The 115,343-nt window shown below is 61.3% G+C and carries 102 protein-coding genes, 1 pseudogene and 1 riboswitch (1 of these 104 only partly in view); of the genes and pseudogenes, 82 read left to right on the top strand and 21 right to left on the bottom strand.

Features of this window, described 5'->3' with window-relative positions:
- Positions 1–28: 28 nt before the first annotated feature.
- From LPW11_RS03865 to LPW11_RS03645, 45 genes are all read left to right on the top strand, one after another.
- Positions 29–712, top strand: coding sequence for an FKBP-type peptidyl-prolyl cis-trans isomerase (locus LPW11_RS03865; RefSeq protein ID WP_230996816.1), 684 nt, complete (start codon positions 29–31; stop codon positions 710–712).
- A gap of 211 nt (positions 713–923) precedes the next feature.
- Positions 924–2,822 carry a hybrid sensor histidine kinase/response regulator gene (locus tag LPW11_RS03860; RefSeq protein ID WP_230996815.1) on the top strand — a complete coding sequence of 633 codons (1,899 nt, stop codon included), beginning with the start codon at positions 924–926 and terminating at the stop codon, positions 2,820–2,822.
- Positions 2,823–3,045: 223 nt separating this feature from the next.
- Positions 3,046–3,477, top strand: a complete 432-nt coding sequence (locus tag LPW11_RS03855; protein WP_230996814.1) for a Fur family transcriptional regulator — start codon at positions 3,046–3,048, stop codon at positions 3,475–3,477.
- 146 nt (positions 3,478–3,623) lie between these two features.
- Positions 3,624–5,615 (top strand): ferrous iron transport protein B, encoded by a 1,992-nt coding sequence (feoB, locus tag LPW11_RS03850; protein WP_230996813.1) that lies wholly within the window; start codon positions 3,624–3,626, stop codon positions 5,613–5,615.
- 61 nt (positions 5,616–5,676) lie between these two features.
- Complete coding sequence (locus tag LPW11_RS03845) at positions 5,677–5,862, top strand: hypothetical protein (RefSeq protein ID WP_230996812.1); 186 nt, start codon at positions 5,677–5,679, stop codon at positions 5,860–5,862.
- A gap of 34 nt (positions 5,863–5,896) precedes the next feature.
- A complete protein-coding gene (locus LPW11_RS03840; protein WP_230996811.1) occupies positions 5,897–6,541 on the top strand; it encodes a metal-dependent transcriptional regulator in 645 nt (214 codons plus the stop codon).
- Positions 6,542–6,647: 106 nt separating this feature from the next.
- On the top strand, positions 6,648–7,124 hold the full coding sequence (locus tag LPW11_RS03835) for a cytochrome P460 family protein (protein ID WP_230996810.1): 477 nt from the start codon (positions 6,648–6,650) through the stop codon (positions 7,122–7,124).
- Between the two features lie 320 nt (positions 7,125–7,444).
- On the top strand, positions 7,445–9,208 hold the full coding sequence (locus tag LPW11_RS03830; protein WP_230996809.1) for a methyl-accepting chemotaxis protein: 1,764 nt from the start codon (positions 7,445–7,447) through the stop codon (positions 9,206–9,208).
- 14 nt (positions 9,209–9,222) lie between these two features.
- Complete coding sequence (locus tag LPW11_RS03825) at positions 9,223–9,579, top strand: STAS domain-containing protein (protein ID WP_230996808.1); 357 nt, start codon at positions 9,223–9,225, stop codon at positions 9,577–9,579.
- A complete protein-coding gene (locus LPW11_RS03820; protein WP_230996807.1) occupies positions 9,579–9,944 on the top strand; it encodes a response regulator in 366 nt (121 codons plus the stop codon). Before LPW11_RS03825 ends, LPW11_RS03820 begins: the two co-directional genes overlap by 1 nt.
- The gene (locus LPW11_RS03815) at positions 9,941–12,025 is read left to right on the top strand and encodes a chemotaxis protein CheA (RefSeq protein WP_230996806.1); all 2,085 of its coding nucleotides are present in this window, start codon (positions 9,941–9,943) and stop codon (positions 12,023–12,025) included. Before LPW11_RS03820 ends, LPW11_RS03815 begins: the two co-directional genes overlap by 4 nt.
- The gene (locus tag LPW11_RS03810; RefSeq protein ID WP_230996805.1) at positions 12,025–12,879 is read left to right on the top strand and encodes a CheR family methyltransferase; all 855 of its coding nucleotides are present in this window, start codon (positions 12,025–12,027) and stop codon (positions 12,877–12,879) included. The genes LPW11_RS03815 and LPW11_RS03810 overlap by 1 nt, the downstream gene beginning before the upstream one ends.
- On the top strand, positions 12,876–13,379 hold the full coding sequence (locus LPW11_RS03805; protein WP_230996804.1) for a chemotaxis protein CheD: 504 nt from the start codon (positions 12,876–12,878) through the stop codon (positions 13,377–13,379). Before LPW11_RS03810 ends, LPW11_RS03805 begins: the two co-directional genes overlap by 4 nt.
- A 1-nt stretch (position 13,380) precedes the next feature.
- Positions 13,381–14,448: a protein-glutamate methylesterase/protein-glutamine glutaminase gene (locus LPW11_RS03800; RefSeq protein WP_230996803.1), complete on the top strand. Its 1,068-nt coding sequence runs from the start codon at positions 13,381–13,383 to the stop codon at positions 14,446–14,448.
- Between the two features lie 211 nt (positions 14,449–14,659).
- On the top strand, positions 14,660–15,895 hold the full coding sequence (locus tag LPW11_RS03795; protein WP_230996802.1) for an EAL and HDOD domain-containing protein: 1,236 nt from the start codon (positions 14,660–14,662) through the stop codon (positions 15,893–15,895).
- A gap of 203 nt (positions 15,896–16,098) precedes the next feature.
- Positions 16,099–16,866 carry a 3-deoxy-manno-octulosonate cytidylyltransferase gene (gene kdsB / locus LPW11_RS03790; RefSeq protein WP_230996801.1) on the top strand — a complete coding sequence of 256 codons (768 nt, stop codon included), beginning with the start codon at positions 16,099–16,101 and terminating at the stop codon, positions 16,864–16,866.
- Positions 16,867–16,984: 118 nt separating this feature from the next.
- Entirely contained in the window at positions 16,985–18,589 is a 1,605-nt protein-coding gene (locus LPW11_RS03785) for a CTP synthase (RefSeq protein ID WP_230996800.1), read from the top strand.
- A 95-nt stretch (positions 18,590–18,684) separates the two neighbouring features.
- Complete coding sequence (kdsA, locus tag LPW11_RS03780; RefSeq protein WP_230996799.1) at positions 18,685–19,503, top strand: 3-deoxy-8-phosphooctulonate synthase; 819 nt, start codon at positions 18,685–18,687, stop codon at positions 19,501–19,503.
- 59 nt (positions 19,504–19,562) lie between these two features.
- Positions 19,563–20,528, top strand: coding sequence for a KpsF/GutQ family sugar-phosphate isomerase (locus tag LPW11_RS03775; protein WP_230996798.1), 966 nt, complete (start codon positions 19,563–19,565; stop codon positions 20,526–20,528).
- Between the two features lie 195 nt (positions 20,529–20,723).
- Positions 20,724–21,239, top strand: a complete 516-nt coding sequence (locus LPW11_RS03770; protein ID WP_230996797.1) for a KdsC family phosphatase — start codon at positions 20,724–20,726, stop codon at positions 21,237–21,239.
- 549 nt (positions 21,240–21,788) lie between these two features.
- Positions 21,789–22,565: a glucose-1-phosphate cytidylyltransferase gene (rfbF, locus tag LPW11_RS03765; RefSeq protein WP_230996796.1), complete on the top strand. Its 777-nt coding sequence runs from the start codon at positions 21,789–21,791 to the stop codon at positions 22,563–22,565.
- On the top strand, positions 22,562–23,809 hold the full coding sequence (gene rfbG, locus LPW11_RS03760; protein WP_230996795.1) for a CDP-glucose 4,6-dehydratase: 1,248 nt from the start codon (positions 22,562–22,564) through the stop codon (positions 23,807–23,809). Before rfbF ends, rfbG begins: the two co-directional genes overlap by 4 nt.
- On the top strand, positions 23,799–25,415 hold the full coding sequence (gene rfbH / locus LPW11_RS03755) for a lipopolysaccharide biosynthesis protein RfbH (RefSeq protein WP_230996794.1): 1,617 nt from the start codon (positions 23,799–23,801) through the stop codon (positions 25,413–25,415). The genes rfbG and rfbH overlap by 11 nt, the downstream gene beginning before the upstream one ends.
- Positions 25,412–26,344, top strand: a complete 933-nt coding sequence (locus LPW11_RS03750; protein WP_230996793.1) for an NAD-dependent epimerase/dehydratase family protein — start codon at positions 25,412–25,414, stop codon at positions 26,342–26,344. Before rfbH ends, LPW11_RS03750 begins: the two co-directional genes overlap by 4 nt.
- 11 nt (positions 26,345–26,355) lie before the next feature.
- Complete coding sequence (locus LPW11_RS03745; RefSeq protein ID WP_230996792.1) at positions 26,356–28,128, top strand: thiamine pyrophosphate-binding protein; 1,773 nt, start codon at positions 26,356–26,358, stop codon at positions 28,126–28,128.
- Positions 28,129–28,203: 75 nt separating this feature from the next.
- A complete protein-coding gene (locus LPW11_RS03740; protein ID WP_230998240.1) occupies positions 28,204–28,944 on the top strand; it encodes an FkbM family methyltransferase in 741 nt (246 codons plus the stop codon).
- Between the two features lie 12 nt (positions 28,945–28,956).
- The gene (locus tag LPW11_RS03735) at positions 28,957–29,985 is read left to right on the top strand and encodes a glycosyltransferase family 10 domain-containing protein (RefSeq protein WP_230996791.1); all 1,029 of its coding nucleotides are present in this window, start codon (positions 28,957–28,959) and stop codon (positions 29,983–29,985) included.
- A gap of 4 nt (positions 29,986–29,989) precedes the next feature.
- Positions 29,990–31,501 carry an oligosaccharide flippase family protein gene (locus LPW11_RS03730; RefSeq protein ID WP_230996790.1) on the top strand — a complete coding sequence of 504 codons (1,512 nt, stop codon included), beginning with the start codon at positions 29,990–29,992 and terminating at the stop codon, positions 31,499–31,501.
- A complete protein-coding gene (locus LPW11_RS03725) occupies positions 31,498–32,490 on the top strand; it encodes a glycosyltransferase family 2 protein (RefSeq protein WP_230996789.1) in 993 nt (330 codons plus the stop codon). The genes LPW11_RS03730 and LPW11_RS03725 overlap by 4 nt, the downstream gene beginning before the upstream one ends.
- A gap of 9 nt (positions 32,491–32,499) precedes the next feature.
- Positions 32,500–33,375, top strand: coding sequence for a glycosyltransferase family 2 protein (locus LPW11_RS03720; protein WP_230996788.1), 876 nt, complete (start codon positions 32,500–32,502; stop codon positions 33,373–33,375).
- A 9-nt stretch (positions 33,376–33,384) separates the two neighbouring features.
- Positions 33,385–34,581 (top strand): O-antigen polymerase, encoded by a 1,197-nt coding sequence (locus LPW11_RS03715; protein WP_230996787.1) that lies wholly within the window; start codon positions 33,385–33,387, stop codon positions 34,579–34,581.
- Entirely contained in the window at positions 34,574–35,491 is a 918-nt protein-coding gene (locus LPW11_RS03710) for a glycosyltransferase family 2 protein (protein ID WP_230996786.1), read from the top strand. Before LPW11_RS03715 ends, LPW11_RS03710 begins: the two co-directional genes overlap by 8 nt.
- A 31-nt stretch (positions 35,492–35,522) precedes the next feature.
- The gene (locus tag LPW11_RS03705) at positions 35,523–36,245 is read left to right on the top strand and encodes a glycosyltransferase family 2 protein (protein WP_230996785.1); all 723 of its coding nucleotides are present in this window, start codon (positions 35,523–35,525) and stop codon (positions 36,243–36,245) included.
- The gene (locus tag LPW11_RS03700) at positions 36,238–37,011 is read left to right on the top strand and encodes a glycosyltransferase family 2 protein (protein WP_230996784.1); all 774 of its coding nucleotides are present in this window, start codon (positions 36,238–36,240) and stop codon (positions 37,009–37,011) included. Before LPW11_RS03705 ends, LPW11_RS03700 begins: the two co-directional genes overlap by 8 nt.
- On the top strand, positions 37,008–38,060 hold the full coding sequence (locus LPW11_RS03695) for an NAD-dependent epimerase/dehydratase family protein (protein ID WP_230996783.1): 1,053 nt from the start codon (positions 37,008–37,010) through the stop codon (positions 38,058–38,060). Before LPW11_RS03700 ends, LPW11_RS03695 begins: the two co-directional genes overlap by 4 nt.
- Positions 38,057–38,617 (top strand): sugar transferase, encoded by a 561-nt coding sequence (locus LPW11_RS03690; RefSeq protein ID WP_230996782.1) that lies wholly within the window; start codon positions 38,057–38,059, stop codon positions 38,615–38,617. Before LPW11_RS03695 ends, LPW11_RS03690 begins: the two co-directional genes overlap by 4 nt.
- A gap of 275 nt (positions 38,618–38,892) precedes the next feature.
- Complete coding sequence (locus tag LPW11_RS03685) at positions 38,893–40,842, top strand: polysaccharide biosynthesis protein (protein ID WP_230996781.1); 1,950 nt, start codon at positions 38,893–38,895, stop codon at positions 40,840–40,842.
- A 63-nt stretch (positions 40,843–40,905) separates the two neighbouring features.
- Complete coding sequence (locus LPW11_RS03680) at positions 40,906–42,543, top strand: capsule assembly Wzi family protein (RefSeq protein WP_230996780.1); 1,638 nt, start codon at positions 40,906–40,908, stop codon at positions 42,541–42,543.
- Positions 42,544–42,697: 154 nt separating this feature from the next.
- Entirely contained in the window at positions 42,698–43,558 is an 861-nt protein-coding gene (locus tag LPW11_RS03675; protein WP_230996779.1) for an ExeA family protein, read from the top strand.
- 117 nt (positions 43,559–43,675) lie between these two features.
- Positions 43,676–44,449 carry a hypothetical protein gene (locus LPW11_RS03670; RefSeq protein WP_230996778.1) on the top strand — a complete coding sequence of 258 codons (774 nt, stop codon included), beginning with the start codon at positions 43,676–43,678 and terminating at the stop codon, positions 44,447–44,449.
- Positions 44,450–44,511: 62 nt separating this feature from the next.
- Positions 44,512–44,793, top strand: coding sequence for a YcgN family cysteine cluster protein (locus LPW11_RS03665; RefSeq protein ID WP_230996777.1), 282 nt, complete (start codon positions 44,512–44,514; stop codon positions 44,791–44,793).
- A gap of 28 nt (positions 44,794–44,821) precedes the next feature.
- On the top strand, positions 44,822–46,081 hold the full coding sequence (locus LPW11_RS03660) for a DUF6178 family protein (protein ID WP_230996776.1): 1,260 nt from the start codon (positions 44,822–44,824) through the stop codon (positions 46,079–46,081).
- 378 nt (positions 46,082–46,459) lie between these two features.
- Complete coding sequence (locus LPW11_RS03655) at positions 46,460–48,283, top strand: sensor histidine kinase (protein ID WP_230996775.1); 1,824 nt, start codon at positions 46,460–46,462, stop codon at positions 48,281–48,283.
- A 244-nt stretch (positions 48,284–48,527) separates the two neighbouring features.
- Complete coding sequence (locus LPW11_RS03650; RefSeq protein WP_230996774.1) at positions 48,528–48,944, top strand: response regulator; 417 nt, start codon at positions 48,528–48,530, stop codon at positions 48,942–48,944.
- A complete protein-coding gene (locus LPW11_RS03645; RefSeq protein ID WP_230996773.1) occupies positions 48,941–50,158 on the top strand; it encodes a sensor histidine kinase in 1,218 nt (405 codons plus the stop codon). The genes LPW11_RS03650 and LPW11_RS03645 overlap by 4 nt, the downstream gene beginning before the upstream one ends.
- A 240-nt stretch (positions 50,159–50,398) precedes the next feature.
- Here the strand turns inward: LPW11_RS03645 and mtaB are convergent, their stop codons facing one another.
- From mtaB to LPW11_RS03620, 5 genes are all read right to left on the bottom strand, one after another.
- Positions 50,399–51,700 carry a tRNA (N(6)-L-threonylcarbamoyladenosine(37)-C(2))-methylthiotransferase MtaB gene (mtaB, locus tag LPW11_RS03640; protein WP_230996772.1) on the bottom strand — a complete coding sequence of 434 codons (1,302 nt, stop codon included), beginning with the start codon at positions 51,698–51,700 and terminating at the stop codon, positions 50,399–50,401.
- Positions 51,701–51,969: 269 nt separating this feature from the next.
- Positions 51,970–52,686, bottom strand: a complete 717-nt coding sequence (gene cysE, locus LPW11_RS03635; protein WP_230996771.1) for a serine O-acetyltransferase — start codon at positions 52,684–52,686, stop codon at positions 51,970–51,972.
- A gap of 88 nt (positions 52,687–52,774) precedes the next feature.
- Entirely contained in the window at positions 52,775–54,019 is a 1,245-nt protein-coding gene (locus tag LPW11_RS03630; RefSeq protein WP_230996770.1) for a glycosyltransferase, read from the bottom strand.
- Positions 54,020–54,162: 143 nt separating this feature from the next.
- Positions 54,163–55,092: a tRNA (adenosine(37)-N6)-dimethylallyltransferase MiaA gene (miaA, locus tag LPW11_RS03625; protein ID WP_230996769.1), complete on the bottom strand. Its 930-nt coding sequence runs from the start codon at positions 55,090–55,092 to the stop codon at positions 54,163–54,165.
- A gap of 668 nt (positions 55,093–55,760) precedes the next feature.
- On the bottom strand, positions 55,761–57,089 hold the full coding sequence (locus LPW11_RS03620) for a S41 family peptidase (RefSeq protein ID WP_230996768.1): 1,329 nt from the start codon (positions 57,087–57,089) through the stop codon (positions 55,761–55,763).
- A 260-nt stretch (positions 57,090–57,349) separates the two neighbouring features.
- On the opposite strand from LPW11_RS03620, the gene LPW11_RS03615 reads away from it, so the two are divergent.
- Both LPW11_RS03615 and LPW11_RS03610 read left to right on the top strand, forming a co-directional pair.
- On the top strand, positions 57,350–57,991 hold the full coding sequence (locus LPW11_RS03615) for a DUF502 domain-containing protein (RefSeq protein WP_230996767.1): 642 nt from the start codon (positions 57,350–57,352) through the stop codon (positions 57,989–57,991).
- Positions 57,992–58,018: 27 nt separating this feature from the next.
- Entirely contained in the window at positions 58,019–58,981 is a 963-nt protein-coding gene (locus LPW11_RS03610) for a D-2-hydroxyacid dehydrogenase (RefSeq protein WP_230996766.1), read from the top strand.
- Positions 58,982–59,119: 138 nt separating this feature from the next.
- Here LPW11_RS03610 and phoU read toward each other — a convergent pair whose 3' ends face one another.
- From phoU to LPW11_RS03575, 7 genes are all read right to left on the bottom strand, one after another.
- Positions 59,120–59,791: a phosphate signaling complex protein PhoU gene (phoU, locus tag LPW11_RS03605; RefSeq protein ID WP_230996765.1), complete on the bottom strand. Its 672-nt coding sequence runs from the start codon at positions 59,789–59,791 to the stop codon at positions 59,120–59,122.
- 53 nt (positions 59,792–59,844) lie between these two features.
- Positions 59,845–60,603 (bottom strand): phosphate ABC transporter ATP-binding protein PstB, encoded by a 759-nt coding sequence (gene pstB / locus LPW11_RS03600; protein WP_230996764.1) that lies wholly within the window; start codon positions 60,601–60,603, stop codon positions 59,845–59,847.
- A 71-nt stretch (positions 60,604–60,674) separates the two neighbouring features.
- Positions 60,675–61,514, bottom strand: a complete 840-nt coding sequence (gene pstA, locus LPW11_RS03595) for a phosphate ABC transporter permease PstA (RefSeq protein ID WP_230996763.1) — start codon at positions 61,512–61,514, stop codon at positions 60,675–60,677.
- Positions 61,511–62,467, bottom strand: coding sequence for a phosphate ABC transporter permease subunit PstC (pstC, locus tag LPW11_RS03590; protein ID WP_230996762.1), 957 nt, complete (start codon positions 62,465–62,467; stop codon positions 61,511–61,513). Before pstC ends, pstA begins: the two co-directional genes overlap by 4 nt.
- Before the next feature lie 299 nt (positions 62,468–62,766).
- Positions 62,767–63,795 (bottom strand): phosphate ABC transporter substrate-binding protein PstS, encoded by a 1,029-nt coding sequence (gene pstS / locus LPW11_RS03585; RefSeq protein ID WP_230996761.1) that lies wholly within the window; start codon positions 63,793–63,795, stop codon positions 62,767–62,769.
- Between the two features lie 344 nt (positions 63,796–64,139).
- Positions 64,140–65,888: a two-component system histidine kinase PnpS gene (gene pnpS, locus LPW11_RS03580; RefSeq protein ID WP_230996760.1), complete on the bottom strand. Its 1,749-nt coding sequence runs from the start codon at positions 65,886–65,888 to the stop codon at positions 64,140–64,142.
- Complete coding sequence (locus LPW11_RS03575) at positions 65,885–66,565, bottom strand: winged helix-turn-helix domain-containing protein (RefSeq protein ID WP_230996759.1); 681 nt, start codon at positions 66,563–66,565, stop codon at positions 65,885–65,887. Before LPW11_RS03575 ends, pnpS begins: the two co-directional genes overlap by 4 nt.
- A gap of 835 nt (positions 66,566–67,400) precedes the next feature.
- On the opposite strand from LPW11_RS03575, the gene LPW11_RS03570 reads away from it, so the two are divergent.
- On the top strand, positions 67,401–68,591 hold the full coding sequence (locus LPW11_RS03570) for a M24 family metallopeptidase (RefSeq protein WP_230996758.1): 1,191 nt from the start codon (positions 67,401–67,403) through the stop codon (positions 68,589–68,591).
- 173 nt (positions 68,592–68,764) lie between these two features.
- Positions 68,765–70,087 carry a citrate (Si)-synthase gene (locus tag LPW11_RS03565; protein ID WP_230996757.1) on the top strand — a complete coding sequence of 441 codons (1,323 nt, stop codon included), beginning with the start codon at positions 68,765–68,767 and terminating at the stop codon, positions 70,085–70,087.
- A gap of 203 nt (positions 70,088–70,290) precedes the next feature.
- Here LPW11_RS03565 and amrA read toward each other — a convergent pair whose 3' ends face one another.
- Positions 70,291–70,839 (bottom strand): AmmeMemoRadiSam system protein A, encoded by a 549-nt coding sequence (gene amrA, locus LPW11_RS03560; RefSeq protein WP_230996756.1) that lies wholly within the window; start codon positions 70,837–70,839, stop codon positions 70,291–70,293.
- Between the two features lie 511 nt (positions 70,840–71,350).
- Between amrA and LPW11_RS03555 the strand changes: the two genes are divergently transcribed.
- The 19 genes from LPW11_RS03555 (at position 71,351) to LPW11_RS03465 (ending at position 88,339) form a co-directional block, all read left to right on the top strand.
- Positions 71,351–71,545 carry a hypothetical protein gene (locus LPW11_RS03555; RefSeq protein WP_230996755.1) on the top strand — a complete coding sequence of 65 codons (195 nt, stop codon included), beginning with the start codon at positions 71,351–71,353 and terminating at the stop codon, positions 71,543–71,545.
- A gap of 150 nt (positions 71,546–71,695) precedes the next feature.
- A complete protein-coding gene (gene ndk, locus LPW11_RS03550) occupies positions 71,696–72,109 on the top strand; it encodes a nucleoside-diphosphate kinase (protein ID WP_230996754.1) in 414 nt (137 codons plus the stop codon).
- A 70-nt stretch (positions 72,110–72,179) separates the two neighbouring features.
- A complete protein-coding gene (rlmN, locus tag LPW11_RS03545) occupies positions 72,180–73,250 on the top strand; it encodes a 23S rRNA (adenine(2503)-C(2))-methyltransferase RlmN (RefSeq protein ID WP_442899814.1) in 1,071 nt (356 codons plus the stop codon).
- Between the two features lie 111 nt (positions 73,251–73,361).
- On the top strand, positions 73,362–74,237 hold the full coding sequence (mtnP, locus tag LPW11_RS03540; protein WP_230996752.1) for an S-methyl-5'-thioadenosine phosphorylase: 876 nt from the start codon (positions 73,362–73,364) through the stop codon (positions 74,235–74,237).
- 80 nt (positions 74,238–74,317) lie between these two features.
- A complete protein-coding gene (locus LPW11_RS03535) occupies positions 74,318–75,235 on the top strand; it encodes a PfkB family carbohydrate kinase (protein WP_230996751.1) in 918 nt (305 codons plus the stop codon).
- A 60-nt stretch (positions 75,236–75,295) separates the two neighbouring features.
- The gene (locus tag LPW11_RS03530; protein WP_442899802.1) at positions 75,296–76,057 is read left to right on the top strand and encodes a tetratricopeptide repeat protein; all 762 of its coding nucleotides are present in this window, start codon (positions 75,296–75,298) and stop codon (positions 76,055–76,057) included.
- Positions 76,058–76,064: 7 nt separating this feature from the next.
- Entirely contained in the window at positions 76,065–76,895 is an 831-nt protein-coding gene (locus tag LPW11_RS03525) for a helix-turn-helix domain-containing protein (protein WP_230996750.1), read from the top strand.
- A 13-nt stretch (positions 76,896–76,908) separates the two neighbouring features.
- Positions 76,909–77,646 carry a GAF domain-containing protein gene (locus LPW11_RS03520; protein ID WP_230996749.1) on the top strand — a complete coding sequence of 246 codons (738 nt, stop codon included), beginning with the start codon at positions 76,909–76,911 and terminating at the stop codon, positions 77,644–77,646.
- Between the two features lie 70 nt (positions 77,647–77,716).
- The gene (locus tag LPW11_RS03515; RefSeq protein WP_230996748.1) at positions 77,717–78,097 is read left to right on the top strand and encodes a response regulator; all 381 of its coding nucleotides are present in this window, start codon (positions 77,717–77,719) and stop codon (positions 78,095–78,097) included.
- A 24-nt stretch (positions 78,098–78,121) separates the two neighbouring features.
- A complete protein-coding gene (locus LPW11_RS03510) occupies positions 78,122–78,565 on the top strand; it encodes a universal stress protein (RefSeq protein ID WP_230996747.1) in 444 nt (147 codons plus the stop codon).
- A 96-nt stretch (positions 78,566–78,661) separates the two neighbouring features.
- Positions 78,662–79,849, top strand: a complete 1,188-nt coding sequence (locus tag LPW11_RS03505) for a hybrid sensor histidine kinase/response regulator (protein WP_230996746.1) — start codon at positions 78,662–78,664, stop codon at positions 79,847–79,849.
- Between the two features lie 78 nt (positions 79,850–79,927).
- Positions 79,928–80,332 carry a response regulator gene (locus LPW11_RS03500; protein ID WP_230996745.1) on the top strand — a complete coding sequence of 135 codons (405 nt, stop codon included), beginning with the start codon at positions 79,928–79,930 and terminating at the stop codon, positions 80,330–80,332.
- Between the two features lie 7 nt (positions 80,333–80,339).
- Positions 80,340–81,905: an NAD(P)/FAD-dependent oxidoreductase gene (locus LPW11_RS03495; RefSeq protein ID WP_230996744.1), complete on the top strand. Its 1,566-nt coding sequence runs from the start codon at positions 80,340–80,342 to the stop codon at positions 81,903–81,905.
- Between the two features lie 38 nt (positions 81,906–81,943).
- Positions 81,944–83,074: a 3'-5' exoribonuclease YhaM family protein gene (locus LPW11_RS03490; protein WP_230996743.1), complete on the top strand. Its 1,131-nt coding sequence runs from the start codon at positions 81,944–81,946 to the stop codon at positions 83,072–83,074.
- Positions 83,075–83,096: 22 nt separating this feature from the next.
- Positions 83,097–83,723: an MBL fold metallo-hydrolase gene (locus LPW11_RS03485; RefSeq protein ID WP_230996742.1), complete on the top strand. Its 627-nt coding sequence runs from the start codon at positions 83,097–83,099 to the stop codon at positions 83,721–83,723.
- Between the two features lie 102 nt (positions 83,724–83,825).
- Positions 83,826–85,022, top strand: coding sequence for a bifunctional phosphopantothenoylcysteine decarboxylase/phosphopantothenate--cysteine ligase CoaBC (coaBC, locus tag LPW11_RS03480; protein ID WP_230996741.1), 1,197 nt, complete (start codon positions 83,826–83,828; stop codon positions 85,020–85,022).
- A gap of 260 nt (positions 85,023–85,282) precedes the next feature.
- Complete coding sequence (locus tag LPW11_RS03475; RefSeq protein ID WP_230996740.1) at positions 85,283–85,885, top strand: uracil-DNA glycosylase family protein; 603 nt, start codon at positions 85,283–85,285, stop codon at positions 85,883–85,885.
- 338 nt (positions 85,886–86,223) lie between these two features.
- Positions 86,224–87,822, top strand: a complete 1,599-nt coding sequence (locus LPW11_RS03470) for a hypothetical protein (RefSeq protein ID WP_230996739.1) — start codon at positions 86,224–86,226, stop codon at positions 87,820–87,822.
- 28 nt (positions 87,823–87,850) lie between these two features.
- Positions 87,851–88,339, top strand: a complete 489-nt coding sequence (locus tag LPW11_RS03465; protein WP_230996738.1) for a hypothetical protein — start codon at positions 87,851–87,853, stop codon at positions 88,337–88,339.
- A gap of 179 nt (positions 88,340–88,518) precedes the next feature.
- Here the strand turns inward: LPW11_RS03465 and LPW11_RS03460 are convergent, their stop codons facing one another.
- Positions 88,519–89,424 carry a zinc dependent phospholipase C family protein gene (locus LPW11_RS03460; protein ID WP_230998238.1) on the bottom strand — a complete coding sequence of 302 codons (906 nt, stop codon included), beginning with the start codon at positions 89,422–89,424 and terminating at the stop codon, positions 88,519–88,521.
- 160 nt (positions 89,425–89,584) lie between these two features.
- Here LPW11_RS03460 and LPW11_RS03455 point away from each other — a divergent pair, with 160 nt between their 5' ends.
- Positions 89,585–90,070: a VOC family protein gene (locus tag LPW11_RS03455; protein ID WP_230998237.1), complete on the top strand. Its 486-nt coding sequence runs from the start codon at positions 89,585–89,587 to the stop codon at positions 90,068–90,070.
- Positions 90,071–90,413: 343 nt separating this feature from the next.
- Here the strand turns inward: LPW11_RS03455 and LPW11_RS03450 are convergent, their stop codons facing one another.
- From LPW11_RS03450 to LPW11_RS03440, 3 genes are all read right to left on the bottom strand, one after another.
- Positions 90,414–92,438, bottom strand: coding sequence for a hypothetical protein (locus LPW11_RS03450; RefSeq protein ID WP_230996737.1), 2,025 nt, complete (start codon positions 92,436–92,438; stop codon positions 90,414–90,416).
- Between the two features lie 138 nt (positions 92,439–92,576).
- Positions 92,577–92,876, bottom strand: a complete 300-nt coding sequence (locus LPW11_RS03445; protein ID WP_230996736.1) for a cupin domain-containing protein — start codon at positions 92,874–92,876, stop codon at positions 92,577–92,579.
- A 360-nt stretch (positions 92,877–93,236) separates the two neighbouring features.
- Complete coding sequence (locus LPW11_RS03440) at positions 93,237–93,602, bottom strand: hypothetical protein (protein WP_230996735.1); 366 nt, start codon at positions 93,600–93,602, stop codon at positions 93,237–93,239.
- A gap of 384 nt (positions 93,603–93,986) precedes the next feature.
- On the opposite strand from LPW11_RS03440, the gene LPW11_RS03435 reads away from it, so the two are divergent.
- The 7 genes from LPW11_RS03435 to LPW11_RS03405 all read left to right on the top strand — a co-directional run bounded on the left by LPW11_RS03435 (position 93,987) and on the right by LPW11_RS03405 (position 106,747).
- Positions 93,987–94,640, top strand: coding sequence for a hypothetical protein (locus tag LPW11_RS03435; protein WP_230996734.1), 654 nt, complete (start codon positions 93,987–93,989; stop codon positions 94,638–94,640).
- Positions 94,641–95,314: 674 nt separating this feature from the next.
- Positions 95,315–98,929 (top strand): ricin-type beta-trefoil lectin domain protein, encoded by a 3,615-nt coding sequence (locus LPW11_RS03430; RefSeq protein ID WP_230996733.1) that lies wholly within the window; start codon positions 95,315–95,317, stop codon positions 98,927–98,929.
- Between the two features lie 142 nt (positions 98,930–99,071).
- Complete coding sequence (locus LPW11_RS03425; protein ID WP_230996732.1) at positions 99,072–99,491, top strand: hypothetical protein; 420 nt, start codon at positions 99,072–99,074, stop codon at positions 99,489–99,491.
- Positions 99,488–103,423 (top strand): Ig-like domain-containing protein, encoded by a 3,936-nt coding sequence (locus tag LPW11_RS03420; protein ID WP_230996731.1) that lies wholly within the window; start codon positions 99,488–99,490, stop codon positions 103,421–103,423. The genes LPW11_RS03425 and LPW11_RS03420 overlap by 4 nt, the downstream gene beginning before the upstream one ends.
- A 230-nt stretch (positions 103,424–103,653) precedes the next feature.
- The gene (locus tag LPW11_RS03415) at positions 103,654–104,094 is read left to right on the top strand and encodes a hypothetical protein (RefSeq protein ID WP_230996730.1); all 441 of its coding nucleotides are present in this window, start codon (positions 103,654–103,656) and stop codon (positions 104,092–104,094) included.
- A gap of 288 nt (positions 104,095–104,382) precedes the next feature.
- Positions 104,383–106,119 carry a sensor histidine kinase gene (locus LPW11_RS03410; RefSeq protein WP_230996729.1) on the top strand — a complete coding sequence of 579 codons (1,737 nt, stop codon included), beginning with the start codon at positions 104,383–104,385 and terminating at the stop codon, positions 106,117–106,119.
- Positions 106,109–106,747, top strand: coding sequence for a response regulator transcription factor (locus LPW11_RS03405; protein ID WP_230996728.1), 639 nt, complete (start codon positions 106,109–106,111; stop codon positions 106,745–106,747). The genes LPW11_RS03410 and LPW11_RS03405 overlap by 11 nt, the downstream gene beginning before the upstream one ends.
- Before the next feature lie 32 nt (positions 106,748–106,779).
- On the opposite strand, the gene LPW11_RS03400 is transcribed toward LPW11_RS03405, so the two are convergent.
- Together LPW11_RS03400 and LPW11_RS03395 are read right to left on the bottom strand one after the other, a co-directional pair.
- Positions 106,780–107,187 (bottom strand): PilZ domain-containing protein, encoded by a 408-nt coding sequence (locus tag LPW11_RS03400; protein WP_230996727.1) that lies wholly within the window; start codon positions 107,185–107,187, stop codon positions 106,780–106,782.
- 233 nt (positions 107,188–107,420) lie between these two features.
- Positions 107,421–108,113: a hypothetical protein gene (locus LPW11_RS03395; protein ID WP_230996726.1), complete on the bottom strand. Its 693-nt coding sequence runs from the start codon at positions 108,111–108,113 to the stop codon at positions 107,421–107,423.
- A gap of 362 nt (positions 108,114–108,475) precedes the next feature.
- Positions 108,476–108,552, top strand: a riboswitch (cyclic di-GMP riboswitch).
- 129 nt (positions 108,553–108,681) lie between these two features.
- Here LPW11_RS03395 and LPW11_RS03390 point away from each other — a divergent pair.
- The 6 genes and pseudogenes from LPW11_RS03390 (at position 108,682) to LPW11_RS03370 (ending at position 113,103) form a co-directional block, all read left to right on the top strand.
- Positions 108,682–109,275 (top strand): outer membrane beta-barrel protein, encoded by a 594-nt coding sequence (locus tag LPW11_RS03390; protein WP_230996725.1) that lies wholly within the window; start codon positions 108,682–108,684, stop codon positions 109,273–109,275.
- 396 nt (positions 109,276–109,671) lie between these two features.
- Positions 109,672–109,920: pseudogene (locus LPW11_RS22465) on the top strand (carboxymuconolactone decarboxylase family protein); the annotation flags it as partial.
- A 109-nt stretch (positions 109,921–110,029) separates the two neighbouring features.
- Entirely contained in the window at positions 110,030–110,299 is a 270-nt protein-coding gene (locus LPW11_RS03385; RefSeq protein WP_230996724.1) for a hypothetical protein, read from the top strand.
- Positions 110,300–110,302: 3 nt separating this feature from the next.
- Positions 110,303–110,500, top strand: a complete 198-nt coding sequence (locus tag LPW11_RS03380; protein ID WP_230996723.1) for a hypothetical protein — start codon at positions 110,303–110,305, stop codon at positions 110,498–110,500.
- Between the two features lie 427 nt (positions 110,501–110,927).
- Positions 110,928–111,767, top strand: a complete 840-nt coding sequence (locus tag LPW11_RS03375; protein WP_230996722.1) for an alpha/beta fold hydrolase — start codon at positions 110,928–110,930, stop codon at positions 111,765–111,767.
- A 364-nt stretch (positions 111,768–112,131) separates the two neighbouring features.
- Positions 112,132–113,103, top strand: a complete 972-nt coding sequence (locus tag LPW11_RS03370) for a quinone oxidoreductase family protein (RefSeq protein ID WP_230996721.1) — start codon at positions 112,132–112,134, stop codon at positions 113,101–113,103.
- A 147-nt stretch (positions 113,104–113,250) separates the two neighbouring features.
- Here LPW11_RS03370 and LPW11_RS03365 read toward each other — a convergent pair whose 3' ends face one another.
- Entirely contained in the window at positions 113,251–114,090 is an 840-nt protein-coding gene (locus tag LPW11_RS03365) for a DUF5684 domain-containing protein (RefSeq protein WP_230996720.1), read from the bottom strand.
- A gap of 231 nt (positions 114,091–114,321) precedes the next feature.
- On the bottom strand, positions 114,322–115,343 hold the final stretch of the coding sequence (locus tag LPW11_RS03360) for a restriction endonuclease (RefSeq protein WP_230996719.1). Its footprint extends 1,987 nt past the window's final position; 1,022 of the gene's 3,009 nt are visible here — the last part of the coding sequence; its start codon lies beyond the right edge, outside the window; it ends in the stop codon at positions 114,322–114,324.

Here is a 115,343-nt window from a genome sequence, read left to right as displayed (position 1 = left end):
CAGCGAAAGGAACAAAAAGATGCGTCGAATGATCTGTATTGCCCTGGTTCTCATCATGTCCACCTCCGCCTTTGCCGCCACTGAACCGAAGACCGAGGAGCAGAAGACTTTCTACGCCCTCGGCGCTCTCATTTCCCGCTCCCTTGCGGTCTTCGAGCTTACTCCCTCCGAATACGACCTCGTGCAGCAGGGGCTGAAGGATTCCATCGTCGACAAGAAAGCGCAGTTCGACCCGGCCCCCTACACCGAGAAGCTGCAGGCGCTCGCCCAGTCGCGGCGCAAGGCGGCAGGGGAGAAGCAGTCTGCGGCCGGGAAGGAATATCTGGCAAAGGCAGCAAAGGAGAAGGGCGCGGTTAAGACGGAGTCGGGGCTCGTGTATATCCCCATCAAGGAAGGAAACGGCCCGAGCCCGAAGGCGACCGACACCGTGAAGGTGAACTACCGCGGCACGCTCATCGACGGCAAGGAGTTCGACAGCTCCTACAAGAGGGGGACCCCGGCCGAGTTCCCGCTGAACGGCGTCATCAAGTGCTGGACCGAAGGTGTGCAGAAGATGAAGGTCGGAGGGAAGGCGAAGCTTGTGTGCCCTCCTGACCTCGCCTATGGTGATGCCGGTGCCGGAGAGATGATCCTTCCCGGCTCGACCCTCGCCTTCGAGGTCGAGCTCCTCGAGGTGAAGGGTGCTGCAGCGCCCTCTGCTCCGTCGAAGTAGCAGCCAGGGCTCGTCGGCAAAGCCGGCGAGATGAAATAAGGAAAAAGGGTGGGCCGTGGCGCGAGCTGCGGCCCTCTTTTGTTTGGCGTCCGTGGATCTTCTTTTTCCGTCCCTCCGCGCAACTCCTCTACGGCGTTGCTTTTCCTATGCCGGAAGTGAAAATATAGACATCAGAGTGGCCGCGAGCCAATACCGGTAAAGGAAGACGCTGATGAGCACCTACCTCACCATACTTCTCGTCGATGACACCGCCGACAACTGGGAGTGGATCACCAGGGAGATCCGGAAAAGCTTCGAAGGGGTCACCATGCAGCGGGTGACGACGGAGCGCGAGTTCTTCGGCGCCCTGGAGGAAAGGAGTTTCGATCTCGTCATCAGCGAGTACCGGCTGAAGTGGTCGAGCGGCATCGAGGTGCTGCGGAGGGTGAAGTCGCGCCTGCCGGGGTGCCCGGTGCTGATCTGTACCGCTGCAGGGGGCGAGGAGGTGGCGAACGAGGCTCTCCGCGAAGGCGCCGACCTCTTCCTGCACAAGTCGGAGCGGCATCTCGCCTGCCTCCCTCTCGCGGTGCGCAGCGCGGTGGAGCGCGCGAAGCTCGCGAAGACGCACGGGCAACTGCAGCAGCTCGCCGCGATCGTGGAGTCCTCCGACGACGCCATCATAAGCTTCGACATGGAGGGGACGATCACCAGCTGGAACAGGGGGGCGGAGAGAATCTACGGCTACGGCCGGGAAGAGGTGGTCGGAGCTTCCGTCCGGCTCCTGGTGCCGCAGGAACAGCGGGAGGAGCTGGAAGAGATAATGGCAGGTGTCCGGCGCGGCGAGCATGTGGAGCACCTTGAAACGCTACGGGTGACGAAGGAGGGAGCCCACATCCACATGCTGGTAACGATCTCCCCGATCCTCGACGAGCAGGGACGGGTGACCGGCGCCTCCTCCGTGGGAACCGACATCACCTACCGCAAAAACCTGGAAAGCCAGCTGCACCATGCCCAGAAGATGGAAGCGCTCGGCACCCTCTCCGGCGGGATCGCCCACGACTTCAACAACATCCTCACCGCCATCATGGGGCATGCGACGATCATGTCGATGAAGCTCGAGTCGGGGGAGGCGATCGGGCCGCATCTCCAGCAGATACTGGAGGCAACCGAGCGGGCCGCCACCCTCACCCAGTCGCTTCTCGCATTCAGCCGCAAAAAGCCGTCCCAGACCGAGCCTGTCGACCTGAACCAGGTCATCGCCAAGGTGGAAAATCTCCTGGTGCAGCTCATGCGGGAGGACGTCGATTTTCGCTGGGACACCGACGGCTCGCCGCTCAACATCATCGGGAACGCGGGGCAGCTGGAGCAGGTCGTGGTGAATCTGGTGACGAACGCCCGCGATGCCCTCCCTTCCGGCGGCGCGATCCGGCTGCAGACCTCACGCGTCCGGCTCGACCAGGCGTTCGTCCACGCCCACGGCTACGGCACCCCCGGCAGTTACGCCTCCCTTCTCTTCAGCGATAACGGGACCGGGATGGACGAGGCAACGAGACAGCGCATCTTCGAGCCCTTCTTCACCACGAAGGAAGTGGGGAAGGGGACAGGGCTCGGTCTCTCCATCACCTACGGCATCATCAAGCAGCACGGGGGGTTCATCAACTGCTACAGCGAGCCGGGCAGGGGGACGACCTTCCAGATCTACCTGCCGATGACCCGGACCCAAGCCCATGAGGAGGAAGCGGCCGAGCCGAGAGAGGTGCTGCCGAGGGGGAGCGAGACGATCCTCTTGGTGGAGGACGACGAGGCGACGAGGCAGATGAATCGTCAGCTCCTGGAGAACTTCGGCTACCGGATTATCGAGGCGGTAGACGGGGTCGATGCGGTGCAGAAGTTCCTGGAAAATCCGGAGGGGATAGACCTTGTTTTCATCGACGCCATCATGCCGAAGAAGAGCGGGCGCGACGCCTTTCGCGACATCGCGCGCATCAGGCCGGAGGTGAAGGTCCTCTTTACCAGCGGCTATGCCGCGGACATCTACGAAGACGGCGACCATGTAGGCCCAAACTTCATCGCGAAGCCGGTGATGCCGACCCAGCTCATAAAGCGGGTGCGCCAGCTTCTGGACGATTAATGCAATAATGTAGGGCGGGATAAGCGGAGCGTTCCCGGCACCCGCGCCGCAGGATCGCCGAAAAATCCCGCCGCTCCTCCCAACCTTCCACCATCCTCACCCCCGCCGGTACCCCTTCAGCCGCGAATTGACGTTTACGCCATCTCCTTTCATTTTCAAAAAAAGCGATTGACAGGCAGGCATGCACTTTATATTATGATTTCCACTTTCAATTGGAGCTTTAATGAAACGGGCAAAGAAAAAAGCATTCGCCGACTTCATCGCTCAGCGGGGCCTGAAGTCCACCCGGCAGCGGGACCTGATCCTCGACTGCTTCCTCTCCTCCGACCGCCACATGAGCATCGAGGAGCTCTACCTGAAGCTGCGCGCGAAGCACCCGAACATCGGCTACGCCACCGTCTACCGCACCCTGAAGCTCTTTGCCGAGTCGGGGATCGCCCGGGAGATGCAGTTTGGCGACGGCCAGACCCGGTACGAGCACGTGGGGGAAGGGGAGCATCACGATCACCTCGTCTGCACCAGGTGCGGCTCCATCGAAGAGTTCGAAAACGAGGGAATCGAGAAGCTGCAGGCAGAGGTCGCAGCGAACCGGGGATTCCTCATCGAGAGGCACAGGCTCGAGCTGTACGGTCTGTGCGGCGCCTGCCGCAAGTAGGCGGCGCTCCTCTCCCGGGGGAAAGCCGGCGCGCCCGCAAGGGTCCCTCCCCCTCCCGTTGCGTCCGCGACGGCACCGATCGTCACTCCACCTTGAAATTGAATTCCAATTGACTTTGCCGCCAGGCAAGAAGGGTCTCCCCCAAGATGTCCATATTCAAGAAGAAAGCATCCTGTCACGAGACTGTTAGCGTCGCCGCCAGCGGTGCCAGGAAGGTAGCGCTGGTCGGCAACCCCAACGTCGGGAAGAGCGTTCTCTTTAACGCCCTCACCGGCGCCTATGTCACCGTGTCGAACTACCCCGGCACCTCGGTGGAGGTGGCGCGCGGCAACGCGGTCATAGACGGGGTCCAGTACGAGGTCATCGACACACCGGGGATGTACTCCATCCTGCCGATCACGGAGGAGGAGCGGGTCGCCCGCGAGATCCTCCTGAACGAGCGCCCGCACCTGGTGATCCACGTCCTCGACGCGCGCAACCTGGAGCGCATGCTCCCCATGACCCTGCAGCTCATCGAGGCGGAACTCCCCCTCGTGCTGGTGGTGAACATCATGGACGAGGCGGCGCGCCTCGGACTGGAGATCGACATCCCCGAGCTCTCCCGGCGCCTCGGCATCCCGGTGATCGGGGCGGCGACCGCGAAGAAGGTGGGCCTCTCCGAGATCCGCGCGGCGATCGCCTCCGTGCATCCGGTGACGGCCCCCGTGCCGCGCTACGCCCCGGAGCTGGAGGAAGACCTCGCGGAGATCACCGAGCTCCTCAGGGGTGAGTACATCCTCTCGCGGAAGGCGATGGCGCTCCTTCTCCTGCAGGGGGACACGGAAGTCGCCGAGCTGGTGGCAAAGTTGGAGGGGGACCGCTACGGCACGCTGGAGGCGTGCGTGCGCGAGAAGCGCTTCAAGCGCCGGGACTCTTTCCATCTCGACCTTTCCCTGGAGCGGAAGGCGATCGTGCAGAAGGTCCTCGACGGCACCTTCCGGGTGCCGGCGGTCCGGCCGGTAACCTGGTCGGAGAGGCTGTCGCGCCTGACCCTTCGGCCGATTACCGGAGTGCCGCTCCTCATAGTTGTCCTTTACTACGGTCTTTACAAGTTCGTCGGCGAGTTCGGGGCGGGAACACTGGTCGATCTCCTGGAAGGGAAGGTATTCGAGGAGTGGTTCAACCCGTGGATCACCGGGGTGGTGAACAACCTGATCCCTTGGGAAATCATCCGGGAGCTTTTCGTCGGGGAGTACGGGGTCATCACCCTCGGCATGCGCTATGCGGTAGGGATCATCCTGCCGATCGTGGCCACCTTCTTCCTCTTCTTCTCCATGCTGGAGGATAGCGGCTACTTCCCGCGCCTCGCGCTTTTAGTCGACCGCATCTTCAAGAAGGTCGGTCTCACCGGGCGCGCCGTCATACCGATGGTCCTCGGCTTTGGCTGCGACACCATGGCCACGATGGTGACGCGCACGCTGGAGACTGTGCGTGAGCGGGTCATCGCCACCCTCCTCCTGGCGCTGGCCATCCCCTGCTCGGCGCAGCTCGGGGTCATCCTGGCGCTCCTCTCGAAGGCGCCGGGGGCGCTCGCCGTGTGGCTCGGGTGCCTCCTCCTGATCTTCCTCCTGGTGGGGCTCCTGGCCGCACGGGTTCTCCCCGGGGAGACGCCGATGTTCTACATGGAGCTCCCCCCCATGAGGCTCCCGCAGTGGTCCAACGTCCTCACGAAGACGGTGAGCCGCATGCAGTGGTACTTCATGGAGATCCTCCCCCTCTTCATCGTCGCCTCGGTGCTGCTGTGGCTCGGGAAGATCACGCACTTCTTCGAGAAGATGGTCGACGCCATGACACCGGTGATGGGGGCGCTGGGGCTCCCGAAGGAGACCGCAGTTTCCTTCATCTTCGGGTTCTTCCGGCGCGACTACGGTGCGGCGGGGCTCTACGACCTGCAGACGAAGGGGATTCTCAATCCGCGGCAGCTCACGGTCGCCGCGGTGACGCTGACCCTCTTCATCCCGTGCGTCGCGCAGTTTCTGATCATGAAAAAAGAGCGCGGGTGGAAGGTCTCCTTATCCATCGGGCTCTTTGTCTCGACCTTCGCCTTTGGCAGCGGCTGGGTTTTAAACCAGGTGCTCCTGGCGACGGGAATACTGTAGAAGGCTTAACGCTCCCTGCTCCGGCTCGAAACCCGATCGGAGGGGGCAACTGGAAGGATATATGCGCTGCGGTTTTTGCGGCTACGAATTCAGGGAAGAAGAAGGAAACCAGGGGTGCAGCAGCTGCCCCATGTCTTCAGGGTGCAAGATGATAAAGTGCCCGCGCTGCAACTATGAGAATCCTCCGGAGCCGAAGATGATAAAGACGGTGAAGAAGCTTTTCAGGCGCGGGGGAACGCCGAAGTGAGGCTGGGCCTCGACGTATCGGTACGGGAGATAGTATGAAATTGACGGACCACGCTGAGGAGATTCTGGAGTCCTTGTGGATCGAGGCGGTGGAAGAGGGGCACGGACATGCGCTCCTCTCCACGTTGAAGCTGGAGCCGCAGGACGACGGTGTAGCGGAGCTCCTCACAAACGGGCTGATAGAGGTGAAGGACGCCCGCCTCTTCTTTACGCGCACCGGGAGAGAGGAGGGGCGCACCACCATCAGGCGCCACCGCCTCGCGGAGCGGCTGATGATGGATATCTTCGGCATCCACGGGCAAAGCGGCGACGACAAGGCATGCCAGTTCGAGCACCTCCTGAACGAGGGGGTGGACACGAAGGTGTGCACCATGCTGAACCACCCGACGACCTGCCCGCACGGCAAGCCGATCCCTCCGGGTGCCTGCTGTGAAGAGGCGCGCAAGGCGGGTGATCTCGGTGTGGTACCGCTGACGGAGCTCAAATGCGCCGAGGAAGGCGACATCGCCTATATCCAGACCGACGACAGCAAGAAGATGCAAAAGCTGATGGCGATGGGGGTCCTCCCGGGAAACCGCATCGTCCTCGTGCAGTCCTTCCCCTCCTACGTCTTCAGGGTAGGGTACTCCGAGTTCGCCATCGACAGCGCCATGGCGCGCGAGATCTTCGTCAGGAAGTAGCGGGTTCCTCCCCGGCCGCACGAGCCGGGGGAGTATTGCAAATGGACTTTGGCGCGACATGCGCTATTTTTACAGACGGTTTTCAACGTCTCTACAGGAGGAAATGATGAAGAAGATGCTACTCGCCCTCGTGCTGGGGGTGTGCGCGTTGGCCCCTGTTACTTCCATGGCCGCACCGAAGGCCGCTCTCCCGAAAGGGTACGAGAAGTGGGAGAAGAGCCGCCAGCAGATCGTGAACGACAAGAAGTCCCTCTTTTACGGCATCCACTACACCTACGTGAACCCGAAGGCGATGGCGACATACAAGGCCGGCTCCGGCACCTACCCGGAAGGGAGCGCCTTTGTGGTGGTGCAGTACGGGATCAAGGACGAGGGTGGCAAGCCGGCCCAGGGGAAAAAGAAGATGATCGTCCTGATGAAAAAGGACAAGCGCTTCAAGGAGACCGGCGGCTGGCAGTTTGCAGGATTCACCGCCGAAGGCGCGCCGTCCGGGATTGATCCGGTGAAGAACTGCTACGAGTGCCATCTGCAGACCGCGAAGGGGACAGACCTCGTCATCTCGAAGTACGCAGATTTCAAGTAGCGGCAGCAGGCCACAGCTTTTAGGGGCGCCCTTTCACGGAGGGGCGCCTTTTTTTGTGTCCACCGTTTTTCAGACTCTCGGACTGGTCCGACGGGTCTGACTAGTCTGACTGGTCCGACTGGTCCGACTGAATCATTTCCCCACTGCTAGTGAAATTAGCCATAGCTAATTTAGTCGCTCCTGCACCTCATACAGTCTCCAAAAAAAATCCTACAGATATCCCGCTCCCTGTCGATAGATACCTCAATACGGGAACCGGAAGACCTCCGCCGTGGGTGTCGTCCCGGACGTAACTGCTGAAACCTCCAGAGGAATCGAAGATGGAAAGCGATATATCAACACCCTCGCAAGAAGAGCTCTCGGGGCTATGTGATGCCTGGTCCAGGAGGCTCGAGGCGATAGGGGCGGAGCTCAAGCTCGTCGCCTCCACCACCGAGGACGAGTTCCTGTCGATCGGGGGGAAGCTGCAGGACTTCTACATGCGCAGCACCGGGATCGGCTCTGCGGGCGAGGAGATGGTCCGCGAGGGGGCCGGCGAGACGGTGACCGGGGCGGTAGAGCTCTTCCGGGGAGTCCTGGACGAGATGGCGGAGTATGTGAGCCGCACCCAGGAGGAGACCGGGAGGAACTCGGCCGCGCTGAAGGAGATCCTCGGGCTCCTGGAGAAGGTTTCCGCCCCGCTGGCGGGATTCAAGAAGATAAACAAGGTGCTGAGAATGCTCGGCATCTCCACGAAGATCGAAAGCGCCCGCTTAGGTAACAGCGCCGCGGGCTTCGACACCCTGGCAAACGACGTTGAGACCCTCTCGGTCCAGGTGAGCGAGAAGGCGGGGATCATCGTCGGACGAAAGGACGAGCTCGCGAAGATCATAGAGCAGACACTCCTACGCGTCGTGCAGACCGGCGAGCGGCAGCACGATCTCGTCATCGGCCTCCTGGCGAAGACGAGGGGGAGCCTCGAGGCGCTTTCGGAGATCCGCGAGCGCTGCGGTGCGGCGATCACGGAGGTTACCGCTTCCTGCGACGAATTGACCCGGAACCTCGGGGAGATCGTCATGTCGATGCAGACCCACGACATCGTGCGCCAGCAGATAGAGCACGTGGAGGAGTCGCTGGTGGAGCTGCAGGGAGGGTGCGCCTCCCGTCAGACCGGCGCGGAGGAGGTCGCGATCGTCTGCGAGCTCCAGGCGGCGCAGCTGCGCCACGCGGAGAGTGCGCTGACCCAGGCGGTGCGCCTCATTGTGGCGAACCTCCAGGAGATCGCCCAGAAACAGTCGCACCTCCTGCGGGAGACCGCGAAGATCTCCGGTGTCAGCGACCAGGCGGGAAAGAGCTTTTTCCAGGAAATGGAGAAGGATCTCGGCACCATCACCGCGGCGCTCACCGAGAGCCTCGAGGCGAACCGTACCCTCTGCAGCGCCATGGCTTCCGTTTCCGACACCGTGGGGGACATCGCGGCGTTTGTGGGGCAGATCGAGACGGTCGGCGAGGAGATAAAGCTCATCGCCCTCAACTCCCAGATAAAGTCCGCCTACACAGGGGAAGACGGGGCGGCGCTCGGAGTTCTCGCCGAGGCGATCCAGCGGCTCTCCGTCGACGCCATCGACCAGACCGGAGAGGTCTCCCGCACGCTGCAGGCGATCACCCGCTCCACCGAGATCCTCTTCGGTGCGCAAGGGGAGGATGCCGGCGATCTGGAGGGGAAGGTGCAGGGGATGGTATCGACTTTCGGCGAGCTCCTGCACACGCTCCGGTCGGTGAAGGAGACGCTGGACCGCTCGGTGCACGGGATGGATGCCTCCGTCGCCGAGCTCACCGAGGACATCGACCGCACCACCGCGGGGATCACGGTGCACCGCAAGGTCTCCGAGGTGCTGGAGGGGGCGCTGGCGGAGCTTTCCGCGGTCATAGAGGAGGCGCGCACGGTCGCGCCCGGCACCGGGGGGAGCATCGACTTCGAGGAGATCGCCCGGCGCTACACCATGAACAGCGAGCGCCAGGTGCACCAGGCACTCTTCGACGGTGCGGGTCTGGAAACGGCCGAAGGCGATGGCGAATACGGCGACAACGTGGAGCTTTTTTAGCGAGGACAAGATAAATGGCTGAAATGACTGTAGGGCGCGCCTCCGGAAAAGGGGAGGGCGTGCTGGAAATCACCGTACAGGGCCCCGTGACGATAGCGGAAGCGGCCCGTTTCAAGGAAGTCCTCGTGGAGGCGCTCGGCGCCGCCGACGAGGTGGTGGTCGATCTGCGCGGGGTCACCGGCATGGACCTCACCTCGCTGCAGCTTTTGTGCGCGGCGCACGGGAGCGCGCTCGCGGCGCAGAAGTCACTGACGGTCGCCCCCGCGGGGAACGAGGTGTACGTTAAAGTGGTCGAAGAGGCAGGATTCCAATGTCACGTGGGGTGCCAGCGCGAAGCGAAAAGCTGCATCTGGACCGGAGGTAAGTGCTGATGGCAAAAGTAATTATGACGGCCGACGACTCGGCAAGTGTGCGGCAGATGGTGACCTTTACCCTGAAGCAGGGCGGCTACGAGGTGGTGGAAGCGGTGGACGGAAAAGACGCCCTGCAGAAGCTCTCCTCCACGAAGGTCGACATGCTCATCACCGACCTCAACATGCCGAACCTGGACGGGATCGGGCTCATCAAGGGGGCGCGTGCCCTGCCGAGCTGCAAGTTCATCCCCATCGTCATGCTGACCACGGAAAGCCAGGACTCCAGGAAGCAGGAAGGGAAGGCCGCCGGCGCGACCGGCTGGATCGTGAAGCCCTTCAAGCCTGAGCAGCTCATGGCCGTGGTAAAGAAGGTGCTGGGATGATGGACATCCACAGGCAGGCATTCCTGGAGGAGGCGGCGGAGCTCCTGACGGAGCTGGAGACCTCCCTGCTCGAGCTGGAGGAGAGGCCTGAGGATCCCGATATCATCGGGCGGGTCTTTCGCGCCATGCACACCATCAAGGGGAGCGGCGCGATGTTCGGCTTTGACGACATCGCGGCCTTCACCCACGAGGTGGAGACCGTTTTCGACATGGTGCGCAACGGACGGCTGAAGGTCACCAAGAAACTGGTGAACCTGACGCTGGCGGCGCGCGACCAGATAAAGGCGATGCTCGATGCTGCCGAGCGGGGGGACCTCCCGGAGGAGAGCGTGAGCTGCCAGATCATCGCGGGGCTGCGCGAGCTCGCGCCGCACGGCGACGAGCAGCCGCAGGTCCACGAGCCGAAGGCGCAGCCGGAGCGGGCTACCCTTGCGACCTACCGGATCCGCTTCGCCCCGGTGGCAGAGATCATGGCGTGCGGCACGAACCCGCTGCACCTCCTGAACGAGCTCCGTGAAATGGGCACCTGCAGCATCACCGCCCAGAGCAAGGGATTCCCGCCGCTGGAGGGGATGAACCCGGAGGGGTGCTACGTCTACTGGGACATCGTACTCACCACCGACCAGGGGGTGAACGCCATTCGCGACGTCTTCATCTTCGTGGAGGACGACTGCGAGATCAGGATCGAGGAGATTGCCGATCACGGCGCCTCGGTCGCGGACGACGGGTACAAGAAGCTCGGCGAGATCCTCGTGGAGCGCGGCGACATAACCGCGGAGGCGATGGCGGAGGTTCTTGGCCAGCAGAAGCGCTTCGGCGAGCTCGCCGTCAGCCAGGGGATCATCCCGGAGGCGAAGGTGCAGTCCGCTCTCGTGGAGCAGCGCCACATAAAGGAGGTGCGCCAGGAGAAGCAGAGCCAGGAGGCGGCGACAAGCATCCGTGTCCCCGCGGAGAGGCTCGACGTCCTCGTGAACCTCGTCGGTGAGCTCGTGACGGTGCAGGCGCGCCTCTCCCAGACGGCGATCGAGCGGGACGACGTGGAACTCTCGGCGATCGCCGAAGAGGTGGAGCGCCTCACCAGCGAGCTGCGCGACAGCGCGCTCAATATCCGCATGCTCCCGATCGGGAGCACCTTCTCCAAGTTCAAGAGGCTGGTGCGCGACCTCTCCTCCGAGCTCGGAAAAGAGATCGAGATGACCACCGACGGGGCGGAGACGGAGCTCGACAAGACCGTCATCGAGAAGCTGAACGACCCCCTCGTGCACCTGATCAGAAACAGCATCGACCACGGCATCGAGCTCCCGGAGGCAAGGGTCGCCGCAGGGAAACCGCGCCACGGCACGGTGCACCTTGCCGCGGTCCACTCCGGAGACAGCGTCCTCATCACCATCAAGGATGACGGGGCGGGGCTCGACAAGGAGGCGATCCGGGCGAAGGCGGTCGAGAAGGGGATCATCCCCGCGGCTGCGGAGCTCTCGGAGAAGGAACTCTTCAACCTGATCTTCGCCCCCGGCTTCTCCACCGCGAAGAAGCTCTCCAGCGTCTCCGGGCGCGGGGTCGGCATGGACGTGGTGAAGCGCGCCATAGAAGCGCTGCGCGGCTCCATCGATGTCTCGAGCAGCCGCGGCGAGGGGACCCGCATCACGGTGCGCATACCGCTCACCCTGGCGATCATCGAGAGCCTCCTCGTGAAGATCGGCGGCGACTCCTTCATGCTGCCGCTCGCTCTCGTGAACGAGTGCGTGGAACTCACCCGCGAGGACGTGGCACGGGCTCACGGACGCAATCTCGCGAACGTACGCGACCACCTCGTCCCCTACATCCCGCTCAGGGAGCGCTTCGGGATCTCCGGCGAGCCGCCGGAGATCGAGCAGATCGTCATCACCGAGGTGGAGGGGGCCCGCGTCGGCTTCGTGGTGGACCACGTCATAGGGGAGCACCAGACGGTCATCAAGTCGCTCGGGCGCGCCTACAAGAACATCGAGGGGATCTCCGGCGCGACGATCCTCGGCGACGGCTCGGTGGCGCTCATCCTGGACATCCAGCACCTGATCCAGTCGGTCGAGAGGGAGGCGCACTAGTGGATTCGTCATCTTCCATCGACTCCGCGGCGGCCCTTACGCTGCGGGACTTCAACCGGCTGAGCGCGTTCATCTACGAGAAGTGCGGCATAAAGATGCCGGACGTGAAGAAGACGATGCTGGAGTCGCGCCTGCAAAAGAGGCTGCGGGCGCTCGGCATGAAGAAGTTTTCCGACTACTGCGACTACCTCTTCTCCGCCGACGGTCTCGAGCAGGAGCTCGTGCCGATGATCGACCTCGTCACCACCAACAAGACCGACTTCTTTCGCGAGCCGGACCACTTCGATTTCCTGACCGAGAAGGTACTCCCGGACTGGCTGCGCCGCAGCGGCGGGGGGACCTTCTCCATCTGGAGTGCAGGGTGCTCCACCGGGGAGGAGCCGTACACCCTGGCGATGGTCCTCTCCGAGTTCGCGGAGAAGCACCCGGACTTCGACTTCCGGATTCTGGCGACCGACATCTCCACGAGGGTGCTGGACCGCGCGCGCAACGCCACCTACGCGGAGGCGCTCGTCGACCCGGTCCCGCTGGCGCTGAAGAAGAAGTACCTCCTGAAGAGCAAGGACCGCGCGAACCCGCTGGTGCGCATCGCACCGGAGCTGCGCCGCAAGGTCTTCTTCCGGCGCCTGAACTTCATGGACGACGACTTCGGGATCCGCGAGCCGCTCGACGTCATCTTCTGCCGCAACGTGATCATCTACTTCGACCGCCCGACGCAGGAGAAGCTCCTGCAGCGCTTCCACCGCTACATGAAGCCGGGTGCCTTCATCTTCATGGGGCACTCGGAGACCCTCTCCGGCCTCGACGTCCCGCTGGTCAGCGTCTTTCCCACCGTGTACCGGAAAGTCAAATGACCCCCCGCACCCCCGAGCTCCCGGTTCTCTTTCTGCGCCCCGGTGAGATGCACTTCGCGGACGAGCCGATCGTCGTCTCCACCCTCCTCGGCTCCTGCGTGGCGGTGACGATGTTCAGCCCGCGCCACCGGATCGGAACGATCTGCCATGCGCTCCTGCCGCACTGCCGCAGGGAGGATCCGTGTCTCGCGGCGGAGCCGGAGGGGGGGAAGTACGTGGAGTGCGCCATCTGGCTCATGCTGAAGGGGCTCCAGACGCGCGGCGTGTGCCGCGGCGAGATCGAGGCGAAGATCTTCGGCGGCTCCGACATGTTCGACGCCCGAGACGGCGGTATCGGCACGGTGGGAACGCAGAACATCGCGAAGGCCCTGGAGGTGCTGGAGGGGGAGGGGATCCGGATCGTCTCCTCCGACGTCGGCGGCCCGCGCGGGCGGAAGATCTTTTTCTACACCCACACGGGGGAGGTCCTTCTCAAACGTCTGAGACGAACGGAGATTTAGCATGCGGAAAAAGATACGAGTATTGATTGTGGACGACTCCGCGGTGGTGCGGCAGACGATGTCGGAGATACTCTCCTCGGACCCGCAGATAGAGGTCATGTCCACCGCCGGAGACCCCTTCATCGCCGCCGAGCGAATCCGGGACGAGGTCCCCGACGTCATAACGCTCGACGTGGAGATGCCGCGCATGGACGGCGTCACCTTCCTGCACAGGATCATGAGCCAGCACCCGATCCCGGTGGTGATGTGCTCGAGCCTCACCGAGCGGGGGAGCGAGACGGCGCTGAAGGCGCTGGAGTACGGGGCGGTGGAGATCATCCAGAAGCCGCGCATGGGGACGAAGGATTTCCTGGAGGAGAGCCGGGTAAGGATCTGCGACGCGGTGAAGGCGGCGGCGCAGGCGCGGCTGAGAAAGATTTCCCCCCACACCCACACCGTCGCCCCGAAGCTCACCGCCGACGTCATCATGGAGAAGCCCTCCAGCCACGCCATGATGCAGACGACCGAAAAGGTCGTCGTGGTCGGCGCCTCCACCGGCGGCACGGAGGCGTTGCGCGTCTTTCTGGAGTCGTTCCCGGCGGACTGCCCGGGGATCGTCATCGTGCAGCACATGCCGGAGGGGTTCACCAAGGCCTTCTCCAGACGGCTGGACGGGCTGTGCAGGATCTCCGTGAAGGAGGCGGCCGACAACGACACCGTCGTGCGCGGCCGTGCGCTTATCGCGCCGGGAAACCACCACACCCTTCTCAAGAGGAGCGGGGCGCGCTACTACGTGGAGATAAAGGACGGTCCGCTGGTGACGAGGCACCGACCCTCTGTCGACGTCCTCTTTCGCTCCGCTGCGAGGTACGCCGGGAAGAACGCGGTCGGCGTCATCATGACCGGGATGGGGGACGACGGCGCGAAGGGGATGCTGGAGATGAAGCAGGCCGGCGCCATAAACATCGCCCAGGACGAGGCGACCTGCGTCGTCTTCGGGATGCCGAACGAGGCGATAAAGCTCGGCGGGGTCGACTACGTGCGCCCGCTGGAGGCGCTGTCGCGGGAAGTGCTGCGCCTTTGCGACTGACGGGAATGAGCATGTAGGCCGGAATAAGCGGAGCATTTCCGGCGTAAGGCAGGGGGTGGCAGCATGGCGCCCCGTCGCGATGGAAATGCCGGGAACGCCCTTCGGCTTATCCCGGCCTACAACTGCCCCTCCACCGTGGCAATTGCCACTTAGCGTTCCCCCTTTTTATGCTATAAGTACGGGGAGGATTTTTCCGGGGAGCGAGGGTGCCATGGCTGAAGAAAAGTTTTTTCTGGGACGCCAGCCGATACTGAACCGGGAGCAGACGATCGTGGCCTTCGAGCTTCTGTTCCGCTCCCCGCAAAGCCTCATGCAGGCGCAGATCTCCGACACCCACCAGGCGAGTGCCAGCGTCATCCTGACCGCCCTTTCCGACTTCGGCTTCCAGGACGTCCTCGGGCGTCACCGCGGCTTTTTCAACGTAAGCCACGACACCCTCATGTCGAGCGCCATGGAGCTCCTTCCGAAGCGGCAGGTGGTGATCGAGCTCCTGGAAAACATCCTCATGGACGCGGAGGTTCTGGACCGCTGCCGCCATCTCAAGTCCCTCGGCTTCACCCTCGCCCTCGACGACCACGTCTTCTCCGAAGATTTCGCCCCCTTCTACTCCACCGTGGACATCATAAAGCTCGACGTCATGGAGACCCCCCCCTCCGAGCTTTCCGAGGTCGTGAAGATCTTCAGGCGCTGGCCCCTCACCCTCCTTGCCGAAAAGGTGGAGACCGCGGAGCATTACACCGTCTGCTCCGAGCTCGGCTTCGATCTCTTCCAGGGGTACTACTTCGCCCGTCCCGTGCTCCTGAAGCAAAACCGGGTCGACGTGGCGAAAGTCGCCATGCTCCAGCTCATGAAGCAGGTCATGGCGGAGACGGAGATCGACGAGATCGAGGAGACCTTCAAGCTGAACCCCGGGCTCACCTACAACCTGCTGCGCCTGGTGAATTCCGTGGCGATAGGGCTCCGGGTCCGCATAAAGACGCTGCGCCACGCCCTCACGGTGCTGGGGCTCGAGCAGCTGAAGCGCTGGATTACCCTCGCGCTCTACGCCTCCAACGAGGGGCGCGGCATGCAGAGCCCCCTTCTGGAGATCGCGGCGGTGCGCGGCAAGCTCCTGGAGCTCCTGGTGAAGGGGGAGGGGACCCCGGCGGGGAAGGAGTACGCCGACCGCGCCTTCATGGTGGGGATACTCTCTTTGATCGACGTCCTCTTCGAGGTTTCCATGGAGGAGCTCGTGGAGAAGCTCAATCTCGTGGAGGACGTGCGCCTTGCCCTCGTGGAGCGTTCCGGTCGGCTGGGAGCGCTCCTTCTCCTCGCGGAGAAGCTCGAGCAGGCGGATTTCGCCGGGATGGAGGGGCACCTCGCGGAGTGCGGGCTGACCCTTGACGACCTCATGGCGGCGCAGATCGAGACGATAAACTGGACCAACCGCCTGAACCTCGCACTCTGATTTCCTTCCTTGACACGGCGCTTTCTTTTGAGGTAACTTGGTTCGTCCCGGCCGACGGGACGCAGCGGCAGTCCAGGCTGCGCTCCAGCTACAGGTTGAGCCGACTTCCGGTGGGGGATCTCCCCTTCCACCAAGCCTCGACGTGAGTGACAGCGGGCCCTGCCTCCCACTCTACCCGACTAGCAAAACCACCGAGACAACCTATGAAGATAACCGCCGTTATTCCGGCCAGGTACGCCTCCACCCGTTTCGTGGGGAAGGCGCTGGAGGACATCCAGGGACGCCCCATGGTGCAGCACGTCTATGAGCGTACCTCCCGGGCGACTCTTGTCTCAGATGTCATTGTCGCCACCGACGACGAGAGGATCGCGCAGGCGGTGCGGGCCTTCGGCGGCAGGGTGGAGATGACGAGAGCGGACCACGAGACCGGCACCGACCGGCTCGCGGAGGTGGCGGCGCGCATCGACGCGGAGATCCTGGTGAACGTGCAGGGGGACGAGCCCCTCATCGAGCCGGGCATGATCGACCAGGCGATCGCCCCCCTCATGCACGACCCCACCCTGCAGATGGCGACGCTGAAGAGCCGCATCAAGACGCTGCACGACTTCCTCTCGCCGAACGTGGTGAAGGTGGTGGCAGACCTGAAGGGGAACGTCCTGTACTTCTCCCGCTCGCCGCTGCCGAACTTCCGCGACAAGTGGAACGACCTGAAGGACGAGGCGTTTGTCTCAGGGAAGCTATTGTGCTTCAAGCATGTGGGGCTGTACGTGTACCGGCGCGATTTCCTTCCGGTCTTCACCGCGCTGAAGCCGACCTACCTGGAGCTCTCCGAGAAGCTGGAGCAGTTGAGGGCCCTGGAAAACGGCTACCGGATCAAGGTCGTGGAGACGGAGTTCGACTCCATCGGGGTGGACACCCCCGCCGATCTGGAGAAGGTGCTGGAAAAGTTGAACGCGCAAGGGGCACGCTAGAGGTATCGTTTGAACAAAGAGTTTAAGACAGGCTTACGGTTGTCTTCCCGGTGCACTCCTGGCTGCACCGCGCGGCATACCCGTCCCGGCCTGTCTTTTTATTTGGAGGATCAGTACAGTGAAAACTAAATTTATCTTCGTAACCGGCGGCGTAGTTTCCTCCATAGGTAAGGGACTCGCCGCCGCTTCTTTGGGGGCGCTTCTCGAGGCGCGCGGCTTGAGGGTCACCATCCAGAAACTCGACCCGTACATCAACGTCGATCCCGGCACCATGAGCCCGTTCCAGCACGGCGAGGTCTTCGTCACCGACGACGGCGCCGAGACCGACCTCGACCTCGGGCACTACGAGCGCTACACCTCGGCGAAGCTCTCCAAAAAGAGCAACTTCACCACCGGCCAGGTGTACTTCTCCGTCATCGAGAAGGAGAGGCGCGGCGACTACCTCGGCGGCACCGTGCAGGTCATCCCGCACATCACCGACCAGATCAAGGCGAACATCCTGGAGAACGCGAAAGGTACCGACATCGCCATCGTGGAGATCGGCGGCACCGTCGGCGACATCGAGTCCCTCCCCTTTCTGGAGGCGATCCGCCAGCTGAAGAGCGACCGCGGTCCCGGGAACGTCCTGTACCTCCACGTGACCCTCGTGCCGTACATAAAGACGGCGGGGGAGCTGAAGACGAAGCCGACCCAGCACTCCGTGAAGGAGCTGCGCGAGATCGGGATCCAGCCGGACATCCTCCTGTGCCGCACCGAGCTCGACCTGCCGCAGGACATGAAGGCGAAGATCGCGCTCTTTTGCAACGTGGAGGAGAAGGCGGTCATCACCTCCATGGACGCGGAGCACATCTACGCCGTGCCGCTGGCGCTGAACCGCGAGGGGCTGGACGACCAGGTCGTGGAGAAGCTCAATATCTGGACGAAGGCCCCCGATCTCAGCCACTGGCAGCAGGTGGTGGCGAAGCTTACCCACCCGGAGAAGGGTGAGGTGAAGATCGCAGTCGTCGGCAAGTACGTCGACCTCACCGAGAGCTACAAGTCCCTCTCCGAGGCGCTCACCCACGGCGGTATCGGCAACGACTGCCGGGTCGTCCTCTCCTACCTCGACTCCGAGAAGATCGAGGAGGAAGGTGCCGAGGCGTACCTCGCCGGGCACGACGGGATCCTCGTCCCGGGTGGCTTCGGGGAGCGCGGCACCGAAGGGAAGATCATGGCGATCGAGTATGCGAGGCTTAACAAGGTCCCCTTCTTCGGGATCTGCCTCGGCATGCAGATGGCTGCCGTCGAGTACGCCAGAAACGTGTGCAAGCTCCCGGAGGCGTTCTCCAGCGAGTTCAAGCCGGAATGCCAGAGCCCGGTGATCCACCTCATGGAAGGGCAGAAAGGGGTGAACCGCAAAGGTGGGACGATGCGCCTCGGCGCCTACCCCTGCTCCCTCACGAAGGGGACCCTCGCGCAGAAGGCGTACGGCGCCACCGAGATCTCCGAAAGGCACCGGCACCGCTACGAGTTCAACAACGTCTTCAGGGACGCCATCACCGCCAGCGGCATGACCGTTTCCGGCCTGTACAAGGAAGGTGACCTGGTGGAGATCATCGAGCTCCCGGACCACCCGTGGTTCCTCGGGTGCCAGTTCCATCCGGAATTCAAGTCGAAGCCGCTGAACCCGCACCCGCTCTTCAAGGCGTTCATCGGTGCGGCGTGCGCAAACCGTAAGGCTTAAAAAACCCGGGAACCCACCCCCTGTCCGGATTGCGACTGGTGAGACCGGTCGAGCATCGTGGCGGGGCGGTGGGTTTCTCTTTAACAGGGGGAAAAATGGTTCGGGAAATCAGCATCGGAGGAGTGAAGATCGGGGGGACGAAGCCTCTGGCCATCATCGCCGGCCCCTGCGTCATGGAGAACGAGGCATCCACCATGCGCTGCGCCGAGCGCCTGATGACCATCTGCAACGGCGTGGGGATGCCCCTCATATTCAAGGCCTCCTACGACAAGGCGAACCGCACCTCGGTGCACGCCTACCGCGGTCCCGGGATGAAGGACGGTCTGCGCATCCTCGCGCGGGTGAAGGAGAGCCTCGGCGTGCCGGTGCTCTCCGACATCCACTCCATCGAGCAGGTGGAGCCGGCGGCGGACGTTCTCGACGTGATCCAGATCCCGGCCTTTCTCTGCCGCCAGACCGACCTCCTCGTCGCCGCCGCGAAGACCGGGAAGGTCATCAACGTGAAGAAGGGGCAGTTCCTGGCGCCGTGGGACATGAAGAACGTGGTGGGAAAGCTGCTGTCGTGCGAAAACGAGAACATCATTCTCACCGAGCGCGGCGCGAGCTTTGGGTACAACAACCTGGTGGTGGACCTGCGCTCCCTGCCGATCATGCGCTCCACCGGGTGCCCCGTGGTCTTTGATGCCACCCACAGCGTGCAGCTTCCTGGTGGGGCGGGGGGCTCTTCCGGCGGTCAGCGGGAATTCGTGGAGTATCTGGCCCGCGGCGCCGTGGCAGCGGGTGTGGACGGCGTTTTCCTCGAGGTGCACGAGGACCCGGAGCAGGCGCTGTGCGACGGGCCGAACTCGGTTCGCCTGGACGACCTGCCGGTACTCCTGAAGAAGCTGAAGGCGATCGACGCCATTGTGAAGTAGGGAAGTGACTGTCCGCCACTGTCGGACTGATCTGATAAAGAGAAGAAGAGGCTCCGAAATTGATATTAGCTGAAGCAAAGAGGGTAATAAAAGTCGAGGCGGAGGCGCTGCACGCGCTTGCCGACTCCATCAACCGCGACTTCGCCCGTGCAGTGGAGATGATCCTGAAGGCGCCCGGGCGCGTCGTCGTCACCGGGATGGGGAAATCGGGGCTCATCGGGCAGAAGATCGCCTCCACCATGGCCTCCACCGGCACCCCCGCATTCTTCCTGCACCCGGCGGAAGGGATCCACGGCGACCTCGGCATGATCATGAAGGGGGACGTGGTCCTTGCCATCTCCAACAGCGGAGAGACGGATGAAGTCGTGCGCATCCTCCCGATCGTGAAGAGGCTCGGCGCCTCCCTCATCTCCATGGCGGGGAACCCCGGCTCCACCCTTGCAAGGAGCGGCGACATCTTCCTCGACATCTCCGTAAAGGAAGAGGCGTGTCCGCTGGGGCTCGCTCCGACCGCCTCCACCACGGTGACCCTTGCCATGGGGGATGCCCTTGCCGTGGCGCTCCTCGTGGAGCGCGGCTTCAAGGCGGAGGACTTCGCGCTCTTCCATCCGGGGGGCTCGCTCGGGCGGCGCCTCCTTTTGAAGGTCGAGGACATGATGCACGCAGGGGAAGCCCTGCCGCTGGTGCACTCCGCGACCCCGATGCGCGAGGCGCTCTTCACCATCACCTCCAAGAAGCTGGGGATCACCGGCGTCACCGACGAAAGGGGCGCTCTCATCGGGGTCATCACCGACGGCGACCTGCGTCGCGCGCTGGAAAAGGGTGGGGACATCATCAACCAGCCGGCCGGGGCGCTTATGCAGGGAAACCCGAAGCGCATCCTCGCCGGGGAGCTGGCGGCGCGGGCCCTGCAGCAGATGGAGCAGTACTCCATCACCTCCCTTTTCGTCTTCAACGAGCAGGACGGCGACCGTCCGGTGGGGATCATCCACCTGCATGACCTCCTGAAGGCGGGGATAGCTTAGTATCTGCCCGCAGATTAGAGTCGAAAAGGCTCTCTGTCCGCAGATTACGCAGATTGACGCAGATTTTGATCCCGGTGAGGATACCTCACCGCACGAGCCAAGATCGGAGTTGGTCGAACGAAGGTTGTATTTACCATCTTGTTTTGCTTTTAATCTGCGGAAATCTGCGTAATCTGCGGACAAAAAGAGGTTTTTATGGAAGAGAGACTCAAAAAGATAAAGCTCCTCATCCTCGACGTCGACGGCGTCCTCACCGACGGGCGCATCGTCTTTGACGCCAACGGCGTGGAGAGCAAGTTCTTCAACGTGAAGGACGGCCACGGCATCAAGATGATCCAGCGCCTCGGTATCGAGGTCGGCATCATCTCCGGCCGCGCCTCCCAGGTCGTCACCAACCGCGCGGAAGAGCTCGGCATCACCCGCGTCTTCCAGAAGGCGTACGAGAAGCTGACCCCCTACCGCCAGATGCTGGACGATTGCGGCCTCACCGATGAGGAAGCCGCCTTCATGGGGGACGACGTCATCGACATCCCCGTCCTGCGCCGCGCAGGCTTTGCCGCCGCCCCGGCGGATGCCGTCGCGGAAGTCTTCCCCTTTGTCCACTTCGTCGCCAAAAACGGCGGCGGCTGGGGGGCGGTGCGCGAGGTCTGCGACCTCCTCATCAAGGCACAGGGTCACTGGGACGCCGCCACCGCCCGCTACTACGCATAACTTTCCGACTCTAACGACCAAATCTCCGGGACTGCCGGCGCGACTCGTCGGTCGCGCCGGCAGTCCCGTCTCCTCCCATTTTTTCCCGACCGCCTCATCCGCCAGTATCTCTTCGATACGCCCCCCACGCCACTCTCCGTTTTTCCTCATTCACTACCCCAACGAACATCCCCACTCTCACAATCCGCTCGTCCTGCCTCATCTGTCTTTTCCGGGTTTACATTTGGGGGGCGCCATGGTAAAAAGATTTCTCTTTGATAATTTTAATTATCGTCATTGCACCATGACCTCTCTCACAACGCGAAGGCATTTTCTAAAGTGTTATTTGCTATGCCTTTCTCTATGCCGCACTTTTTAGCGAGCTAGTTGATTTTAATGGATTGCACTGTATGATATGTATCTGCCGGAATCTATGTGACAGTGGCATGCCGGCAATTGTCAGAAGTTGCAGCTGAGTGTCTGTCTCTTCCAGATTTCCCGGGACTATTTTTCATTGAGTTTCTGACGTTGGCCGCCGCTGCGAGCGGTACGGCCTGGATCGGAGGGGAAGTGAAAGTCGTCATACTGGCAGGCGGTTTTGGCACGAGGATCAGCGAGGAGTCCCATCTCAAACCGAAGCCGATGATAGAGATCGGCGAGCGGCCGATCCTGTGGCACATCATGAAGATCTACTCCCACTTCGGCTTCAACGATTTCGTCATCTGCCTCGGCTACAAGGGGTACTGCGTCAAGGAGTACTTCTACCACTACTTCCTGCACGAGGCGGACATCACCTTCGACTTCAAGACCTCGAACCAGAGGATGGTGCACCACCACACCGCCGAGCCGTGGCAGGTGACGCTGGTGAATACCGGTGTGCAGACGATGACGGGGGGCAGGGTGAAGCGGGTGCGCGAGTACATCGGCAACGAGACCTTTATGCTCACCTACGGCGACGGCGTCTCCAACGTCCCCATCGACAGGCTTCTGGCCTACCACAAGTCGCACGGCAAGCTCGCCACGGTGACCTCCACCCAGCCTCTCGGAAGGTTCGGCTCCCTCAGCATGTCCGAGGGCAACGTGGTGAGCGGCTTTCTCGAAAAGCCCAAGGGGGATAACGCCTGGATCAACGCCGGCTTCTTTGTGATGGAGCCGCAGGTCCTCGACCTCATCGAGGGGGACTCTACCATTCTCGAGAAGGAGCCGCTGGAGGAACTGGCCCGGCAGGAGCAGCTTGTGGCCTTCAAGCACGACGGCTTCTGGCAGCCGATGGACACCATGCGGGACCGCATACAGCTCGAGGAGCTCTGGAAGAGCGGTGGTGCGCCGTGGAAGGTGTGGGCATGACGGAATTCTTCAGGGGGAAGAAGGTCTTTCTCACCGGGCACACCGGCTTCAAGGGGAGTTGGCTCTCCCTCTGGCTGCACGCGCTCGGTGCGCAGGTGACAGGCTACGCCCTCCCCCCTCCCACAACGCCGAGCCTCTATCGTCTGTGCCGGATCGACGAGATGGTGCATGGCATCGAGGGGGATGTACGCGACGCCGAGGGTCTCGCCCGTGCCATCGAGGACGCCACGCCGGAGATCGTCATACACATGGCCGCCCAGCCGCTGGTGCGCCGTTCCTACAGAGCGCCGCTGGAGACGTACCAGACGAACGTTATGGGAACGGTCCACCTCCTGGAGGGTGTGCGCCGCACCCCTTCGGTGCGGGCGGTGCTGAACGTCACCACCGACAAGTGCTACGAAAACCGGGAGTGGCCCTGGGGATACCGGGAGAACGAGCCGATGGGGGGGTACGATCCCTATTCGAGCAGCAAGGGGTGCTCCGAGCTCGTCACCGCCGCCTACCGAAGCTCCTTCTTCAATCCCAGCGGGTGCGGGGGGGTGCCGCAGCATCGCGCGGCAGTCGCGAGCGCCAGGGCGGGTAATGTGATCGGGGGTGGTGACTGGGCGGAGGATCGCCTGATTTCGGATTGCATCGCAGCGCTTATGAAGGACGAGCCGGTGCAGATACGGAACCCGCACGCGATCAGGCCGTGGCAGCACGTTCTGGAGCCCCTCTCCGGGTATCTTCTCCTCGCGCGCAGCCTGTACGAGGAGGGGGAGCGCTTTTCCGGCGCCTGGAACTTCGGTCCCCGCGATGACGACGCCCGCCCGGTCGAGTGGATCGTCTCCAGGCTCTGCGGGCTCTGGTCCGGAAAGGCATCCTACGAGCTCAGCGGCGACGACCACCCGCACGAGGCCAGTTACCTGAAGCTCGACTGCTCCAAGGCACGCGCCGAACTCGGCTGGCGTCCGGTGTGGTCGCTGGAGACGGCGCTGGAGAAGATCGTGGAGTGGGCCAACGCCTTTCGCGACGGCGCGGATCTGCGCACCGTCTCCCTCGACCAGATACGGCAGTACGCCGCCCGCTGCGGCAGCCAGTGGCTTCTCCCCTCCTGGGCGCCCGACGTCGCGGCAGTCCTGCCGGAGGGAACCGGTAAGGACGGAGCGGTACCTGACGTCGCATGGATGAAGATGCAGCTGGAGAACGGTTTCGTAAGCACTGTGCTCGCCTCTGCGAGCGAGGATGTCTGGAATGAGCTATAGAGGCACGATATTCACTCTCCGCTACCCGTTCGATGCTGAAACAGCCGGGGGGGCGCGCCCTGCCCTCGCCGTCAGTGAGCCTGACCGTTCCGGCGACATCGAGTTTCTCTTCATCACCACCGACGAGCTGCGCTCCCCCGGGAGCATCGATCTGAGCGCCGATGTGCTGGACGGGCGCGACTTCCCGCTCCCTGCCGTCCTGCATCAGGAGAAGAAGTACCACCTCCCGAAGGAGCTGATCGCAAAGGACGTCGCCCGCGTCACCCCCGCCTTCCTGGAAGAGGTGCTGCGCAGGCAGGTCCTCTTCGCCGCCCGGGAGCACTGGCAGGTGAAGCACGCCGCGCGGAAGGAATTTTCCCCCGGGGATCGCATCCCCTACGCCGGCCGGGTCTTCGACGCCGACGAGATCGAGCTTCTCGTCGACTCCGCCCTCGACTTCTGGCTCACCGCCGGCCGCTACGCCGAACGGTTCGAAACGGAGCTTGCTGCTTTCCTCGGCGTTGCCCATTCCTCCCTCGTCAATTCCGGCTCATCGGCAAACCTCCTTGCCTTCATGGCGCTTACCTCTCCAAAGCTGGGGGAGCGTGCGATCCGCCGGGGGGACGAGGTCATAACTGTCGCAGCCGGCTTCCCCACCACCGTCGCGCCCCTGATCCAGTACGGAGCGGTCCCGGTATTCGTGGACGTCACCCTCCCGACCTACAACATCGACTGCACGAAACTCGAGGAGGCCCTTTCCGGAAGGACGAAGGCCGTCATGATCGCGCACACGCTGGGGAATCCGTTCGACCTCGCCAGAGTGAAGGCGTTTTGCGAGCGGCACTGCCTCTGGCTCATCGAGGACAACTGCGACGCCCTCGGCTCCCGCTATCTCATAAACGGCGCCTGGCGCTACACCGGGACGATCGGCGATCTCGGCACTTCCAGCTTTTATCCGCCGCACCACATGACCATGGGGGAGGGGGGTGCGGTGTACACGGACAACCCGCTCCTGGAACGGATCGTCGATTCCTTCCGGGACTGGGGGCGTGACTGCTGGTGCCCCTCCGGCCGGGACAACACCTGCACGAACCGCTTCGGGCAGCAGTTCGGCGAGCTTCCCTTCGGCTACGACCACAAGTACGTCTACTCGCACTTCGGCTACAACCTGAAGGGGACGGAGATGCAGGCGGCGATAGGGTGTGCGCAGCTTTCGAAGCTCCCCTCCTTTATCGAGGCGCGCAAGAGAAACTGGAGCTACCTGCGGGAGGCGCTCTCGGGGGTGGAGGAGCACTTCATCCTCCCCGAGCCGACGCAAGGGTCCGACCCGAGCTGGTTCGGCTTTCTCCTGACGGTGCGCGAGGGGGCGCCGTTTTCCAGGGAGAGGATCGTGAAGACCCTGGAGGGGAAAGGGATCCAGACCCGCATGCTCTTTGCGGGGAACCTCCTGAAGCACCCCTGCTTTGACGAAATGCGCAAAAGCGGCACCGGCTTCCGAGTGGCAGGGGGATTGCCGGTCACGGACGCCATCATGGAGCGCACCTTCTGGGTCGGGGTGTACCCCGGCATGACGGAGGGGATGCTCGACTTTATGGCGCAGACGATACGGGAGTTCTGCTCACGATGAAGATCCTCGTCACGGGAGCCACCGGCTTTGTGGGGGCGTGTCTCACCAGGCGCCTCAGCGCGGGCGGCTACGACGTGCACGTCCTCACCCGGCCGAGCTCCGACCGCTGGCGCATCGCCGACATCCTGCCGCGGGTGACGGAGGAGTCGGGGGACCTGCGCGATCGGGAGGCGGTGGAGGCGGTGGTCAGCCGGGTGCGCCCGGAAGCTGTCTGCCACTTCGCCACCTACGGCGGCTTCTCCTTCCAGGACGACAGCGCCGCCATCTTCGCCACCAACCTCATGGGAACGGTGCACCTCCTCTCGGCGTGCGAGAAGCTCCCGCTGAAGAGCTTCGTTAACATCGGCAGCTCCTCCGAGTACGGGGTGAAGGGAGCACCGATGAAGGAGAGCGATGCGCTGGAGCCCGCCGGGAGCTACGGGATCGCCAAGGCGGCGGCTTCCCTCTTATGCCGCGCGGAGGCGCTGGGGAAGGGACTACCGACGGTAACGCTGCGCCTCTTCTCCCCCTACGGCCCGTGGGACGACAGGCACCGGCTGGTCCCCTACCTCCTGAGCTCACTTCTGAGGGGGAGGGCGCCTCAGCTTTCCACCCCGACTTCGGTCCGGGACTTCGTCTTCATCGATGATGTCCTCCATGCCATCGAGGGGGCGCTGCAGAACCCCCCGCCGCCGGGGGAGGCGTACAACATCGGCTCCGGCGTGCAGCACTCCGTCGGTGATGTGGTGGCCCTGGCTCTGAGGCTCACCGGCAGCCGGCTCGAACCGGTATGGGATGCGCGCACGCCGCAGCGCCCGGAGCCTTCCTGCTGGTGCGCCGACCTCACCAAGCTCCGCGCCCACGGCCGCGAGTTCCCGGCCACGCCGCTGCCGGTGGGGCTGGAGCGCACTCTCTCCTGGATGCGGGACAACCTCGCATGCTACCCCTGAAGGAGGAAGTGTTGAAACTCTCCGATTACGTAATCGACTTTCTGGTCCGCCAGGGCGTCAACCACATATTCGAGTTCGTGGGGGGCGCCATCACCCACCTTCTCGACTCCGCCTCCTATCGGCACGAAATCTCCTGCGTTTCGGTGCACCACGAGCAGAGCGGCGCCTTCGCCGCGGAAGCGTACGCGCGGATAAACGGGTCGCTCGGGGTGGCGATGGCCACCAGCGGCCCCGGCGCGCTGAACCTCCTCACCGGGATCGGCAGCTGCTACTTCGACTCGGTCCCCTGCCTCTTCATCACCGGACAGGTGAACACCTACGAGTACAAGTTCGAGAAGCCGGTGCGCCAGATCGGCTTCCAGGAGACCGACATAGTAAGCGTGGTGCGCCCCCTCACCAAATACGCGCAGCTGGTCACCTCCGCGGGCTCCATCCGCTACGAGCTGGAGAAGGCGGTCTACCTCGCCCGCGGCGGCAGGCCCGGCCCCGTCCTTCTGGACATCCCCATGAACATCCAGCGGGCGCATATCGAGCCGGAGGAGCTCGCGAGCTTCTTCGACAGTGCGGAGTACGGCGCCATGGAGCAAGGGGAGCCCTCCTCCCTGGCGCGGCTGGACGACATCGTCGAGCTCATGGTTGCGGCAAAGCGCCCGGTGATCCTCGCCGGGGGCGGGGTGCGCAGCGCCAACGCCGCCGACGAGCTGGAGAGGCTGGTGCGGCGCACCAGGATACCGGTCGTTTCCTCCCTCATGGGGCTTGATGCGGTCTCCCACGAAGATCCCCTCTTCACGGGGATGATAGGCGCCTACGGCAACCGCTACAGCAACCTCGCGGTGGCAAACTGCGACTTCCTCCTCATCCTCGGCTCGCGCCTCGACTCCCGACAGACCGGCACCCGCCCCGATACCTTTGCCCGCGCCGCCAGGAAGGTGCAGGTCGACACCGACGCGGTGGAACTGCAGGCGCGGGTGGCGGTGGACATCGCGGTGCACTGCCACCTGAAGCCCTTCCTGGAGGGGCTGAACCGCAAGCTCACCGGCTACTCCCCGCCGGATCGCGCCGACTGGCTCGCGGTCCTCGACCGCTACCGGGCGAAGTTCCCCACCCGCCTCAATGCGCCCCCTCCTGAAGGGGTCGACCCGAACCTCTTCATGGAGATCCTCTCCGCCGCCAGCACCGAAGGGGACATCGTCACCCTCGACGTGGGGCAGAACCAGATGTGGGCGGCCCAGTCCTTCCGCCTGAAAAAGGGGCAGCGCATGCTCATCTCCGGCGGTATGGGCGCCATGGGGTTCGCGCTCCCCGCGGCAATCGGCGCAGCGAAGGCCGCTCCCGGGCGCAGTGTCATCGCCATCGCCGGCGACGGCGGCATCCAGGTGAACATACAGGAGCTCGACCTCGTGGCGCGGCAGCAGCTCCCGATAAAGATCGTGGTGCTGAACAACGCCTGCCTCGGCATGGTGCGCCAGTTCCAGGACATGTACTTCGGCGGGCGCCGGCAGTCCACCGTCATAGGGTACGGCTGCCCCGACCTCATTAAGGTCGCCGAGGCGTACGGGGTGCCGGCGTACCGGATTAGCGGAGCCGATGCGCCGGAGGTCCTCGCGGAGGCGCTTGCCGCGAAGGGGCCGGCCTTCGTGGAGGTGATGCTGGAGCAGGGGACGACGGTGAATCCGAAGCTCGTGGTGAACCGCCCCATTGAGGACATGTCGCCCCATCTGGACCGTGAGGAACTGGCGAGGGAGATGCTCATCGATCTGGTGGAAGAGATGGAAGTGCCTTAGCTCCGCGGGGGGCGATGCTGGCGATAGTACGGTAAAATTTGCGGCGCTTTATGTGCGGAGGTGAAGGTGAAAGTAATGGGTGAAAACCTGACCTTGTCAGACTTCGTTCCACCGGTTGTGAAGAAGGTGGTGCGCAGGGTGTGCCGACGCCCCGCCCCCGCCCCGCGCGCGGTCTACCTGCATGAGGCGCTCGGCTCCTTCAGCCAGTACCAGGAGGACCTGATCATCGACGCCATCTTCAGAGGGAGGAAGGACGGCGTGTACGTCGATGTTGGGGCAAATGATCCCGTTTTGCTCAGCAATACCAAGAGGTTCTACGACAGAGGGTGGTGCGGGGTGAACGTCGAGCCCACGCCGCACCTTTACCGTAAGCTCGCACAAGCAAGGCCGCGTGACATAAACCTTGAGATGGGGGTGGGCCCGACGGAATCTGAGATGACATTCTATCTCCTGAATGTGGATACCCTTTCGTCCTTTGATAGGGAGACTGCGCTGCGCAACGTGAAGGAGTTTGACGTCACCGTGGTGGAGGAGCGCCCGGTGAAGGTGATTCCCCTGGTCCAAATCTTCGAGCGCTACCTCGACGGGCGCCAGGTCGATCTCCTTTCCGTCGATACGGAAGGGTGCGATCTTACGGTATTACAGTCGAATCGGTGGGATGAGCACCGTCCCGAGGTTGTGATAGTGGAGACGAACCAGGATCACGGACTGGTCGGCGATTTTCTCGCCACGGTCGGCTACACCCTCGTCTACCAGAATCACACCAACGGCATTTTCCTGAGGTCTGAATCCCTCGTACCTTGCCGCTCATTATAGCCAGGAGCCGATTTGAAGATCCTATTCCACAACTACCATGACGGGTTGAACGACGGGAACAGGATCTTTGCGTCTGCGGAGAGCGTAATCGGTGACGGTCTGCTGAGACCTTTCCAGGTCCTCCACACCGCCGCACAGCGCAGGGGGGTGACGGTCGGCACGAGGGCACTTATCGCTCCGGAAGAGGCGGATGCGATTGTCTTTATCGACCTGCCGGACACCTCGCATCCCCTTGTCCGCGAAATGCTGCAATGCGGGAAGCCCCTCTACCTCATCGTTCTGGAGAGCGTCCTGGTACGGCCGCCGGTGCTGGAGAGTCCTCTTGCGGGTGCCTTCGAAAGGATCTTTACCTATGACGACTCCCTCATTGACGGTGAGAGGTTCATCAAGATCAACTACACATTCGATCGCCACAAGGGTGGGCTTTTGAGTCACGAGGAGGGGAGGAAGCTCTGCGTGATGATCGCGGGGAACAAGAGAGCTTCTCACCCGCAGGAACTCTACTCGGAAAGGGTAGCGGCGATCAGGTGGTTCGAGGCGCACCACCCGGAGGAGTTTGACCTCTACGGGGTCGGGTGGGACGAGCGGGATTTCGGCGCGACTCTCCCGCTGCGTCTCCTGAATCGGTTCCCGTCTGTGCGCAGGGCACTCGCTCCGAAGTACCCCTCCTACCGTGGCCAGGTGGAGCGGAAGAGGCCGGTGCTGGAGCGGTACCGCTTCGCCATCTGTTACGAAAACGTGCGGGACGTTCCGGGGTATGTCACTGAAAAAATATTCGACGCCCTCCTCGCCGGGTGCGTCCCGGTCTATCTCGGCGCCGGAAATGTGACCGATTATATTCCTGCCGACTGCTTCATAGACAGAAGGGCTTTTCCCGGCTACCGCGAGCTTTACGACCATCTCTCCATGATGACAGCAAATGCGTACCGCGGCTATCTGGAAGCAATCCGGGCATTTCTCGCCGGGGATCTCTTCTCCCCCTTCAGTTGCGAGACCTTTGCCAGGACCATCCTCAACAATATTTTGATCCAAGGCCGTTGAGAGTATGAGCGCTACTACCATACTCAGAGCAATCGCGAAGAGCTACCTGGGAAAGGCCTTCGGGCTCATGTCCCTGTCGCAGGCAGTGAGCGCCCTTACGAGCTTCGGCGTCATGTCCGCCTACACTCGCATGCTCCCCCCCCAAGAGTACGGAAAAATATCGATCATCTGGCTCTTTTTGAGCGTACTCGCCATCCTCGTCGACACACGCCTCAACACAGCGCTGTGCATCCGTTACTTCAAGGTGAGTCGCGAAGATAACGTGCGCAACATCTACAGCGTCCTCGCTTACTACATTGTCGTCTTCTCCCCCTGCTGCGCTCTCATAGAGGCGAACCCGGGACTCTTCGGGCAGCTCCTGCACATAACACTGACGGCGACGGAAGTGCACCTGATCTGTCTGATCTGTCTCTTCATGCTTATCGGGAACTGCCTGAACAGCCTGCTCCTCACCTCGAAGCAGACCCGGATCTACTTCCTTGTAATGCTCCTCTTCAACGGGACACTCGCCGCCACCAGCGGCTCCCTCCTTTTCCTCTTCGGGTACGGCTACCTCTCCTATCTCTATGGGTATCTCGCCGCCTATGGTGCCGTCGGCGTCGCCACCGTGTCGTACTTTCTGAAGAACTACCCCCCCACACCGGTGCGGGTGATCTCCCCGCAGAGACTGATGGATCTTGCGAAGATCGGGCTTCCACTCGTTCCCGACGGGCTCCTGGTCATCTTCCTTACGTGGGCCGGGAGGTACATACTTAATCTGTATACTACTCTGGCGGTGGTGGGGGTATACAGCGTCGCCTACATGTTCTCCAACATCTTCAACAGCTTCGTCCTCGGCCCTTTCGGACAGGCCGTCACACCGATCCTGTTCGAGAAGTTCGCAAGCTCGGTTGAGGAGTACCAAAGCCTCCTGAAGACGATTTTCCGGTACTACTGGCTCGTCGCCATGACAGTGCTCATCGGGTACTTCGTGGTGCTGAGGGAGATATTCCTCCTCTTTGTGGGGCCGAAGTACCACGACGCCTACAACATCGTGGCGATCATGATAGTGGCGATGATGTTCTCCGGCGTCTGCGGCTATCTCGGCACTGTAATCATCCTGAAGGAGAAGACCCAGCACGTCTTCATGATCACGCTTCTCTCCTCGATGGTGAACATAGCGCTCAATCTCCTCCTCGTTCCGCCGGGGGGGATGTACGGCTCGGCGTTTGCCATGCTCGGAAGTTTCCTTGTGCAGTTCCTCCTGACCCTCATGTACAGCCAGCGCCTCATGCATGTCGACTATCCGTACCGCTTCATCGTCGATTACGGCGTCATCTGTCTCCTCTTCGGCTGCGCCGTCATCGGCGTCTCATATTTGGAGCTGCCTGTGGCGGCCGGAGCCGCCCTCAAATGCCTCCTCTTCGCCTGCTACTGCCTGACGGTGGCGGGGAAGACGGGGGTGGCTGAAAGGGTGCGCGAGTTTTCCCGGCGGGTCGCGCCGGCCCCGGGGCCCTTGGGCGAGGAGCGGCTATGACGGGTGCAAAAAGGCCGGAGGTCTCTATATGTATACCGACGTACAACAGCGCCGCCTACCTGAGGGAATCCCTCGACTCCATCGCCGCCCAGACGTACCGATCGGCTGAGGTGATTATCTCTGACAATGCCTCCACAGACGACACCACTGAGATCGCTGCGGAGTATGCCGCCCTCTATGGATGGAGATTGCACATAAACCGGGAAAACCTCGGTCCCTTCGGTAACTTCAACGCTCTTATCGGTATGGCCGCCGGAAGGTATGTGGCGATCTACCATGCCGACGACGTATACCACCGATCGATCGTCGAGGAGTCGTTGGCGGTCTTCCGGGAGAACCCGGGGGTGATGCTCGTGGGCGCGCTGTCGACTGAGATAGACGGGAACGGCTCTGTTCTGAAGGAGTACCGGCTTCCTCCCTTGATAGAGGAGACGGGGCGCTCGGTGCACCGCTTCGAGGATGTGCTGCGCGGGGTGTTGACCAGCGGAAGGGACCGGGCTTTCCTGATCACCCCGACCGTGATGGTGCGGCGGGAGGCGTACGAGAAACTCGGCACCTTCTCCATGACAGGGAGGTACGGCTCCGCGGGGGACTACGAGATGTGGCTGCGGATCGCCCGCAGCCACCAGATTTCCATCATCAACAAGAGGCTTCTCAGGTATCGTATCCACGCGGGACAGGGGAGCGAGCTGGAGATTCGCAGGTATCGCGAGATCCCCGATGTCCTGGGGGTGGTTGAGGAGTACGTCGCAGCATTGGAGGACGAGACGGTGCGGGCTCTCGCCAAGAGGTACCGCTTCCTTACCATCTTCCACGCGGCCCTCAGGCAAAACAGGTGCGGCGATTTCGAGAGATGCCGGGCCTCGCTGGAGCGGCTCGGTGCCCACCGCTCCGTTGCGGCCTCACTGCTGGGGCGCCTGAACCGCCACGGCGTGCGTGACCTCTCCGGGGTGTGCCGGGTGCTGAACCGCGCTCTTCCGGCGCTGTAGGGGGAAGGGATGGAGAGAGAAAGGGAGAGGAGCGGAGGCGCCACCGGCGCAGCGGGGAGCGGCTCCCCGCTCGTCTCGGTCATCACCCCCTGCCACAATGACGGAGTATATCTTTCCGATGCGCTCGCCTCCGTGCGGGAGTCGCAGTACCCGAACCTCGAGCACATCGTGGTGGACGACGGCTCCACCGACCCCGCCACGCTGGAGATCCTTGACGGGGCGGCCGCAGCGGGGGTGACGGTGCTGCGGCCGGGGAAAAGGGGGGTGTCGGGGGCCAGAAACTTCGCGATCCGCCAGAGCAGCGGGCGCTACATCCTGCCGCTCGATGCGGACGACCGGATCTCCCCGCAGTTCATCCCCCTCGCGGTGCAGCGCCTGCAAAGCGCGCCGGAGCTGAAGCTCGTCGCCTGCCACTACCGCCTATTCGGGGAGAAGAGCCGCAGCATCAGGGTGGAGCCGTACTCCATGGAGAGGCTTCTTGGGCACAATCTCTACGTGGTGACGAGCCTCTTTCACAGGAGCGACTTCGATCGGGTCGGCGGCTTCAGCGAGACGATGGCAGCCGGCTACGAGGACTGGGACTTCTGGATTCGCCTCTTGAAGGAGGGGGGGGAGGTCGCGGTGCTGGAGGGAGAGCACTTCTTTTACCGGGTGAAGCCGCGCAAGCGCTCGCGAAACAGACAGTTTGCGTTGCAGGGGCGCGGGGATCTGCGCCGGGTGATGTGGCAGAACCACCGGGAGCTCTTCGCTCAGGTCTTCCCCGACCCCCTGCAGATGACGGAGTACCTCGACGTGGCAAATTCCAGGGAATACCGGCTGGGCAAGCTCCTCCTTGCCCCGGTCCGCAGACTCCTCGAGCTCAAAAGCTCCCTCTCCGGGAGGTAAAGGTTCACAATGAACTTCTTTCAGAACGAGTACCTGATACTGTGCTACCTCTTCGGCCTCCTCCTGGTGATGAACTACCTCGTCGGGCGGCGCGACATCCTCTATCCCGGCTTCGTCTACTCCGCGCTGTGGACGACGATTGTGGTGTTGTATGCCTTCTCCCCTGTGCAGTTCAACAAGATCAGCATCCTCACCTGTTGTGTCCTCTTGGGCGGGGCCGTCGCCTTCAGTACTGGCTGCTACCTCGGGCGATTCGTGCCGATGAAGGAGACTGGCCGGCAAAGCATTCCCCCCCCGCGCTCCGGGGCCCGCTTTCTCGTCATATACTCCCTCGCCGTTTTCCCCTTTTTCTACCGTGACCTCGCTGGACTGGGAGGATCCCTCTTCAGCCTGGGGGAACTCAGGCATCTCATCATCTCCTCCCTCGTAAGTGGCGAGAAGCCATACTCCAGCATCATCACGAGTAGCGCTATGGCGATCTCCATCAGCACTACCTTCCTCGTCTATCTCGAGCACAGGAAAGGGGAGCGGCTCTTCTATCTTTCCCTGCTGATCTCCCTCCTGTACTGCATCCTGAACACGGGTCGAAACTCGATCCTTGCGCTGGTGGCGGGACTCTTCGCCATCCGCCTCTTCAAACGGGGGAAAAGAGTGACCCTGAAAGAGGCTCTGAAGATCTGCCTACCGATCGGCACCGTGTTTGCCGTCTTCATGATGTGGTATATGCAGCTCACCCACAAGACCGACGAGGCATACACGCTGCTGGATTACTTCCTCCTGTACCTCGTCGGCGGCGTTGCGGGGCTCGATATCGCCGTCGACGCTCCGGACTTCAAGCACAGCTGGGTGTACGTGCCGATGCCGACGAACGTCTTCACCGTCTACAAGGACTTCTATGCCTTCACCCTGCCGGGGCTTGTCCTCATCTTCCTGCTGATCGGTCTCATGCACGGCGTGATCTACAAGGCAGCGAAGCGGGGGAGCAGGTACGGCATCTTCTTCTATGCTGCGAGCCTCTACCCGCTCCTCATGACCTTCTTCGCCAACCAATACCTCTTGCGGCCCTTCGCGCGAGACTCACTGGTGGTGCTAATCTGCTACCTCCTGATCCCCGGCGTCCGGCGCATGCTCGTGAAACTCTCCTCCGGAAGGGTGTGCGGAGTCCCGGTCGCCGCGGCGCAGGGGGGAGGGGGGAGCGATGGCTGATCTACCCGCGAAGGTGTGCGCCCTCGTGGTGGCGTACCACCCCGACCGCGCCAAGCTCGAGAGGCTGATCGGGCTCATCGCCCTGCAGGTGGGGCGGGTTGTCGTGCTGGACAACGGCTCCTCCGATGAGGTGCGCGAGGTCCTCAGGGGGTATCCGGAGGTGCTGTACCAATCGATGGAGGAAAACGTGGGGCTTGGGGGTGCGCTAAACCGCGGGGTGCTGTTAGCGGGAAGTCTCGGCTGCGATTACGTCGTAACCTTCGATCACGACAGCGCCCCGGCGCCGGATATGGTGCTCCGCCTGCTGGAGGCACTGCGCGAGCTGAAGTGGAGCGGCCGGAGCGTGGCGGCCGTGGGCCCTGCCTTTGTGGACTACCGTCAGTCGCCCCCCCTTCGCTACCCCTTCGTGGCCACCTCAGGGTGGCGGGTGCGGCACCTGTACGCCGCCGACGGCGCCCCACTCCCGGTGGACCAGCTCATCACCTCCGGCTGCCTCTACCCGCTGGAGGTCTTCGAAGGGGTCGGGCTCTTCAACGAGGAGCTCTTCATCGACTATGTGGACACCGAATGGTGCTTCCGGGCGAGGTCCCGGGGGTACTCCCTCTTCGGGGTGACCGACGCTGTCATGTCCCACGAACTCGGGGAGGGGGAGGTGACGATCTCGTGCGGCATGCGCCTCATCGAGTACACCCCGCTGCGGCGGTACTACTACTACCGGAACACGGTGCACTTCGTGCGCCTGCCGTACGTGCCGTGGGTGTGGAGGGTGCGCCTTTCCCTCGGGCTCCTGGCGCGCGCCCTCTTTCTCCCGGTTTCTCCGGGAAGGGCGCGGTGTCGGCAGCTGCAGATGATGACGCGGGGAATACTCGCCGGAGTGGCCGGCGTTACAGGGAAGGTGCACAGTGGCTAGCTCAGGGGGGGAGGCCGGAAGAGGGGGTGCCGTGCCCGGGGAGGCGCCCGCTATCTCGGTGTGCATGGCGACCTGCAACGGGGAGCGGTTCGTGCGCCAGCAACTGGACTCCATACTGCCGCAGCTAGGCCCGCACGACGAGGTCATCGTCTCCGACGACTCCTCCACCGACAGCACCGTCGCACTGGTTCGCAGCATGGCAGACCCGCGCATCGTCCTCCTCAACGGGTCCTTCCGCAGCCCGGTGCGCAACTTCGAAAACGCGCTCGGTGCCGCCCGCGGCGAGCGGATCTTTCTCGCCGACCAGGACGACCTGTGGCACCCGGGAAAAGTGGCGGCTCTCATGCCGCTGCTGGAACGCTTCAATCTCGTGGTGAGCGACTGCAACCTCATCGACGAGAACGGGAGGGAGATCGCCCCTTCCTTCTTCGCCATGAGGGGCTCCGGCCCCGGTGTCGTCAAGAACGTGTTGAAAAATGGCTACCTCGGGTGCTGCATGGCCTTCCGGCGTTCGGTCCTCGATATGGCGCTCCCCTTCCCGGAGACGATCCCGATGCACGACATGTGGCTCGGGATCGTCGCCGAGATGGCGGGGAGGACGCACTTTCTCCGCAACCCTCTGGTCTGCTACCGGAGGCACGGGGCGAACGCCTCCCCCACCGGGGAAAAGAGCTCGTACACCGTGCTGCAAAAGATCCGCTTCAGATACCGTCTCATATGCGCGCTCGTAGGAAGGGTTCGAAGCCATGAGTGAGAAACCGTCCATCTCCATCATCACCGTCGTCAGAAACGCGAGGGAAACGGTCGAGGCCTCCGTGCGCAGCGTCCTTTCCCAGGACTATCCGGTGCAGTACATCGTCATCGACGGGAACTCCACCGATGGCACCAAGGAGGTCCTTGCCTCCTTCGCGGAGGGGATAGACACCTACGTCAGCGAGCCGGACAGCGGCATCTACGATGCCATGAACAAGGGGATCCGGCTGGCCGGCGGCGACATCATTGGGATCCTCAACGCCGACGACCTGTACGCCGGCAGCGGAGTGCTGCGCAAGATCGCCGGGGTCTTCGCCGATCCCTCCGTCGAGGCGTGCTACACCGACCTCGTCTACGTGGACCGAGAAAGACCGGAGCGCGTGGTGCGCTACTGGAAGTCGCGGCAGTACAGAAGCGGCCTCATCGAAAAGGGGTGGATGCCGGCGCACCCGACCTTCTTTGCCCGCCGCGGGGTCTACGACCGCTTCGGGCTCTTCGATCTCGACTACAAGATAGCCGCCGATGCCGAGCTCCTGATGCGCCTCCTGGCCAAAAAGGAGATCCACGCCCGCTACGTGCCCGGGGTGACTGTGAAGATGCGCATGGGGGGGACCACCAACAGGAGCATCAGGAACATGGTGAAGCAGAACCTGGAGATCTGGGGGGCCGCGCGCAAGAACGGGCTGCGCCTCTCACCGTTCTTCATGGTCCACAAGGTGTGGCAGAAGTTCCTCCAGTACGTGCAGCGCCCGGAGACGGTGCTGTGAGGCGGGCCCTCGTCACCGGGGCAAACGGCTTCGTAGGGAGCGCCCTGTGCGAGCGGCTGGTGCAGGATGGCTGGACGGTGCGGGGAGCGGTGCGGGAGCGCCCGGAAAGGGATACGCGACCCTCTACGTTCCCCCCTCTGCAAAGGGGGGACAGGGGGGATCTGCTTTTGGCCCGAAACCCGGAAACACCCGTGCCTCCGGGGGGGGCCGAGACAGTGACGGTGGGGCTGCTGGGTGGGGATACGGAGTGGGGGGATGCCGTTAAGGGGGTGCAGACGGTCGTCCACCTGGCGGCCCGTGTGCACGTGCTGCGGGAAGACTCCTCCGACCCCCTCTCCGAGTTTCGCAAGGCGAACGTGGAGGGGACGGCGCGGCTCGCCCGTGAGGCGGCGGCCGCAGGTGTGCGGCGTTTCATCTTTCTCAGCACCATCGGGGTGCACGGCAACCGCACCCTCCCCGGCGCGCCCTTCAGGGAGAACGACCCCGCGTCCCCGCACAACGACTACTCCCTCTCCAAGTGGGAGGCCGAGGAGGAGCTGCGCCGCCTCTCCCGGGAGGTGGCGATGGAGACCGTGATCGTGCGCGCTCCTCTGGTGTACGGTCCCGCGGCGCCGGGGAATTTCCGCACCCTTCTCGACCTGGTGCACCGGAAGGTGCCCCTCCCGCTGGGAGCAGTGCGCAATGAGAGGAGCTTCCTGTACCTGCAGAACCTGGTCGCCGCCCTCGCCCTCTGCGCGGAGCACCCTGCCGCCGCCGGGAAGACGTACCTCGTGAGCGACGACGACGCGACCTCCACGGTGGCGCTGGTACAAACGCTTGCTGCGGCGCTGCGCACCTCCCCGCGCATCTTCCCTGTCCCGGTGCCGCTCCTGCGGGTCACCGGAGAAATCCTCGGCAAGGGGAGCGCCGTAGCCGGGCTCGTCGACTCTCTCACGGTCGACAGCTCCGCCATACGGAGCGATCTCGGCTGGTGCCCCCCCTGCACGATGGAGGAGGGGGTGCGGGAGACCGCCGCGTGGTACCTGGGCCACGCCCGGAGGACGTCATGAAGCGTACCCTCGATCTCGTTGCAGCCCTTCTCCTCCTTGTCGTGTGCGCGGTCCCCATGCTCCTCGTGGCGCTTCTGGTGCGGCTGACCTCGCCGGGGCCAGTTCTTTACTGGTCGGCGCGGGTGGGGAAGAAAAACGGCATCTTCATGATGCCGAAGTTTCGCACCATGCGGGTCGACACGCCCCCCGTTGCCACCCATCTCCTCGGCGATCCCGGCCGCTTCCTGACCCCGGTGGGAAAGCTCCTGCGCAAGTCGAGCCTCGACGAGCTGCCGCAGCTGTACAGCATCATCAGGGGGGAGATGAGCCTCGTGGGGCCGCGCCCCGCGCTCTTCAACCAGGAGGACCTCATCGCGCTGCGCACGGCGAGGGGGATCGACGACCTCACCCCCGGGCTCACGGGGTGGGCCCAGGTAAACGGCAGGGATGATCTGCCGATCCCGGTGAAGGTCGATTACGACCATTACTACCTGAAAAACCGTTCCCTCTATCTCGACCTGCGCATCCTGTGCCTGACACTGCTGAAAGTGGCCAAAAGCGATGGAGTGCAACATTGATTTGATGCAATTTTCTTGTCCTATACTCACTTCTGCCTCCCCGTGCCTGTTACGAGGTCGCAGATGCTGATGTGTAACTACCCTTGAGACAATGGGAAAGACAGAGTCCGGGACAGCAATGTCAGAGGGGGTAGCGGGGGTAACCCCTATGAGATGGGACAATAATTTAGCTTCACCGTTTGCTTTTTCATCTGTGAATGTTATAGTGAGGCTCTGTTAATAAGTCGCTTTTCTCGCATTAGGAACTGCCGAATTCAATGTGATGCGGGGGGGATATGTTTCACGCCAAACGGATACTCGTATTCTTCCTGGACGTTTCTCTGGCCGCCGCCGCACTGACTTTCGCTTTTCTCCTTCGCTACGACTTCCAGGTCCCTCCCCAGCAGTGGGAAGTCTTCTTCCAGGGGCTCGCCGTCGTTCTCGTTGCGAAACCCGCGCTCTTTACCGCCTCAGGCATGTACCGCAACATCTGGCGCTACGCCTCGCTGCAGGATGCCTACGAGATCTTTAAGGTCGTCACCTTCTCCTCCCTCTTTTCCGCAATACTCATCGTCTTCCTGAAGGGGCCCTTCGCGCTCCCCCGCTCGGTGTACATCCTCGACTATTTCTTCCTCTTTGCCATGGTCGCCGCCAGCCGCCTCATCTGGCGCCTGTATCGCGAGATGCGCGTCATGCCGACCCTGAGGAAGGGGAAGAGAACCCTCATCGTCGGCGCCGGCTACACCGGAAGCCTTCTGTTGCGCGAGATGCGCAAGCAGGGGAACCCACAGTACAACGTCCTCGGCTTTGTGGACGACGACCCGGAGAAGAAGGGGCTGCGCCTGTCGGGAGTGCGCGTCCTCGGCGGAACGAACCGGCTGCGCGCTCTCATCAGGCTGCACAACATCGAGGAGGTTATCTTTGCCATCCCCTCAGGGGACGCGGCGCTGATGCGCAAGGTGCTCGGTGCCTGCGAGCGCGCCAAAGTGCGCTGCAAGACGCTCCCGAGCGTGACCGCCCTCACCGTCGGAAAGGTTTCGGTGACGCAGATAAAGGACGTGGAGATCGAGGATCTCCTCGGGCGCGATCCGGTGGTCCTGGACCAGACGGCGATCGGGAATTATCTGACGCAAAAGAGGGTGCTGGTGACGGGCGCCGCCGGGAGCATCGGAAGCGAGATATGCAGGCAGGTGGCTCACTTCTCCCCGTCGAAGATCATTCTCCTGGACAACGCCGAGACCCCCCTCTTCTACGTGGAGAAGGAACTCTCCGCCTCCTTTCCGGATTTGCGCGTCATCCCGATGCTCGGCGATGTGAAGAACCAGGAGCGGGTGGAGGCAATCTTCTCCGACTTCGACCCCGAAGTCGTCTTCCACGCCGCCGCCTACAAGCACGTGGCGATGACGGAGTACAACCCGGCGGAGGCGATACTGAACAACGTGCAGGGGACGAAGGTCGTCGCGGACGCGGCGCACCGGCACGGGGTGCAGAATTTTGTCATGGTCTCCACCGACAAGGCGGTGAACCCCACGAACGTCATGGGGGCGAGCAAGAGGAGCGCGGAGATCTACGTGCAGGCGCTTGCCGCCACCAGCAAGACCTGCTTCACCACGGTACGCTTCGGCAACGTCCTCGGGAGCAACGGCAGCGTCATCCCGCTCTTCAAGGAGCAGATCAGGCGCGGCGGGCCGGTGACCGTCACCGACAGGGACGTGGTGCGCTACTTCATGACCATCCCTGAGGCCTCCCAGCTCGTGCTCCAGGCCGGGTGCATCGGCCGCGGCGGCGAGATATTCGTCCTGGACATGGGGGAGCCGGTGCGCATCCTCTCCCTGGCCGAGGAGCTGATCCGCCTTTCGGGGCTCGTGCCGTACAAGGACATCGACATAAAGTTCACGGGGTTGAAGCCCGGCGAGAAGCTCTTTGAGGAGCTCCTCATAGACGGAGAGGGGATCCAGCCTACCACTCACAAAAAGATCCGGGTCATGGCCCCTGTGGAGACGGACCTCGCGACCGTTACCGGGACCCTTGAGGAGCTGTTCAACCTGGCGCGGCGCCACAAGCTCGCCGACCTTATCGACACGCTGAAGGCAATCGTTCCGGAGTTCGCCCCCCGCTACCATTTCGAGATCGCTCCACCCCCCGTTTTTCAGTGGGTGCGTCCCGATCTCTTCCCGCCGCAAAAGATCGCCCTGGTGCGGAATCTTCGCGTGGCCACAAACAAGCAGCAAGGGAGCGCCGCCTGATTCTCGCAGTACCGCGTGTTTCAGCTTCACCCCTTTAGCGCCTGCAATGGGATGTACCCTGTTATGAAGCGTCTCCTTTTTGTTCTTCTCGCAGCACTCCTTTTCCTCCGTCCCGCCCCTGCGCGCGCCTCTGCCCTTTCTTCTCCCAACATCCCGCTGGACAGCCCGATCTATCTCTACCTGGAAAAGCTCTCCGCCTTTGGCCTCGTGACCGGGGACTTCAAGGGGATCCGCCCTTTCAGCAGGAGCGAGGCCGCGCGGCTTCTGGCCGAGGCGCAGCAAAAAATCGTCTCCGGAAGCTACCCACCCTTCGCCTCCGAGCTCGTGCAGAGGCTGAAGGAGCTTTTGCCGCGCGAGGTTTCGCTGCGCCCCGATCCCGGCGCCGCACCCCCTTTCGACTTCAACCCGCTGTCGAACGCGCGGCTGCGCTACGTCTACCTGCACGGTGCCCCCCGCAGCTACGAGCGGCCGGTGCACGATGCCGGAGGGGACTGGATCTTCCCCCTGCCGCAGCACCGGCGCGACTTCCCGGAGTTCCGGGTCTTCCAGATGCACGGCACGGAGGGGACCCCGCTCCTGGAGAACAACGAGGGGATCAGCTACGGCTCCGGGTCGAGTATGGAGGGGCGCTTCAGCAGCGAGGCGTACCTGTCGAACTGGGGATCCGCGCTGGTGGAGCCCGTCCTGGTCGCCTCCCGGGACGACACGGAGCTGCGCCTCAACAAGGGGTACCTGAAGCTCGGCGGGGGGGGGCTGGAGCTGGAGGCGGGGCGCGACTCCAACTGGCTGGGGCTCGGCTACCGGGGCAATATCATCCTCACCAACAACGCGGAAAACCTGACCGGCGTGAAGATCTCCAGCCCGGAGCCGGTGGACCTGCGCTGGTTCTGGGACTTCAAGTACGCCGTGCTCTTCTCCCAGCTGGACAAGACGGTCACCTACGGGAACGAGCGGCACCCCTACTTCTACGCCATAAAGCTCTCGATGAAGCCGACGACGAACATCGAATGGGGGGTGAACCTGGGACGCCAGGTGGGTGGGCCGGGGACGGGGCTGAACAACAGCATGAGCTCGACGCTGCGCGGGCTCGTGGGGGCGGTGAGCGACGACAACTCCAATACGCTGGCGGGCGCCGAGCTGAGGGTGCGGCTCCCGTGGCTGTGGAATACGGAGCTCTACGGTGAGTTCAACGGCGAGGACCGCAGCGACTACTGGACGCAGGCGACGAGCTACGTGGCGGGGATACTGGTGCCGCGCCTGGGGTGGGAAGGGCGGGACGACCTGCGCTTCGAGTATTTCCTCGGCCACGAGATCCTCTATACGAACGGACTTTTCCCCAGGGGGTACCTGTACGAGAACTACCCGCTCGGGCACTCGCAGGGGGGATCGACCACCGATTACCTGTTGCGCTACACCCACTGGTTCTCGGTGCGCAACACGCTGGCGCTGGAGGGGATCTACACCACCCGCGGCGACTACGGGCGGATACCGGTGAATGCGGAGGGCGCGTACGACCCGAACGGCACGATGCAGGCGCTGGAGAAGAAGTTCGCGCTGCGTGCCTTTTGGCGGCTCCCGGTTTACGGGGAGTGGGACGCCACCCTCATGTACGGCTGGGAGAGGGTCGACAACAAGAACCTCGTGGAGGGCGCGAGCGCCACAAACCAGCTGCTGCGTCTCGATGTCACCTACCGGTACTGAGGTCTCGTGCGCTGCGGGAGGCGGTGAATGAGGAGAGAAACCGGGTTCGCCCCCTCTTCCCGGCGTGCTTCACCTCCTCCTTATCCCTTTCCTTCTAAAGAGTTTCGCGCTATAGTACTTCGCTCTCTAGACCCTTCAGCGAGGACCGTACGTCATGTACTGCAACTTTTTCGGCTTTCGGGAAAGCCCATTCAATCTGACGCCGAACCCTCGCTTCCTGTTCATGAGCTCGCAGCACAGGGAGGCGCTGGCGCACCTCGTCTATGCGGTGGAGAATCACGCAGGGTTCATAGAGCTCACCGGTGAGGTCGGCACCGGCAAAACGACGCTGCTGCGAAGCTTTCTGGGGCGCCTGGATGGCCGGGGGCACTGCACCGCGCTCATATTCAACCCCTGCCTCACCTCTCTTGAGCTCCTGCAGAACATAAACCGCGAGTTCGGCCTCCCCTGGGAAGAGGGGAGCCGCATGCACCTCCTGCAGCTCCTGAACCAGTTCCTCCTCGAGCAGAAAAAGGGCGGACGCAACGTCGTACTGGTGATGGACGAGGCGCAGAACCTCTCCCCGGAGGTCCTGGAGCAGATCCGGCTCATCTCCAACCTGGAGACGGAGACGGACAAGCTGATCCAGATCGTCCTTTCGGGGCAGCCGGAGCTCCTCTCCCTCCTCTCCCGCGATGAACTTCGGCAGCTGAACCAGCGCATCACCGTCCGCTACCACCTGCGCCCCATGAGCTTTGAAAGCACCAGGCGCTACATCGAGCACCGCATGGAGCTGGCCGGGCGCTTTCGCGCCGCCGACTTCTCCGGTGCCGCGCTGAAGGCGATCTACCGCTTCTCAGGGGGGGTGCCGAGGCTCGTCAACGTCGCCTGCGACCGGGCCCTCCTCATCGCATACACCATGGAGTGCAAGAGCATCTCAGGCTCCATGGCGCAGCAGGCCCTCGCCGAGGTGAAAGGGTCCGGCGCTCCGCGAGGGCGCCGCATCCGCGCCTTCTTTTCCAGGCTCTTCAGGTAAGCGGCGCGCCCCGCTCGGGCACCTGGAGCGGGTGCGCTTCATTGCGAAGCGGGAGCCCCACGCGCTCCCCTCTGTTTCAACTCCGGATACACAATTCCATCGTACGGGTACAAATTTATGAGCTCTATACTGAAAGCGCTGGAAAAGGTTGAGCAGGAGCGAAACGCCCGCCACGAGGGGCCGCTTGGTCGTTTCCAGAAGGAGCGGGAACAGCGTCGACCCTGGGTGGTCCCGGCCTGCGTCGTTGCCGGAGCCGCTGCCGCGGCGCTGATAACCTTTGCGGCGATGGGCGGGTTTTCGGCGAAGAATACGGCGCCGCAGGGCGTAGCGCAGGCACCGGTGGCGCCCGCGCCGCTTGCAGCCCCGGTTCCGGAACCGGCTCCCCTCCCGGTGGAGGTCATTTCCACTCCGGCGGTGCAGGAAGAGGGAAAGCCGGCCCCGAAGCCGAAGGTGACGTCTCCCTCCCCGGCGAGCCCCGCGGCGCAGGCTGCGGCGGAGGCTCCTGCGGCAGTTCAGGTTGCGCTCCCCACGGTTGTGGTAAAGAAGAGTGCCGTGGCACTCCCGCCGCATCGTGCCGTGCAGGAGACGGCGGCAAGGAAGCAGCAGCACCCGGCGGCGAAGGTCGGACTTTCGGCGACAGCGCACCCCTCTCCGGCGCCCGCGGCCGCGGCGGTTTCTGCCCCCCAGCCCGCACCCTCCCACGAAATCCGGGTCACCGGTATAGCCTGGCAAAAGGATGCCGGCAACAGCGTCGCCATGATAAACGGCCGGCAGGTCTACGAGGGGGAGACGGTTGAAGGCGCCCGCGTGAAAGAGATCCTGCAGGACAAGGTGCGCTTTGTGGGAAGTGGTGGTGCCACCTTCGAGGTGCCGCTCGGAGCAGGACAGTAGGGAACATTTGAAAGACGCTCCCGCCCCTTTAGCCAGGCGAGGAGCTAAGATAGAGGAAAGCGATGTCGCTGGAAGAAGTTGACATGACGGAATGGGAAGGGATCTGCGAGCAGTGCGGCTTGTGCTGTTTCGAGAAACTTGAGGACGAGGATGGCAGGATACTCTTCACCTCCACCCCGTGCCGCTATCTCGATATAGAAACGAGAAAGTGCAAGATCTACAAGAAGCGCTTCAAGGTCAATCCGGAATGCGTGCAACTCACCCCGGAACTGGTAAAGGAGCTGAAGTGGCTGCACCGCAGCTGCGGGTACAAAAAGGCGCTGAGGAAGCAGGCTGAGAAGTGAAAGCGCCTCACGAGACAGGAGTACACCTTTGGTAAAAGCAGAAAAAAAGAAGCTTCACCTGGTCAAGAACGGCGACCGCGATATCGCCGGTCTCCCCTTCGCGGAGAAACAGGCTCGCCTGCGGGATCTCACGGGGAAGAGGAAGATGGATGTGATCCTCACCGACCCCGATGCAAGGCGTCTTACCGCCGCGATGCAGCCCCAGGAGCTGTACCGGCTGATAAAGGGGGTGGGGGAGGAGGACGCTCTCGAGCTCATCGAGCTCGCTTCGGGGCCCCAGTGCGTCTTCATGCTCGATATGGAGCTGTGGGACGGGTACAACTTTTCCGACGACAGGGCGCACAAGTGGCTGACCTATTTCGTCGAGGGGGGGGAGGCGCGCTTTCACGAACTCCTCAAGCACCTCGACTTCGAGTTTCTCCTCCTTTTCCTGAGCCGCGAACTGGTGGTGCACGGCGGCATCGGCGACCTGGCGCACGACGAGGAGCGGCTGGTTGATCACGACTTCACCTTCGACGATGTCTTCTATCTCACCTTCAAGAATCAGCAGCACAGCCAGGTCGTCGGAGCCTTCCTGTCCCTTCTCATCAAGGTGGACCGCCCACTGTACGTTTCGCTGATGGAAGAGGTGAAAGGGTCCCTCGACGTGGAGCTCGAGGAGGAATCGCGCCGCTTCCGCGACGGGCGCCTGCACGACTTGGGTTTCCCTCCGCTGGAGGAGGCTCTCTCCATCTACTCCCGCGTCGATCCCGCCTCCTTCCGCCTTTTCGGCGACAAGGAGGAGCTTTCCGTGACGGAGTCGACTGCGCTCGTTCCCGTCTCCTTGGGGCACGACACCCTCCTGTACCGTGCTCTGTCCCGCGCCGGATCGGAGGCTCTCCTGCAGGAGTTCAACTACCTGGTAAACAGCGCCCTCGTCGCGGAGGGGACCGCCCTTGCCGACATTGAGAGCGCCACCTCCGTAATGGAACGGGTCGCAGGGTACCTCAACATCGCCCTTGAGCAGGTAAGTGGCGGGGACGAGGGGGAGGCCGTGCGCGTCCTCTCTACGGAGCGGCTGAAGAGGCTCTTCCAACTCGGTTACAGCCTGGTCCTCGAGCTCAAGTTCCGAGCGGATCAGGTGGAGAGCACCGACTACCCCTCCGGGAAGGCCATCGCCGGGCTGCGCGGCAAGAGACCGCGCTACTACCGCGGATTCGATCCGGACGGCGTAGACGGTTACCGCGAATTCCGCGACCTGAACGACCTGCGCGCAGCGGTCGCCTTCCTGAAAAACCTGCAGGGGTGATCCACCTTTGAACTCCATCCTGTGCCGGCGGCTGCGTCGCCGGCACAACCTCCTCTCCTCGCCACTTTCCCCATTTTTGCTACGATTTTAATTTTCTCTTCCTTTTTCTGCCCTGTAGCACCGTTTCTGTTTGCGTCTTCAACGAAAAAATGGCACAAATAAAGCGGATCTTTCATTAACCCTTTACATCCGCCCTCATCATCTGAGGGGCGCCTTGCAAACTGATTTTGCGCTTGGTATGATCGTTGATGGTGCTGACGCCTCATCATCCTCTCATTTCGCCCCTTTAACGGAGTTGTACCGGCATGGTCGCCACGACACCGCGACCTTTGGTGGTGGCGAAGGGTGTACCGGAGCGTGCAGTGCGAGGGGGCCGCAATGGCACAAGAGAGCGCGGCAAAGGGATCTGCTCTCGCGAGGCGCAGCAAAGCGATCGTGCAGGGTGTGCTGCGGCGTGCCGAGCATCCTGCGGCGCTTGTCGACTACCTCGCCCAGGAAGTCCGCTCTGTCAGCGGAGCCGCTGCTGTCGCCGTCGGGCGCTGCCTCGACGGCACCGTTGACCTCCTCGCTGTGGCAGGGGAGGGGGACGGTCCTCTCCTCGACTCGCAGCAGATAATCGATTTGATCCGGCATACCTGCTCTTGCGGATCTCTTTCTGCGCAGGAGGGGGAGGCGGAAAATGCAGCAGGTGGTGCCGCCCCCTCCTGCGCCGCCTTCCCGCTGCGCCACGGCGAGCGCACCATCGGGGCGATCCTCATCCTGGGGCTTTCCGGGCACAGGCGGGGGCGCTTTCTGTGCGACCAGCTGCCGACCATCTGCGACGTCGTAGGTCTTGTCCTCTCCTGTGCAGTCCTGCAGGAAGAGGAGGAGAGCGTGATTGCCGAGCGTACCAGGGAGCTCGCCGAGAAGAATGCTGCGCTGGAGCGGAGCATCTCCGAGCTGCGACTTCTGAACGAGCAGCTGAAGCGGGACCTGAAGAAAGAAGAGGGGGAGAGCTGGAGCGGCAGGGCCGACCAGGCCCGCTCCCTGTACCAGCACGCGCCGTGCGGCTTTCACATCCTCGACCCGAACGGCTTTTTCATCGAGGTGAACGACACGGAGCTCAACTGGCTCGGCTACCGGCGCGAGGAACTTTTGGGGGGGAGAAGGTTCACAGACCTTTTGACCCCTGAGGCGCTGCGCACCTGGCGCAAGAACCTGCCCGATTTCAAGAAGGGAGGGGCGCTGTGGGGGGGAGATTTCGAGCTGGTGCGGAAGGGGGGGGGGACCTTTCCGGTCTTCCTGAACGCCGTTGCCATACGAAACGCCGCCGGTGAGCTCGTGGAGACGCGGGCGACCATTTTTCCGGCGAGGGAGCTGAAGCAGGCGCAACAGGAGCTGAAGGCGCGAAACGAAGAGTTGAAGATGAGCAGGCTTGCGCTCCTCAACCTGGTGGACGACCTGAACCGCAAAAGCTCCGAGATCGTGGAGGCGAACGTCAGGCTGAAGGACGTGGACCAGCTCAAATCCATGTTCATTGCCTCCATGAGCCACGAGTTGCGCACGCCGCTCAATTCGGTGATCGGTTTCTCCAGCATCCTTCTCAACGAATGGGTGGGGCCTCTCAACGCCGAGCAGCGTGAAAATCTGGAGACGGTGCTTCGCTCGGGGAAGCACCTTCTGGCTCTGGTAAACGACGTCATAGACGTCTCCAAGGTCGAGGCGGGACAGGTTGAGCGCAACGTGGACAACTTCGACCTGTACGAGGTGATCGAGGAGGTTGCGGCTCTCCTTGATCAGGAGATCAGGGAGCGGGGGTTATCGCTCAAGGTGAACAACCTGCACCACCCGATGGTGACCGACCGGCGCAGGGTTTTGCAGTGCCTCATCAACGTGATGGGGAACTCGGCGAAGTACACGGAGCACGGCGCGATAGAAGTGACGGCCCGGCTGATACCGGCGACTCCGTCGGCGCCGGAGAGCGTGGAGATCGTGGTGGAGGACTCCGGTGTAGGTATCAAGGAAGAGGAGATGGGCAGGCTCTTCAACCCCTTTGCACGGATGGACTCCCCCCTCAGGAGCAGCGTCCTCGGCACCGGGCTCGGCCTCTACCTGACGCGGAAGCTGCTGGAGGAGGTACTCGGGGGGACGATCACCGCGCACAGCGTGTATGGCGAAGGGAGCCGCTTCGTGATGACGCTCCCTGCCGCTCTCGCGTCGTGAGAAGCGCGTTCTCCGCAGATTACGCAGATTGCCGCAGATTAAAAAACCATTTCGGCTTGAGGTGCCCCTCCCTTGACGGGAGGGGGGCAGGGGGTGGGTGGAGCTGCCACCGGCTGGAATAGTGCCCCCTTCCCCCCCACCCTGGCCCTTCCCCGCAAGGGGGGAGGGGACGTTCTTTCGGCTGAAGCATATCGCAGGTGACGCGGTGCCGAGGGGGCGGATGCAGCACTGGAGGCGAAACGCCATGAAAAAGGTGCTGGTTGTGGAAGACAACAGGGATAACCTCAGGCTGATCACCTACGCGCTCACGAGAGGAGGGTATGAGGTGGTAAGTGCTGCCAGCGGCGAGGAAGGGGTGACACTCGCGGTGAGCGAGCGCCCGTACTTCATCGTCATGGACATCAACCTCCCCGGCATCGACGGCATCGAGGCGACGCGGCGCATCCGCGCCTCGGAGGTGGGGGACGACATCCCTATCATCGCCATTACCTCGTACGCCATGGTGGGTGACCGCGAAGCGATCATGGCCGCGGGGTGCACCGGATATTTCGAGAAGCCGATCGACCCCCTGACGGTGGTGGAGAGCATCCACAGCGTCACAGAACCCTTTTTCAGGGAGCGGTCTGGTAAAAATGGCTGCGGTATGAGGAGAAAGCCATGAAAGTCCTCGTGGTCGACGATTCCCGCAGCGACAGGAAGATCATCCGCTACAACTTCGAGTGGCACGGGTATCAGGTCCTGGAGGCGGCAAACGGCCGGCAGGGGCTGGAGCTGGCCTTGGCGGAGAAGCCAGACCTCATCATCTCCGATGCGCTGATGCCGATCATGGACGGCTTCCAGTTCCTCCATGAGCTGAAGGGGATCGAGGAACTGAGGGGGATTCCGTTCCTCTTCTACTCAGCCGTGTACACCGGGAACAAGGAAGAGGAACTCGCCCTCAGCCTCGGCGCGAAGGCGTTCATCCGAAAGCCCAAGGGCCCCGACGAGCTGTGGGAGGAGGTCGGGAAGGTTCTGGCGCTGGAGAATGCCGGGCGCGGCAATGGTGACGAACGGAAGAACGAGAAGGAATTTTTCAGGAACTATAGTCAGGTCGTGGCTACCAAGTTGGAGGAGAAGGTGAAGGAGCTTTCCGAGGCGAACGAGAATATCCTGAGGCTGAATGCCGAACTGGAGCAGCGGGTACGCGAGCGTACGGCGCAGCTGGAGGCGGCAAACCGGGAACTGGAGATGTTCAGCTACTCCGTCTCCCACGACCTGCGTGCACCGCTCAGGCACATGGACGGCTTCAGCCAGGCGCTTCTGGAAGACTACGAAGGAAAGCTGGACGCGACGGGAGTGGAGTATCTGGAGCGGATCAGGAAGTCGAGCCGGCGCATGTGCGAGATGATCGACGCCATGCTCGATCTTTCCCGCTTCTCGCGGGGGCAGATCGTGCGGGAGGACCTTGATCTGACGGCCATGGTGCGGGAGATCTGTGCCGATCTCGCAAAGGCGCACCCGGGGCGGAAGGTGAACCTGCGTATCCGTGAGGGGGTCATCGCCTGGGCGGATGCCAGGCTGGTGAGGGTGGTTATGGAGAATCTCCTGTCAAACGCCTGGAAGTTCACCTCGAAGCGCAGCGACGCCACCATAGAATTCACCGTCACCGAGAGGGAAGGGCGCCCGACCTTCATCGTGCGCGACAACGGCGCCGGGTTTGAAATGACCTACGCCGACAAGCTCTTCGCCCCCTTCCAGAGGCTGCACAGCAAGGAGGAATTCTCCGGCAACGGCATAGGGCTCGCAACGGTGCGCCGCATCATCAACCGCCACGGCGGCACCATCTGGGTGGAAGCCGAGCCCGACAAGGGCGCCACCTTCTACTTCACGCTGTAGTCCCGCCTGCGAAGGACCAAGAGGTTGTTACGTCCCCCCCCTTTAGGCTCATCGGAGTATTCCGGGGAAGCCGTAGTGTGTTCCACTGAAGGGTCGCACGAGGCCTTGCGTCCCCCCCTTTGCGAAGGGGGGAACGTTAGGCTTCTGCAGTGCTTCGTGGCAATGTCCCCACGCTTCCTGTGGAATCCCCGGATCAACCTTTTGGCCGCGAGTCCCGCTCCTCCCGGGCTGCCAGGAGCGTCAGGCATGAAGTGACACAGTCACGACCTTCCCCACGAGATGATCCCCCTGCACCCTGGTGACAAGCACACTCACCTCGCTGTTTTGCGGGGGCTCGACCCCTTCGATCTGCACGGGGATGTAGTTTCTCGATAGCCCCCTCACCCCTTTTTGTTCCTTCTGAATCAGTACCTGCACTGTCCGCCCCAGAAAAGACCGGTAGTACGACTCCTTCTTCCTGTCCGAGAGCTGCCGCAGGCGGAGCGCACGCTCCTTGATCGTTGCAGCCGGTACCTGGGGTTTCATGGTCGCAGCAGGCGTGCCGGGGCGGGATGAGAAGGGGAATACGTGCAGGTACGCGAGCGGGAGCGACTCCAGAAAGGTGTACCCTTCCTCGAACTCCTCATCACTCTCGCCCGGAAAGCCTGCGATGACGTCGGCCCCGATGCAGATATCGGGGGAGCTCTGCGCCAGTGACTCCGTCACCTCGCGAAAGAGCGCCTTCTCGTAGCCGCGGTTCATCCGCTCCAGAACGGCATCGCTGCCGCTTTGCAGCGGGATATGCAGATGCTGGCACACGATAGGAGACGCAGTTACAAAGGAGATAAGTTCCGGCGTCATCTCCGTCGGCTCCACCGATCCGATCCTCAGACGCCCGATCACCCCCTGCTTCTCGATCTCCTTCAGGAGTGCCAGGAGATCGGTCGCGGGAGAGAGATCGAGCCCGTAGGCGCCGAGGTGGATCCCCGAGAGAACGACCTCCCTGAATCCCTTGGCAGCGAATGCCGCCACCCCTTCCAGGACCCGCTCCGGTGCGACACTCCTGCTCCTCCCGCGCGCCTTCGGCACGATGCAGTAGGCACAACTGGCATTGCATCCGTTCTGCACCTGGAGAAAGGCGCGGGTATGCTCCGCGAATGTCTCCAGTGCCAGCCCGTCTTCGGACTGCTGCTCGGAGATATCCCCCACCAGCGCCCGCGGCTCCCCGTCCGCCTCCCGAAGGATCCTCACCAGGTCCCGCTTCTCGCTGTTGCCGATCACCAGGTGCACGCCGAGATCAAGAATCTCCGCGGCGGAGAGCTGAGCGTAACAGCCGGTGACCACGATCCGGGCGGAGGGGTTCTGCTTCATCCCCTTCCTGATCAGGCGGCGCGACTCCGCATCGGTCTTTGCCGTCACGCTGCAGCTGTTGATGATGTAGATGTCGGCGGGGTCGGTGAAGGGGACGATGCAGAAGCCGTCCTTCTGCAACGCTTCGGTCATGGCCGCTGACTCGAACTGGTTCGTCTTGCAACCGAGTGTGGTGATGGCTACTTTCTTCATGGCTTCGCTCGTTCGGTGGGAATATATAAGCGGATGATACGGTTGGCGGAAAAGCAGAAAAGGCGGACCGCGGGGCTGAGACTTCTTCACTTCGGCATGCCGAAGTGACGGTAGAACAACTATCGTGGTGTTTTATTCACACTTCGGCACGCCGAAGTGAAAACGAAAACACGGATGACACATGTGTTGGCGGCGCCGGCGGATCTTTCAGCATCCACCGTTCCCGCTCAATCCGCGTCATCCGCGTTCCATTCCGGTTACTATTCGGATCAGGCGATTCCAGCGCTCTTCTTGCTGCGGAGTTCGGCCGGAAGTTCCTGGTCTACGCGCTTCTTGAGTTCCTCATGTTCAGCCGCGAGGATGCTGTATTTACGTTCCAGTTCCCTGAGCTGGTCGAAGAGGCAGGAGATCGCCTTTGCCTCCGGGTCCGGCATCCTGCCGTGCTCCAGGTCCATCCGCTCCTGCGGCCTTTCGGTCGCCATCACCACGCGCCCGGGGATGCCGACGACGGTGGAATTGGGCGGGACCTCTTTCACCACTACGGCGTTTGATCCGACCTTGCTGTCTTTGCCGACCGTGAAGGGACCCAGCACCTTCGCGCCGGAACCGACCACGACGTTGTCCTCCAGCGTCGGGTGGCGCTTCACCTTCTCCCAGCTTACCCCCCCGAGCGTTACGCCGTGGTACAGGGTGACGTTGTCACCGATCTCGGCAGTCTCCCCGATGACGACTCCCATGCCGTGGTCGATGAAGAACCCTTTTCCGATGGTGGCACCGGGATGGATTTCGATGCCGGTAAGAAAGCGCGCCAGGTGGGAAACGAAGCGGCCGAGAAAGAAAAACTCCCTCTTCCACAACCAGTTCGAGATGCGGTGAAACCAGACGGCGTGGAGTCCCGGGTAACAGAAGATGACCTCGAGCACGCTGCGTGCCGCGGGATCCCTGTCAAAGACTGCCCTTATGTCCGATTTCAATCGTGCAAACATCCGAAACCTCCCATTAATGCGTTTGCTGCATCTGCTACACGCCAGCAATTGTCGTAGCATATCGCCGCCTGATACGTCAATTACTATGTCAGTCCGTGCCGTTCTGCAGATCCCTCAACAGGTCGAGCTGCGCCTCTTCGTCCCCGACGGCCGGAAATCCTGCCACGGCAAGGAGGTCGGGAACGGCCTGCGCCGCAGCTTGTCGTGGGAAACGGTGGCAGAGCCGATGGACAAGCCGGACGGTCTTTAGCCCGTCAAACCAGCAGTGAAAGGCGCGCAGCAGAGAGTTAGTGTCGTGGGCGTTGCGGGAGAGCCGCTCCCACACTTCCTCGAAGTGAAGCTCCTCCAGGTGAGCCGTGAGGTGGCGGCTAATCCTCCTGCTGCAACAGAGGAGCTCTCGGCCGGAAAGACCGGTTTGTTCCTGCACCAGGTGGAGCCACTCCTTGAGAATGAGGAAGCAGTCGACGCTGTAGAAGGTCTGCCACCCTTCACCGTGGTGGACGATCTGCGACACACTCTTACCTGTCCCGAAGGGAACTCGGTGCGAGCTGCGCGCCGCCGGGTGCACCGTGCTGCCGCGCAGCCGGCTCACCCCGGCGGTCTTTTGCAGGTGCTGGAGGAAGTAGAAGTCCTCGGCGGCGCTGCGGCTGTTCATCCCTCCCATTTTGATGTATGAGGGGACGGTGCAGGCCATGGCGCTCCCGACGGTGTGGAAGGCGTACGGCGACCCGGCAAAGGTCAGGCCGAGTACGTAGTGGCGCAGGAAGAGCTCGTAGAGGGTTATCGCCCGCTCCTCCCGGAGACTTTCCCCCTTCTGGTGCCGGAAGGGGAGGACCGCGCCACCGGCGGCGCTGTGGTCGGCGAAATGGGTAAGAATGGCGGGGAGATAACTCTGCTCAACGGTGGTGTCGGCATCGAGGCAGGCGATGATGGCGTTTTCGGTGAGGCGGGATAGGGCGAGGTCCATGCCGATCTTTCGCGCCAGCCCGACTCCCCCCGTCTTCGCCGGGAGCTCCAGCCCATCCCCTGCCGCATCGACAAGGGCGAGGTTCAAAGGGGGGAAGCCGTCTCGCAGGCGCTGCAGGGTGTGCCGGTTGTCTTCCTTTTGCTCCGCTGCCGCATCCTCCCGATGGTTCACCACCACGACGACGAGGAAACGTTCCAGTAGCGGTGCCGGGTTCAGGGCCAGGGAATGGAGCGTGGCAAAGAGGCGCTCCGATTCCGCCAGCGCGGGGATGACGACGCAGCCGTCGAAGCCGCCCCTGTCGTATCCTTCGATGCGCCAGACGCCACGGATGCCGCGCGTTTGCTGGTAGCGGTGGAGAGCTGCCACCGCCGTAGAACCACATCCCCACCCTGGCCCTCCCGTTGAAAGAGAGGGCGTTCCGACGTCTCCCGGCGGCGGAGGCGCTGCGCCTCCTGTCTCGTCTCCTTTGCCGGGAGAGAGAGGATGCTCGCTGCCTCCACCTGCGCCGCTCACGGGGTAGAACTCCGCGGGGGCTCCGGATCTACGTCGAGCCGCTCGATGAGTGCCAGCGCCTCGGAGAGGGGATCACCGGCCCCTTCCACCCAGTGGATCACGGTGCCGTGCTTTTCCATGCGGCGAAACCAGTTCTCCTGTTTCTTGGCGAAGTCGTGGATTGCGCTGTTCAGCTTTTGGAACATGTCGTTGCGGGAGAGCTCCCCCTTGAGGTGCCTCCCGAGGTAGCGGTATTCCAGGCCGAGGAAGTCGAGCTTTTCGTGGCTCACCCCCGCTGAGAGGAGTTCCCGCACCTCCTCTACCAGCCCGGCCTCGAGCCGCTCCTTCAGGCGGGCCGTGATCCGCTCCCTCAGCGCGGCGCGCTCCCACCGTATCCCGAGGACCAGCGGTCGCACTTCCGGGAACGCGTCCTCCCGCGCAGCGGGCGCCTCCGCGATCTCAATGGCGCGGACCAGTCTGTCGCGGTCGGTGAGGTCGGTGGTGTTGTGGAGCCGGTCGGTGGCGCCCTTCAGCCGGGCGATCAGCTCGTCCATGGAAAGGGACGCGAGCTCGGCGCGCAGCACACGATTTGCCGGGACCTCCGCGAGCCGGTAGGAGCGCAGCACGCAGTCGAGGTACATGCCGCTCCCCCCGACGAGGATCGGCAGGCGGCTACGGGACGAGATATCGGTAAAGGCGAGGAAGAAGTGGCGTTGGAAGTCGAAGAGGTTGAATTCGGTGCCGGGGGAGGCTATGTCGATCAGGTGGTAGGGGACCTCTCCGTATTCGTGGAGATCCTTACCGGTCCCAAGATCGAGCCCGCAGTAGACCTGGCGCGAGTCGGCGGAGATGATCTCCCCCTGTAGCACCCGCGCGAGGGCGACGCCGAGCCTTGTCTTTCCGGAAGCTGTCGCGCCCACTACCGCGAGGAGGTTGTAGTGCTGCATCTAGGTCCTTCCTGGTACTTGGAGATGATGACCTGTAGGCCGGGATAAGCCGCAGGCGTTCCCGGCGTCGGCGCCAGCCGATGGATGCAAGCACCGGAAATGCCGGAAACGATCCGCTTATTCCGGCGTACATATACATCCTCCGGAGCGTGCATGGACGCTCGTAGGCCGGGATAAGCCCGCAGGCGTTCCCGGCGTCGGCGCCAGCCGATGGATGCAAGCACCGGAAATGCCGGAAACGCTCCGCTTATTCCGGCCTACATTACCTTCTCCCGGAACGTGCATGGCCGTCGTAGGCCGGGATAAGCCGGCAGGCGTTCCCGGCGTCGGCGGGAGCCGCTGGATGCGGCAACCGGAAATGCCGGAAACGCTCCGCTTATTCCGGCCTACTTTACCTTCTCCCGGAACGTGCATGGACGCTCGTAGGCCGGGATAAGCCGCAGGCGTTCCCGGCGTCGGCGCCAGCCGATGGATGCGGCACCGGAAATGCCGGAACGCTCCGCTTATTCCGGCCTACATTTACATTCTCCGGAACGTGCATGGCCGTCGTAGGCCGGGATAAGCCGCAGGCGTTCCCGGCGTCGGCGCCAGCCGATGGATGCAAGCATCCGGAAATGCCGGAAACGCTCCGCTTATTCCGGCCTACATTGCATCTCCACAAATAGCGCCTATTTTTTCAGCGACGCCCCCATCAGGTCCACCCCTTTGAGGAGTTCCAGCGCGCGGGAGAGTTGGTAGTCCTTTGCCAGAATTTCGCTCTCCTTCAGTTCCACGGCCTTCGCCGTTCCTTTTGCCGGATGGTCGTCAAGCTCCAGCATATGGCCGTCCAGGTCCTTCTCACGGAGCTCGTCCTCATCCTTTTTCTTTACCGGGGCCTGCTTCCGCATCTCCACGACGATGTCGGGGGTGATCCCTTTTGCCTGGATGGAGCGCCCGCTCGGGGTGTAGTAGCGCGCAGTGGTGAGTTTCAGCCCGTCTCCGTTCCGAAGCTGCATGATCGACTGTACGGAGCCCTTGCCAAAGCTCTGCGTCCCCATGATGACTGCGCGCTTGTGGTCCTGCAACGCGCCCGCGACGATCTCGGAGGCGCTTGCGCTACCGCCGTTCACCAGCACGACCATCGGGTAGTGCGGCTCCTTCTTCCCCATGTAGGCGCTGAGGCTCCTCTCGGAGGAGGGCTCGCGCCCCTTCGTGGTGACGATGAGGCCGTTTTCGGAGGCTCCTTCGCCAATGAAGCGGTCAGCCACCAGGAAAGCCTGTTCCACGAGCCCTCCTGGATTGTAGCGCAGGTCGAGTATCAGCCCCCGGAAAGGCCCCCCATTCTCCGCATGGAGTCTCTGAAGTGCCGCCTTGAAATCCTCTGCCGTCCGCTCCTGGAACTCGGCGATGGCAATGTAGGCGAACCCCGGCTCGAGAAGCCTGCCCTTCAGGCTGCGCGTCTTGATGGTGGCGCGTACCAGGTGGAATTTGAGGGGGGTGGGACTGCCGTCCCTGAGAATGCCGAGGGTGACGGGAGTGCCGGGGGTACCGCGCATGCGGCTCACCGCGTCGTTGATAGTCATCCCCTGGGTGAGATGTCCGTCGATCTTCCAGATCATGTCGCCGGCGAGAATCCCCGCGCGGAAAGCGGGTGTGTCCTCCAGCGGGGCATTGACGAAGAGCTTGCCGTTTTGCATGCCCAGCTCGATCCCGACACCACCGAAGGCTCCGGCTATATGCACCTGCATCTCGTTGAAATCCTGCACCGGGAGGTAGGTGCTGTGCGGGTCGAGAGCGGAGAGCATGCCGCTGATGGCGCCTTGCATCAGTTTCTTGTCATCGACCTTTTCCACGTAGTGGGTGCGTACGGCGGTGTACGCCTCCTGGAAAAGCTGCAGGTAGTCGGTGTCCTTTGCTGTGGTAGCCATCTTCGTCAGACGGGGCACCACCGTGAGAACCGCAACGACGAGCACGACCGCTGCGGCTGCTGCAATACCTGCAAGACGTTTTGAGGGCATGGGCAGTGCCTTTCTGGGAGGAAGACTGGGAGATAACGACACAATTTAGAATTTTGCCACACTCGTTGTCAACTGCTAATGCCGCGAAATCATTCGTCGTGGATCGTAACAGGACGAAGATGATCGAGATAATCATGGTGCCATCGCCTCACCCTTTAGCCGTCCTCATTGTAAAGTACCGTGAAGTAGCAGGGAATACGGATAACTGCATTGACTTTGGCGATGCCCTGTTGCATAAACCATCGGTAACAGGGGGCGTAATGGAACAGTTACTGAGACATCTGAAGGGGAAATTCGCGGCGGGGCTTTTCATTGTCATCCCGGTCGGCATCACACTCTTCATCCTGAAGTTCCTATTCAACTTCGCCGACGGCATCCTCGGCAGCTATCTCGACTATCTCCTGAGCGCCATAACGCACCGCGAGTACCACATGCCGGGGCTCGGCATGCTGACCGGCATGGTGGTGATCTACCTTTGCGGCATTCTCGCCACCAACGTCATGGGGACGCGGATCCTCAGGTGGTGGGACGAGTGGCTCTCCAGGATCCCGCTGGTAAAGTCGATCTACACCTCCAGCAAGCAGCTGACCAAGGTCTTCAAGGAGGGGAAGACTTCCTACCGCAGGGCCGTATTCGTGGAGTGGCCGCGCAAAGGGGTGCTTGCCGTCGGCTTTGTCACCGCCGAGGTGGTGCGCGACGGCGCAAAGCTGGTGGTGGTGTACGTCCCGACGATGCCCAATCCTACCTCCGGTTTCGCCCTCTTCTTCAGGGAGGAGGATGTCTCCGACAGCGGGATGACCGTGGAGGAAGCGGTGAAGTTCGTGGTCTCCGGCGGCGCCGTGGTGCCGGAGCTGAAGCCGGAGGGCGCCACCTGCGACATGATCGGAAGCGACCTCGGCTGATAACTCAACTACTCCAGAGGAGGGGGTATGAAAATAGTCGTGCTGGACGGCTACACGCTGAACCCGGGTGACAACCCGTGGGACGAGGTCGCCGCCTTTGGCGAGTTCACCGTCTATGACAGGACGCCGTCCGACCTGATCGAGGAGCGCGCGGCGGAGGCGGAGATCGTGCTCACCAACAAGACCCCGCTGATGGCAAAGACTCTCGCGAAGCTCGGGAAGCTGAAGCTGATCTGCGTCCTTGCCACCGGCTACAACGTGGTGGACCTGGAGCGCGCCGCGGCCATGGGGGTGCCGGTGGTAAACGTTCCGGAATACGGCAGCGATTCGGTTGCGCAGCACGCACTGGCCCTCCTTTTGGAGCTCACCAACCGGGTGGGGCACTTCGACGAGGCGGTGAAGGGGGGGGAGTGGTCGCAGTCCCGGGATTTCACCCTGCTAAAGGCGCCGATCACGGAACTCGCGGGAAAGACATTGGGGATAGTCGGCCTTGGCCACATCGGGAGCCGCTTTGCGCTCGTGGCACAGGCGCTGGGAATGAAGATCGTGGCGTACAACCCGCGCAGTCGGCATGTGGCGGAGGGGCTCAGCGTGGAGTGGGTGACGCTGGAGGAGCTTTTCCGCCGCAGCAACGTCATAAGCCTGCACTGCCCGCTCAACGAGGAGAACCGCGGCTTTGTGAACAGCTCGCTTCTGGAGCTCTTGCCGCCGCACTCGTATATATTAAATACGGCACGGGGGCCGCTGGTAAACGAGCACGACCTGGCGGAGGCTCTGAATTCGGGGGCTCTCGCCGGTGCAGGGCTCGATGTGACGGCAAGGGAGCCGATTGCCGCAGACAGCCCGCTTCTGACCGCCAAAAACTGCATCATCACCCCGCACGTCGCGTGGGCGAGCCTGTCGGCGAGAAAGAGGCTGATGGCGATCACCGCTCAGAACGTGGCGTCGTTTCTGGCGGGAAAGCCGCAGAATGTGGTGAACGGAGTATAGTCGGAGGGCACTCCGGCGTAATGGTATTTATGTAGGCCGGGATAAGCCGACAGGCGTTCCCGGCACTCCACCACCGACGCAGCCCGCACCAGCGCATGCCGGAAACGCTGCCGCTTATTCCGGCCTACAGTGGGACCTTCAGGCGATCGTATGCCTGATATCCTTCCCCTTCACCATGAAGATCACCATCTCCGCCACGTTCGTGGCGTGGTCCGCCACCCGCTCCAGGCATTTGGATATGTGGTTCACCTTCAGGGCCCGCGCGATGGAGGTGGGGTCCCCCATCATGAAGGTCAACAGTTCCCGCTGGATCTGCTCGTTCAGGTCGTCGACGATCTGGTCGTCCTGGCAGACCTTCACTGCAAGGTGCTCATCTCCGCGCACAAAGGCGTCGAGCGCCTCCTTTACCATGGTGGAGGCAGCCTGCGCCATGCGGGGCAGGTCGATGTAGGGCTTGAGCACCGGCTCCTCGTTGAGCTCCAGGGCCCGCTTGCAGATGTTGGCGCACTGGTCCCCGATCCGCTCCAGATCGGTAACGATCTTCAGCGCGATGGTGATGAAGCGCAGGTCTCGCGCAGCGGGCTGGCGGCGCGCCAGCACTTCGAGGCACTTCTCGTCGATCTCCATTTCCAGGCGGTTTATCTCGTGGTCAAAGCGGATCGTCCGCTCGGCGAGCTCCGAATCACGCTCCACCAGAGACTTCATGGCGTGCGCGATCATCATCTCCACCTTCCCCCCCATCTCAAGGAGTTTCCCCCTGATCTCGTTCAGGTCCGTATCAAACTGCTTGCTGAAGTGTTCTCTTTCCATCAAGGATCTCCAGGTTCTGCCATTTCGTTATACGTATCAGGTGTACGGAACGCCTACCCGAAGCGCCCCGTGATGTAGTCTTCGGTCTGCTTCTGCTCGGGCGTCGTGAAGATCTTCTTTGTCTTGCCGTGCTCCACGAGCATCCCCATGTACAGAAAAGCGGTGTAGTCGGAGACGCGGGCGGCCTGCTGCATGTTGTGGGTGACGATGATGATGGTGTAGCGCTCCTTCAGCTCCTCGATCAGTTCCTCGATCTTCAAGGTGGAGATCGGGTCGAGCGCGGAGGCGGGCTCGTCCATCAGTATGACCTCGGGCTTCACCGCGATCGTGCGGGCGATGCAGAGTCGCTGCTGCTGTCCGCCGGAGAGCTCCATCGCGTTCGTCTTCAGCCGGTCCTTTACCTCGTCCCACAGTGCCACGCGCTTCAGGCTCGTCTCCACCACCTCGTCGGCCAGGGCGCGGTCCATGCGGCCGTTCAGCTTGTACCCCGCGATGACGTTGTCGTAGATCGACATCGCCGGGAAGGGGTTCGGCTTCTGGAATACCATGCCGATGCGCCTTCTGATAGCGACCGGATCGACCCCCTTGTCGTAGATGTCGGTGTCGTCCAGGAGGATCTGCCCGGTCACCTTCGCCGAGGGGACGAGGTCGTGCATGCGGTTCATGGACCGGAGCATGGTGGACTTGCCGCACCCGGACGGCCCGATGATGGCGGTGACGCTGTGCTCCGGGAACTCCATGGAGACCCCTTTCACCGCATGGGTTTTCCCGAAGTGAATGTCGAGATCGGATACTTTTACCTTCATGTTCATTGCGTCCTCAGAATAATGTCTTGCTCAGCTTTCTTGCCATGTCCCCGCGCCGTTTCCCGAAGCTTCAACCCCTATCCGCTGTGTCTGCTGCGGCCGAAATAGCGTCCCGCGAGGCTGAGTGCAAACATGGCGGTCACCAGGACGAGCGCGCCGGCCCAGGCGAGGCGGTGCCAGTCCTCGTAGGGGGAGATGGCAAAGTTGAAGATCTGCAGCGGCATGGCGGCCATCGGAGCGGTGAGCTTGCTGCTCCAGAACTGGTTGCCGAGTGCCGTAAAGAGAAGGGGCGCCGTTTCACCTGCAACCCTCGCCACAGCAAGGAGGACCCCGGTAAGCACGCCGGAGAGGGCGCTTCTTAGCGTGACCTTCAAGCTGGTGCGCCAGGAAGGAACCCCGAGGGCGAGAGAGGCCTCGCGCAGCGACGCGGGCACGAGTTTCAGTTGCTCCTCCGTGGTGCGCAGCACGATGGGGATCATGATCATGGCGAGCGCCACCGATCCGGCGAGAGCGGAAAATCCCTTCATGGGGACCACGAGGAGGGTGTACGCCACCATCCCGGTGATGATGGAGGGGATGCCGGAGAGGACATCTGCGGCAAAGCGGATGACGCTTGCGCCGCGGCTCCCGCTGAATTCGGTAAGGTAGACCGCACCAAGGATCCCGACGGGGAGGCCGATGACAGACGCGACCCCGATCATGACGACAGAGCCCGCCATGCCGTTGGCCATCCCTCCTCCCGTCTCACCGGTAGGCTTCGGGATGTGGGTGAAGAAGTCGAGGCTCAGCGAGGTGATTCCCATCTTCACGATATGCACGAAGATGAGGACCAGGGGGATCAGCACCGCTGCGGTCGCTGCCAGCATGAGCCCGCTCATCGCGGCGCTCTTTATCTTGCGAAAGGCTACGCTTTTCATCCCTTGGCTCCTCCCTTCCTGCTGACTCCCCAGATGAGGAGACGGGCGAGCGCGTTTATCACCAGGGTCATCAGAAGGAGTAACAGTCCGATCTCCATGAGGGCGGCGGAGTGCAGGTTGGAGGTCGCCTCGGCGAACTCGTTTGCGATGACACTCGGCATGGTGTAGGCGGGAGAGAGGAGCGACAGCGAGATGTTGGGAGCGTTCCCGATCACCATCGTGACCGCCATCGTTTCGCCGACGGCGCGCCCGAGCCCGAGGATCGCTGCGCCGAGGATGCCGGAGCGGCCATAGGGGAGGACCGCCATGCGGATCATCTCCCACCGTGTGGCGCCGAGCGCGATTGCGGCTTCCTTCTGGCTTTGCGGAACGGCGAGGAGCACCTCGCGGGTTATGGAGGTGATGATCGGGATCACCATGATCATCAGGATGAAGATCGCCGCGAGCATGCTGACGCCGTACGGCGCGCCGCTAAAGAAGGGGAGAAAGCCCAGGTGCTCGATAAGCCACGGCTGCACCGTCGCCTGCAGCCACGGCGCCATCACCAGCACCCCCCAGAGGCCGTAGATGACGCTGGGGATGGCGGCGAGGAGCTCGATCACCGGAGCGACCACCGCGCCCCACCGCTTGTTGCAGATCTCGGTCAAGAAGAGGGCGGCACCGATGCTGAGTGGTGTAGCGAGCAGGAGCGCGAGGACCGACGAGACGACCGAGCCGTAGAGGTAGGGGAGGGCGCCGAAGGTCCCTTCGACCGCGTCCCAGTTCGTGCCGGTGAGGAAGCCGACGCCGAACTTTTCCAGCGCCGGGAGGCTCTGCGACCCCATCTCCAGCACCATGAGAAGGAGTATCACCAGAATGCTGCAGGCGAAAAAGGTGGTGATCCATCTGAAGATGGTGTCGCCATTCAGGGTGCGGCGGCTATTGCCACGCCTTTCCTGCGTCGCGCTTCGCATCGCACTCTCCGACTTTGTCGGGCATGGCGTCCCTTCCGGGGTATGTACTTTACAGGTATCTTCCATATCAATTCATTCGCTGTCGCCGACGCGACCCTTTGTTACTGGTTTATCAGCCGACTCAAGAAGTGACCGCGAGGGTGTACTCTCCCCTTCGAGAGCAGGTGCCCAAGCGTCCCCTCCCTTTCAAGGGGAGGGTCAGGGTGGGGATGGGGTAGAAGTTGCTGCGCGCGGCGAACCCCATCCCCCTCCTGTCCTCCCCCTTGAAAGGGGAGGGACGTGCTGCCGGCGGCCGAGCTTTACTTGATCGTCTGTATGGTCTTCGCCACCATCTTCGCCACGTTGGCGGGGAGGGGGGCGTAGAGGAGTTTTCCTGCCATCTTCTGGCCTTCCCTCAACTCCCAGTTCAGAAACTCCACGAGTTTCTTCCCTTTCGCCTTGTCCTTCTGATCCTGGTAGACGAGGAGCCAGGTGAATCCGACAATGGGGTAGGCGTTTTTCCCCGGCTGGTTCACCAGGGAGACCCGGTAGTCGGCGGGCATCGCTTTGGCGGCGCCTGCGGCGGCGGCAGTTGTCGATTCTATGCTCGGTTCAACGAATGCGCCGCTCTGGTTCTTTATCACCGCAAAGGGGAGCTTGTTTTCATAGGCATAGGCAAGCTCGACGTATCCGACGCTGTACGGGGTGGTGCGCACCTGTCCCGCCACGCCTTCGTTTCCTTTTCCGCCTAAACCTACCGGCCACTTGACCGAGGTTCCCTTGCCGACCTTCTTGCTCCAGTCGCTGCTTACGCCGGAGAGAAAGTCGGTAAAGATGCTGGTGGTGCCGCTGCCGTCGGAGCGGTGCACGACGATGATCGGCTTTTTCGGGAGGTTGACGCCAGGGTTGTCGCGGACGATGAGCGGGTCATTCCAGGAGAGCGTCTTGCCAAGAAAGATTGCTGCTACAGCCTCGGAGGAGAGGCGCAGCGGTTTCGTCACACCGGGAACGTTGTAGGTCACCACGACCGCCCCCATGACGGTGGGGATATGGAGAAGTTTCCCCGGAGCTGCCTTCAGCTCCTCATCGCTCAGGAACTTGTCGCTGGCGCCGAAGTCGACGGTCTGTGCGGTGATCTGCTTGATCCCGCCGCCGCTGCCGATCGACTGGTAGTTGAATTTGACCGTCTTGTCGATCTTCGCGTACTCTGCGAACCACTTGGAATAGAGGGGGTAGGGGAAGGTGGCGCCGGCGCCGTTTATCAGTGTTTCGGCGGACGCGATTCCAGTGGTGGAAAGTGCCGCAAGGGCGGCCAGTGCCAGCGTGCCTTTGAAGAGTCTGCGCAGCATGCTCGTTCTCCTTCTTGATAGGGATTGAATAGTATCGAGGTGGCTTTAGCATGCATGCGGAGTGTTACGGTTCTGTTACAAAAGCGGCAAGGTTTTGTGAAGAGAGCGGGATTGTTATGCGGTCGACGGGACTGGGGCGGGGGCTGGCGGCGAGGAATGGCGAGAAAGGTGGAAATGCGGCGACAAGTCATCTGCAGAAGAGGTGGCCAGACGTTCCCTCCCCTTCAAGGGGAGGGACAGGGTGGGGATGGGGGAGACGGGTGCCGCCAACCCCATCCCCCTCCTGACCTCCCCCTTGAAAGGGGAGGGACGTGCTGCCGACGCCTGCAGGTGTGTCCAGCGGCTTATGCCCTTTTCACCGTGAAGGAGAAGACCGACCCTTTCCCCGGCGCGCTCTCTACGGAGATAGTGCCGCCGTGGGCCTGCACGATATGTTTCACGATCGACAGCCCGAGCCCCGTCCCCCCCTGGTCGCGGCTGCGGGCGGCGTCGACCCGGTAGAAGCGCTCAAAGAGGCGGGGGAGGTCCTTCTCCGGTATCCCGATCCCGGAATCTCGCACCGAGATCCGCACCATCTCCCCTTCTGCCGCCGCCTGCACCGTCACGGTCCCCCCTTGCGGCGTGTACTTTATGGCGTTGTCGAGGAGGTTTATCACGACCTGGTCGAGCCGTACCGGGTCGGCAAGCACGCGCGGCACACCGGCCACACCCTCCACCTCTATCACAATCCCCTTTTCCGCGGCTTTCTGTTCCAGAAGGTTAAGGGCGTGCTCCACCGCCCCGCTCACGGCCACGCTTACAGGCTTCAGCGTCAGCTCCCCTGACTCGAGCTCCGAGAGGGTGAGGAGATCGCCGATCAGGGTGGAAAGCCTCTCCGCATGGCTGAGAATTATGCCGAGGAATCGCTGATGCCGCTCCGGGTCGTCGGCAAGGGCTCCGGAGATGAGGGTCTCGGCGTATCCCTTGATGACCGTGACCGGGGTGCGCAGCTCGTGGGATACGTTCGCCACGAAGTCGCGGCGCACCTTCTCCAGCTTCTTCAGGTCGGTGATGTCGTGAAAGACCGCCACCATCCCCACGAACTGGCCCTCCTGGACAAGGGGCACCCAATGCACGAGGAGGGTCGCCGTCCCCAGGTCGATCTCCTGCAACTCCTCCCTCTTCTCCGCGCTCACCTTCCGGCACGCTTCGCAAAGGTCCGGGTGCCGGCTGACCTCCAGGAGCGATCTTCCCTCCAGGGCGCTCTCCTCTCCGAAAAGCGCGCGCAGGGCAGGATTCACCAGGGTAATGACACCGGTTGCGTCGGTAACCATCACCCCTTCTCCCATTCCCTTCAGAATGGCATCAAGGCGGTTGTTCTCGGACGACATCCGCTGCAGCTGGTACTCGATGCGCACCGCCATGTCGTTCATCACCTGGGCGAGCTGGCCCAGCTCGTCCCCGCTCCTTATGGGGATGCGGGTGCTGAAGTCGCCGTGACCGATCCGCCTCGCTGCCGCGGCCATGGTCGCCAGAGGGCGCGACGTTATCCTCGCCAGGAGGGCACTGAGAACGAGGGAGGCGACAACGGCGAGGGCGAGCGCGATGCCGAGGGTCTGCTGCAGCCCCTGGCGTGCTTTCTCCACCTCGGAGAGGGGGAGTGCCAGCCGCAGTACGCCGTCCTTGCGCAGAGGGGCCGCCACGTACAGCATGTCGGTGTGCAACGTGGCGGAGTAGCGGACCGAACTCCCGATGGCCCCGCCCATGGCCTGCCTGATCTCGGGGCGGTTGCCGTGATTCTCCAGGAGGGGGAGCTGCGCTGCACCAACCTCGGAGTCCCCCGTCACCTCTCCGTCCCTCGTCACGACCGTCACCCTCGCCCTCATCACCCTGGAGAGTTCAGCAGTGAAGGAAGGCGCATCCCTGTGCAGGTCGCGGACCTCTTTTGCTGCCATCAGCGCCGCGATGCGGGCCTGGTCCTCCATGTGCCCCCTGATGCCGCTGACCAGCCGGTCCTCCAGGTTGTATTCCAGGTAGCCGTAGAGCGTGCCGAGCAGGAGGAGCGCCAGGATGAGGTACGAAACGATCAGCTTCCAGCGAAACGATCCTCTCATGACTCCTCCATCTTGTAGCCGAATCCCCGGACTGTCTTTATCAGGTCCCCCCCTTCCTTCAGCTTCGTGCGGAGCCGGGTGAGATGCGTATCGACGGTGCGGGTGTCACCGAGATAGTTGTACCCCCACACCTCCTGCAGCAGGTGCTCCCTGCTCTGCACGCGCCCAAGGCGTTGCGCCAGATAGGTGAGGAGCTTGTATTCCGTGGAGGTGAGGGCGATCTCTTCCCCCGACACCATCACAAGATGTCTCTCCATGTCGATCAGCACCGGGCCGATCTGCACCGTCTGCGGCGCCTCGGCCTCGGCTCCGCTGCGGCGAAGCACCGCGCGCACTCGCAGGAGAAGCTCCCGCGTGGAGAAGGGCTTCACCACATAGTCGTCGGCCCCGAGCTCAAGCCCCACGACCCGGTCTATCTCCTCCCCCTTTGCGGTGAGCATGATTATCGGGATGCGCGCGGTCTTCTCCGCGCCCTTGAGGAGCCGGCACACCTCGGTCCCCATCATGCCCGGCAGCATGAGATCGAGAATGATCATGTCCGGAAGATTTGCCCGCGCCTCCGCCAGGCCGGTGATGCCGTCGTGGGCGAGTGCGGGGCGAAATCCCTCCTTTTCCAGGTGAAAAGCCAGGAGCTCCGCCAGATCCTTTTCGTCTTCGATGATGAGTATGGTGCGCATGGGTGAAAAACCTCGCGGTGGCCTTTCCTGGTGGTGGGTAAAATAGTTCTCTTCAGCCTAACGGCCTGTAGTTGCGCCGTTATTTCCGTTATACACGCTGGTTCCACATCAATTGTGGAAAGTGCTGTTGAAAACATGTGAATGTGACGCGTAACTTCGCCCGGGATGGGTGCTATAACGGATTGCCCAAGAATTCGGCACGCTCCCCAAAACGACGTTAGTATTGCCCCCTCAATAATTCCGGCAGTTTATGCAGCGCTGTCTGCCATGCCTCCTCAACTGTGCGCCGAAAACGGGGTGGCATGTCGGAGGGTGAGTCAAGGTTAACGAAGCTTTTACCGCTCCAGTATTGTATGCAGGCGCACCGTTCCAACCCGCACCTCGAGCCACTCTCTCCGCGAGCATGATACGTGAGGGGGGCAGGCTCTGACAATACTAATTGGGAGAGGCAGGGAGATTGCGGGGCCAATCTTGTCTTCTGATATGCCCGCCTTTCGATCTGGCACTCTCCCCCCCCCCGCCGTCCCCCTCCAAAGCGCCGGGGGACGAGAATCTGTAAACATTGACATAGCAGGACGCGCTATGGTAAGTGAAAGAACCTTCCGAAATCATTACTCATTTTGCAACAGCCGTTTGAGCCGGGCAAACATGGCTGCCGGCAGAGCGGGATCGTGAGCGCCTCCGGTTGACTTCGAATTTTGTTACGGTACTCTTTCCCCTCACTTCAGCTCTAATTAAAACGGCTGCTTCGGAACATCGAGAGAGTGTCCCCTTCCCCTTCAGGGTCACGGGCTTTTTTCTGAGATAAGCTTTAAACGTATAGCGAGGAGTGCACGTGCGACTGACACCGAAGACCGAACTGGAGGGACGCTGCCGAAAAGTCCAGGCGATGATGGCGGACGCAGGGCTCGATGCCCTCATCGTGCTGCAGAACGCGGACCTCTTCTACTTCACCGGCACCATCCAGTGCGGCACCCTCTATATACCCGTGGCAGGGGAGCCTCTTTACCTCGTCCGCCGCGATCTGGTGCGTGCCCGCGCTGAAAGCGCCCTCTCCGCCGTCCTCCCGGGAAACTCCATGCGGGATCTCCCCCCGCTGCTGAACGACTACGGGCTCCCCCATCCAAAGCGGATCGGGATGGAGCTCGACGTCGTCCCCGTCAACTTCTTCCAGAAGTACGCGACCCTCTTCAAAGACGCAGTCATCAGCGACGCCTCCGACATCATCCGCCGTGCGAGGATGATAAAGAGCGGCTACGAGATCGACCTTTTGAGGGAAGGGGGGCGCCAGTGCGACGTCGTGTACCGTCGCGCGGCGGAAGTGATACGAGAGGGGATCAGCGAGCTGGAGCTGGCGGCGGAGCTTGAGCGGGCCGCTCGCCTGGAGGGGCACCAGGGTTACCTGAGGATGCGCGGCTTCAACGCCGAGATATTTATGGACCAGGTCCTCTCCGGATCAGAGAGCGCTACGCCGTCCTTCTCTAATACCCCTCTCGGGGGCGCGGGGCTCAACCCCTCCTTCGGGCAGGGCGCCACGAGAAAGATGCTGGTTCGCAACGAACAGGTGCTGGTGGACTTCGGTGCCTGCTGCGACGGCTACATCGTCGATCAGACGCGCGTCTTTGGCATCGGGAGCGTCCCCCCCAGGATCGCCGCGGCGTACGCGGATATGCTGAAGGTCCAGGAGCTGATGCTGCGGCTCGTGGCGCAGCGGGAGAGTTGCGGAGACGTCTACGACGCCTGCCTCTCGTTGGCGGCAGAGCTGGGCTACGCCGACAGCTTCATGGGGCTGAAAACATCCCAGGTGTCCTTCATCGGGCACGGCGTCGGGATCGAGCTGGACGAGTACCCCTTCATCGCGGCGGGGATGCACAAGATGACTTTCGAGCCGGGGATGGTGTTCGCCTTCGAGCCGAAGGCAGTCTTTGCCGAACATGGTGCGGTCGGTATTGAAAACACCTTCCTGGTGACGGAAAACGGGGTGGAGCGCCTCACCTATTCGAGCGAGGAGTTGGTCCTCCTCTAGGCGGAATATTTCTGCAACATTCCGTTTGCATTCGGTGCATTATCAGGGTATACATGTGGCATCATTTTGTATACAGTATACGAAAAGGTAAGGCGGAGTAACGAGAACGCACGAGGCATTACAGTACGGCAGTCCCGAGGCCGCAGTGCTCCCGCAGGGGAAAGGAGATTTGTATGGCAAGATTGAAAGAGAGATTGTTGGAGAAGATCCAGGCCCATCGCCCCCGCCTCGCCAAGCTCGTTAAGGAAAGCGGCAACGTCGTCATCGACAAGGTGGACATCGGCCAGTGCGTCGGCGGGGCGAGGGATGTCAGGTGCCTGCTCACCGATATCTCCTCCCTTGACCCGCAGGAGGGGATCCGCTTCCGCGGCAAGACGATTTCGGAAACCTTTGCGGACCTTCCGAAGGCGCCGGGCTCGGAGTACCCGACCGTGGAGGCGTTCTGGTATTTCCTCCTCACCGGCGACATGCCGACCGAGTCGGACGTGGAGGAGGTCCTCTATGACTTCAAGGGGCGCGCCAACGTCCCGTACTACGTGTACGACGTGATCCGCTCGCTGCCGCGGGGCACCCACCCGATGGTGATGCTCTCTTCCGCCGTTCTCTCCATGCAGCGGGACTCGAAGTTCTCGCGCTTCTACAACTCCGGGAAGTTCAACAAGATGGACGCCTGGGGGCCGATGTACGAGGACTGCTGTGACCTGGTGGCCCGCCTGCCGGAGATCGCCGCCTTCATCTACCGCTATAACTATAAGAATGCGGACATCATCACCCCGAACCCGGAGCTCGACCTCGGTGGGAACTTCGCGCACATGATGGGGGTGGGGAAGCCGTACGACGACGTGTCCCGCATGTACTTCATCATCCACTCCGACCACGAATCGGGGAACGTCTCCGCCCATGCGACGCACCTCGTCGCCTCGGCACTCTCCGATATCTTCTATGCCTACTCCGCGGGCTTGAACGGCCTCGCCGGGCCGCTGCACGGTCTGGCGAACCAGGAGGTGCTCGGCTGGATCCTGCGCTTCCAGAGGCAGCTTGGGGAAGGGGTGGAGCCGACGAAGGAGAACGTGACGAAGGCGCTGTGGGATACGCTGAACGCAGGGCAGGTCATACCGGGATACGGCCACGCCGTCCTGCGCCGCACCGACCCGCGCTACACGGCCCAGCGCGATTTCTCCCTGAAGCACCTCCCGGAGGATCCGCTCTTCAAGCTCGTGTCGATGATCTACGAGGTAGCGCCCGGTGTCCTCACCGAGCACGGCAAGACAAGGAACCCGTGGCCGAACGTCGATGCCCAGTCCGGCGTCATCCAGTGGCACTACGGCGTGAAGGAGTGGGATTTCTACACGGTCCTCTTCGGTGTCGGCCGCTCGCTCGGGTGCTGCGCCAACATCATCTGGGACAGGGCGCTTGGCTACCCGCTGGAGAGGCCGAAGTCGGTCACCACGGACATGCTGGAGCAGTGGGCGGCGGAGGGTGGCCGCAAGTTCTAGAGGTATTGAATAGAGGAAGACGGGAAGGGGAGCTCTTGGGGCTCCCCTTTTTTCGTGGCTGCGTTTCCCGCGGGAGGCGCCAGTTGTAGATGCTCCCTCTGAGGTGCCGGAAACGCTTCGCTTATTCCGGCCTACATTAAGGCTACAAAAAAAGGGGGTGCGGCGGCACCCCCTTCCTCAAAATCACACTCCCGAAATAATCGTCACTTTTCCCCGAACACTTTTGCGGTGAAGACGTAGACGTCGCTCCCTTCCTTCCAGTCGTCCTTCTTCAGCCCCGCTTTCAGCGCGGTCTGGCTGAGGAACGTTTCGCGGTCCCAGCCGTGGTCTGTGGCGACCTGGGGGAGGAGGACGCCGCGCGAGAAGTTCTTTTCCAGGTACAAGCCATGTACCCCTACCTGTACCTCTTCCACCGAGGCGACCTTCGTGAGGGGGGAGAGGACGGAAATCTCCAGGTCGAACGAGATGAGGTCCTCTTCCTTCATGGGGTAAAAGCGCGGGTCCCTGGTGGCTGCCGAGACCGCCATCTCCTGGACCAGCTTGTACAGCGGCTTGTCGCTGGTGAAGTTGCCGATACAGCCGCGCAGCGCCCCTTCCTTCTTTATGGTCACGAAGCAGCCGGCGCATTCGGTGAGGGGGTGTGCCGTCACCTCTCGCACGGGAACCTCACCGGTTCTGACATAGCTGGTTATTGCCTCTCTGGCCAGTTCCAGAAGTAGTCTCTTCTCTTCGGTGTTCAGCATCTCGTTCACAGCCTCCCCCCTTGGTCGCAGAAGTGCTAATAAAAATAATCTATTTGTATCCGGTTTACAAGAGTTAACCTTTGTCCCGGCTTTTCATAAGAAGTAATTGAGAACGCTGAGGAAGTAACGGCAATAGAGAACGCCGCGACTCTGCAACGCCATGAGTCACGCTCCATGAAGCATACGAAATCATTGTTTGTCGGGACGTTGCACTCCATTAGTGACTTGTTATGCTAGGACGAGAGGGGGAGGGAAATCCGTCTCCGCAGCGCCGCTCTGGACGTGGCTCTGCGACTGGTGCCGCTTTGGGGTGTCATGACTTTCTTTCGAAGGATCGGCTACTTGCCTCTTTTTCGGAGTCGAACGGGAAGTTTATTCTAAGAGAAAGAAATCTTTTCCCCGTTTAAAAAGTATTGACATTTACCCGAATGCTAGTATATTCGCCCTTTGTGTTGCCAGTAAAAACCATGCGCTTCGCGCAGTAATGGTAAATCTCAAAAGAAAAGAGGTGATATCGTCAATGAAAAAACTGATCTCTCTCGCACTTTGCCTCACTCTGGCTCTCGCCTTTGCTGCTGGCTGCAAGAAGAAGGAAGAGGCTCCGGCTCCTGCTGCTGAGCAGGCTGCTCCGGCTGCTCCGGCTGCTCCGGCCCAGGCTCCGATGTCCTCCGCTAAGGCTCCGGCTGCTCCGGCTGCTCCGGCTGAGCACAAGTAATTCGGAAACGGGTGCACCTGTTTCACGAAAAAGCCCACGGCTACCTGCTGTGGGCTTTTTTCATGTCCGCCGCTCCCCAATCGCCTTGACAAGCGCCGCGGCGCGGTGCTATGTATGGCGGTCATTCTAAATAAAGTCCTGGAGGAAGAAATGGAAAGAACATTCGCAATCATAAAGCCTGACGCAGTTGAGAGAAACGTCACCGGTAAGGTGATCGAGATGATAGAGAACGCCGGCTTCGGCATCGTGGGGATGAAGAAGATCCGCCTCACCAGGGCACAGGCGGAAGGTTTCTACTACGTGCACAAGGAGCGCCCCTTCTTCAACGACCTGTGCACCTTCATGGTACGCAACCCGGTCATCGTCATGGTGCTGGAGAAGGAGAACGCGATCCTGGCATGGCGCGGCCTCATGGGCGCCACCAACCCGGCGAACGCCGACGCGGGGACGATCAGGAAAGAGCTCGGCGTGAGCATCGAGGAGAACACGGTGCACGGCTCCGACTCCCCGGAGTCCGCTGCCTACGAGATCCCCTACTTCTTCAGCGCGCTGGAACTGGTGTAATATAGATTCACAACAGATGAGGTAAAAAAAGCCCTTCGCTTTAGAAGGGCTTTTTTATATGCTAACGGGCATGGAAAAAGTCGATCTCAAGAATTTCACGCTGCAGGGGCTGGAAAAGTACATTGCCGGAGTCGGCAAGGAGCGCTTCCGGGCCAAGCAGATCTTCAAGTGGCTCTACCAGCTGGACGCCCTCTCCTTTGCGGAGATGACGAACATCTCCAAGGAGTTCAGGAACTCCCTCGCGGAGACGGCCACCATCTCGAACCTCGTGCCGGAGGTGGTGGAGTCCTCCGCGGACGGCACCAGCAAGTACCTCTTTCGCCTGGCCGACGGAAACGCGGTGGAGGCGGTCCTCATCCCGGACGAAGGTCGCAACACCCTGTGCATCTCCAGCCAGGTGGGGTGCGCCATGGGGTGCGCCTTTTGCCTCACCGGGACCTTCGGGATCATCCGGGACCTCACCACGGCTGAGATCGTGAACCAGGTCTGCGCGGTGAAGAGGGATCACCCGGTGCGCAATATCGTCTTCATGGGGATGGGTGAGCCGCTGGCGAACCTCTCCGCAGTCGTCCCCGCGGTGCAGATCCTCACCGATCCGGACGGCTTCCAGTTTTCCAACCGCAAGGTCACCGTCTCTACCTCCGGGCTCGTCCCGGAGATGGCGGAGCTCGGCAGGTCGGTGGTGGTGAACCTCGCGGTCTCCCTGAACGCCACGACGGACGAGGTGCGAGACCGGATCATGCCGGTGAACCGGCGCTATCCGCTGAAGGAGCTCCTCGCGGCTTGCAAGGAGTTTCCGCTCCCGTCGAGGCGCTGGATCACGGTGGAGTACGTCATGATCCGCGACCTGAACGACTCGCTGGAGGACGCGAAGCGCCTGGTGCGCCACATCTCCAACTTCCCCTCGAAGGTGAACCTGATTCCCTTCAACGAGCACGGCAGCTGCGATTTCCGCACCCCGACCCAGGAGACGATAGACCGCTTCCACAAGTACCTCCTCGACAAGCACGTGACGGTCATCACCCGCTCCAGCCGCGGCGGCGACATCTCTGCCGCCTGCGGGCAGCTGAAGGGGAAGCTCGACGAGGAGCGCGGGCGGAGAGCGGCGGCAGCGGCGGAGAGCGCCGAGGCGGCGGCCTAGGATTCATCTCCTGCGGGCTCGGAGTTCGAGCGGACGCAGCAGGGATCACCACTTCATCGCGCAGGGCAGAAAAGCTACTATATTTATTTACTATGCAATACAGGAGGGATTATGGCGGAAGAAGTGATCGGCGTTATCGGCGGCAGCGGGCTGTACGAGATGGAGGGGATGACTGACATCGCCCACGTCACGGTGGACACCCCTTTCGGCAGGCCCTCTGACGATTTCATCACCGGAAAGCTCGACGGCATCCCGGTGGTCTTCCTGCCGCGTCACGGCAAGGGGCACCGCTTCATGCCGAGCGAGGTGAACTACCGCGCCAACATCTACGGCATGAAGAAGCTCGGCGTCACCCGCATCATCTCCGTCTCCGCCGTGGGGAGCCTCCGCGAGGAGATCGTCCCCGGCCACATCGTCATCCCCGACCAGTTCATCGACCGCACGAAAGGTATCCGCAGGGACACCTTCTTCGGCGGCGGGGTCGTCGCCCACGTCGCCTTCGCCGATCCGGTCTGCGCCGACCTCTCCGCGGATCTCTATGCCGCCGCCACCGAAGTCGGCGCCACCGTGCACCGCGGCGGCACCTACCTCTGCATGGAAGGCCCCGCCTTCTCCACTCGAGCCGAAAGCCACATGTACCGCTCCTTCGGCGCCTCCATCATCGGGATGACCAACCTCACCGAGGCAAAGCTCGCCCGCGAGGCGGAGCTCTGCTACGGCGTCATCGCCCTCTCCACCGACTACGACTGCTGGCACGACAGCCACGAAGACGTCTCCGTGGAGGCGGTCGTCGCCATCATCAAGTCCAATGTGGCGACGGCGAAGTCCATCATTCGTGCCGCGGTGCACCGGATCGGCGGGGAGCGGAGGTGCCCCTGCGCCTCCGCGCTGCAGTACGCCATCATCAGCGAGGTCCGGGGCGACAGCTCCGTCATCCCGGTGGAGACGCGCGAGGCGCTCGACCTTATCATCGGCAAATATCTCTGAGGCTGCACCTACTGCGGCGCCCCTCTCGCCTGTCCCCCGACGGCTCCGGGGCGCCGACTACATCTGATCCTGGAGGCGTTATGAGCATACTCGTTGTCGGTTCGGTGGCCCTTGATTCGGTGGAGACCCCGTTCGGGAAGAGGGAGCGGGTCCTTGGCGGCTCCGCCACCTACTTCGCCACCTCCGCGAGCTTTTTCACCGACGTGAACCTGGTGGCGGTGGTAGGGGAGGACTTCCCGCAGGAGCACGTCGATTTCCTGCGCTCCCGCGACATCGACCTCACCGGCCTCTCCCGCGTCCCCGGGGAGACCTTCCACTGGAAGGGGTACTACGGCTACGACTTGAACGAGGCGCAGACCCTGGAGACGCACCTGAACGTCTTCCAGCACTTCAAGCCCCGGATCCCCCCCCAGTACGCCGACGCGGAGTACCTCATCCTCGCCAATATCGACCCCGAGTTGCAGCTCGAGGTGCTGAAGCAGGTAAAAAGGCCAAAGCTCGTCGCCTGCGACACCATGAACTTCTGGATCTCCTCCAAACCGGAGGCGTTGAAAGAGGTCATCAGCCGCGTCGACATCTTCATCATCAATGAGTCGGAGGCGCGCCAGCTCTCGGGGGAGGTAAACCTGGTGCGGGCGGCGCGCGCCATCCTCGCCATGGGGGTGAAGAACCTGGTGGTGAAGCGCGGCGAGTACGGCGTCCTCATGTTCAACGGCAGCTCCCTCTTTGCGGCACCCGCCTACCCGCTGGAGGAGGTCTTCGACCCCACCGGCGCCGGGGACACCTTCGCCGGGGGCTTCATGGGGTACCTCGCCAACATCGGGGACACCTCGGAGGAGGCGATCCGCCAGGCGATCATCTTCGGGAGCGTCATGGCCTCCTTCAACGTGGAAGCCTTCAGTCTCGACCGTCTGAGGACTCTCACCTACCCCGACATCGAGGCGCGCTACCGCGACTTCAAGCGCATGACCCACTTCGAAGAGGTGGGGGGGCTGTAAGGGCAGGTTCATTGACAACCTAAAGTTCATCTGTTAATTATCCCCAGTAGAGGTTCCGGCATGATAGGCGTTTTCCCGACCCGTTTTCTCTGCATTTTCATTGTTGCAGCACCGCTGGCGCTCGGCGGCTGCGCCCTCAACGAGGCCGCCAAAAACAAGGCTGCCTACCACCTTCAGATGGGTCAGTCCTACCTTGCCGAGAACAACATCACCGGCGCGCTGGTGGAGCTTTCCGAGGCGGAGAAGATAACACCAAAGGACCCGGAGCTCCTGAATCTCCTAGGTCTCACCTACTTCCGGAAGGGTCGCTACGAGCTTGCCGAGGAGAAGTACCTGAAGGCGATCGAGAAGCGTCCGGCCTACTCGGAGGCGCGCAACAACCTCGGGGTGAACTACCTGGAGATGAAGCGGTGGAACGACGCGGCGGCGCAGTTCAAGCTCGTGCTCGAGGACATCTTCTACCGCGACACCGACAATGCCAGCATAAACCTGGGGCTCGCCTACCTCGGGAGCGGCGAGTACCAGCAGGCGCTCCCGATCCTCAGGGGGGTGATCGCCAGGAACCCGGCGGACGCGAGGGCGCGGCTGCAGCTCGGGCGCGTCTACTTCGCCATGGACCGCACCGAGGCGGCGATAGCGGAGTACAAAAAGGCCCTGGAGCTGAACCGCTCCTACGCCAACGCATATTATTATCTGGCTCTGGCGCAGGTGAAGATGAAGGACACCGGCGCTGCCAGGAGCGCCTTCAGGGAAGTGATCCGCATAGCACCTGATTCCGAGATCGGACAGCTCTCCAGGGAATACCTGGACCTGCTGAAGTGAGGGGAGCGTGCCTGAGGCAGAAGCAGGAAATGGAGGGGGGGTAGGGGAGCTCCTGCGCAGCACGCGCGAGGCGCGCGGCGTGACGCTGGAGGAGGCGACCCGCACCACCAAGATAAGCAGGACCTACCTCACCGCCATCGAGGAGGGGCGCTTCGAAAAGCTCCCGAACCCGGCGTACATAAAGGGCTTCTTAAGGCTATACGCGGGGTTTCTCGGCCTTTCCGGCGACGAGGTGGTGGCGCGCTACGAGGCGACCCTCCCACCGGCGGAAGCGCACCCCGAGGAGGCGGACCACCCGCACCTCCAGGTCGTGGAGCGGGTCCGCTTCGGCGGGCACGGCAGGTGGGCGGTCCCTGCGCTTCTTCTGTGCCTCGTCATTCTCGCCGCCATATTCCTGACCGAAGGACAGGAGCGGATGGAGCGGCCGGCTCCCCCGCAGCAGCCGGCTCCCCCACCGCCCCCGGCGCCCGCCGCGGCTCCCCCCCCGCAGCCCGTTCTCCAGCCGGTCTCCTCGGCGCAGCAGGCGCCGCCGGGCCCGCTCCCCGCGACGGCGGGTGGCGACAGCGGCCAGGGGGCGGCCCCCCCGGTGAAGGGGGTCATGCTGAGGCTTCGCTTCAACCGCGACAGCTGGCTCACCATCACCATCGACGACAGCATCACGCAGCGCTACGACCTGAAGGCGGGAGACATCGTGGAGTGGAAGGGGGAGCGGCAGTTCTCCCTCGATCTCGGGGACGGAGGCGCTGTGGAGGCGGAGTTCAACGGCAGGCCGCTGAAGCCCCTCGGCGAGCCGGGTAGGCAGGTGCACGTGGAGCTCAAGGGGGAAGGACAGCAATAACGGGAGGCAACTCATGCGACTGGCTGCGCGCTGCAGGAAGTGCGGGAAGGTGATGAGGAGCGAGAGGGTGGACGCCTACCGGGTGAAGATGAGCTGCACCTGCGGCTTCTCCGATTTTCGCAGCGTCACGGAGCGGGTGAAGACGGTGAACCCCTTCTACCACCGCGGGAGCTACACCCCGTTCCTTGAGAGCGAAAAGGGGAAGACGGTCCTCACCATGCAGAAGGCGAACCGGGAGCACATGGAGATCATCTCGCTGGAGGAGATCAGCATGCTCGTCTCCTCCGACTACGACCTCCCCGAGGTGCTGCAGCTCGTGGCGCAAAAGATCGCGCAGCAGCTCAGGGTGAGTGTCTGCTCCATCTACCTCATGGAGGACGGCTCCGATGAGCTGGTACTTGCCGCCACGCACGGCTATGATCCCGCCTTCGTCGGAAAGATCAGGATCAGGGTAGGGGAGGGGATCACCGGGATGGTGGCGAAGCAGCGGGAGCACATAGCACTGAACCGCGCCTCGCAGGACGCCCGCTACAAGAACTTCCCGGAGCTGCAGGAGGAGCGCTACAACGCGATGCTCTCCTATCCGGTCACCGACAAGCAGGAACTCTTCGGGGTGATCAACGTAAACAGCACCGCCATGAAGACCTTTTCGCAGGACGAGATGTACTTCGTCTCCATCATCGCGAACCTGATCCTCTCCGCCGTGAAGCTCAGGAAGAGGGTCGCCGCGGCGGAAAAGGGCGTGGCTTGACAGCAGATACCCCCATGCTAGAATGACCGAGTTATTGACCGCAGGTTACAACTGGAAGCAGGAGTCGAGATTGGCAAAACAGCCGAAGAGGATACTGGTGGTGGATGATGAGGAGAACGCGCGCATCGGGCTGTCGCGCCTCCTTTCCAAGGAGGGGTTCCAGGTCGACAGCGTCGCCAACGGCTTCGAGGCGCTGAACTACCTGCGCGAGCAGGAGGTGAACCTCATCGTCACCGACATCAACATGCCCGAGATGAACGGCATCACCTTCCTCAAGGAGCTGAACCGGAGCTACCCGAAGAGCAACGTCATCATGATCACCGCCTACGGCGGCGTGGAGTCGTACATCGAGGCGATGAACCTCGGGGCCTTCGAGTACATCAACAAGCCGGTAAAGATCGACGAGCTGAAGTCGATCCTCAAGAAGATCTTCAAGGAGACGAGTCACTGATATGATGTTGTGAAGGGGGGCTTCATGGTCATGTTCGAAAGGATTCTCTTCGCCACCGATTTCTCCGAAAGCTCGGAACACGCCTTCCAGTACGCGCTCTCCCTGGCGCGGCAGTTCAACTCGCGCCTCATCATCCTGCACGTCATCAATGAGCCGGTCGACCTGCGCGGCTTCTACGTGCCGCACATCTCCTTCGAGAACCTGGAGAAGGAGATCGAGCTCGGCGCCGAGAAGATGATGGCCCGCTTCTGCTCCACCCACATCGTGAACTTCGACAACTTCGAGACCCTCATCGTCACCGGCATTCCGTACGAGGAGATCCTGAAGAAGTCGCAGGACGACAACGTCTCCATGATCGTCGTGGGTACGCAGGGAAGAACCGGGCTCGATCATCTCCTTTTCGGCAGCACCGCCGAGCGCGTGGTGCGCAAGGCGCTCTGCCCGGTGATGACCGTACGGCACCCTTAAAATCCCGTATAGAGAGAGGCCCAGGCGCCCCGGGGGCAGCGCACGCTGCCCCCTTTTTACGTCGTCGTCAGATTCCACAGATAGAGAGTGATTTTCATGAGTAATGCAGAGCATCAGCCGCGCGGACGGGTCCTGATCGTCGACGACGAGAAGGTCATTCTCGATCTGACAGCGATAATCCTCAAGAACCGTGGCTACGAGGTCTTCACCGCACTGAGCGCGAAGGAGGCCTTCGTCATCATCGAGGAACAGAAGCCGGAACTGGTGCTTCTGGACTACATGATGCCGAACGTCGACGGTCTCACCGCCTTGAAGGAGATCAGGCGGCGCTTCCCGGACACCTACGTGATCATGTTCACCGGGAAGGGGAGCGAGGAGATCGCCGTCGAGCTCATGAAGGCGGGCGCCTCCGACTACATCCTGAAGCCGTTCAACAACCAGGACATGGTGGAGCGCATCGAGAGCGTGCTGAAGCTGCGCGCGGTGGAGCTCCAGAACCTGGCACTTCTGAGCGAGCGGGAGCGCCTTCTGGCCGAGATCGCGGAGTGGAACCGCGAGCTCGAGGCGCGGGTGGAGGAAAAGAGCCTGGCACTCTCGCGCGCGCAGGCGGAGATCGTGCAGTCGGAGAAGCTCGCGACGCTCGGCTACCTTTCCGCCGGGATGGCGCACGAGATCCGCAACCCGCTGAACTCCATAGCGCTCTTCGTGCAGCTCATCCGCGGCGGGCTGGACGAGCCGGAGCGTCAGGACTACGTGGAGAAGATACTGAAGGAGGTCGACCGCATCGACGCCATCCTCTCCAAGCTCCTCGACGCGTCGAAACGCCCCCGCTTCGAGATCACCGACGTGCGCGTCGACCGCATCCTGGAGAACACCCTGGAGGCGTTCACCCCGCAGCTGAAGCAGAAGAAGATCCGGGTGGTGCGCGACTACAAGTCTATTCCCCCCGCCATCAAGGCGGATCCGATGGAGATCGAGCAGATCTTCACCAACCTCTTTTTGAACTCCATCCACGTCATGAACGAGGAGGGGACCCTCGGGGTGCAGCTCGACCAGGACGACGAGTACATCAACCTGCGCGTCTCCGACACCGGCCCGGGGATCGCGCCGGAGAACATCCCGAACATCTTCGACCCCTTCTTCACCACCAACAGCCGCGGCACGGGGCTCGGTCTCTCCGTGGTGCTGCGCATCGTGAAGACCTACCGCGGCAAGATCGCGGTGGAGAAGAGCGACGCCTCCGGGACGACCTTCTCGGTGCGCCTGCCGCTCGCCCCCGCGTGAGTCGGCGTACACCTTTCCACTTTCCTTTTGCGCCCTCTTTTTGTATGATGACGCATCCCATCAGACCATGAGGTGGAAATGAGTGCTGCCAGGGGGAAAATCCTCCTTGTCGACGACGACAGCTTTTTCCTGAAGATCCTGAGCGACGCCTTCCTCAGTGCCGGTTTCGAAATCGTCACTGCCGAGGACGGGATCGAAGGGGTGCAGCGCTTCGTCGAGCAGCGCCCCGATGTGGTGATCTCCGATCTCATCATGCCGCGCATGGGAGGGGTGAGCACCTGCATCGAGATCGCGCGGCTGGCGCAGGACGGCGAGCCCGTCATCATCCTCCTTACCTCCATGTTCCAGGGAGCACCCCACGAACACCTGACCCCCGAGATGGGGGCGCGGGTGCACATCCCGAAGTCGACCCCCCCACTGGACATCGTCATCATCGTGGAACAACTCTTGGAACGGAACCGGGCGCGGCGCAGCGCCGCCTGAGTACATCATGCCCTTTCTGTTGCGTAATCTGACTGTCGAACCGGGTACCGACGAAGGTAGTCTGCCGCGGCTCGTCGCCGGCAAGATCGGCGTGTCCCACACCCAGATATCCTCCTTCAGGATCGTCCGCAAAGGAGTGGATGCCCGGAAGAAGGGTCGGGTGAAGCTCGTCTACACGCTGGAGTTCTCACTCCCCTCCGGGACGCGGATGCGGCGCATCGATGACCTCTCCGAAACGGAGGTGCCGGAGCCCCCCCTCTTCCCGCGCATCGATCGAGACAGCGGTGCGGTCATCGTAGGGATGGGACCCGCCGGCCTTTTTGCCGCGCTGCGCCTTGCCGAGTACGGCCTCACCGCGCGGATCGTGGAGCGCGGCGCGCCGGTGGAGGAGCGCACCCGCCACGTGGCGCGCTTCTGGTCCACGGGGGAGCTCAATCCGCAAAGTAACGTCCAGTTCGGCGAGGGTGGGGCGGGAGCCTTTTCCGACGGGAAACTCACCACCCGCGTCAAGGACCCGAACTGCGCCTACGTGCTGGAGAAGCTGGTGCGCTTCGGCGCTCCCGCCGAGATCCTCTACGCGGCGAAGCCGCACGTGGGGACCGACCGCCTCGCCGCCGTGGTGAGCGGGATCCGTGAGCATCTCATCGCGAAGGGGTTCCGGATCTCCTTTAACTCCACCATGACCGCGATCCAGACCTCCGGCGGGGGGATCAGCGGGGTCGTGCTGAACGATTCGACCGAGGAGGCGTGCGGCGCCCTCGTCCTCGCGCCGGGGCACAGCGCACGCGATACCTACGCCATGCTCTCCCGCGAGGGGGTGCAGATGGAGCAGAAGCCGTTCGCGGTGGGGGTGCGGGTGGAGCACCCGCAGGAGCTCATAAACGCCATCCAGTACGGCAGGAACCACCACCCGGCCCTCCCGGCGGCGGAGTACGCCCTTGCCTACAACAGCCCGACCGGCCGCTCGGCCTACTCCTTCTGCATGTGCCCGGGAGGTGTGGTCGTCGCCTCCAGCTCGGAAGAGGGTGGGGTGGTGACGAACGGGATGAGCAAGTACCTGAGGAATGCGCCGAACGCCAACAGCGCCCTCGTGGCGAGTGTCGGCCCGCGCGATTTCGGCGGCGACTCCCCCCTTGCCGGGGTGGAGTTCCAGCGCCTCCTGGAGCGCGAGGCCTTCCGCGCCGGTGGCGGCGGGTACCGCGCCCCTGCCCAGAGCCTCCTCGCCTTCATAGGAGAAGGGAAAGGCTCCCTCTCCTCCAGCTACCGCCCCGGGGTCACCGAGAGCGACCTCTCCGCGCTTCTGCCGCCAGCGGTGAGCGAGACGCTGAGAGAGGGGATACGCTACTTCGACGGGAAGATGCGCGGTTTCATCTGCGCGGATGCGACCCTCACCGGAGTGGAGACAAGAACCTCGGCGCCGCTTCGCATCGTGCGCGGCGACGACCTGCAATCCGTCAGCCACCGGGGGCTCTATCCCACCGGCGAGGGGGCGGGGTACGCCGGGGGGATCATGAGCGCCGCCCTCGACGGGATCCGCGTCGCCGACGCCATAGCCGCAGCGCTGCGCGGCTGAAGAATCAACAAGGGAAGCCACATTTCAAGGAGCCAAAGGTGAAAAAGATTTGCGTTGCTGACATAAAGGATCGTGACCTGGTACAGGGGGTCTTCCTGGTAAAGGAAAAGATCCTCGCCATGGCCAAAAACGGCAAACCGTACCTGACGCTCAAGCTGATGGACAAGACCGGCGAGGTCGACGCGAAGGTGTGGGACAACGCCGACGAGATCGGCGCCCTCTTCGACAGGAACGACTTCCTGAAAATCTGCGCGAAGGCCTCCGTCTACCTCGGCAAGATGCAGCTCATCGTCTCCGACCTGAAAAAGGTCCCGGAAGAGGAGGTGGAGCTCTCCGAGTTCCTCCCGGAGACGGAGCGCGACATACAGGTCATGGTGGGAGAGCTGCAGGCTCTCATCGCCTCCATGAAGGACCCGCATCTGCAGCTTCTCCTGCGCCGGTTCTTCGACGATCCGGAACTCATGGCGTGCTACCGCGTCGCCCCGGCGGCGAAGGGGATGCACCACGTCTACCTCGGCGGCCTTCTGGAGCACTCCCTGGCGGTCGCGCGACTGGTGGATGTCATCGTTCCCCTCTACGCGGGACTGAACCGCGACCTCCTGGTCGCTGGGGCGCTCCTGCACGACATCGGCAAGGTGCGCGAGATGACCTACCTGCGCTGTTTCGACTACAGCGACGAGGGGAAGCTTATCGGCCACATCACCATCGGTGTGGAGATGCTGCAGGAGAAGATCATCGGCATCCCCGGCTTCCCGCTGGAGCTCGGCATGCTCCTGAAGCACATGATCCTCTCGCACCACGGCCAGTACGAGTACGGCTCCCCGAAGCGCCCGAAGACGATCGAGGCGACCGTGCTGAACTACCTGGACGACCTCGACTCGAAGATAAACGGGATCAGGACCCACATGAAGAAGGAGCCGGAGAACCCGGCGCGCTGGACCTCCTACCACCGACTGTACGACCGCTACTTCTTCAAGGAGAACGGGCTTGGCGTAGTCGAGGAGGAACTCGTGCAGGAGTACCGCGCCGAGCCGGTCCCGCTGGTGGAGAGTGTCGAGGAGCCGGCACGGCGGGAGAAGCCTGCCATTCAGCCGAAAGAGCGGGAGCGGAAGGCCTTCACCAACAACCCCTTCGAAGCGCTGAAGGGGGAGAACCTGGACCTCTTCTAGAGAAACCAGCAGGAGCGACGTGATGATCATGGAAATCGTGGTGGTGGACCCCCTGGGGGTGAATTGCGTCATCCTCGGAGATGAAAAGACCAAGGTCGGGGCGATCGTAGATCCCGGCGGCGATGCCTCCGACATCCTCGCAGCGGTGGAGCGGCTCGGGCTCACGGTGAAGTACATCATCAACACCCACGGCCACTTCGACCACATCGGCGCCAACGCCGAGGTGAAGGAGAAGACCGGCGCGGAGCTCCTGATCCACGAGGGGGACTTCCCGATGCTGACGAGGGCGAGCCAGTGGGCGACGCAGTACGGCCTTTCGGTGCAGGACTCTCCGCACCCGACGAGCTATCTCACCGACGGGATGAAGATAGAGATAGGGGGGCTGACAGTGGAGGTGATTCACACTCCCGGCCACACCCCGGGGGGCTGCTCGCTGTACCTGAAGGAAGAGGGGATCGTCATTACCGGCGACACCCTCTTTGCTGACTCCGTCGGGCGAACCGACCTCCCCGGCGGCTCCCACCAGACGCTGATCCGCTCCATCAGGGAGAAGCTCCTCGTCCTCCCGGACGACACCACCGTCTGGCCCGGTCACGGCCCTTCCACCACCATCGGGCGTGAGCGGCACGGCAATCCGTTCCTGACGTAGAGGGAAAAGATGGGAGAGGCTACTTTTTCACACAGGGAGAAGGAGCCTCTCCGCCCCGTCTCACCTCCCGCTCTTGATGACTTTCCATTGAAAGGGCACGCCATGCTAAAGGGAAAAGAGATTATTCTTGGAGTCACCGGGGGGATCGCCGTGTACAAGGCGGTGGAGCTCCTGCGCCTCCTGACGAAGGCCGGCGCGAACGTCCACGTCATCATGACGCGCGCGGCTACTGAATTCGTGGCTCCTCTCACCTTTCAGACCCTCTCCGGGCGCCCGGTCCACACGGAGCTCTTCAGCCTGATCCAGGAGCAGGAAATAGGGCACATCTCCCTTGCCGACCGCGCCGACCTCTTCGTCATCGCGCCCGCCACCGCGAACTTCGTCGGGAAGGTCGCCTGCGGACTGGCCGACGATCTCCTCACCACCGCCGTCATGGCAACGAAGGCGCCGGTTCTGATCGCCCCCGCCATGAACATGAACATGTACCAGAACCCGATCTACCGGGAGAACGAGGCGCGGCTCAAGAAGCACGGCTACCTCTTCGTCCACCCCGCCACCGGGCTCCTCGCCTGCGGCTGGGAAGGGGAGGGGAAGCTTCCCGATCCGGAGGTAATTTTTGAGGAGGCGCTCGCGGCGCTGACCCAGAAGACGCTTCCCGAGGTGCGGGTCGTCGTCTCTGCCGGCCCTACCCGGGAAGCGATCGACCCGGTCCGCTACCTCTCCAACCACTCCTCCGGGAAGATGGGGTATGCCATAGCCCGGGAGGCGGCTCGGCGCGGCGCGGAGGTGACGCTGGTGACCGGGCCGACGGCGCTGAAGGTGCCTGCCGGCGTGAACGTGGTGCGGGTGGAGAGCGCCCTGGAGATGAGGGACGCGATGCTGGAGCGCGCGGCTACCTCCGACATCATCATCAAGGCAGCAGCAGTGGCGGATTACCGGCCGCGCGAGCGCTTCGACCAGAAGGTGAAAAAGGGTGACGCGACGCTGACGCTGGATCTTGAGAAAAACCCCGACATACTCGCGGAGCTCGGTTCGCAGAAAGGGGAAAGGCTTCTGGTCGGCTTTGCGGCGGAGACGGAAGCGCTCCTGGAAAATGCGGAGAAGAAGCTCAGGGAGAAGAATCTGGATTTGGTGGTGGCGAACGACGTAGCGGCGGAGGGCGCCGGTTTCCACGTCGACACCAACATCGTGAAGTTTCTGTATCGTGACGGAAGGGTGGAGGATCTCCCCCTCATGTCGAAGGACGCCGTCGCGGCCCAGATACTAGACCGCGTGGAGGCGCTGTACCGCACCCGCTAGGATTAGATGTGTAATGTTGTACTGTAGGCCGGAATAAGCGCAGCGTTTCCGGCAGGAAGCTCGGTGGAGGCCGCGGGACGGCGCACCGCGAGATTTTTAAGGTTCATCGGGTTTATCGGACAATTCCGGACCCAGGATGGTGTTCCCACCAAGGACGACGCAAGCCCATACGTCCCCCCCTTTGCGAAGGGGGGACAGGGGGGATTTCCTCCCCCGGAAATTCCCGGCAGAACCGGGCATCTAGGTGAGAGGTAGAAAAAATGGTTGAACTGGCTGAGCAGGAGCTTCTGGTGGCGTCCCTGCGGGGGTACCTGGAGGAGCTGCTGGAAAGCGGCGTGACGGAGCTGGCGTTCGGCGGCGAAAGCGCATCGCCTCCCGCCGCATCACCGGTTGCTGCATCTCCTGCAGCTGCTCCCGCCGCGGAGAGCCCCGTAGCACCCCTTTACCAAGCCTTTGGCGATCCGGCCGCGCGTCTCGTACTGGTCATGACCGGCGACGGCTACAGGGGCGACGCCGGCGAGCTCCTGGCAAAAATGGTACAAGCGATGGGTTTCGCCATTGAAGAGGTCTATCTCCTCACCTTTGATCCTGCCAATCCCCCGTCCCGATCATCCCTTCTGGAGGTGCTGCACACGGTTGAGCCCGAGGCGGTGATGACTCTGGGAGAAGACGCGGCGCAGATTCTCGCCGGAAGCGACGTCTCCCTTGCCGACCTGCGCGGCTCCTTTTCTGCGCTGGAGGGCGCACCCCTCATGCCGACGTGGCACCCGGAGGTGCTCCTCAACAACCAGGCCCTCAAGCGCGAGGCGTGGAACGACATGCAGCAAGTGATGCACCGCCTCGGGAAGTCGCGCCGCGCCTGAGACCCCTTCTTTTCCGCGGATTCCGCACCCGCTTCTCCCCATTCCCCTTCTTCCCGTCCGGCCGCTCCCCGCGGCCAAAGAGGATCTTCCCCCGCCTCTCCATCTCCACTCCTACCGTACATTCCGGGGCGCGAGCTTCGCTTGACACTCCTTCCCTGCCCGGTACCCTAGAAGGGTTTGCCTGATTGGCTGGCGCTAATCTGCAGCTCGTCGTGGCAACGGGCCCGCGTGAACCGGTTCAGAAGCAAGAAACATCAATTGCCAGAAAGGCTGTACGACAATCAGAACGATTGAGAAGTCTGTAGTCCCAACATCCACCAGTAAAGGAGGAGAGGAGTATGAGAATATTCCTGGGGCGTATGGCTTTCATTCTCTGTTTGGCGTTGATTGCCGCATGCGGCGGCGGAGGAGGGGGTGGAGACAGCGGTAGCGCGGGAGGCGGCGGTGGCGGTGGCGCGACCGGTGCCGTCTCCATCAACGGGAAGGTAACTTACGACTTCGTCCCCGCCACCTACAGCCAGACAACCGGTCACGGTACCCTTGCCTTTTCCAACGCGGTGGCGAAGCCGGTGCGTGACGTCACGGTCCAGGTCATGCAGGGCACGACGGTTCTCGCCACCACAAGGACTGATTCCTCTGGCAACTACCAGGTCTCCTACACACCGAACGGCACCGCCAACCTGAAGCTCGTGGTAGTGGCGGAGACGGCGGACCCGCCGATGCAGGTAAAGGACAACACCGACCAGGGCTCGACCTGGAGTATGAGCGCTCCACTCGATGGAACCTCCGGCACCAAGAACATCCACGCCGCCACCGGGTGGAACGGCACGGCGTACGTCGCCGCCAATAGAAGGGCCGCGCCATTTGCCATCCTCGACACCATGTACTCCGCGTCGAAAGGGGTAAGCGCCGTGAAGACCGTTGCCTGGCCGGCGCTGACGCTATACTGGAGCCCCAGCAATGTTCCGGAGTCCGGCGACAATGCGCAAGGTTTCATCACCACCTCGCACTACTCCATAACCGACAAGGCCATATATATCCTCGGCAAGGACGGGGTCGACACGGACGAGTTCGACAACCACGTCATCGCCCATGAGTGGGTGCATTTCCTGCAGTTCAATCTCTCCCGCTCCGACAGTCCGGGAGGGCCGCATTCTTCCGGAGAGAAACTGGATCCTGCTCTCGCTTTCGGAGAGGGGTGCGCCACGGCGATGGCGGCAATGGTGTGCAACGACCCTCTCTATGTGGACACGATGTGGTCCGGCGGGGTGCTTGACAGCTTCGGCGTCGACGCGGAAACCGCACCCTCGGCCGCGGACGACGTCGACTATGGCTGCCTTTGCGAAGACTGCGTCACGAGAGCGATGTACGATCTCTATGACACCGGCACCGGCGAGGCGTTCGACCATGTGGGCGTGGGGCTGGGAGGGGTGTACGATGTGCTCGCCGGGCCGCTGAAAACGACCGACGCCATGGTCACCCTCGGAGCCTTTGTCTACTATCTAAAGCAGCAACAAGGGGTCGACTCGGCAGCTGTCGACACGGCCCTTGCCCACTACGGTATCGGCGCCATAACCTCGGAGTACGGGACCGGGGACATTAACCTCTCCGAGATGTACATCCCAGTTTCATCCTTCCCGGCAGGCATCAACATGACCCTGCTCGGCGGTGGCCACTACAACGAGTGGGATCAGAGGCAGTACTTTGTCTTCGTCGGCAATGGCCGCACCATCACGGTATCGGCCGCCTCGGCACAGGATGTGGCTCTCGACGTGTACCAGGGCGGGAACCCGCTCGCCTCGGCGGACGCGGTGTCCAGCGGGACCGAGACAGTGCAGGTGGCGACGGAAAGCGGGAAGAAGTATGTGGTCGTCCTTACCGGGTACAGCCAAAGTAGCATCAGCTACACGGTATCCCTGAACTTCACCAGCAACTAAAAAGACTCTCGATGGAAAAGGAGCGCATATGCACAAGATCGCTTCTGTAGTGGTTGCTGTACTCTTCGCCCTCTCGGCGCTGGCGATGATACCGCGAGATTCCACCGCCTACACGAAGGGGAAGACGAGGCCAGTAGGGAAACGGGTCGCTCCCGTATCGGTAAATGCGGAGATGGGGAGCAGCGCGGCGCGCGTATCGATAACATTCAATGCCGCCGCAACCGACGTGGAGGTGCGGGTAAATGGGGTCGACGGGCTGAAAGTCACGAGCGACGCCCGTCCCGTTGCCGGCCAGAGTTTCGCGAGTGGGCAAAAGAAAGCGTTCGATGTGAGCTACCGCGCGGGGGAGGGGCGGTCATCCCTGGTGGTGGCGGTAAGCGGGAAGTTCGGCGGCATGAAGCAAAGCAGCGTAACGAGCTATTCCGTCGGCGCCCCCACCGCAGAGCAGAAAAGAAAAGCTGCCGGGACCACGATCACCGACAGCACGGGAAGACGTCTGAAGGACATGCCGGAATAGGAGAACGGATCCATGTGAGAAGCGATAATGGCCTGCAATGCAGGCCATTATCATTTGGAGGTAGGCGGAATGTAGAATGTGGGCCGGAATAAGCGAAGCGTTTCCGGCAGGAAGCTCCGACATACTTGCCACCAGAAGGCGGCTCCCGTTTCGAAATCGGCTCCGGAGATGGCGAAAAATCAGCTGGAGATATGCCGCAACTGCCGCGGTTCCCAAATCGCCTGCCTGAGCTTCATCCGGACCTGATCGAGCTCCTCGTTCGCCTGCGGCTTGGTGATCTTCCCGCTCTTGTACAGAAGCCTCAGGTTCTTGCGGATGGCATCCCCGGCCTCCAGCGCCTTCTCGCCGGTGGGGTCGGCATGGTAGATAAGGGCCTTTCGCCCGTTCAGCAGAAAATCGAAGACCGCGTCCTGGGAGAGGCGCATGTACTCTTCCCGGTCCGTTTCCTCCAGTGTATAGCGGGAGCTTTCGTTGATGGTCTGCAGAAACGCCTGCCACTTCTCCAGGCGGCTCACCAGCAGGATGGAGTTGAAGATCCGCTTGTTGGTGGCAAACGAGAAGATGGTGTTGGAAACCACCCTCTGGAGCAGGAGGTCGTTGCGGCTGAAGTGCTCCTGTGCCACCTTCTTCCCCGTTTCCCAGATGTCTTTCTCCACGTAATTCTCGAAGCGCATCTCCCAGTAGGCGTGTTTCAGCGTCATCGCCGCGAAGCTCTTCATCACCTTGAACGGAACGTAGTAGTTGTGCGCGACGCAGTCCGCGGCAAGGTGGCTCAGGTAGCCGTAGGCGCAGGAGCGCTGCGCATCATCCTCCGCGTTTTCAAGGATGCGGAAGCCGATCCGCCAGCGGTGGCAGTGCTGCAGGTAGTGGGTGTATTTCTTCCCGAGCGTGATGTCCGCGGCGATGCAACCGTAGAGGTAGTCGTAGGGGTGGGCGCCGATAACGGCGGCGATGGCGGGATCGAGCATCCCCAGGTTGGAGAGTACGTTCATCCCGAGCTGCAGGTGCACCCCCCCTCCCCAGGCAAGAGCCTCGTGGGGGATGCCGAGAACGAGCAGGATAGCTGCCGCGACAAGTAGTAGCATAGGCAAAGCATAGAGAATCCTTGGGGAAATGTAAAGGGGCGTCATCACGCCACGCCGAACCTGGCATTTACCTCCAGATCTTGCACCAGAGGTGTTGTGTGAATCATGCTATGCTGTAACGGACTCATTTACGCGTCCGCTTTTATCATGGAGGAATGACATCATGAACCCAGCAAAGAACACGATTTGCCTTTGGTACAACGGGGACGCCGAGGAGGCGGCACGGTTTTACGCGGAGACTTTTCCAGATTCGTCGGTAGGTGCGGTGCACCTCGCACCGGGAGATTTTCCGTCCGGGAGAAAAGGGGACGTGTTGACCGTCGAGTTTACCGTGTTGGGCGTTCCGTGCGTCGGGCTCAACGGCGGGCCGGCGTTCAAGCACAACGAGGCGTTCTCGTTCCAGGTCTCAACCGCAGACCAGGCCGAGACGGACCGCTACTGGAATGCGATCGTCGGCAACGGCGGGCAGGAGAGCGCGTGCGGCTGGTGCAAGGACAAGTGGGGATTGTCCTGGCAGATTACGCCGATCATCCTGATCAAAGCGGTCACCGATCCCGATGTCGCTGCTGCCAAGCGAGCGTTTGATGCGATGATGCAGATGACAAAGATCGACATCGCTGCAATCGAGGCGGCTTATCGAGGTTGATTCCGCCATCTGCACGCCTTTGCAACCATGGGGCGGCCCTGTAATCTACGCCAGTGCATGTAGAGGTCCCCTGGCCAATATCTACTTTACCGAATTCGGCGACAGCACCATCCGCAAGGTAGTCATCGCAACCGGTGCCACAACGACGGTGGCCGGCACGGCGGGAACAACGCGGTCCAGCAATTAGCAGGGGACGCAGGTGTCGTGGTCGCGAGTCCAGCCGGGGGGACGGCCCCCCGGCTGGAACGACGTCGGCATGAAGAGGAGGACGCCCTCAACTATGTGCTGGCAGGAGCACCGTGGAGGTGAGCCCCACATTCAAAGCCTGAGCCGCGTTGCAGCTTTAACGGTAGCTCTGATTCATTGCCTGCTTATCATCTGCTGCCCACTTTCGCCACTTCTCAAATTCTTCCGCACTTCCCCACGTATCCAGATATGGGTTATCCCCGATGCGCTTGAACAGCTCCTTTGCTGCTTCTCTGTCACCTGCCCAGGAGGCGTATTTGCAGAAGACGTTCAAGTTCCAGCGCGACTGCGGGAAATTTCGCTCCACATCGAGGTAGCCTTGTTTCAAGAGCGTCCAGGACAAAAGAGGATCCTGCAGGGAGATCCCGGGAACCAATACCATTGAACCGACGATCCGCATGTAGATCGATTTCCCCTCGCTTTCGGGTGTGAGCGAGATCGCCTCTTTGGCAAACTTTTGCCAGTCCCCTTCCTCTCCATTCCATCTTGGCAGCAGATAGGTCGCCTTCTGTATGTACAAGGGGTAGTATAGCGGCTCGAAGGTTACCGCTTCGTGAAACGCCGCTTCGAAGTGCGGCCTGTCCCACCCCTGGTTCCTTGCGATCCTCAAGAGCTGAGCATACCGCTCCGGGCAGTCGTCGGCGTCAGACGAGGGTTTTTTCTCCAGAAGCTTGTAGGCTTGCTCGTTGGAGTCGTGAAATATCTGCGCTCCTTCTTCCGTTACGGTATCAGAATAACCGCCACCACGAGCCTTCGCTCCGATCTCAAGGATAGCCTCGGCTAAAGCGACTCTGGCGGTGATGGAGGTGGGGAAAGCTCGATACCACTTTTCCACCAAGCTCCTGTATTGCCGTAATCCTTCCGGTGAACTGTCTTTTTCAACCACACCCTCGTAAAAAAACTGCAGCTTCCACAACCCTTCAGGGAGTCTCTCCTTTGACTTTCTGAAGTGCTGTGCCATCTTCTCGAGCTCAGAAAATTTCTCCTGGTATAGAAGATCCTGCACTGTCATTCTCAACTGTGTTCTTGCCACTGGTCCATCAACGACGATATCAGACCGGAAGGAAAGTTCTCTCAGTGGGTTTGGTGAGGAATCAAGTACATAGAGCTTTTTCCCGTCGGTTCCTATCAGCATCGGTGCGGCAAAGCGTGCACCTGTTCCTAAACCGTCTACCGCACCGGGGACTCCGGCGGTACCTGCCACAGTGCTGACTTCTCCCGTCTCGATGACGAATTTCCTGATGGTGTGATTCAGGGTGTCGGTGACATACAGATCGCCGCCGATCCTTACGATATCTCTAGGTCCCCTGAAACGTGCCGCGAACCGCACACCATCAGACGAACCGCTGTTCCCGCCAAGCCCTGCCAGGGAGGTAACTTCGCCGGTTGCCAGCGCCAACTGCCTGACAGTGTGTCCATTCATCTCCGTGAAATACAGATTTGAACCGTCCGTAGTAATACCGCTTGCGTAATATAAAAGTGCATCTTTTCCAATGCCGTCCACTGTGCCGAAAGCATTCGGCCGTCCCGCCAGTGTGGTAACCCTCCCGGTAGCGACTTCTATCTTCCTGATGGTCGATCCGGAACCGGGGTTATCGGTCACATAGAGATTCCCTCCGTCAGTCGTGATTCCTGATAAGCGGGAAAACGTTGCAGCCCCCCCTAAACCGTCAGTCCATCCCTCGCGTCCCGGGGTGCCCGCCAGCGTGGTGACTGCTGCACTTTTGAGATCGATTGCGCGAATGGTGAAGTTTCCATAGTCGGCAACAAAGAGGCTTCTTCCGTCGCTAGTGATGCTACGCGGCTTATTGAACGTCGCCTTGGTCCCGGCACCGTCCGCCGAGCCACTCACTCCAGATTGTCCCGCAAAGGTAGAGACAGCCCCGGTTTTGATCGCTACCTTGCGGACCGTATTGGTAGCGGCGTCCGAAAGGAAGATACTGTCGCCAACAACGACCATCCCTTTGGTCATGGAAAAAGTAGCTGCATCTTCCGGCCGGACGATCCGCTTTGTTACGGCAATTGGCAGCTCATCGGTGCCTGCTGACACTGCTGAAGAGGGAGAACCAAACGATAGGGAAAAGAGGAGGGCCGTGCAAATCAGTAAAATAGGTGTGTTCAAGTACGACTCCTTGAGGGGGGTATGTTGTCTCTCTACGCAGCACGCCCCGACGCCGAAATCTCGATGGCAAACTCCACCTGTTTGACAACGGCGTCAGGAGCATCTGCTGGCGCCGTTCAAGCAGCGGCCGTTAAGTGACTACTTCTTCCGGTACTTATCCATGACCGGAGACCACGCGTCGACCGCCTTTACTGCGGTATCGGTAGTGAACACAGCATGGGGTGCGTTCGAGGGTATCGCTATCGCCTCGCCCGCCTTCACCCCGATCACCTCATCCCCCTGCTGGAAATAGAGGACACCCTCTATCACCATCGTGATCTGCTCGCTGTCGTGAGTGTGGGAGTCGAATGTGCAATGCGGCGCCACCTCGAAGTAGGTCAACATTGTTTTCTCCAGCGCGACCGCCCACTGCTTGGCCCCCGGTACATCCGTAGTCATGAACAGTTTGTCTTGGGGGTAGTATTGCAACGTTTCAGTCATGGAAAAGCCCTTCCGATTGTGGCCTCGTGCTGAGTGAGGCCGTCGAAATCACCACATGCCCACTGGTGTTGAACCACCTCACAGCGCAAACGCTGAAGGGCTACCTCATACGGCGAATAATGAAGTGGTGCACACTATCACAATGGGCGCATTAAGACCAGTGTGATCGGCATCTTCGCCATCTGAAGCTCATACGTCTATGAGAGGGAAAACGTCTTGTAACTGTGCTTCCACGAGCGGGATGGACAATAGCGTGGGAACCAGTCCTTTACAGAGAGGAAGTCTCGTCCAGCTGCCGTTGTGCCGCCGTCTCTACAGTCAAACCCCTCGCAACCGCTCGCACAGCTCTATGAACAAATTGCTATCTACCTTTAGCTCAACCGGGCTGCCGTTGTCCTGGTAGCCGATGGTGACGAGGCCTCCGACGATCTCGTGCTCCATTTCCGCAAAGAGGACCGCTCGCGGATTGATGAGGAGGTTGCCGGAGCGGATGAAGCCTTTCCCCTCCAGTTCCTGCGCCAGAGCTTCCTGCTCGGTCTTTTTCACCTTCTTGAAGAGCTGCTTTCTCACCGAGCTTCCGTCGAACCATACATCGATGAGGCGCGTGTCGTCGCCGATAAGGGGATTTTCGTCCGGCGTGGTGAGTTGGGCGGCAATGATTCTGTTGGTATTGATGTAGCGCATTGCGAACCTCCTTAAGTCCAAGTGATCCTCTCGGAACAGCATTCCGGGGACAGAGTACCTGTTATATCTCCGAATCCGGGAGAATTCCAGCAATAGGTCAGCTAAGTGACGAAAGACGCATCAAGGAGTGAGAGGGGGGCGAAAGTGGCGGAACAGTCAAAGATTGAGCAAAGAGCAGGAGGTGCGGTCTTCAATGGATCGTCGGCATGTGTGTGCCTCGGCCTGGGCCATGCGTGGCGTTTTACATGGCAAGAGCCGTGAAACGTTCTTGACACTCCTCACGCCCTCTATATCCTTTGTCTATTGAATTAAACTAATGACATAGCTCCTGCTGTCGGGTCGATCCGCCAGTGTCTCTGCGACCTGAGGGGCGAAGGAGTGGCGATGGCGAATCAGCGAAGGATAAAGCGTGAGTATCGAAGAAGTTCCCCTGCGAAGTTCCTCAGCTTCTGCCAAAAAGTAAGACACTCCCTCACGGATAACGTGAACTATCCGGAGTCCTTGTGGAGTGCCAGCGCAGGTCTCCTCCAGAGGTATTTTGAGAAGGTGGATCAGTTTGAGGCGGCATACCACCTGGCCATCAATGGTGACCGGAACCTGATCCGCGAGCGGGACAAGCTCGCGGAGGAAGTAGTAACGATGCTGGATGAGATCGCCGCCCTTTTGGAAGCAGCGTCCGTACGAAACCCCGATGCGCTCTTCACAACAGGGTTCTCCGTCATCCAGGAACGCAGGGCTTTCAACAGAGTGAAGCTGCCCTTGGTGGCCCCTTCGGATTTCACCGTGGTCAATTCCGGGGAGAGGGGGAAGGCGGTAGCGAGCGCCAGCCAGATAGCGGGCGCATACAACCATGAAGTTCACATAAACCGGAAGGACCCTTCAGCAGAGGACGAGTGGTTCCACAAGGCCATTTTCCCTGATGCCACGAGCATGGTCATGGAGAATATGGAAGCTGGAAACGCCTTCTTCAGAATGAGGCACCATGGTCCCGATGGGCCCGGTCCGTGGTCCGCCATCGTGAGTACCACGATCAGCTGATAAAGATTGGAAAGGAGGGCTCCGCAATGGCGCCCTCCACTTTCATCCCCGACCAACCCGCCATCTCCCCGAAGCTCTCGACGTCTCCACCTCGTTTCTCTTCCCGCCTTTGCGCCCGCTACCTCCTTTGCGCGCCTCATACCCTCCACTGCAACTGCTGATTGTGCGACTAAAAGGCTCTACTGGCCTCGACCGCGAGCAGGGCCGGTGAATGTAAACCCCCTTTACACCTTTATGTAAAGCATTGCACCTACATCCCGCTGAGCGACAAAACGCATTGTTTTTGCAGGCGTTTTTAAGTGGTACGGTGATTGCCTCACTATCTGCATCACCGAGAAGAACTCCCTTGTCCATCCACTGGCGCTCTTGCTGGCGCTGCTCTCCGAGCTGACGGTAGATGTTCCTGTGCCGAGGTCGTCAAAGCGGCCATTGTTTCCTCCATGGCGACATGCAGAGATAGACGCTACGTCGAGGTCGTAGAGAGAACCTTAAAGATCCGGGACTGGCTATGAACGCCACGGCAAAGAAGATGATACAACCTGTCATTGCCCTCACCGTGCTGCGCCGATTATTCGAGAGGCCTGACCTGTGCCCCCGCCCCCCCCCGTCACAGTCCCTTCTGAAGGAACTGGAAGAGTGAAAAGGGGACGAAGAGTCAGAAAGGAAAATTCAAAATGATCGAGCGTATAAAGATCACCGTAAGTTTTCTGTGCACTCTCACGACGTGCCTCGTTTTCGGTATTTCTCCGGCTATCGCCGATAGGGCCATCCCGGAGAAGCAGGTCGCTGTCCAGGGAGCCGATAAAGGTCGACCGGGGGCGAACGTTCACCAGCTCGCTACCGAGGTGGAGAAGCTGATCAAGGAGGTGGAGAATTCGACGCTGACATGTCCGACCCGCAATTCAATCGTTCGGCGGCTGCGGGAGCTGGATGACGCGCTTCGGTCGGGGAACCCTTCGGCGGCACAGGCGATGGCGCTGGCGTGGAGGCAGCATGCCTGGTCATTGCAGTCCGGGAAGGTAGTCTACCCCGAGCTTGGCAGCTCATTGCAGAACCAACTGCGGGAGATTTCGGAGCAGATCGGTACCGGCTGGTCCCCCAAGCCGGGACCGACCATGAAGTGGAAGCCGCTCCCCATCTGTGACACAAGCACTGGGGACGCAGCGTCGGCTTCCGGCGACGTCGTCGGCGGGTACACCCCCACAGCCGCGACCGACGTCCAGGCCGATATCGAGATCTTCCTCACGACAGCGTTTCAGTATGTGCCCGTCGTCGGCAACCTGCTGGCCGGGCTTACCCAGCTGCTGTGGCCGCAGGGGCCAGACGCCGAGATCAACAATATGCAGGCGATGGTCAAGCAGGCTGCCTACGACCAGGTCAGTACCGAGTTGACCGGTATCGGGGAGGCTCTGGCGGGAGCGAGCGCGGACCCGGAGGCTGGTTCCTGGAATCAAACGGTAGCGAACTGGAGGATCTACTGCGAAGCGCAGCCTCAAGGGTACGACAGCTACAACTGCTACAACCAGGCGCGCGAGACCCTTTGGGGGATGTGGAATGGCATCAATGTAAATACTTTCATAAAAAGTCGAAATTCTTTCCAGCAAAACACTGCCGAAGTAAGCCAGCTGGACCTGCTCCCCCTCTACGCGCAGTACGAAAACCTTTACGTCGCCTTCCTGCGCGACGGCATCCTGCTGCACAAGTACTGGGACGACAACACCACAATGGATCCCAAATGGTCCAACCTGGACAACAACGTTGCCGCAACGTCCATGGATCAGGAACTGGACAGCGCCAACACCGCCTACGGCGTCGGCTACGTCGACCAGGTCTTTACGACGGGCCTCAACCAGCAGCCGTCCGCGGCGTCCGACTGGAGAACGCGCAACGAGTACCTGCGCAACTTGACCCTCAGCGTTCTGGACGCCAGGGACGTCTGGAAGTACCAGGACCCGCGCGCCTACCCTGGCACCGTGCAGGGTGGGACCGTGCCGGGCGGGGTGAAGCTGACTCGCATGATCTACACCTACCCCACCGGGCACATGCAGGTCCAGCCGACCCTGCCGTACAACGTCGCCGGACCGCTGAAGGAGATCACCACCTGGACGAAGCAGATGCAGGACGGAGGCACCACAGTATATAACGTCCTCAGCTCGATGCAGGCCACCACCCCTCCGCTGCTGGGGCCCGCACAAAGCGGCGCAATCACTGGGGTCACCACGCCGCCCACCACCACCGCTAAATACTACAACCTCACTGCCGCAGGGCCGATCAGCGAGGTGAAGACGCAGAGCGACGTATCGGGGTGCATCGGGAAGCAGGACAAGGTCCCCGCCTGGATCGGCTTTTACTGGGCAGCCGGTGGCCACTCCGACAACGGCACCTACGAATCGTTCAGAGACACGAACGTCTTGCAGTACGACGGTCACGTGCTGGCCACCGGCCAGATTGTCAGTAGTTACAGCGTGGGAAACTGTGGCGGGACGATCGCCGACAGCGTCGTCTTCGGTTTCCGCTATGCCGACTCCTTCAACGCCACGAGCGGTGAGGTGGAGGGGGTGGCGTCCGGCAAGTGCATCCGCCTGCCGTCCTGGACCAAGGGCACCCAAGCCGAGATCTATACCTGCAATCAGCCCCCCGCCAACGATCAGATCTGGTCCTACGACCCCGCCCTCGAGCAGATCTCGGTCACCAACCCGGCGGAGTTTACCGACACTGACCCCAACCCTAACAACAGCGGCAAGCTCTGCCTCGACGCCGCAGGGAGCAGCACTGCCCGCTACACCCCCGTTGTCATCAACAGCTGCGACGACGGCGCCATTACCTCATGGAGCACGAGCGGAGGGTTCATCCCCCTCGTCACCACCTCACCCCACACAGGCACCTACGCGGCGCAACTGGGAAAAACGGTCCCAATCAACGCCAGCAGCACCATGACCCAGAGGGTAACCGTCCCGAGCGGCGCCTCCGCGCTGAGCTTCTGGTACCAGCCGCACTGCGCGGGCTCGATCGCCAATGAGCAGATCCAGATGCAGATCCGCGACACCTCGAACAACACTCTCGCGAACGTGCTGAACGTCTGCTCCAACTCGGGGGTATGGACGAACGTCACCTTCGACACGAGCGTCTACGCAGGGCAAACCGTCGCGCTCTGGTTCAATGCTCACGATGACGGCGCCGCAGGCACCCCGAACTACTTCCTGCTCGACGACATCGCGCTGACGGGGTACACGCCGGAACAAAACGTCGTCCAGGATCCGGACTTTGAGACCGGCAACTTCACCAACGGAGTATCGAGCCAGCGCTGGACCATCGAGGCGGTCGGAGCGGACAAAGCGAAGATCATCAACAAGAAGTCGGGTTTGGCGCTCGAGGTGAGCGGCTACTCGGCAACTAACGGAGCGAAGTTGATCCTCGAGCCGTACGCGGGGGGCACCGCGCAGCAGTGGAAGACCCACTCCCCGTTGACTGGCGAGATCCACGGCATCGGTTCGGGACGGTGCGTGGACGTGCCCAACTACTCCACGACGCCGGGAACCCAGGTGCAGATCTATGACTGCCACGGCAACTGGGCCCAGCAGTGGACCTACAATCCCACGACCAAGGAGCTGATCTACGCCTACGCCCCGACGTTGTGCCTGGAGGCGCGCAACGGCGGCACCACCGCCGGCACCCCCGTTCAGATCAACACCTGCACCGGCGCGCTCGAGCAGCAGTGGACGCTGCACGGCGATGGCTACGCGATCAGCAACGACAAGTCTGGGCTCGTCCTTGATGTTCCTGGCGGGGCTACCGCTAACAACACCCTCCTGCAGTTGAACACCGCCAACAGCAGCCAGGGGCAGCTGTGGAGTCGGACCTCGAGGCAGGGCGGCGCTCTGCATGCGGTGGGGGCGAAGAAATGCCTCGACCTCTCGACGACCGGTATCCCCGTCATCAACAGTTGCGCGACTCCGCTTAGCACGGCGCAGACCTGGACCTACCACCCGATCTCCCAGACCTTCACTGTCGCCAGTCCGAGCGGAACAATGTGTCTGGACGCTCCGGGCGCACCCGAGAACCCGGCGGTCGTGATCAGCGAATGCAGCGGCGCGGCCAGCCAGCACTGGCTACGCATGTTCAGTAACGTCGGGTACCCCACAGTCACCAATGTCAACTCCGGCCTGCTCCTCGACCTCACCGGAACGACAGTCGGGGCGACAGTGCAACTGTCGAAACAGCCGACGGATAACAATGGCAATCTCTTGGCGCCCACGTCGAACGAGGTGTGGGTCTGGTCACCGGATTGACCGACGCGCTTAGGAAGGGGGACAGGCTACTCTATCTTGTCAAAAAGTCCTGCCCCCCTTTCTCTGCCCCAGCGTCATTTGGCAAGCGAAAAGGAGGTGAAGAAGGAAGGGTGCACTAACCACTGCAAAGAGGAGGCAAGGAATGATAAAAACAACGGCTCGATTTCTGTTCTTTCTGGCATTGGTAGTGGCAGCCAGCTTCGCACACGCCAGCGACTCGCCGCTCGTGCTGGCACACCACCTCACCGGCTTCAACCCCCAAGCCTCGGCCACAACCGTTGACTACACGCTGCATGTGCATAATTCCGGCGATACGGCTGTCACAGAGATCTCTCTTTCCCTTGTTCCCGTCATCCCGGTCCTCGGCAAAGGGACCACTCTGAACATTGCCTACTTAGGACCTAATGAGGTCACCGACGTTACGCTGCAAGTGGAGTCGAGGCTTATGGTCGACAAACCGCGCTACGCTGGAGCTACGCTCTTCTGGACAGGGAGATGCGTCGACTCCAATGGCAAGGTGGTCGAGTTTCCGGTGAAGAGCCGACCAGGGGGTGCCGAATGAAACCTCTCAAGACGGCGCTATTTCTCGCCCTCCTGCTCCTGCACGTGGCAATGCTCCCGGCGGCGCAGGCCGCTCCTGGTGATTTCCTCTACCTGTGGGGGGCTCGGTACCATTTTGACGAGCAGCCCCACATGATGGCTCGTGATGCGGCGGGGAACATATACCTTGTTAACCACTTCGGTCCCAACAGCGGAATCCTCGTCTTCGACAAAACGGGGACGCTGCTAAGAAAATGGAGTGGTTACGGGTCCGCTGATGGCATGTTCCAGTTCCCTCTGGGGATCGCTGTGGCACCCAACGGGAATGTGTACGTTCCCGATGCTGCGCTGAACAGGGTGCAGATCTTCGACAATATGGGCAACTTCCTCGGCAAGTGGGGGAGTGCCGGGTCTGCCGACGGTGAGTTCAACAGCCCGCAGGGGGTGGCTGTAGACAGCAGCGGCAACGTCTACGTCTCCGATGCCGGTAACGGCAGGATCCAGGTATTCGATCCGTGGGGGCGCTTCCTGCGCAAGTGGGGAACTCCCGGCTCCGCGGATGGACAACTCAATTACGCATCGGGTGTCGCCATTGATGCTGCCGGCAACGTCTACGTCGCCGACTCCGGCAACAACAGGGTTCAGGTCTTCGACAGTACCGGTCGGTTCCTCAGAAAGTGGGGGAGGTTCGATTCCCTTGCCTCCATCGCTCTTGATGGAAAGGGAAATGTCTATGTAACCGCGTACGCTTCAGTTCAGGTCTTCGACAGCGTCGGTACACCGCTGCGGCGCTGGGGGACCTGGGGGAGTGCCAACGGGCAGTTCGGCGGAACTCCGTACTCCCTCGTCGTGGGTGACAATGGCGATGTCTACGTCGCCGACAGCCAGAATTTCAGGATCGAGATCTTCAGTAACACCGGTACTTATCTGAGCAAGTGGTGGACCTACGGCTCCGGACCTGGCGAATTCCACTCTCCCCGTTACCTGGCCCTCGACAGCAGTGGCAACGTCTATGTGACGGACGCTGACAACTTCCGGGTAGAGGTCTTCACTGACAGCGGGACTTTCGTCAGGCAATGGGGCGGCTATGGCGAGGGGATTGCTCAGTTTAGAAATCCGACCGGAATTGCCCTTGATCCTGCCGGTAACATCTATGTTGCGGACGCTCAGAACAACAACATCCAGATCTTCAACAGTGCCGGCACCTTCCTGAGAAAGTGGGGAGACTCCGGCTCCACTCTCCTCTACCAGCCCGGAGGCCTCGCGATAGATGGAAGCGGACTCGTCTATATCGCCGAGACCGGGCTCTCCAGGGTACAAGTCTACGACGGTGCCGGAACGCTCCTCAGGCAGTGGGCCTCGCAGGTTGACCCCACCGCCAAACCTCTGGACGTGGCGCTCGACACGAAGGGTAACGTGTACGCCGCCTATCCCGGCTGGGTGGAGGTGTACGACAGCCAGGGGAACTTCCTGAGGGCGATCGGGGAAGGGACCTTGTCCGGTGCAGCCGGTGTCGCGGTGGATCCGAACGGCAACGTCCTCGTGAGTACCGGTGATCCCGTTGACAAGCTCTTTGTCTTCGACCCTGGTGGAACGATCCGCGCGGTCTGGGGAGGCTACGGCATAGGGAACGGCCTCTTTATAAATCCGACAGGGATCGTCATTGACAAGGCCGGTAACAAAGTGTTCGTGGCCGATACCGGAAACAACCGGGTGCAGGTGCTGGAGGGCTTTGACAGCCAGATACCGTTCGGCTGGCTCACACGTGACATTGGAAATGTGGGGTTGACCGGGCGGGCAGGCTATATGGCAGGGACCTTTACCATCGCCGGCTCAGGGGCCGACATCTACGGGACCGCGGACGCCTTCCGTTACGTATATCAGCCGCTGACGGGGGACGGGCAGATCGTGGCGCGCGTTGTTTCCCTGCAGAACACCTACTCGTACGCCAAAGGCGGAGTGATGATTCGCGAGAGCCTGACGGCGAACTCCGCACACGCGATGGTGGATGTGACGCCGTTACATGGCGTCGAGTTCTCGCGCCGGGCCTCTACTGGAGGGACGACGGCCGTCACTGGTGCGACCGGGGTAGCGCCGTACTGGGTGAAACTCGTCCGCAAGGGGAGCACCTTCAGCGCTTATGCCTCTGCCGACGGCAGGAGCTGGACCCTCATCGGTACCACCACGATCAGCATGGCAAACTCCGTCTATATCGGGCTGATCGTATCAAGCCACAACAACGCTCTTCTCAACACCGCCACTTTCGACAATGTCGCCCTTGCCGGCCAGGTAAGCCTCCCCACCGTGGCTATCACCTCCCCTGCAGTAGACGCCACCTTCGTCGCGCCTGCCACAGTCAATATAACGGCCAGTGCAACTGCGGGAATCGGTGCGTCGGTGAAACAGGTGGAGTTCTATGCCGGCGGCACACCTATCGGCACCATCACCACGAGCCCCTATAGCGTGTCATGGCGAAATGTCCCGGCCGGGCAGTACCTTCTCACTGCCGTAGTCACCGACACCCTCGGAGGGCAGGCAACCTCCGGGCCTGTTGCGATTACGGTCACCGATAATGGGCTCCCGACCGGGTGGAGAAACGGAGACGTCGGCGCTGTCGGGGTTGCCGGAAGTGCTTCCTGGCAAAGCGGCGTCTTCACCGTAAGGGGGGCGGGTGCCGACATCTGGGGGAGCGCCGACGCCTTCCACTACGTCTACCAGACCATGACTGGGGACGGCGAGATCGTGGCGCGGATTCGATCGCTCCAGAACACGCATCTGTATGCAAAGGGCGGGGTGATGATGCGCGAGTCCCTCTCGCCTAACTCCAGGCACGTCACGATGGACCTCAAGCCGACCGGTGGCGCTGAATTTCTGCAACGGACAGTCACGGGGGGCGGTGCCACGGCAAGCGGTGCGACTGCTTCGGTGCCGTACTGGGTGAAGTTGGTGCGCAAAGGAAGCACCTTCAGCGGCTATGTCTCCAATGACGGCGCAACATGGCGACTGGCGGGCTCAAGTACCATCAGCATGACAAGTTCAATCTATGTCGGTCTCATCGTCTGCAGCCACAACACCTCCCTCCTTGCCACCGCCACCATGGATGGCGTCCTGATCGGAGGAACGACAGCATCCCCGACAGTCGAGATAACAGCCCCCACCGACGGTACGACATACAGTGCGCCCGCGAGCATAACCGTGGCAGCGATGGCAAGAGCGGGGAGCGACGCTTCAATATCCAAGGTGGAATTTTACGCAGGCGGTGCATCTATCGGGACCGCAACCGCTCCTCCTTTCAGCATCACCTGGAGTGGCGTGCCCGCGGGACGCTACTCTCTGACGGCAAGGGTTACGGACAGCATGGGGCGCACCGCTACATCCACACCGGTGGCGGTCGTGGTCACTGCGCTGCCAGTTCCTTGGCTCACGGCGGATGTCGGTAGCGTCGGCGTTCCCGGCAACGCCGAGTTCTTCAACAACATATTCACGTTGCGTGGATCCGGGAGCGACATATGGGGAAGCGCCGATGCCTTCCGTTTCGTTTATCGCGCAATGACTGGAAACGGTGAGATCATCGCCCGGGTGATGTCGCTGCAGCCTACTCACGAGTATGCCAAGGGAGGAGTGATGATGCGCGAGTCCCTGTCAGCAGGCTCAAAGCATGCATTGATGAACCTCACACCGCTCCAAAGGGCGGAGTTCCTGCGGCGCACCACGACAGGCGGCACAACTACTTCATCCAAAATCTTCGACATCGCCGCGCCCTACTGGGTGCGGCTGGTACGCAATGGGAGCACCTTCACCGGGTACATATCCTCCAACGGGGTCAACTGGGTGCAGGTGGGAACGAGCACCATCAGCATGCCCAGCACCGTGTACGTCGGGCTGGTCGTTGCGAGTCACGACAACACAACCTTGTGCACCTCGACCTTTGACCACGTGCAGATGACGCAATAGGAGTCAGGTAATAGTCGACAAGAACCGTCAGCCCCACCTGGAGTAAGCGGTGGGGCTCCTTTTTCACTGCGCCCGTCATGACGCCCTCCACATGAAGATGTCAGTGATCAACCCTTCGGACCCTTCGGACCTCGACCGGGAGCGTCGATACTTGGAGCGCGAGCCTCGCACCCGCGACCACGAGCTTCGTGCACGCGACAACGAGCTACGTGTAAGCGACCGCGAGCTTCGTGTACGCGACCGCGAGCTACGTGTACGCGACCGCGAGCTTCGTGTACGCGACCGCGAGCTTCGTGTACGCGACCGCGAGCTTCGTGTACGCGACCACGAGCTTCGTGTACGCGACCGCGAGCTACGTGTACGCGACCGCGAGCTTCGTGTACGCGACCACGAGCTTCGTGTACGCGACCGCGAGCTTCGTGTACGCGACCACGAGCTACGTGCACGCGACCACGAGCTACGTGTACGCGACCGCGAGCTTCGTGCACGCGACCGCGAGCTTCGTGCACGCGACCACGAGCTTGGTGCACACGACCGCGAGCTTCGTGCACGTGACCGCGAGCTTCGTGTACGTGACCGCGAGCTTCGTGTACGTGACCGCGAGCTTCGTGTACGCGACCGCGAGCTTCGTGACCACGAGCTCTAATGCGAAGGGAGGTAGAAGCCGATAAGGTGTCAAGAGCGGTCGTTTCATAAAGAATATTCTTCTCGCAGCAAGGGCGACGATGGCAGGACAAGTGGATCAGACCATGATCATCCTTAATCGTTGACGTGCTGTATCCTTTATAGTAATTTGACATCACTCATTGGTTGTAATTGTCAATATTGGCCTGCAAGAAGCTGCTTCATCTGTTAAAGTAGCGGAGCTATCTATGAGAGTGGAAGGTTCTTATTGGTTGGCTCGCACTAGCTAGACGTGTTAAAGCCTTAGATAGTGTCAATGTTGAAGTAGGAACATCATGGTTTTTCCGAAGATAGACCGCAGGTACTTCCCGCAGAGCCGCCTTGAGCTTTTGATTGCGGGCTCGCGAACCGTTTTTGCTTTCTTTTCGCTGCTAGCCATATGGATAGATCCTTCCGAACCAAGCCGCTATGCCAACGTCGCTTATGGCCTGATGGTGGCATATGTCGTCTACTCACTTATCGTTGCTCTTGTTGTGTGGCCTGCATCGCGACCGATAAAGTGGCTGCCGGTTGCTACCCATGCTTTTGATGTGGTGGCTTTCCTTGTCTTCATGTTCTTTACTGAAGGCGCCACCAGCCCCTTCTTCGTCTATGTAACCTTCTCCATGTTGTGTGCCACCCTGCGCTGGCACTGGAGGGGAGCTATCTATACCACGGGGCTATTCCTCGTGTCCTTCCTGTGCCTCGGAGTGTACGGCAGCCACATCCTCCACGACCCCGGCTTCGAGTACAACAGGTTCATCATCCGCGGAGCCTATCTCACCGTTATAGCGATGCTGCTTGGCTACCTTGGGACCTATCAGGAAACCCTGATCGGCGAGATTGCCAATCTGTCCAAGCTCCCCAAAGTAGATGACGATCTTGACGTCGGGGCTCTCATGCAGGCTCTCCTCGAGCATGCCTGCACTCTGACAGGGGCTTCCCGAGGGCTCGCCATTTGGGAGAATTCCGAGGACCCATGGCGAAACGTGGCATATTTCACCGGGGCCTCGTATGAGGTGACCCGTGAAGCTCCCGATCTTTTCGGGGAGATGGTCACACAGAGCCTGTCGGGGAGCAACTTTCTTTGCCACAACGCAGACCTTCACGGATCGGGCGCACTGTGGGACTCACCTGAAGGCCCGGCTTACTGCTACGATGCACCCGTCATTGATCCTGAGCTGATCTCACGGTACGCCATACGCTCCGCCATCTCCCTCTGCCTCCAGGGCAAGCATGTGCAAGGGCGACTCTTCCTGTTCGACAAGAAGAGGATGACCTCCGACGACTTGCTGATGGGGAGAATCGTGTCGCACAGAATAGGGATACTTCTCAATCGGCATTACCTGGTCGAGGAACTCCACAACAGCGCGATTATCGAGGAGCGCATCCGCCTGGCCCGCGACCTGCACGATGGCCTGCTTCAATCCCTTGCGGGGATCACCCTGAAGGTGCAGGCACTCGACCATCATCTTCCCGAAGCCTCGCCGGGTCACCAGGAACTCCGCGATATCCTGAAGCTGCTCACCTTCGAGCAGCGGGACATGCGCTGCCTTATCCAGGAGTTCAGGCCGGGAATGATTACTTCTCGCACACTTGATGACGACCTTGCCGACCAGTTGCGCGACATGGCACTGTACATTCGCGAATTCTGGCGGCTGCAGGTCGAACTGAACTTGCCTGACAGTCTCGGCGGCACGGTTTCCCCGGTTCTCGGGCAGCAGCTTTATTTCATCGTGCGCGAATCGCTGATCAACTGCGCCAAGCACGCCGATGCTAGCAAGGTAACGGTCGGTATCGAGGTAAAGGACGGTCTGGTGCAGATTTCCATATCGGATGACGGAGCAGGGTTTCCCTACCAGGGGCGTTACGATCACGCTGACCTGTGCAGACTCCAGCTCGGGCCTTCATCCATCAGGGAAAGGGTCTCCGGCGTTAATGGTACTTTGTCCCTTGACTCAACCATCCGTGGGGCTTGCCTCGATATCACCATTCCGTTGAACCAGCGAGGAGGTTCACAGCATGTCCATTAGAGTAGTGGTAGCCGACGACCACCCTATTGTCCTGAGCGGGGTGCAGACCCTCTTGAATGGGGAGGAGGGGTTCGAGGTGGTCGCGTTGTGCAGAAATGGCGAAGAGGCTCTCGATGCCGTGCAAAAGCACGGGCCAGACATTCTGATCCTCGATATTCGCATGGCCGTAAAGGACGGGCTGGCAGTTTTGCGGGAGTTGCCCAGTCTGGGGGCGCAGACCAGGGTGGTGGTTTTCACTGCGGAGATGTGTGCCGACACCGTTGTTGAGGTCATGAAGCTGGGGACGAAGGGGATCATTCTCAAGGAGATGGCATCCCGTTTCCTTATCCAGTGCCTGCGCACGGTGCATGCGGGAGGGGAGTGGGTGGAGCGGCACTCTTTCCATAACGCGGTGGAAAAGATGCTGCAGCGTGAAAAAGGGGCTAAGGAGGTGCAGCAGGTGTTGACGAGCCGTGAGATCGATATCGTTCTCATGGTGGCGCAGGCGATGCGAAACTGCGAGATTGCCGCAAAACTCTTCATTTCCGAGGCGACGGTGAAAAAACATCTGTACAACATCTTCGGCAAGCTGGGCCTTACCAGCCGCTCCGCCCTGGTGCGGTACGCTCACGAAAAACAGTTGCTGTGAGCTCAAACCATGCGGAGTTTCCCATTCATCCCTCAGTTGGCAGGGAGCATGGCATATTCTGCCATAACCTCTCTGAAGGTCTGTGCTTGCTCGTGAGAGAACTGCCCGAATGTCAGAGCGCACCGGCGCGTCATTGCAGGGGCGCTGTCTCCGCTGTCGACTTTCCGGTGGTAGACCAGATTGAAAGGCACATCATGCAAGAGCAGGTAGGGGCTCGCTAGCCCCAGGATGTCCAGAATCCCCAGCTTCAAGTCGTTCGCTCTCCCCTCGTATTCAAATGCCAGACCACCCTGACTAATGTCCACTATTCGTCCCAGGAATGTGTAGTGGCTGTCGTCGTGAGGGGCCGTGAAGGCGGCTGTCGCGCCCTCGGATGCACAGAACCTCGGAAACTTTCTTCTCTCTTCCCTGCCCCGCGGATGTTGGTGTGGCACGTTCATCTCTACCCTCCGCATCTCCCTCGCGTTTGCTGAGGGAGCGAAAGAATGCGCCTGCGACAGCCTGTCGGATGCCTCTCAAAACGAGGATCAGTACCATTGAGGTGATCAGTTTGAGGGGGAAACATTATGTCCCGCGGCGGGTTTTGGTATTGTGAAGAGTGATGGCGGGAGGTCTGCTGGTTAAGCAAAAAAGTCCCCGCCGGATGGCGGGGACTTTTTGGTTGAGTCGCGGTTTACTGTACCGGGATGGTGCCGGTCATGACAGTGTCGGCAATCTCTGCGCCAGTGCTGTCGGTCAGGTAAGCCTTGTAGGTTATCTCGTTGACCGTGACAGACACAACAGTATAACCTGCCGGAATGAGGGCGGGATCAACAAGGTCGGCATTCGGGACGATGGACTCGGTTCCGGTCCAGTTGTACCCGGTGATCTTGCCCTTCGGATTGAGGCGACCTTTTTCGATGGTAGGTTCGGTAATGGCCGTCATTCCCTGCGACCCGTTGAACTTGTAGGTAACGGTCCTGGGCTCAGTCGTGGTAGTAGAAGTCTCATAGGAGCCAGTCCAGATCTCACCTTTTATTGCCTTGGGCTTGCCATTATTGTCCCAGCACGCGTTTTTCGTAGTGTTGTCTGCGGTGGCATAAGTTGTCGTTGTGCATTTTCCCGGCGTAAAAATCGTAACAGTGGTGGTTTCGCCCGGAATGGTCTCAGTTTTTTCCGCCACGAAGGAATACTCGTAGGTTACATCGACGTTGACGGTCTTCTTGCTCTGGATCGCACCGTGGTTGACAGTACCGCTAACGGAGGCGACGTCGTTGGCGTAGCTGTACCCGGTTACTTTGAAGTCCCCCGTTACGTCTGCCGAAGCAGTTGAAGCAACCGCACAACCTGCTATCAACGCCATTGCTGCAAAAATACGCTTTCTCATTTGTTCTCCCTCCCTGATTTGTTCCAGAACTCACCCTGGCACATTTGTGAAGTAGCTGTCGCTACTGACTCTTATGGCTGACCCGCAAAGGACTCGGTTCAGTGTAGTAGACAGTATAAGAATCACCTTGCGGTGTAAATACTACTCCGGCCTGCTTTGCGTACTCCCACAAGGAGCACGTAACTACTACCTTAGTGGTACGCAATCCTGGCCCCGATCGCAGAAGATCCCCCATCACTTGCCGGCCCTCTGGTCGAACATTTGTGCTGTCCCGAACCGGAGGAGCGACTTTTTCTTCCTTGACTTGCCGGCCATGCTGGGCTATTTAAGGCTCCTAGTAAGCAGCACCATAGCAGCACGATAGACGACAATACTAAACCATCCGTGAGGATGGGACGGAAAGCCTACAGGGTCTCACCGAGACAGCCGGGTCGCCGAAATATCGCATGATATTTGGGGCCCGGCTTTTTTTGTGCCCGAAGGGGGGATTCCGATGCAGACAGCAACATAACCGTCCAGCCCAATCGCACGATGTTCACCTGCAATGAAAGAAAAAGGAGGATTCCGCATGAAGAAGAGGATAATCGTCGCATGCCTCGCAGCAGTCATTTCACTCGCGGCCGGGACCGCCGGCGCGGAGAGCATAAAGGGCAGGTTCGGACTCACCGGCAAGCTCGGCTTTATCGTGCCGGCGGAGAACGAGTCAGATTTTTTCCCCAACAGGACCGACAGCGGCTTCATCGGCGGGGGCGGGGCGATCTACGGCATTGACGACCGCCTCGCACTGGTGCTTGAAGGAACCCACGCCTCGTTCGGCTCCGAGACCGGCGACTTCGGCGTTACCGATCTATCCCTCGGCGGTCAGTACCGCCTCGCCATGCCACGCAACCCGCTGGTGCCGTACCTCGGCGCCGGAGTCGACATCCTCGTTGCCGATTACGACCCGTACGACGGCTCCCGACAGGACGTCGACACCACCGTCGGCATGCACCTCTCCGGCGGCGTCGACTATTTCCTGCACCCCAACCTTGCGCTCAATGCTGAGTTGAGAGGGGTGCTGACCGGGGAGGCCGACATCAAGGACCGCTTCGGCGACCATGTAGGGAACTTCGACGGCTCGGGGTTCTCAGGAACGGTGGGGATCCGCTACTTCATTAAGTGACCAGAGTCGGGAAGGGAAGAGGAGCGCAAAAAAGGGGGCAGGCTACTTGGTAGCTTGTCCCCTTTTCCATTCTCTGCGAAGCACTGCAGTGCTCCTGTCCGGTTTTCCCTTTGCGGGCACTTCTTTGCGCTCTTTGCGCCTTTGCGGTAGGTGTGCCTTAGTCTTAATCCCACCCCCCTCCCGCAATCTCCAGCAGCCCCTCCTTCATCTTACGCCGTTCTTCATTGTCGCTCCTCGCCATAGACTCCACCGCGCTTTCACTCTGGCGCTTTGTGTGTGATAAAATTTTAATGTAAGGCGGAGGAGGTCGGACAGGTCCGAACATTACCATGATGAAAACGATCTGAAGTTGCTCAACGAAATGTCACAGCTTGCGCCAGAAGCTTCAAGGCGTGGGCAAACCTGGACCGGATTACCGGGCGCGAGGACGGCAAGATTCCGCGGAAATATCGGGAACTCATTGCAGTTGCCGTTGCCCACACTACCCAGTGCGTTTACTGCATCGAGATACACACGCGAAATGCCAGGCGTGCGGGAGCAAGCAGGGAGGAAGTCGCCGAAGCGGTACTCCTGGCGGCCGCACTCCGCGCCGGCGGCGCAGCGGCACACGGCACGCTCGCTATGAAGTTCTACGACAAGTCGTGAGGTGATCCGGTGACGGCCTCCGCGAAGACACAATGAGAGCGCTAAAGATGCACAGGACGGCGGTCATGCTTTCGCGATCTGCAGACAACAAGGAGGGGGAGGAGATGGTATGGAAGATACCTTAGTCCAACGAGCCTACACTGCTGTAGTGGAGCACTTTATCAACACCGGGCGCGCACCGCACTACACGGAGCTTGCGGGAGCACTCGGGATATCAGTTGAAGAAGCCAGGCAGGTACAGCACAAGGCTGCCGAGTCCGCCATAGGCTGCTGGTTTGTCAAAGACACGGACACTGTTGAGTCTTGGGCCCCTTTCTCCAACGTACCGACCAATTACCTGGTGACGATCAAGGGGGAGCAAAAGTGGTACGGCCAATGAGGCATGGAAGTGCTGGCCGTGCGCTGGCTTTACCCAGGTACAGAAATTCGCGTCGACACCCGTTGCCTCGATTGTGGGGAACCAATCAGCATTCGCATGCGTGACGAGGAGCTTGAAGTCGATCAAAAATCGACGGTGGGACACATGAACTATCCCTTTGCGAAGGCATTGACCGGAGAAGTGACATGGGGAGGGGCTTGAAGCCGCATGAATCTCTTCCGGTCGGAAGAGCATGTGCAAAGCTGGTCCTTGTACGATCCTGCGTCGGCCGAATCCATTATGCCCTTGTGCGACTGGGCGACTGTCTTCGGTGGTCCTCTGTTCAGGAATCGTCTGCAGCCGGATTATCTCTCCAGAATGAATGAATACGCCGCAGAACTGTTCGCTTCGTTGAAAAGGCTGGGCAGGGCGGGACCTTTTTGGACTCCTGAATAAGGGCGCAACGCGGTGATTGCCCCGAACTACAATCACGTTCAGGTGGTTGCCGGTAACTGGCAGGCTGCTTTTCTGTTCAAGTCGGAAAGGCAGCCTCTTCTTTTTCGACGAAGGAGGTTGACGCCTTCACAAAGCCTTCAGAGGTAAGAGGGCGACGACGTCAAAGCCAGGAGTAAAGAAGCGGAGGTGGAAGATGTCACGAGAAAAGTTCTTTGACACCGAAAAGGCGAAAATAAATTTCCTCGATTATGGCAATTCATCCAGCGAGCCAATGGTCATGTTGCACGGGGGCGCCTGGTCCTGGGAGGAATACCTATCGCTCATTCCTCCCTTGGCCGAGAGATGGCATCCCTATGCACTGGATGCACGCGGAAATGGCAAATCGGAATGGGTACCGGGACAGTATCGGCTGGAGGATTTTACCGAGGATACCTCAGCGTTTGTCCGGCATTTGAAGGCGCCGGCGGTACTCGTGGGGCATTCCATCGGCGGGGTCGTCTCCCTCATGGTGGCAGCCCGTTGCCCGGAAAAAGTGAAGGCGCTCATTCTGGAGGATATTGTGCTGACCCTGGTGAACTACAAGGGGGTCATCGATTCCTGCCGGGAGATGTTTCATTTGTGGCTGGAGCTAAAGAGATTGGCGCAGACGGAACAGGATCTGGCGTTGGCTTTGGCAGACAAATTCAGGGAATATCCCGTTACCAGTCAATGGACGCTGTATTTTGCCAGATGCCTCTGGCAGCTGGATCCTACCTATTTCGATGTATTGCTATACGATTTTGACCGTTTTGCGAAAGGTTATGAGTACAAAGAGCTGATTGCGAACATTAAATGTCCTATGTTGTTCATGCGGGGGGATACAAAGTTGGGTGCGGTCATGACCGATCAGGAAATTTCATGGCTTAAAGAGAATTGCAGCAACGCAAGTTTCGCCCAGATCAAGGGCGTGGGGCATCTCCTGCATATGCAGGACGAAGGCCAGTCCCAGGTGCTGACAGAGATGATGACATTTCTTGAACGTATCCCGAAGTGAAAGAGCAAACTCAAGGGCCGCGGCTTGATTAGGAAGAATTGGCTTTGGGGCGTAAATTTCATAATTCAAGCCGCGACCCCCAGGACATCCCCCACTTGCTGGGAGATGGGGGGACGGAGATTAACGCTGGGTCCATTACGGGGCAGAAACGCATAAACGCAGGGGCGTCGCGCTTGACGTCCTGGATGCCACTCGGGGCTAGACCGACCCCTTGGGACGCTTCCCCCTGATCCTCTGAATCGATCATGTTGAAACCTTTTTGAGGGGGCTGCACCGATAGCCGGTATAATGCAGGAATGGATGTGGAGCGCGTTCCCCTTTGCGAAACTCGCTTGTGGTTCCTTTAACAGGAGGAGGTTCAACTATGTTTGCGGTCTATGCCGACCATGGCGATAGCGAAAATCCGCTCGCGGCTCTGAGAATGGGAGAGCGCCCGGAGCCTCACGTTCCTGAGGGCTGGGTGCGGGTAAAGGTCACCCACGCAAGCCTGAACAGGCACGACATCTTCACCCTGCAAGGCGTCACGGCTCATCCGCAAGGGCTAACCTTTCCGATTATCCTGGGCAGCGACGGTGCCGGGTTGCTCGATGATGGTGCGCCCGTTGTCATCTATCCGGTCCTGGGGAGCGACGACTGGCGAGATGACGAGACGCTCGACCCGCACTGGCATATAGTTAGCGAGTTTGTCCCGGGCACCTTTGCGGACTACCTCGCAGTGCCGAAGCGCAATGCAGTTCCGGTGCCCGAGGGGCTCTCCCTGCTGGACGCCTCGGTGCTCGGCACCGCCTGGCTGACCGCCTATCGGGCCCTTTTCACCAAGTCTGGACTGCGACCGGGTGAGACGCTTCTGGTGCAGGGGGCATCGGGGGGAATGTCGACCGCGCTCATTCAACTCGGCCGCGCGGCAGGATTTGAGGTGTGGGTCACCAGCCGCACGGCCGAAGGGCGCGAACTCGCCGAAAGGATCGGTGCCAGTCGCTCCTTCGACTCCAACGAGCGGCTGCCGAGAAAAGTTCAGGCGGTGGTGGACAACGTGGGCCCGGCGTCATGGGAGCACACCTTCGCTTCGGTTGCGCGTGGCGGAACGATCGTGGTAACGGGTGGCACCACGGGATTTGAAGTCCCACTGCACATCATTCCGGTGCTGCTGGACCAGATCACTGTGTGCGGGTCAATCATGGGCACGCTGCAGGATATGAAGAACATGATGAAGTTGATGGCTGCAAGTGGCATCAAGCCGGAGATCGGCCAGATCCTGCCCATGGAGCAGGCGGAAGAAGGCTTTCGGTCGATGTGGCTTGGCAAGACCAGCGGCAAGGTGGTCTTTGTCAGGTGACAACGGGCGAAGAGCGAGGGAGCAGACTCCTTGCAGCCAAGTACGCAGGGGTCGCGGCTTGATTAGTGAAGAATTGGCTCCGGGGCGTAAATTTCATAATTCAAGCCGCGACCCCAGGACGCTCCATTACGTTACGTCCGTCGTTCGCTACGGTTCGTATTCGGCACTGCTAAAGGCCAATAGCGGGAGAAATAACATCGGCAAAAAGGCGAGTCCGAGGCCGAACGCAGGACCCTTACGGAATTTACTCGCCAGCGAGACGTTAGCGACAATTCCGATGATCACGCCAACCACAGGGATGAATAGTAATATGAGCCACCACCACGGCTTTCCGGAAATTTCCATAAAGATGAAAAGGTTGTAGATCGGTATCAGGCTGCTCACTCCTGACTGCCCCGCCTTTTCAAAGATCCGCCACATTGAGGCGACGGCTAGAACTATGCACCCTACAAATATCAACAGCGTCGCGGCCCCCGGTTGCAGACCGGCAGGGAGGACGTTCCCGGCGGGGCGCGGTTGCGGGGGGGGGCTGGCATCTTGCGGGGCATTCAGTTCCGAAGCGGTAGAGGGAGCAGGTGTCGGTCGTGCAGGGAGGGACTGAGCACCTTCCGTCGGTAGGGGGAGAGAGGGAGCAGCGGCCGGAGCCGCCGGTTTGGCCGCACGTGCAGCGGCAGAGGCCCCCTGCGCCGGCATCGGAGTAGCTGCAGGCCTTTGCAGTGACTGCGGGCGGCGTACCTGCCCGACAGGGGCGACTGCTCCGCTCTTCTTCGTAGGAATTTTCCCGAAGGTACGCTTTATATCGATCTCACTCCGCTCAAAGCGGAGGAGTATATCCCGGTTAACCTTGACAAAGACGGTGCTTTCACTTCTCCAGAACGATTCACATTCAACGGTGCTGCCGTCCTTAAAGTACACTTCCTTGCCGGAGCAGATGCCCACCAGCAGAAGCCAAACACCAACAAGAACTGTTCCTCTGAGAAAATGCACTGTCATCTCTCCTTAACGCCGTGAGAAGGGGGGGCGGTCCCTAGGGAGTTATTCCGGGGACACGCCATAAAAATTATACATACGACAGGTAGTACCGGGTAGTACCGGGTCGCGGGTAGTACTGGGTCGCGTCTGTACTTTTACATTTCTTCCTGCTGCGGTTATAGATTCTGTAGAATTTACAGACGCGACCCCTCAATCTTCCCGACCCCTCAATCTTCCCCTCGCAGCCTATCTTTCCCAAGGTTTCTGCCGACTCATCAGCTTATGATATGGTATGTTTTTGCCTTTACTGTTTGGAACGTCTAACTTATAAAAGAAATGTAAAGCTGCTTCAAGAATCTGCTTGATATGAGGAAGACGAACCTCGGAATACCATTCCAGCAGCGTGTTAGGGTTATTTATTACGGGCTGGTATCCTCCACCAGTAATTGCTTTTCTTATGTCACTAGTGCTGATACCTTTCCCCCTGATTTTCCCTAAGTTATTGATGAATTCTACTTTCTCTTCCGTTTCAAACAAAGGCGCCAAGGTCCAGTTAAAAGATGGCTTGTTGTTAAAAATATTGTAGCCATACCTAGAGTAATACGTCACCAGCATAGCTTCCTTTCCGAATGTAGCCTTGCAGTCGTCAAACGCAGCCCAGTACTCCTCGTCAAAGGTTGAAACTTTTTCCACGTTCCGAAGAAGATAAAAATAGGGATCCTGCAGACCTTCCTCATTATCAAAAGGCACAATATTCTCAAAGCCTAACTTTGAATCAAGAGTATTTTCCATTATATACAGCCGCATGTTTACATAGGTTTCTGATCCAGCTTCGCCGTCCTTGTTAGCTTCATCAATGATCCCTTCAAAGACCTCCCTGAATCGCTGAATTCCTAACAAACTAATAATATTTGTGTTGATATTTACTATGCTAGGTAAGGGGCGCTGTGTGCCATGAGCATTTTTAAAGTTGACAACGGTGTCGACAGCAATTGTTAACAGCATCGCGGTTGACTTTTTGCTGATATTACTCAAATATTTTATTATCTTGGAAAAAAACTGTACTGACGCTATCTTATTTCTTGAAATTTGAGCAGTGACTATCGAATCAATCACCTCATAGTCGAACTGCTCTTTGTCTATCTTGCAGATTAAAACTTCGAGGATGTTTGCCCACGCGGAATCGGCTATGTGGTCAGCAATGACCGAGTCTCTATCAGCAGCCTTTCCCTTTTGGTGAAAGTTTGTGTAGAGGAAGTATGCGACGA

Origin of the sequence: Geomonas sp. RF6, from assembly GCF_021044625.1 — a bacterium.
Classification (GTDB): Bacteria; Desulfobacterota; Desulfuromonadia; order Geobacterales; family Geobacteraceae; genus RF6.
This window is presented reverse-complemented; position numbering and strand designations above follow the sequence as displayed.

Bases quoted from the DNA above. Each gene is read 5' to 3' on its own strand.
- LPW11_RS03730 (WP_230996790.1), top strand. From the start codon at position 29,990: ATGAGCGCTACTACCATACTCAGAGCAATCGCGAAGAGCTACCTGGGA.
- LPW11_RS03645 (WP_230996773.1), top strand. From the start codon at position 48,941: ATGAAAGTCCTCGTGGTCGACGATTCCCGCAGCGACAGGAAGATCATC.
- LPW11_RS03445 (WP_230996736.1), bottom strand. From the start codon at position 92,876: ATGACTACGGATGTACCGGGGGCCAAGCAGTGGGCGGTCGCGCTGGAG.
- LPW11_RS03390 (WP_230996725.1), top strand. From the start codon at position 108,682: ATGAAGAAGAGGATAATCGTCGCATGCCTCGCAGCAGTCATTTCACTC.
- LPW11_RS03475 (WP_230996740.1), top strand. From the start codon at position 85,283: ATGGTTGAACTGGCTGAGCAGGAGCTTCTGGTGGCGTCCCTGCGGGGG.
- LPW11_RS03680 (WP_230996780.1), top strand. From the start codon at position 40,906: ATGAAGCGTCTCCTTTTTGTTCTTCTCGCAGCACTCCTTTTCCTCCGT.
- LPW11_RS03520 (WP_230996749.1), top strand. From the start codon at position 76,909: ATGCGACTGGCTGCGCGCTGCAGGAAGTGCGGGAAGGTGATGAGGAGC.
- LPW11_RS03610 (WP_230996766.1), top strand. From the start codon at position 58,019: ATGAAAATAGTCGTGCTGGACGGCTACACGCTGAACCCGGGTGACAAC.
- LPW11_RS03825 (WP_230996808.1), top strand. From the start codon at position 9,223: ATGGCTGAAATGACTGTAGGGCGCGCCTCCGGAAAAGGGGAGGGCGTG.
- LPW11_RS03440 (WP_230996735.1), bottom strand. From the start codon at position 93,602: ATGCGCTACATCAATACCAACAGAATCATTGCCGCCCAACTCACCACG.
- LPW11_RS03470 (WP_230996739.1), top strand. From the start codon at position 86,224: ATGAGAATATTCCTGGGGCGTATGGCTTTCATTCTCTGTTTGGCGTTG.
- coaBC (WP_230996741.1), top strand. From the start codon at position 83,826: ATGCTAAAGGGAAAAGAGATTATTCTTGGAGTCACCGGGGGGATCGCC.
- LPW11_RS03685 (WP_230996781.1), top strand. From the start codon at position 38,893: ATGTTTCACGCCAAACGGATACTCGTATTCTTCCTGGACGTTTCTCTG.
- ndk (WP_230996754.1), top strand. From the start codon at position 71,696: ATGGAAAGAACATTCGCAATCATAAAGCCTGACGCAGTTGAGAGAAAC.
- LPW11_RS03370 (WP_230996721.1), top strand. From the start codon at position 112,132: ATGTTTGCGGTCTATGCCGACCATGGCGATAGCGAAAATCCGCTCGCG.
- rfbG (WP_230996795.1), top strand. From the start codon at position 22,562: ATGACGGAATTCTTCAGGGGGAAGAAGGTCTTTCTCACCGGGCACACC.
- LPW11_RS03650 (WP_230996774.1), top strand. From the start codon at position 48,528: ATGAAAAAGGTGCTGGTTGTGGAAGACAACAGGGATAACCTCAGGCTG.
- LPW11_RS03815 (WP_230996806.1), top strand. From the start codon at position 9,941: ATGATGGACATCCACAGGCAGGCATTCCTGGAGGAGGCGGCGGAGCTC.
- LPW11_RS03690 (WP_230996782.1), top strand. From the start codon at position 38,057: ATGAAGCGTACCCTCGATCTCGTTGCAGCCCTTCTCCTCCTTGTCGTG.
- LPW11_RS03410 (WP_230996729.1), top strand. From the start codon at position 104,383: ATGGTTTTTCCGAAGATAGACCGCAGGTACTTCCCGCAGAGCCGCCTT.
- pstC (WP_230996762.1), bottom strand. From the start codon at position 62,467: ATGCGAAGCGCGACGCAGGAAAGGCGTGGCAATAGCCGCCGCACCCTG.
- LPW11_RS03655 (WP_230996775.1), top strand. From the start codon at position 46,460: ATGGCACAAGAGAGCGCGGCAAAGGGATCTGCTCTCGCGAGGCGCAGC.
- LPW11_RS03720 (WP_230996788.1), top strand. From the start codon at position 32,500: ATGGAGAGAGAAAGGGAGAGGAGCGGAGGCGCCACCGGCGCAGCGGGG.
- LPW11_RS03710 (WP_230996786.1), top strand. From the start codon at position 34,574: ATGGCTGATCTACCCGCGAAGGTGTGCGCCCTCGTGGTGGCGTACCAC.
- LPW11_RS03845 (WP_230996812.1), top strand. From the start codon at position 5,677: ATGCGCTGCGGTTTTTGCGGCTACGAATTCAGGGAAGAAGAAGGAAAC.
- LPW11_RS03395 (WP_230996726.1), bottom strand. From the start codon at position 108,113: ATGAGAAAGCGTATTTTTGCAGCAATGGCGTTGATAGCAGGTTGTGCG.
- cysE (WP_230996771.1), bottom strand. From the start codon at position 52,686: ATGTTTGCACGATTGAAATCGGACATAAGGGCAGTCTTTGACAGGGAT.
- LPW11_RS03400 (WP_230996727.1), bottom strand. From the start codon at position 107,187: ATGAACGTGCCACACCAACATCCGCGGGGCAGGGAAGAGAGAAGAAAG.
- LPW11_RS03385 (WP_230996724.1), top strand. From the start codon at position 110,030: ATGGAAGATACCTTAGTCCAACGAGCCTACACTGCTGTAGTGGAGCAC.
- pstA (WP_230996763.1), bottom strand. From the start codon at position 61,514: ATGAAAAGCGTAGCCTTTCGCAAGATAAAGAGCGCCGCGATGAGCGGG.
- feoB (WP_230996813.1), top strand. From the start codon at position 3,624: ATGTCCATATTCAAGAAGAAAGCATCCTGTCACGAGACTGTTAGCGTC.
- LPW11_RS03795 (WP_230996802.1), top strand. From the start codon at position 14,660: ATGGCTGAAGAAAAGTTTTTTCTGGGACGCCAGCCGATACTGAACCGG.
- mtnP (WP_230996752.1), top strand. From the start codon at position 73,362: ATGGCGGAAGAAGTGATCGGCGTTATCGGCGGCAGCGGGCTGTACGAG.
- LPW11_RS03405 (WP_230996728.1), top strand. From the start codon at position 106,109: ATGTCCATTAGAGTAGTGGTAGCCGACGACCACCCTATTGTCCTGAGC.
- LPW11_RS03740 (WP_230998240.1), top strand. From the start codon at position 28,204: ATGGGTGAAAACCTGACCTTGTCAGACTTCGTTCCACCGGTTGTGAAG.
- LPW11_RS03820 (WP_230996807.1), top strand. From the start codon at position 9,579: ATGGCAAAAGTAATTATGACGGCCGACGACTCGGCAAGTGTGCGGCAG.
- LPW11_RS03555 (WP_230996755.1), top strand. From the start codon at position 71,351: ATGAAAAAACTGATCTCTCTCGCACTTTGCCTCACTCTGGCTCTCGCC.
- pstB (WP_230996764.1), bottom strand. From the start codon at position 60,603: ATGAACATGAAGGTAAAAGTATCCGATCTCGACATTCACTTCGGGAAA.
- LPW11_RS03530 (WP_442899802.1), top strand. From the start codon at position 75,296: ATGATAGGCGTTTTCCCGACCCGTTTTCTCTGCATTTTCATTGTTGCA.
- LPW11_RS03675 (WP_230996779.1), top strand. From the start codon at position 42,698: ATGTACTGCAACTTTTTCGGCTTTCGGGAAAGCCCATTCAATCTGACG.
- LPW11_RS03435 (WP_230996734.1), top strand. From the start codon at position 93,987: ATGGCGAATCAGCGAAGGATAAAGCGTGAGTATCGAAGAAGTTCCCCT.
- LPW11_RS03715 (WP_230996787.1), top strand. From the start codon at position 33,385: ATGAACTTCTTTCAGAACGAGTACCTGATACTGTGCTACCTCTTCGGC.
- LPW11_RS03860 (WP_230996815.1), top strand. From the start codon at position 924: ATGAGCACCTACCTCACCATACTTCTCGTCGATGACACCGCCGACAAC.
- LPW11_RS03665 (WP_230996777.1), top strand. From the start codon at position 44,512: ATGTCGCTGGAAGAAGTTGACATGACGGAATGGGAAGGGATCTGCGAG.
- LPW11_RS03835 (WP_230996810.1), top strand. From the start codon at position 6,648: ATGAAGAAGATGCTACTCGCCCTCGTGCTGGGGGTGTGCGCGTTGGCC.
- LPW11_RS03535 (WP_230996751.1), top strand. From the start codon at position 74,318: ATGAGCATACTCGTTGTCGGTTCGGTGGCCCTTGATTCGGTGGAGACC.
- LPW11_RS03750 (WP_230996793.1), top strand. From the start codon at position 25,412: ATGAAGATCCTCGTCACGGGAGCCACCGGCTTTGTGGGGGCGTGTCTC.
- LPW11_RS03420 (WP_230996731.1), top strand. From the start codon at position 99,488: ATGAAACCTCTCAAGACGGCGCTATTTCTCGCCCTCCTGCTCCTGCAC.
- kdsA (WP_230996799.1), top strand. From the start codon at position 18,685: ATGGTTCGGGAAATCAGCATCGGAGGAGTGAAGATCGGGGGGACGAAG.
- pstS (WP_230996761.1), bottom strand. From the start codon at position 63,795: ATGCTGCGCAGACTCTTCAAAGGCACGCTGGCACTGGCCGCCCTTGCG.
- pnpS (WP_230996760.1), bottom strand. From the start codon at position 65,888: ATGAGAGGATCGTTTCGCTGGAAGCTGATCGTTTCGTACCTCATCCTG.
- LPW11_RS03615 (WP_230996767.1), top strand. From the start codon at position 57,350: ATGGAACAGTTACTGAGACATCTGAAGGGGAAATTCGCGGCGGGGCTT.
- LPW11_RS03485 (WP_230996742.1), top strand. From the start codon at position 83,097: ATGATCATGGAAATCGTGGTGGTGGACCCCCTGGGGGTGAATTGCGTC.
- LPW11_RS03800 (WP_230996803.1), top strand. From the start codon at position 13,381: ATGCGGAAAAAGATACGAGTATTGATTGTGGACGACTCCGCGGTGGTG.
- LPW11_RS03430 (WP_230996733.1), top strand. From the start codon at position 95,315: ATGATCGAGCGTATAAAGATCACCGTAAGTTTTCTGTGCACTCTCACG.
- LPW11_RS03670 (WP_230996778.1), top strand. From the start codon at position 43,676: ATGAGCTCTATACTGAAAGCGCTGGAAAAGGTTGAGCAGGAGCGAAAC.
- LPW11_RS03840 (WP_230996811.1), top strand. From the start codon at position 5,897: ATGAAATTGACGGACCACGCTGAGGAGATTCTGGAGTCCTTGTGGATC.
- LPW11_RS03500 (WP_230996745.1), top strand. From the start codon at position 79,928: ATGAGTGCTGCCAGGGGGAAAATCCTCCTTGTCGACGACGACAGCTTT.
- kdsB (WP_230996801.1), top strand. From the start codon at position 16,099: ATGAAGATAACCGCCGTTATTCCGGCCAGGTACGCCTCCACCCGTTTC.
- miaA (WP_230996769.1), bottom strand. From the start codon at position 55,092: ATGCAGCACTACAACCTCCTCGCGGTAGTGGGCGCGACAGCTTCCGGA.
- LPW11_RS03565 (WP_230996757.1), top strand. From the start codon at position 68,765: ATGGCAAGATTGAAAGAGAGATTGTTGGAGAAGATCCAGGCCCATCGC.
- LPW11_RS03855 (WP_230996814.1), top strand. From the start codon at position 3,046: ATGAAACGGGCAAAGAAAAAAGCATTCGCCGACTTCATCGCTCAGCGG.
- LPW11_RS03700 (WP_230996784.1), top strand. From the start codon at position 36,238: ATGAGTGAGAAACCGTCCATCTCCATCATCACCGTCGTCAGAAACGCG.
- LPW11_RS03725 (WP_230996789.1), top strand. From the start codon at position 31,498: ATGACGGGTGCAAAAAGGCCGGAGGTCTCTATATGTATACCGACGTAC.
- LPW11_RS03425 (WP_230996732.1), top strand. From the start codon at position 99,072: ATGATAAAAACAACGGCTCGATTTCTGTTCTTTCTGGCATTGGTAGTG.
- LPW11_RS03505 (WP_230996746.1), top strand. From the start codon at position 78,662: ATGAGTAATGCAGAGCATCAGCCGCGCGGACGGGTCCTGATCGTCGAC.
- LPW11_RS03460 (WP_230998238.1), bottom strand. From the start codon at position 89,424: ATGCTACTACTTGTCGCGGCAGCTATCCTGCTCGTTCTCGGCATCCCC.
- LPW11_RS03465 (WP_230996738.1), top strand. From the start codon at position 87,851: ATGCACAAGATCGCTTCTGTAGTGGTTGCTGTACTCTTCGCCCTCTCG.
- LPW11_RS03380 (WP_230996723.1), top strand. From the start codon at position 110,303: ATGGAAGTGCTGGCCGTGCGCTGGCTTTACCCAGGTACAGAAATTCGC.
- rlmN (WP_442899814.1), top strand. From the start codon at position 72,180: ATGGAAAAAGTCGATCTCAAGAATTTCACGCTGCAGGGGCTGGAAAAG.
- LPW11_RS03375 (WP_230996722.1), top strand. From the start codon at position 110,928: ATGTCACGAGAAAAGTTCTTTGACACCGAAAAGGCGAAAATAAATTTC.
- LPW11_RS03495 (WP_230996744.1), top strand. From the start codon at position 80,340: ATGCCCTTTCTGTTGCGTAATCTGACTGTCGAACCGGGTACCGACGAA.
- LPW11_RS03620 (WP_230996768.1), bottom strand. From the start codon at position 57,089: ATGCCCTCAAAACGTCTTGCAGGTATTGCAGCAGCCGCAGCGGTCGTG.
- LPW11_RS03805 (WP_230996804.1), top strand. From the start codon at position 12,876: ATGACCCCCCGCACCCCCGAGCTCCCGGTTCTCTTTCTGCGCCCCGGT.
- mtaB (WP_230996772.1), bottom strand. From the start codon at position 51,700: ATGAAGAAAGTAGCCATCACCACACTCGGTTGCAAGACGAACCAGTTC.
- LPW11_RS03865 (WP_230996816.1), top strand. From the start codon at position 29: ATGATCTGTATTGCCCTGGTTCTCATCATGTCCACCTCCGCCTTTGCC.
- rfbH (WP_230996794.1), top strand. From the start codon at position 23,799: ATGAGCTATAGAGGCACGATATTCACTCTCCGCTACCCGTTCGATGCT.
- LPW11_RS03510 (WP_230996747.1), top strand. From the start codon at position 78,122: ATGGTCATGTTCGAAAGGATTCTCTTCGCCACCGATTTCTCCGAAAGC.
- LPW11_RS03770 (WP_230996797.1), top strand. From the start codon at position 20,724: ATGGAAGAGAGACTCAAAAAGATAAAGCTCCTCATCCTCGACGTCGAC.
- LPW11_RS03830 (WP_230996809.1), top strand. From the start codon at position 7,445: ATGGAAAGCGATATATCAACACCCTCGCAAGAAGAGCTCTCGGGGCTA.
- LPW11_RS03575 (WP_230996759.1), bottom strand. From the start codon at position 66,565: ATGCGCACCATACTCATCATCGAAGACGAAAAGGATCTGGCGGAGCTC.
- phoU (WP_230996765.1), bottom strand. From the start codon at position 59,791: ATGGAAAGAGAACACTTCAGCAAGCAGTTTGATACGGACCTGAACGAG.